Source organism: Litoreibacter meonggei, assembly GCF_003663885.1.
GTDB lineage: Bacteria > Pseudomonadota > Alphaproteobacteria > Rhodobacterales > Rhodobacteraceae > Litoreibacter > Litoreibacter meonggei.
Window position 1 is genome coordinate 1 of record NZ_RCCE01000002.1, and the last position, 115,343, is coordinate 115,343.

The window sequence follows — 115,343 nt, forward strand, 5'->3', positions numbered from 1 at the left end:
TTGCCAGCGGCGCTGATCGCCATCGTGCTGAACCTGATCCTGCCGGAAGAGCTGTCCGGCGAGGCCACCGAAGAGGTGTCCGGCGGCATGGCAGGCCATGGCGAAGGCTCATTGCCGAAGAGCTAGGCTTACCAAATGAACTTATGAAAAGGCCCCATTGGAAACAGCGGGGCCTTTTTGCTGCCTGCCCTCTTGGAGCAGCGCACGCTTCGCGCTAAGGCTGTGCGCAACAAAGCGAGGCAATATGATGAGCACCCTGACCTGTTTCAAAAGCTACGATGTGCGTGGCCGCTTGGGCGACGAGCTGAACGAAGACATCTGCTACGGCATCGGGCGGGGCTTTGCGCGCGCCATTGAGCCGAAAACTGTGGTGATCGGATATGACATCCGCCCGACCTCTCAAGCGCTTGCTGGGCAATTGGCTGAGGGGCTTCGCGACGAAGGTGTTGACGTAATCGACATTGGTTTGTGCGGCACCGAGGAGGTTTATTTTGCCACGTCTCACTATGAAGCCGGTGGCGGGTTGATGGTCACCGCATCGCATAACCCCATCGACTATAACGGCATCAAGATGGTGCGCGCGGGCTCGCGCCCGATCTCCTCGGCAGATGGTTTGGGCGAGATACAAGCCTTGGTGGAAGCGGGCGACTTTGGCCCCACCAAAACCCGCGGCTCGTTGGAGCAACAAAATCCGCGGGACGCCTATGCCGACCGCGTGGTGGGGTTTGCGGACGTCTCGACATGGCGGCCGATGAAAGTCGTGGTCAATGCGGGCAACGGCGTGGCTGGCCCCGCCTTTGACGTCATCGCAGGCAAGCTGGGCGCACCTGTTGACTTTGTGCGCCAACATCTCACACCGGACAGCACATTCCCCAATGGCATTCCGAACCCCCTGCTCGAAGAAAACCGCGCGCAGACCGCCGAACTGGTGTTGTCGAAGGGCGCGGATTTGGGCGTGGCTTGGGACGGCGATTTCGACCGCTGCTTCTTCTTTGATGAAACTGGGGCCTTTATCGACGGCGAGTATGTCGTGGGGCTGCTGGCGGGTGCGTTCCTTGGCAAACATGCGGGCGCGAAGATCATCCACGACCCGCGCGTCATCTGGGCGCTGCTTGATCTGATGGAAGCTGGTGGCGGCGAAGCCGTGGTGTCGCAGTCGGGGCATAGCCACATCAAAGCGACAATGCGCGAGGTGGATGCGGTCTATGGCGGCGAGATGTCGGCGCACCACTACTTCCGCGACTTCATGTATTGCGACAGCGGGATGATTCCGTGGATATTGCTGATCGAGCATATGAGCGCGTCCGGCAAGAAACTGTCCGAACTTGTCGCCGACATGCAGGCGCGGTTCCCGTCCTCGGGGGAGATCAACTTCAAGCTGGCCGACAAACAGCCCGCGATTGACGCGTTCGAGGCGACATATCTGCCGGATGCCAAGGGCGTGGACCGTCTGGACGGGCTGTCACTGGATTACGGGGATTGGCGGGTGAACCTGCGCCAGTCCAATACCGAACCGGTGTTGCGCCTGAATGTCGAGGCGCGCGGCGACCGTGCGCTGCTGGCGGCGAAAGTGGCCGAGATCAGCAAGCTGATCACCGAGGCTTGAACCACCCTGCAGATACAAAACGGGCGGTGTGCACCTATGCCACCGCCCGTTTCTAGTCAGATCACGCGGACTTGCGTGCCGACAGGGCACAGCTCGAAAAGCTGTGCGATCTGTTCATTATATAGGCCGATGCAACCGGAAGACGAGCGACGCCCGATCTTGCGTGTGTCATGGGTGCCGTGGATCAGATAGGCAGGCCAGCTCAGATACATCGCGTGGGTGCCAAGCGGGTTGCCGGGACCGGGTGGCATGTAAGACAGGTCCGGATTTTCAGCGATCATGTTGGCTGTTGGTGTCCAGTCAGGCCCGACCCGCTTGCGCACGATCTTGGTATAACCGCGCTTGGTCAGGTCCTCGCGACGCGGCACCGAGGTCGCGAAAACGCGGTAATCGGAACCGTCGGAATTCCAGTAATGCAGCGCGCGCGACGTGGTGTCGGCCACGACTGTGGCGACGCCCAAAGTGTCAAAGTGATCTTGCCATTGCTGGTATTGGAAGCTCGACGCGTTGCGGCGCACGCCTTGTGGCGTTTGCGGCGCATCTACTTCATCCAGCGGAGCTTCAATGCTTTGCGCGCGCAACAGCGCTGGCGCGACCAGCGCGGCACTCGCAGTCGCGAGGAACAGGCGGCGGTTTGGTGTGGTGCTCATAGGTTTACCCTCCGGCTCTCGTTGATTTACGAGAAGGGCTAACACTTCATCAGAGCGGCCTAAACTCACATCTTCGTCATGCGGCTGGCTAAATCGATCATGCGGTTGGAAAAGCCCCACTCGTTGTCATACCAGCCGAACACCCGCGCCATGCCTCCGGACTGGGTGACATGCGTTTCCGGCAGTGCCATCACGATACTTTCAGGCCGTGCGCGCAGGTCGGAGGACACCAGCGGCTCGTCCGTGGTCCCGATGATTGTTCCCTTTGCGGCGATCAGGACATCATTTATTTTCTGTTCCGTGAAAGGCATTTGCGCCTGAAGGCTCATGTCGATTGCCGACACCGAGGCCGTCGGCACCCGCACCGAGGTCGCGAATATCCGCCCCGCCAGATCGGGCAAAACCAGATCGGTGAGCTTTCCTGCGGAGGTCGTGGTCGGCACCATCGACAGCGCGGCGGCGCGCGAGCGCACCAGATCGCCACGCGGGGCGTCGACCGTAGGCTGCGACCCCGTGTAGCAGTGGATCGTCGTCATATGGGCGGTGACCAGCCCGAAGGCGTCGTCGATCACCCGCGCCAACGGGGCCAGCGCATTGGTGGTACAGGACGCGCAGGAGATGATGGGTTGATCTGCCAAAGCGTCGTCGTTGGCCCCCAAAACCACCGTTTGATCTGCGGTCGGGCACGGGCCGGAGATCAGCACCCGCCCCGCGCCTGCGCGCAGACCGCGCTCGGCAAATTCGCGGGTAGAAGACTTGCCGGTGCATTCGAGCACCAAATCGACCCCGCTCAGGTCGATTTCGGACAGGTCAGGATTACCGGTCAAAGGGTAGCGCACCCCGTTGATCGTCAGGGAATGCTCGTCATAACTGACGTCACCCGGATACGGGCCGAAGACGCTGTCATGCTTCAGCAGATAGGCACACAGCTCCGGCCGCGCGATGTCGTTGAGGGCCGCAATCTCGAACCCATCGCCCGCAGGCGTCGTGGTTAGCAAACGCAAGATGGAGCGCCCGATACGCCCTAGTCCGTTGATGGCAATCCGCGCCATGAGCCTGCCCCTTCCGTATCGTGATCCATTGTGGGTTGCCCGACACTAGGCCGTTACAATTTCCAAATGAAACCCCAAAAGCGGCAAAAGATGACTGGTCAGCCCGCGTCGCGGCTTTGAGCGACAAGTTCCTGCATTTGCTCCAGCTCAATTGCACCCGGAACAAGTTGATCGCCGAAAATGAAGGCAGGCGTACCGTTCAGATCCAGAGCGCGCGTCAGCTGCATACTGGTCTGGATGTGGGCCACAACTTCCGGCGCGTCCATGTCACGCTTGAGTTGCGCGACATCCATGCCAAGTTCGCCCGCAATGCGTTCAACGCTGGCCTCATTGGCGCGGCCTTCGTTTTCCATCAACGCGTTGTGGAATTCCATGTATTTACCCTGCGCGCGCGATGCCAAGGCTGCACGCGCGGCGTAAACGCTTTCTTCGCCAAGGATCGGCCATTCCCTCATGACCACTCGGATGTTGCTGTCACTTTCTATCAGCGCATGAACATCGTCGAACACCCGACGGCAATATCCGCAATTGTAGTCAAAAAACTCAACCACAGTTACGTCGCCATCAGGATTTCCCAGCACAGGCGCGTTGGGGTCTTGTTCCAACGCGGCACGGTTGCTCGTTAGCACGGCCTGGGCTTGATCTGCATCGGCTTGCTCTTTTCGAGCCTGCAAGGTCTGGAGCGCCTCCATCACAATCTTGGGGTTGTCACGGATGGTCTGTATCACCAGTTCCTGTATCTGCTCACGGCTCAAATCCTCGGCTGAAACGGAGGTCGCGGCGAGGCACACTGCAAGGGCGGTCGAGGTGGCAAAACGGATCATTGGGCAAGCTCCTTGGCAGCCGGAAAAGGTGACAAGACCGTGAGGTCCCGTGAGCCGATTGTCAAACACATGCCAATCACGAGGCAGTGAAACGCGGGCGAAACTTCTTGCCTTTGCCGCGCCATCAGGGGACCAACATATCCATGAGAATATTCGCCTCCCTAATCGTGATCTGGCTGTCGGCAGCCCTGTCCCCCGCCTTAGCTGCGACGTCGATCGCCTACCAAAGCGAGCGGATGACCGCGCGGCTGATTACCGCCGAAAACGCCGTCACGCCAAGTGCGGGCACGGTGTCCGCAGCGTTGCAGATTGAGCTTGCGGAGGGATGGAAAACCTACTGGGAAGCACCGGGTGCTGTGGGCTACCCGCCCGATCTGGATTGGAGCGGCTCGGCCAATGTGGCAGGTAGTGAGCTGCTCTACCCCGCGCCCACACGGTTCGAGGCGTTTGACATCGAGAATTACGGGTACGCCAAAGAGGTGACCTTCCCAATACAGTTGATGCTGGAAGAGGTTGGCAGCACGGTCGTGATGAACGTGTCGGTAAATGTTCTGGTGTGCGCCGAGCTTTGTATTCCCGAGATGTTCGATTTGTCAGTGACACTTTTGCGCGGCGAGGGTGGAATCGACGCCACATCTGCCGCAACGATTGCGGCGGCGGCGGCGAAAGTCCCCACGCCTTTGGAAGACGCGAGCATGCGCAACGCGCGGTTCTGGTTGTCAGCTGACAATTCCGAATTGCAAGTCGCAGTCGACAGCAGCAACGCGTTTGGGAACCAGCTTCAGATTTTTGCCAATATGGGATCAGATGCATCCTTTGGTGCGCCCGAATTCACACTGTCCGGTGATCGCAAAACACTCGTCGCTACCCTCCCCGTCCTATCCATGCCACCCAAGTTCGAGCCGTTCGAGGTCACACTGACAGATGGTGACCGCGCCGCCAGCTTCATAGCAGACACCCCAAGCGCCTCGTCACTTATCAAAGGGGGGGCGGCCAGCGTGTGGTCTATCGCTTTGATAGCTCTTTTAGGTGGGCTGATCCTTAATATCATGCCTTGCGTACTACCTGTGTTGACGATCAAATTCGCCTCCGCCCTGAAATCCAGCGACCAAACTGCCGCGCGCATCCGTGCGGGCTTCATCGTTTCTGCGCTTGGGATTTTGGCGTTTATGTGGGCGCTTGCCGCGGTCTTGCTGACCATTCGTGCGGGTGGCGGGCAAATCGGCTGGGGTGTGCAGTTCCAGAACCCCGTGTTCCTTGGGCTTATGATTACCCTGATCACAGCATTTGCCGCCAACATGGCAGGCATGTTCGAGATCACGTTACCCCAACGCCTGAACACCTCCATGGCGCGTATGGAGCACGGGTCCGGATTGTTGGGAGATTTCGCCACCGGTGCTTTCGCCGCCGTTCTGGCGACCCCCTGCTCTGCTCCGTTTCTTGGCACCGCCGTGACCTTTGCGCTCGCTGGTAGCGGGTTTGAGGCAATGGTGATTTTTACAGCACTCGGGCTTGGACTGGCATCACCCTATCTTGCCGTCGCACTGCGCCCGTCGCTTGTGCAGGCCTTGCCAAAGCCCGGGCCATGGATGGTGCGGGTCAAGTGGGTCATGGCGGCGTTGCTGGCGCTGACAGCGCTCTGGCTTGCTTCGGTGCTGGCACAGGTCGCCGGATGGCGGGTGGTGCTAGTGCTGGTGGCTTTGTTGGGCGCGGCGTTGGCGGCGATGATGCTACCGCGCGAAAGACGACTGGGCAGCTTGGCCCCCGCAGCGTTGCTATTTGCGGCTGTAATGGTTCCGGTCGTGCTACGCCCTGCCCCGCAAGCACTTGAGCAAAGCGCTGATTGGGCCACATTTGACGAGGCGGCAATCGCAACAAGCGTCAGCAATGGCGAGGTCGTCTTCGTCGACATCACGGCCTCATGGTGCCTGACCTGCAAGGCAAACAAGGCCCGCGTTCTGGACCGCGATCCCGTGGCGGGCATGTTGGTAAATGATGGTGTTACAGCGATGCGGGGGGACTGGACACAGCCCAACCCCGTCATTCTCGACTACCTGAAAGCAAATGGCCGCTTCGGTATCCCGTTCAACAAAGTCTATGGACCAGGCGCGCCGCAAGGTATCGCCCTGCCGGAGTTCTTGACCAAAGACGCGGTATTAGATGCCTTGGAGGCCGCCCGACTTTAGTTGCCGAGCGCGGCCAGACCTTGCTCTACAGTGACCCGGCGCGGATCATCTTTCGGCAATTTATCGGTGAGAGCCTTGGCGCTTTCATAGGCGGCACGGGCGTTGTCATCTTCACCCAACACACCATAAGCGCGGGCCAGTTGTAGCCATCCTTGCAGGTTATCAGGCTCGTCCTTCATCCGCTCTGCAAGGTTACCAACCATGGTGCGCACGAACTCCTGACGATCTTCGGCAGACATCTCCGATGCAGCATCGACGTCAGCCGCCGACGGGCCGCGCGGTGCGTCAGGGAAGTCCGGCAGCGTAGCAGGTTCCAGCCCCAGCAAGTCGCCCAGACGATTGATTTCGCGCAGGTAGAACGGCATCCACGCCGCCGAAGTGGTTTCCAGCGCCAAACGGTCCAGAAGCGATTGGCGCGCCTGCTCGGTCTGTCCGGCCTGCCCCATAGCGACCGCGTTATAATAGGTGCCCGCAGGGTTCAGCGGATCCAGGGCGATTGAGCGTGCGATTGCCTCCTCGGCAGTTTTGGTGACCGTTCCGTTCTCCGCAGAGATCAAGACTTCGGCGTATTGCGACCACGTGGCCGACGTCGCCCCGTCACGTTCCACAATGCGCGAATAGGCGTAGGCCGCATCACCGTAACGCCCCATATTGGCATAAGTTGATGCCAGTAATTCCCAACCACGGGTCTCGCCGCCATCGGGTTCGCTTTCCAGCTTGGTGCGCAACTGCGTTGTCAGCTTGTCGAGGTTTTGCGCCTCGGTCTGCTCGGCAGCCCGCTCCGCAAACGGTATGGACGGGATCGTTGGCGCGCCAAGCTGCGTGTAAAGCGCCGCCCCTGCCAGTGGCGTAAGCAAGGCGCAGGAGATCAGCAATTTGCGCCCTGACAGGCCGCCGGAATCGACCGGACCGCGCCCTTTGTCGGCAGCGATCATCCGGCGTTTGATTTCCGTGCGGGCCGCCTCGGCTTCAGGCCCTGAGATGATCCCGCGCTCCGCATCGCGATCCACTTCACCCAACTGGTCGCGGAAAATAGCAATCGCCCCGTCGGCACGATCCATAGCTCCCTCGTTGCGGCGCAAAAGCGGCCATAGCAATGCAAGCGTCGTCAGCAGCGCAAGTGCGGCTGCGGAAACCCAAAAGATCATAGGGATTTGTCCTCTTCCATGAGCTTGGCCAATTCGGTTTCCTCGTCGGCGCTCAGGTGGGTGTCTTTGGTTGCGGGCCTGCGTGGACGACGCGACAGCGAGATCGCAACGGCGAGGCCCCCGATGAACAGGATGGCGAACGGACCCAGCCACAGCGCATAGGTCGACGGCTTGAAGGGCGGCTTGAACAGGACAAAATCGCCGTACCGCAATACGAGGAAATCATAGATTTCCTGATCTGTATCGCCTGCCACAAGCCGCTCGCGGATCAACACCCGAAGGTCACGGGCCACGCCTGCATTGGAGCTGTCGATAGGTTCGTTCTGACACACCACACAACGCACATTGGCCGAGATCGCACGGGCGCGTTCTTCCAATGCAGGGTCGGACAACACCTCGTCCGGTTCCACGGCGAAGGCAGGGTTGGCCAGCAAGGCAAGCGCAAGAAGGGCGGCGCGGATCATTTGCGCACCTCGTCCAAGGCTTCCATGAACCGTCTGAGACCATCGCCCACGACAGGCCCTGCGAACCGGTGCCGGATGATGCCGCCTGCGTCGATAATGAACGTCTCCGGCACGCCGGAGATGCCCAGATCAATGCCCGCCCGCCCCGCGTAGTCGGAGCCGAGAGCGGCGTAGGGATTGCCCAGTTCATCCAACCATTTGGCGGCGGCTTCGGGTTTGTCTTTGTAATTGATGCCGATGAGGGTCAGCCCCTCCTCCTGTCCCAAGCGGGTCAGATTGGGATGTTCGGCACGGCACGGCGCGCACCACGAGGCGAAGACGTTGAGCAGTTTGATGCCCTCCATCTTCGAGATAACGTCAGTGGTCAGGCCGGGACGGTCGACGCCCTCAATCGGGCCGAGGTCCAGTTGGGGCACGGGCTGCGAGATCAACACGGAAGGCAGTGCCGACGGGTCGCGACCACCGGACAGTCCCCAGATGGCAAAGCCGCCGATGATCAGGGCCACCAATAAAGGCAGCGCAAAGAGCAATCGTTTCATCAGCTACTCCGCCGGTGTTGCGCCAACAGGCGCGGCTTTGGATTTGCGTGGCGCGCCGACACGAAGTCTGCGATCCGACAAGGACAATCCGCCGCCGAGAACGAGGAACGCGGTCCCGATCCACAGGAAATTCACCAAAGGCTCGTACAACACCCGCAACGTCCACTGGCCCTTGGCGCCTTCCGCCGCAGGTTCCGCGATGGAGGTGTAGAGGTCACCCGCCAAGGTTTGCCGGATGGAGCTTTCGGTCGTCGTGGAGCCCGCCGCCGGATAGACCCGACGCTCTGGGTACAACTTGGTAACGAAATCGCCGCCGCGGGTCACGTTCAAGGTTGCGACCTGCGCGACGTAGTTCGGGCCTTGCTGCTGCTTCATGCCCTCGAATGTCAGCTCGAAGCCTGCAATCTCGACCTGCGTGCCGGGGCTGGCGAAGGTGACGATGTCCTCTTTCCATGCGGAGGATCCCGTCGCGCCCATCGCCAAGATTGCCACGCCCAGATGCGCTAAAGTCATGCCATGCGATGCACGGGGCTGGCGGCGGATGCGGGCCACGGCGCCGGGCTGGAACAGCTTCACGCGCTTGATCCATTCCTGTGCCGTTGCGACCAGCAGCCAGACCGAAACGCCCATGGCGATGATCGCCAGAACGGGACCACCCGTGGTGATGTACCAGACGACCAAAGCGACGATAACCGCGATAGCGAAAGCCAGTTTCAAACGGGACAGGACGCCCCTGATATCCGCCCGTTTCCATGACAGGAACGGGCCGATGCCCATCACCAGCAGAAGTGGCAGCATGATCGGGATGAAACCGGCGTTGAAGAACGGCGGGCCGACGGAGATTTTGTCACCAGTGACGGCCTCAAGGAATAACGGGTAGAGCGTGCCGAACAGCACGGTCGCAGTGGCTGTTGCAAGCAACAGGTTGTTAATGAGCAACCCTGCTTCGCGGGAAATTGGGGCGAACAATCCGCCGCCTTCCATAGAAGGGGCGCGCCACGCGAAGAGCGCCAATGAGCCGCCGATAGAGACGAACAGAAGGCCAAGGATATAGATGCCGCGCTCCGGATCGACCGCGAACGCGTGCACCGATGTCAGCAGACCGGAGCGCACGATGAAGGTGCCGAGTAAAGACAACGAGAAGGTCAGGATCGCCAGCAGGATGGTCCAGCTTTTGAAGGTGTCCCGTTTCTCGGTCACGATGGCGGAATGCAGCAATGCAGTACCCAACAGCCACGGCATGAAGGAGACGTTCTCGACAGGGTCCCAGAACCACCAACCGCCCCAGCCGAGCTCGTAATACGCCCACCAAGAGCCAAGCCCGATGCCTGCGGACAGTGCGGTCCATGCCGCCAAAGTCCACGGACGCACCCAACGCGCCCATGCAGGGTCCACGCGCCCTTCGATCAGGGCGGCGACGGCGAAGGAGAACACGATGGAGAAGCCGACATAGCCGACATAAAGCAGCGGCGGGTGGATCGCGAGGCCGATGTCTTGCAGCAGCGGATTCAGGTCATTGCCGTCCAAGGGGGGCGGAAAGACCCGTTCGAACGGGTTCGAAGTGAACAGCATAAAGCTGATGAAGCCGACGGAAATCCATGCTTGTACGGAGAGCGTGCGTGCCTTCAACGCCTCGGGGATATTGCGCCCGAAAAAAGCCACCGCCGCGCCAAACCCTGCGAGGATGAAGACCCAGAGCAGCAACGAGCCCTCGTGGTTTCCCCAAGTGCCCGCGACCTTGTAGATCATCGGCTTGAGCGAATGGGAGTTGTTGACGACGTTTACGACAGTGAAATCCGACACGATGTAGCTGCGCATCAATGCTGCAAAGGCAATAGAGATCAAAGCGAATTGCGCCAGCGCACTCGCCTGCGAAGACCGCATCCACAACGCGTTGCCGCGCGCAGCACCGAGCATTGGCAATACGCTTTGCACCAACGCGGCGATAAGTGCCAGAGATAGGGCGAATTGTCCGAGTTCGGGGATCATGAGCCAACCTGCTTTAAAGATTTAACCTAGATGGGGCCAAGCGCGGGGCAAGGTCAAGCAATCGAGCCGCGACCCGTTGCCCCGCCCGATCACGTTTCGGCTATCAGGTGGTTCACTACCGCGAGGCACGCAACAACGCGACACCCAACAAGGTAATCATTGTCGACACCACTTTGCCGAGGCTCAGACGCTCGCCCATCAGGAGTACCCCGATCAAAAGCGCGAAGATGATAGATATCTCACGTAGTGCTGTCACAAGTGCGATGGGCGCTTGGGTGAAGGCCCACATCACAATACTAAACGCGACAAACGAGGCCGCACCACCAACAAAGAATATCCTCTTCCCCTTGATCGGGAGGTCACGCAGGACCTGTGGCGTTGTCGCCGCCATGAACACCACAAAGAGTATGGCATTGGCGATGCCCAACCACGCGTAGAACCCAAGCGCGGTTCCTGCAACGCGCGCGCCCAACCCGTCCACAAGGGAATAGCTGGCGATAAAGCACCCTGTGGTCAGCGCCATGGCCGTTGCGCGACCGTTGCGCAAGCCATCTGCCCCCCGCACCAAAGAGATGCTCAGTATCCCTGCGGCGATGGTGACCACCGCCACGATCTCCATGCCAGATAGGTCTACCCCGAGGAACATCAGCGACACGATCGCTACCAGCAATGGAGCTACCCCACGGGCTATAGGATAGACTTGTGTCAGATCCCCTATTTTGTAGGACTCAAGCAAAAAACACTGGTAGCCGAAATGCAGGGCTATGCCCGCCAGAAGATAAGGATATGAGGCAGGGTCCGGCGCGGGTACGAAAGCCAGCATCGGCACGGCGATCGGCAAGTGCCCGATCACGACGCCCGCCATGTTCAATCGTTTGTCCTCGCCACCCTTCACCAAAGCATTCCAGACCGCGTGCAAGAAGGCTGCCGTCAGGACTGCGAAGAAAACGAAGGGTGTCATTCGGGCACGCTAGGCTGCAACCCCGCCGTGGGCAAGGCACATCGCTGCGCTGACAGCTTCAAGTTCAAGCGGTTGATCGGAAGTGTTTCCTCTTGATCCAAATCAAGGCCGCTCTGGCAAGGTTTTGTTAAGGTTCGCGCGCTCACCAAGCAGTTCTTTTCACGCAACAAATTGAAGGTGCATATGACCGTTTCAAAGGCAAAAAATCCTCCCGCACAGGCGAAATCCAGCACGGACACCATTACCGGGTTCGAGCAAGGGGAATACCCTTATGCCAATAAGATGAACCGCACGACCTACGAGGCTGAAAAGGCTGCACTTCAAGTGGAATTGCTGAAGGTGCAGCATTGGGTTCAGGAAACGGGTCAGAAATTTGTTTTGCTGTTTGAAGGGCGCGACGCTGCGGGTAAAGGGGGCACGATCAAGCGCTTCACCGAGCATCTGAACCCGCGCGCCGCACGCGTGGTAGCGTTGAACAAGCCGACCGACGAAGAACGCGGACAATGGTTCTTCCAGCGCTATGTCAAACACCTGCCAACTGCCGGAGAAATCGTTCTCTATGATCGGTCGTGGTACAACCGCGCTGGCGTCGAACGCGTCATGAACTTCTGTGCGCCCACGGAATATCTGGAATTCATGCGCCAAACGCCGGAGTTCGAACGCATGCTGGCCCGAAGTGGCATCAAACTGTTTAAATACTGGTTCTCTGTCACACAGGAAGAGCAAAAACGCCGCTTTGCGTCACGTGAGACTGACCCGCTGAAACGCTGGAAGTTGTCCCCCATCGACCGTGCAAGCTTGGACAAATGGGACGACTATACCGAGGCCAAAGAGGCCATGTTCTTCTACACGGACACGGCAGATGCGCCTTGGACTGTGATCCGTTCCAACGACAAGAAACGCGCACGGCTCGCCTGCATCAAGCATTTCTTGTGGCAGTTGGACTACCCCGACAAGGACGAAAGCGTCGCCACCCCGCCGGACCCGAAAATCTATCATCAGGCCGAGGCGGTCGTGCATGACTCTGATCACATCTTGTCGTCGTCGCTCCACCCTGCAAATCGCAAGGGATAAGCAGCAGGCTTGACCTGTCTCCCTGTCTGCGCGCAGTCTGAAAACAGCTATATTACTTTTGGACTGCGCGGGTCTTTGGTCCACGCGATTTTAGACAGGGGGATACCCCATGGGGATCATTCCACCCCGATTGCGTCCGCGCGGCCATTTGGTCATTGCGCCCAAACATCTTGGCATCCTCGCGCTGCCTGCCTTCGTATTGCTGGCCTCGGAGTACCTGTTGGGCAATTTCGGCAACAGCGCCTTGGTGCTGCCCGACACGGTATCAGTCGACCCTGCCCCTCTTCTTGAGTTGACCGCACGCTACCGTTTTCTCTCGGCATGGTTTTTCTACTTCGCCGTCTGCGTAATTTTCATCGCGGTTTTCTTCGCCGAATTGTGGTCGCAACACAGCCCCAAGTCAGCGGTCCGCATATTGCTCGGGCTGGTGGCGGTCGTTGCGTTCACCATGGTGTTCAACACGCTGGAGCCGGAATGGATGGGCAGTTTCGAAGCCTACGAACTTTTGGGGAAGTCGCTGTTCGTCGATGCACTGTCGCCCGGTCAGCTCCGCGCGTGCGAAACCTCCCTCGCCTGTGATGACGAAGGGGCGTTTCATGGGATGGAATTTCTGCTCGACAAAGCAAACCACATCACCTCCCTCGCAGCGGCGGCAGTTATCGCAGGAATGGTTCTAGCACTTGCCCGTCCCCATCGCCCCTACCTTCTCAGCAACAAGGGCCTCGCGGCGGAGGCCGAAATTCTGCGCCGCGCCCAAGATGCGTCGACCCGCTATCTCTACTGCTCTGGCATCCTGCTGAGCGTCGGCATGGTTTTGGTGTTGTCATGGATGAAGTGGCCGGGGCAAATGATTGCTGATCCCGAACTGCGTGCGCGCCACGCAGAGCTGGTCAACGCGATCTCGTTATATCGTGGGGTCAGCTATTCGGTATTGATCTTGAGTTATTATATGCCTGTTAGCTTGATCTTGATGGTCCGCATCGAACGGTTCCACAGCGCGGTCGCAGCTCATGGAAACCCGTCTATCGGCGCAGAGGTGATGGGCTTCGACATCAACAAGATTGCGTCCTTGGAGGCATTCAAGAAGATCGTTGCAATCGTATCGCCCATCTTGGCGAGTGCACTAGGTGCCGCAGTTACATTCGAAGGCATTGGAGGCTAATCGCCTCGCGAAGGGGATGGACGCCGAAACGCCCATCCCCGTGGTCTATTACTTCAACGCCGCGTCGGTGATCTCGGATGTCCAAGCGCCAACCGGCTCTTTGGAAATTACCGGATCAGAGCCACCTGCCAGCAGAGTTGCCACAGTGCGTTGGTAATCCGCCTCGTCCAGCGCACCGTTAGAACCGGCCGTCAGTTTGGCGATCTCACCCATCATACGCTTCTGGTGCGCTTCTGTCTGCGCACCTGACTCGTCGTTCTCAAGCACTATTTCAGCCGCCTCGTCAGGGTTAGCTTCAGCATATTTCCAGCCCTTCATCGAGGCCCGCACAAAACGCACCATCTTGTCTTTGAAGGCCGGGTCTTTGAGGTTGTCTTCCAGCGCGTAAATGCCGTCTTCCAGGGTCGCGACGCCTTGATCTTCATATTTGAAGGTCACCAGCTCGTCCTCGGACACGCCTGCATCCAGCACTTGACCGTATTCATTGTAGGTCATGGTAGAGATACAGTCGGCTTGGCGTTGCAGCAGCGGATCGACGTTGAAGCCTTGTTTCAGAACGGTGACGCCATCAGGGCCACCATCTGTGGAAATGCCCTCTTGGCTCATCCATGACAGGAACGGATACTCGTTGCCGAAGAACCAAACGCCAATCGTTTTACCTTTGAAGTCCTGTGGGGTTTTGATGCCAGTGTCTTTCCAGCATGTCAGCATTAGGCCGGATGTCTTGAACGGCTGCGCAATGTTGACAACCGGCAGGCCCTTTTCGCGGGCGGCCAGTGCGGACGGCATCCAGTTCAGCATGACGTCAGCGCCACCGCCAGCCAGCACTTGTGGTGGTGCGATGTCAGGGCCACCGGACAGCACGGTGACGTCCAGACCTTCTTCTTCGTAAAAGCCTTTGTCTTTTGCCACATAGTAGCCCGCAAACTGGGCCTGCGTGACCCATTGCAGTTGCAACTTTACCGAGTTCGCATGCCCATCCGCGTGAGCGGCAGGCGTTGCCAACGCGAGCGCCAATGCGGCGGTTGTAAGCAGTTTCTTCATGAGTTTTCCTCCAGGTTGATACTCTTGTTATACATTATTTTCGTTGTGACGGATGCCAGAAGGTCACCGTTTTCTCGGTCATGGCAACCACCCCGTAAAAAGCGGACCCCGCAAGGGCGGCGACCACAATCTCGGCCCAAACCATATCAAGTGCAAGCTGACCCACCGAGGTGGAAATACGAAAGCCCATACCCATTGTGGGTGAACCGAAGAACTCGGCCACAATCGCGCCAATTAGCGCGAGCGTCGTCGATATCTTAAGCCCGTTGAAAATGAACGGCATCGCCGCGGGCAGGCGCAATTTAGTCAGGCTGGGCCAATACCCTGCCCCGTAAGTGCGCATCAGGTCGCGTTGCATCGATGTCGTTTCTTGCAACCCCGCAACTGTATTCACCAGCATTGGGAAGAACACCATCACCACGACGACAGCCGCCTTGGACTGCCAGTCAAATCCGAACCACATCACAAGGATCGGCGCGGTTCCAACGATGGGCAATGCAGCCACGAAATTCCCCACCGGCAAAAGCCCGCGTTTCAGGAAGTCATAACGGTCCACAAGAATGGCCGTCGCGAAAGCCGCGCCACACCCTATGACGTAGCCGCTGAGCGCACCCTTGATGAAGGTCTGCTGGAAATCGAGCCAGAGCGTTGGAATTTCATTAAAGAAGGTTGCGACGACATGGCTGGGTGCGGGCAAGATCACCAGCGGCACGTTGAGTCCGTGCACCAGTAGTTCCCAAACCACGAGGATGGTGAGGCCGAAAATAGCTGGCACAAGCAGCTGGATGGGTCTGCTATTGGCACGCGGGCCGTTAGCAAGCCGCGTGTTCAGGGCCCACATCGCAACCCAAATAACGAATGCAAGGATGACTAGGGTCATGTCAGCCCCATCCGCTTAAGTGCGCGTCTTTGGGCCAGCCCGATGAGTAGAACCAATGACGCGGCAAGCACGGCGGCGAAAACAAGGGCCGACCAGATTTGCACCATTTGTCCATAGTAGCTACCGGTGAGCATCCGCCCGCCAAGACCCCGCGCTCCACCAGCAGGCAACTCCGCCACGATGGCCCCCACGAGGGCCGCTGCGACGCCGATCTTTAGCGAGGCGAACAGGTAGGGCATGGACGCTGGTAGGCGCAGTTTCCAAAAACCTTGGTTGTCGGATGCATTGTAGGTCTTGAGCAGGTCCATCTGCATGGCGTCCGGTGCACGTAACCCTTTGACCATGCCCACAACTACAGGGAAGAAACTGAGATAGGCCGAGATGATGGCTTTCGGCACCAGACCTTGAATACCAATTGAATTCAGAACCACAATTATCATCGGCGCGATGGCGAGGATCGGGATGGTTTGCGACGCAATGGCCCACGGCATGACGCTCATATCCATTGCACGGCTGTGAACAATTCCGACCGCCAAAATTATGCCCGCGCCAGTGCCTATCGCAAAGCCAAGCAGTGTGGCGCTAAGAGTGATCCAACCGTGATAGACCAATGAGCGTTTCGAGGTCACCTTCTTCATCACCGTCGTCTTCCATAGGTCCTGAGCGACTTGATGCGGCGCAGGTAGTCTTGGTCTCTCTTGGGCGTAGGTCGCGGGAATCGCGAAACTGTTGTTTAGGACCAAACCGAAAGATGACGCATCCCGTCGCTCAATCGGATTGTCGGGAACCACAACGGCCCCTGCCCGCTCCAGTCCAGTGAGGGTTTCCTTCACATTCATGAAGGGGACCGCTGCGTACCAAAATGCGAAAATAGCCGCGACAACCGTCAAAACAGGGAATATCTTACGCATGGTGCGCACCATCCCTTATCATTGCTTCAAAAATACCTCCCGCGGAGCGTTCCAACCCCGCAACCGGCGCAGGGGTAGAGAGCTTGGGTTTTCGGTATTTTTGAAGCAGTGATTCTAAGGATTTGTTCACCAATTCCACATTAATTTGTTTTTGCGGAACAGGCTGAGGAGCCGATGGCCGTAAGCGGTGATGAGACGCTATGGCGTCGCGTTTCCTGCGCCTCGGCCCGGTGGGTCGGGGCGTATTTACCCTGACCTCAGTCATCTTCATGCCCCGCCCGTAGCCCCTCGCGCACGCGGTGGGCGATCTCGATGAACTCCGGCGTATCGCGAATATCGAGGGGGCGTTCTTTTGGCAGCGGGCTGTCGATCACATCGGTAATCCGCCCTGGGCGCGGGCTCATCACGACGATCTTGGTCGAGAGATACACCGCCTCGGGGATCGAGTGGGTCACAAACGCAATGGTTTTGTTGGTGCGGGTCCACAACGCCAGAAGTTGCTCGTTCAAGTGGTCACGCACGATCTCGTCCAAGGCACCGAATGGCTCGTCCATCAGCAAGATATCGGCATCAAATGCCAGGGCCCGCGCGATGGAAGCACGTTGCTGCATCCCGCCGGAAAGCTGCCATGGAAATTTTGCCCCAAAATCCGACAGTTCCACCAGATCGAGAACACGCGCCACGCGGTCGTTCTGGTCGGCTTTGGAATAGCCCATAATTTCGAGTGGAAGCTTGATGTTGCCGGCGATGGTTCGCCAAGGATACAGCCCTGCGGCTTGGAACACATAGCCGTATGCACGGGCGCGCCGTGCCTCGTCTGCGGTCATTCCATTTACGGTAAGTGTGCCACCTGTCGGTGTCTCAAGCCCCGCGATGCAACGTAAGAACGTGGTCTTTCCGCAGCCGGATGGTCCGATAAAGCTGACAAAGTCACCCTGAGCGATGTCGAGAGAGACATCTTTCAAGGCATGAACCGGCGCATCAGCGGTCTGAAAGGTCAAATCCAGTGCTTTGGCGGAAATAACCGAAGAATTTGCATTGGGGACCATTCAGAACGGCCCCGCTGCGCATGTTAGGCCGTTGGCATCTCTGCCGACATCTCGTCTTCCGCTGCGGCCTCTGCTGCTGCGCTGTACTTTGACCACACGCCACCGATCGCGAAAGCTGCGAAGATGAACATCGCGTCGGCGATGGCCACGTCGTTGATCCACGTTCCCAAGGCAAGCAGGCCAAGCGCCAGTACCAGGAGAAACTTTGTAAAGAGAACTTGCATGTAAAAACCCCTCTGCGTGTCCCATGTCTGGGGAGAGGTTTCTCAGTGCATTCCGGCAATTCTGTGACACGATCCGGGCATTTCCTTCATTATTGTCCAATTTTGGCGACTTTAGACACCAGATGGAATGTTGAGCGGATTACGCTCGATTTTGCGGGGCGTATTGAGCGATTTCCATTTGCTAACTGCCTGAGACGCGCTGGCAAAGGCCGGACGGCGTACAAACTTGCCGCGGCCCGGCTGCGGTTGTGAGTTTTGACCATAGGCCCACACGACTTCACCTCGAGACAACGTGTAGCGCGGCTGCGCGGTCACGGTCATGCCCTCAAACACATTATAGTCAATGATCGATTTTTGCGTACTGACCGCGATTTCGCGGCTGATGGTTGGATCCCAGACAACGACATCGGCGTCCCCGCCAACGTTTATTCCCCCCTTCATCGGGTAGATGTTGAGAATTTTAGCAATGTTGGACGACGTCGCCGCAACGAACTCTTCTGGTGTCAAACGACCGGTTTCAACCCCCTTGGTCCAGAGCATCGCCATACGTTCTTCCAACCCGCCCGTGCCGTTCGGAATGGTGGTGAAGTTGTCGAGCCCCATTTGCTTTTGCTTGTCGGTGAAAGCCGCATGATCGGTGGCGACGACTTGCAAAGATCCCGACGACAGCCCCGCCCACAGCGACGCCTGATGGTCCTTCGAACGGAACGGCGGCGACATCACACGGCGGGCCGCATATTGCCAATCTTTGTCAAAATATTCGGTTTCGTCGAGGGTCAGGTGCTGGATCAACGGCTCTCCGTAGACACGCATCCCTTTCTGGCGCGCCCGTCGGATGGCCTCATGAGCCTGCTCGCAAGAAACGTGGACGATATAGAGTGGCGTGCCGGCGGCGTCGGCTATCATGATCGCACGGTTGGCGGCCTCGCCCTCGACCTCGGGCGGACGGGAATAGGCGTGGCCTTCGGGACCGGTGATTCCTTCGGCAAGATATTTCTGCTGCAGTTCCTGCACGATGTCGCCGTTTTCGGCGTGCACCAAGGGCAATGCACCCAGCTCTGCACAGCGTTTGAACGAGGCGAACATCTCGTCATCTTCCACCATCAACGCGCCTTTGTAGGCCATGAAATGTTTGAACGTATTGATGCCGCGTTCTTTAACAACGGCCTCCATCTCATTGAAAATACTCTCATTCCATCCCGTGATGGCCATGTGGTAAGAAATGTCGGTACAGATCTGGTCGCGTGACTTGCGATCCCAATCATCAATCGCATTCAGCAGCGAGCCATCTTCGCCGGGCAGGCAAAAATCAACCAGCATGGTTGTGCCACCCGCCGCGGCGGCGAAGGTGCCGGATTCGAACGTCTCGGCCGCGGTGGTGCCCATGAACGGCATTTCCAGATGCGTGTGCGGATCGATCCCGCCGGGAATGACATAGGCGCCTTCTGCGTCGATGGTCTCATCGCCTTTCAGGTTTTCGCCTATTTCGGCAATCTTTTCTCCTTCGATCAACACATCTGCTTTCCAGCTGCGATCCGCCGTGACGATCGTACCGCCTTTGATAACTTTACTCATGTGCGTCTCCCTTCGTGCTATTCAACGCAGTGCCAAGAGGCCCTGCTATTTCCTTCTGATCGCGAAACGCGTGCGCTGCGCGCCGGAGCCGCGAGTGACGACCATGTCAAGCAGCACCGCGTTCTTGTCGATGGAGTACACGGCGCGGCGTGTCTCGTTAACCAGACCGACGTTCTTTGCCTTTGGGTCCAGCTCAGTTTTGGATCGCCAGACGCCGTCAGTCTCCGTGGTTTCGGTCACCAGTTCCGCAACACGCCCAAGTTGATCTATCGCCCGATACCGACAGGTGCCAAGGACGGCGAAACAGTCATGGGGCGCGTAGCGCGTCACGTCGGACGTGATGTTGGAGCGGGACGAGCGAAACCGGTTATCCGCCGTCAGGCCAACCGGGATGAACAACTGGTTTCCGCGTGCGCTCACGGTCGTCTTTCCCAACGCCTCGGCTATCAAAGAGGCGATCTCTTCCAGATTTTCCGCCTCCGGCAATGTCAGAACCATTTGCCCGTTATAGGTGTAACGGTTGCCGCTGCGTTTGCGTGACGTGATGGACATCGTCGCGGGAACTGGGGCCGCGTCATTTGTCAAGATGAAATTGTAGGTCGCCCCAGATGGCGGGCGAATAGCGTCCAGATTGGCCTCCGACCCAAGGCCGGAGCGAATGGAGACCGGCCCCTGCTGTGCGGAACAGCCTGCAAGAGCGAGACCTGCCAGCAAGAAAAGGGCCTTGAAGTGTTTCACCCAACGATCTCCGCCGTCTCGACGACTGCATGGAACAAGACATTTGTCCCCGCTTCGGCCCATTCCGGGCTAATCTCTTCGGCCTCGTTATGGCTCAACCCGTCGACGCAGGGGCACATGACCATGGCCGTTGGCGCAACACGGTTGATCCAGCACGCATCATGTCCAGCACCGGATATCAGGTTGATGTGTGAATACCCTAGCCGTTCCGCCGCGTTGCGCACCGCAGTCACGCAACCCTCATCAAACGTCACCGGATCAAAGCCGCCGACCTTCTCCAGCTCAAGCCCCAAACCCATTTCATCGCAAATCCGCTTTGCGCCATCGGCCAGTTGCTTTTCCATGTCCTCGATCACTGCAAGGTCGGGTGAGCGCAGATCGACCGTGAACACAACCTTACCCGGGATCACGTTGCGCGAGTTCGGGTAGACATCTATATGCCCCGCCGCGCCTACGGCATGAGGCGCGTGGGACCACGCAATCCCGTCCACCAGTTCCAGCACTCTGGCCATGCCCAACCCTGCGTTCTTGCGCATCGGCATCGGGGTGGAGCCGGTGTGGTTGTCCTTGCCGGTAATCGTCACCTGCGTCCAACTGAGGCCCTGTCCGTGTGTGACAACGCCGATCTCTTTTTCTTCTGCTTCAAGAATTGGGCCTTGTTCGATGTGCAACTCAAAAAACGCGTGCATCTTGCGTGCGCCAACTTCCTCGTCGCCACGCCAGCCAATACGTTTTAGCTCGTCACCAAATTTTTTGCCCTCCGCATCTTCTCGGTCGTAAGCCCAATCTTGCGTATGAATCCCAGCAAAAACACCGGAGGACAGCATCGCTGGCGCATATCGCGTGCCCTCCTCGTTGGTGAAGTTGGTCACGATGATTGGGTGTTTGGTTTTGATGTTCAGGTCGTTCAGCGTGCGCAGGATTTCCAGCCCGCCCAAAACGCCAAGCACCCCGTCATACTTGCCGCCGGTCGGTTGCGTGTCGAGATGTGACCCCACATAGACCGGAAGCGCGTCGGGGTCTGTCCCCTCGCGCCGCGCGAACATGTTGCCCATCTGATCGAGGCCCATTGTGCAGCCAGCGGCCTCGCACCAGCTTTGGAACAAGGCGCGGCCTTCGCCATCCTCATCTGTCAGGGTTTGGCGGTTATTGCCCCCAGCGACGCCCGGACCAATCTTGGCCATCTCCATCAGGCTGTCCCACAGCCGCGCGCCATCAATCTTTAAATTCTCGCCAGGTGCTGCCATCTTATCCCCCAGTATTTGACCAGTCGGTCAAAGTAAGGCTACCAGTGGTCGGGGGGCTGTCAAGGATTCCCCTCGGAAAAACCGCCGCACATCACGGTAAATGCTAACGAAAGAGGCATTTCTTTATGCCAAACGAACAAGAAACGGAGCGTCCGCGCACCCGCATCCAACAACGCAACCGCGACCTTATTCTGGAGGCCGCGCTTGAGGTGTTCTCGACCCACGGATTTCGCGGCGCAACGCTGGACCAAATTGCCATCGAGGCAGGGCTATCAAAGCCCAACCTGCTTTACTATTTCGCCTCGAAAGAGGCCATTCATAACGAGCTGCTGTCGGGCCTGATGGACACATGGCTGGATCCAATGCGCGCCATGGATTCCAACGGAGAGCCAATTGACGAGATCCTCGCCTATGTCGATCGCAAGCTGGAAATGAGCCGGATGTATCCTCGCGAAAGTCGCTTGTTCGCCAATGAAATCGTCCAAGGGGCCCCGCGCATTCTGGACGCGTTGAAGGGGGAATTGAAGCAACTGGTCGACGAAAAAGTGGCTGTGATCCGCGATTGGACCAGCCAAGGCAAGATCGCGTCAGTGCATCCTTATCACCTGATTTTCTCGATCTGGTCACTGACGCAGCACTATGCCGATTTCGATGTCCAAGTGCGTGCGGTGCTTGGCGAAGAGGAGCCGTTTGACGCGGCCCCCGTCTATCTTCGGGAAGTTTTTCTCAAGATATTAACCCCTTAGATCCTATTCGGCAGCACACGTACCGGGGTTGTTCGGATGGGTGGTCCAGTTGGCGTATTCTTTTTCGACCACCTTTCCGGTACGCGGGTCGACCTCGCCGGCCTTCATCGGCAGCATCGAGATGCAGTCCTCGACCGGGCAGACGTCAACGCACAAGTTACACGCCACGCACTCCGCGTCGATGACTTCGAACACGCGATCCGCCGACATGGAAATCGCTTGGTGTGATGTGTCTTCGCAAGCGGCATAGCACCGACCACATTTGATGCAGGCGTCTTGGTCGATCTTCGCCTTGGCCACGTAATTGAGGTTCAAATATTGCCAGTCCGTGACGTTCGGCACGGCCATCCCGACGAAGTCCTGAGTTGACGTGTAGCCCTTCTCGTCCATCCAGTCGGACAGGCCGGAGATCATTTCCTCCACCACTTTGAACCCGTAGGTCATCGCTGCGGTGCAAACCTGCACGTTACCACAGCCAAGCGCCATGAACTCCGCTGCATCGCGCCATGTGGTGACGCCACCAATTCCCGAAATAGGCAAGCCCTTGGTCTCTGCATTGCGCGCAATTTCCGACACCATGGACATGGCAATCGGCTTGACCGCCGGACCGCAGTAGCCACCGTGCGAGCCCTTGCCGTCGATTGTCGGTTCCGGACTCATGATGTCGAGATTTACCGACGTAATGGAGTTGATCGTGTTGATCAGCGACACCGCATCCGCACCGCCCCGCATGGCAGCCTCTGCCGGTTTGCGCACGTCGGTGATGTTCGGCGTCAGCTTCACGATCACCGGCTTGGAGTAATATTGCTTGCACCAACGGGTAACCATTTCGATGTATTCAGGCACCTGCCCAACAGCCGCCCCCATGCCACGCTCCGACATACCATGCGGGCAGCCGAAATTCAGCTCGATCCCGTCCGCGCCGGTCTCCTCGACCAGCGGCAGGATGTCTTTCCACGCCTGTTCGTCACAGGGCACCATCAGCGAGACGATGATCGCCCGGTCCGGATAGTCGGCTTTGACGCGAGCTATTTCCTCAAGGTTGGTTTGCAATGGGCGGTCTGTGATCAGTTCGATGTTGTTGAGGCCCAGAAGTCGACGGTCTGCCCCATAGATCGCGCCATAACGCGGACCATTTACGTTGACCACGGGTGGCCCTTCCGAGCCGAGCGTCTTCCAGACGACGCCGCCCCACCCTGCTTCAAAAGCGCGGCGGACGTTGTATTCCTTATCCGTCGGCGGCGCGGAGGCCAGCCAGAACGGGTTGGGGGTTTTGATGCCCAAGAAGTCTGTCGTCAAATCGGCCATGCTATTTGCCTCCCATCAATGTGGAATGAATGTCTTCCGCCGCATCACGGCCCTCGGCCACGGCTGTCACGGTCAAATCGTCGCCACCGGAGGCGCAATCGCCCCCAGCCCAGACGCCTTTTACTGACGTGGCCCCCGCCGCTGACACCGCGATCTTGCGCCCGTCGAGGTCCAGCATCTCCGGCGCGCCCTCAAGCGTTTGCCCGATGGCTTTGAACACCTGATCTGCCTTGAGGCGAAACGTCTCGCCGGTGCCTTTCAGTTTATCGTCGTTAGAAGTCGTATACTCAAACTCTGCCTCGGCCACGGCACCGTTGCCATGCACCGCAACGGGTTGCGCGTTTGCAATGATGCGAACACCTTTCGACGTTGCCAGATCCTGCTCGAAACGCGAGGCGCCCATTTGGTCCTGCCCGCGTCGGTAGACGATCGTCACGTTCTCCGCACCTAACAGCTTGGATTGCACGGCGGCATCAACCGCCGTCATCCCGCCACCGATCACCACGACATCGCGCCCAACCGGCAAGGCTGTCAGGTTCGACGCTTGGCGTAAGTCAGCGATGAAAGAGACGGCGTCGGATACGCCCTCTCTTTCTTCGCCGGCGGCGCGCAGGGAGTTCACGCCGCTTAACCCGATGCCGAGGAACACGGCATCGTATTCGTTCTGAAGCTCGTCCAGGCTGAGGTCCTGACCCAGCCTCTGCCCCATCTCGACGGTAATGCCGCCAATTTTCAGAAGCCAGTCGACTTCCTGCGCCGCGAAATCATCGGTCGATTTATAGGCGGCGATACCAAACTCGTTCAGCCCGCCCGCCTTTGGGCGCGCATCGAACAGCACGACGTCATGGCCGTGCATGGCCAGCCGGTGCGCGCAAGACAGGCCTGCGGGCCCTGCCCCGACGACAGCCACGCTTTTGCCGGTCGATGCCGCGCGGGAGAACGGGTGTTTCCCCGCGTCCATCAATGTGTCTGTGGCGAAGCGTTGAAGGCGGCCGATCTCGACCGGCTTACCCTCGGCGGCCTCGCGAACGCAGGCCTCCTCGCAAAGTGTCTCGGTCGGGCAAACGCGGGCGCACATGCCGCCAAGGATGTTTTGCGTCAAGATCGTTTTGGCCGCAGCTTCCGGCGTGCCGGTTTGGATTTGGCGAATGAACAATGGGATGTCGATATCGGTCGGACAGGCAGTTATGCAGGGCGCGTCATGGCAGAAGTAACACCGATCGGCGGCGACTGCCGCCTCATGCGGCGCGTAGGCCGGATGCAGATCGTCAAAGTTCTCTGACAGAGTCTCGGCGCTTAATCTGCCGGATGTGATACCGGGTGTCATGGGCGTGGCGTCGGGCATGGTCTCTCCGGGCTGCGTCAACATATCTGCAAAGTGTGCCACAGTTCAAAATTTTATCAACTGGTAAAATTTAGGAGGTCAAGACCCGCTATAACGTGAACTTGCCATCAGGGCCGCGATCCAGCCGCCAGCAGTAGTCCGGCCCCTCCCGTGGGAACAACGTCGTCACAAGTGGGTCGTGGCCCGGTATGATAAGAGAGCGGTCAGACGCGAGCTTGTGCAACCGCACAAAGCCGTCCAGCATATTCTCAAGATCAACAACGATTGGGAATGGTTTGTTTTCAAACATGTTTTCGTAATAGTGAGACGCGTCAGACGCAAGACAAAGCCACCCTGCCTCCGTCCGAACCCGCACCGCCTGCAACCCGCGCGAATGGCCCCCTAAACAATGCACCGTCACGCCCTCGGCCACTTCGCCATCGCCGTCGTAAAAGACACAGCGCCCTTGGTAGACGCGTTTTACGGCCTCGCAGACATGATCCGCCGTAAATGGCATTTTCAGCGTATCATGGCACATGCAAGGACCCGTCGCATAAGCCATCTCGGCCTCTTGCAGATGAATCGTAGCGTTCGGGAACAGGTGCAATCCGCCAGCGTGATCATAGTGAAGATGCGTCACGATGAGCTGCGTAATGTCTTCGGCTTTCAGCCCAACTCCTGCCAATGCGTCTCGCGGGTCACGTAAAATCGGACGATCGCGCGACGTGGCCTCGTCGGTATCATAACCCGTATCGACAAGGATCACCTCTTTCCCCCGCCGCAGCACCCAAATAAAGTAGTCCATCGCATGCGGCGCGTCGTGGTTGTCGTCGAATATGAAGCTATCCGCCCGCGTTCGGCTGTTTCGCTGTGCGTATTTTAGGGCATGAACCTGCCACGCGCTCATTGGTGTACCTCGTTGAAGAAGCGCACGTCTTTGCCCGTCACCATTCCGTCGATGGCAGATTGGAAAGCCGCATAATGCGCGCTGGCGGTATGCGCCTTGAAGGCTGCTTCGTCATCATACACTTCGTACAAGAATACCTCTGTAGGGCGGGCGGTATCCATGCAAACATCGAACTGCCGACAACCCGGCTCGTCTTTCAGTGAGGTGTTCGCATTTTCCAGCATGGCTACCTTGAAGGCGTCCAATTGGGCGGGATCAATTTCAAACGTAACGGCGAGAGCGAACATTAGGCAGTCCTTTTGGTTATTGCATACATTAACGCATACGTTATTAAGGGGCGAGACGTCCATTCATAAAACTGGAAATCCACAACAATGACAAAAACTTTCAAGATTGCCGTTTTCAACGGTGACGGCATCGGCCCTGAAATCATGCGTCCGACCGTTGAATTGCTGGAAGGTATGGCCGCGCAGTCGCAATCTTACAGTTTTGTTTTCAACACCGTCCCCGCTGGCGCGGCTCACTACGCGGCACATGGCGAAAGTCTTCCTGCGCCTTCTCTGGCCACTGCGCGCACTGCTGACGCAATCTTGTTGTCGGCCATGGGCCTGCCCTCTGTACGCTACCCGGATGGCACAGAAATTTCTCCACAGATCGAAATTCGCAAGGAACTGAACCTGTATGCAGGTGTGCGCCCAGTGCGCATTGTGCCGGGCCAACCAACGCCACTGGCGTTGAAAGACGGGCAAGCGGTCGATTTTGTTTTGATCCGCGAAAGCACCGAAGGGTTGTTCCATTCCCAAGGGACGCGAGACGTACGCAATGATGCCGAAGCCTATGAAACGCTAAAGATCACCCGTGAAACGTCAGAAAAGCTGTTTCGTTTCGCTTTCTCGCTGGCAGAGGCGCGCAAAGCGGCGGGCCGTGGCAGCGGACGCGTCACCTGCGTCGACAAGGCCAATGTGTTTGCGGCCTTCGCTTTCTTCCGCAAGATTTTCGACGAGGAGGCCGCGCGGCACCCCGATATGACGTCCGATTACGCTTATGTTGATGCAACAGCCTTGTGGATGGTCGAAAAACCATGGGTGTTCGACGTGATGGTCACCGAGAACATGTTTGGCGACATCCTGTCCGATCTTGGCGCGGGGTTGATGGGCGGACTTGGCCTCGCCCCATCGGCGGATATTGGCGATGATCATGCGGTGTTCCAGCCCTGTCATGGCTCCGCACCTGATATCGCGGGACAAGGTATCGCCAACCCGTTTGCGATGATTTTGTCAGCGGCCATGATGCTTGATTGGCTGGGTGTGACCCACGAAAACGAAGAGATGGCCGCAGATGGTGTGCGGTTGCGCGAAGCGGTGGAAGCCGCGATTGCAGACCGCGCAGGCGTGACACGTGATCTTGGTGGAGTGGCCAGCACTGCGGAGGCCGCTGCGGCGATTGCGGCGCGTCTGGCATGAAAGCCGCCTGCCTTGGCGCGGGCTACTTCGCGCAGTTCCACTATGACGCCTGGCGGCGAATGACAGATGTCGATCTTGTGGGGGCGTGCGATCATAATTTGGAGAAAGCCGCCTCTACAGGTGCCGTGGCATTTACCGATTTGGGTGACATGCTCGACACGGTGTGCCCTGACATTCTGGACATTATCACTCCGCCACCTACCCATGCGGCGGCCATCTACGCAGGTATCAAGGCGGGCGTTAAGGCTATCATCTGTCAGAAACCGTTTTGCACGTCACTAGACGAAGCGCGACAGGCGACAGAGCTGGCAGCTTCGGCTGGTATTCCCCTGATAATCCATGAAAATTTTCGCTTTCAGCCGTGGTATCGAGCTGCCAAGTTGCTCATCGACGAGGGCGAGATCGGAACACCAATGCAGCTGACGTTCAGGCTGCGGACAGGGGATGGCCAAGGGCCGGATGCCTATCTGGACCGACAACCCTATTTTCAGACAATGCCGCGACTACTGGTCCATGAAACCGCAGTACATTGGGTAGATGCTTTCCGCTTTTTATTCGGGCAACCCACAGCCGTCTATGCTGATCTAAGGCGCATGAATCCCATCATTTCTGGCGAAGATGCAGGTCACATCCTGTTTGAATTCCCTGAAGGAAGGCGGGCCTTGTTCGACGGTAATCGTCTTCTAGACCACGCCGCCGAAAACCACCGCCTGACCTTTGGCGAAGGGTTGTTCGAGGGGACTGAAGGCGCTTTGGCGCTCTCGGGTGACGGAGCATTACACTTGCGCCGGTTCGGGCAGACCGAAAACGTCGCCATCCTCCCTGCCCGCGACTGGTCGGGTTTCGGCGGTGACTGTGTGTTTGCGTTACAAAAACATGTGGTGACCGGGCTCAAAGACGGTCAGCCGTTTGAGAACGAAGCGGCGGACTATCTCTTTGTGCGAGAAGTCGAGGAGGCGATCTATCGGTCCTCCGAGATCGGCGCACGGGTGGAGCTGTAGCCATGGCCGCATCCCAAACAAATCAGGCGTTAATACGGCTGCGCGAGATGGTGTTCACGGGCGAACTATCACCCGACTCCAACCATTACGAAGCCGATTTGGCGGACCAACTGGGCATGTCGCGAACCCCCGTGCGCGAAGCTGCGTTGACGATGCAGGCGCAAGGTTTGGTGGAGGTGCAACCACGGCGCGGAGTTCGCATATTGCCCATCTCCGCCGAAGACATGGCCGAAATTTATGATGTGTTGTGTGAGCTGGAAAGCCTTGCCGCAGCGCGCGCAGCTGAGAAAAGTTATACTGCGGACGACCTCCGCATCGCGCAGGTCTGTATCGACAACATGGACACCGCACTCTCGAACCAAGACCGCGACGCTTGGGCCAGTGCGGATGACCGGTTCCACACCGAGCTGGTGCGCTTGGGCGGCAATGCGCGGGTGGCTGAAATTGTTGCGCGTTACACCGACCAAGTGCGGCGCGCGCGGATGATGACACTGCCGCTGCGCCCACTACCGGTTCAGTCGAACGAGGACCACCGTGCGGTGCTATTTGCGATTGAGAACCGTGACGCCCAAAGCGCACGGTCGTTGCATCGCGCGCACCGCCAACAGGCGAGTACGTTGCTTACGGGCCTTATCCGCGAGTTCGGGCTCCGCAGGCTGTAGGCGGACGGCGAGCGCCCCCTACTCGCTGTTCAGATTATTCGGATCAAACACATTCCCGAACGCACCATTTCCGTCCTTTGGCGCAGCTTTGGGTGCTGCGTCGTCCTCATCAGACAAATTGGTCGGCGCAAACACGTTCCCAAAAGCTCCGCTATTTTTAGGCGCAGCTGTGGTGGGCGCAGCCGGAGCGTCAGACTGGGTCGCAGCCTTGGCTTCATCTTTGAGGCGGCGCGCTTCCTTGAGCTGCTCAATGCGCTGCTGAATTGCAATCTGCTTGGCCTCGCGCACTTCGATTTTGCACGTCTCTGGGCTGTATTTTTGCGCGGTGCCCACCATCACAATCACCACAAAGGCAAGAAGCACGAGCAGAATCGCGGCCGGATTTCCCGTCATGAAGCTTGGCAAGATACCAGATTTTCGCTCGCTTGCTTTGCCTTTCTTGACCGCCAGCTTGTGCTCTTTGTTGCGGTTTGCGGCTTCAAAGGCCAGTGCTGCGAAGATCGTCAGAACGATGATTATGAACGCCAAGGACGAGATCGACGGGTTGATCCCCAACCGCACCTTTTGCGCCAGCACCGTGGTCAGTGTTTTGTAGTCGATGATGGTGAATGTGGTTGTGTTGTAGTTCTCGAACGACGCAAGGAATGCCAGCACGGACGCCGATGCGATAGCCGGACGCATAAACGGCAGCAGGATCTTGCGGAAAGCTTGTGTGTGTGTTGCGCCCAGGTCCAATGCGGCCTCGGTGAGGTCGGTGTCGAAGCGCTGCAAACGGGCCACGAAGACCAGCATCGCATAGGACGCGATGAAGGACGATTGCCCAAGGATGGTTAGGAAAATCCCGTTGTGAAATAGCCCGTACAGGAAGGAGCCATCAGTGGCCCCAAAGAACGCCCCTGCCCGATCCCAGAACACCAAAGTCGAGATGCCCAAGACCACGCCGGGAATGAGGATCGGGGCGATGATCATCGTGTAATAGGTCGAACGCAGCTTGGGCCAGACCTGCGTCAGAACGATGGACGCCGCTAGCCCCATGGAGACCGACAAGATCACCGTGCCGATGCCGATGACGATGCTGTAGTAAATGCCGTCGCGGATGTGCTTGTCGTTGAACAGGACGTCGAACCATTCGTACGAGAAGCAGGCCCACGGCGACACCGTGGGGAAACTGGAAGAGTTGAACGCCGTAAGGCTCATCACCACCAGCGGGCCCAGAAGGTAGCTAAAGAAGATCAGTAGATAGGCACCAAGGGCGACGCGGATAAGGTTGGCGGAACTCATTTGCCGATGTCCCCCATGTTGACCTTAAATATCTTCATCACCGTCAGAACGATAATGATCGTGGAGGCCAACAACACGATCGCGTAAGCCGCACCCTGCTGCCAATTCAGCGAGTCGTTGAACCACTGATAAACCAGCTGCGTGAACCACAAGCTACTTGGTCCGCCCAGAATTTGTGGTGCCGCCAGCGCGCCCGCCGACAGCATAAACACCATCGTCGCACCGGATACGATGCCGGGCTTGGCGTGGGGGATGACGATGCGACGGTGGATGTGGACCCAGCTGGCCCCCATGTCGCGCGCCGCCTCGATCTGGTTGCGATCAAGGCTTTCAATCACGTTATACATCGGGAATAGCATCAACAGGATGTAGGCATATCCAAGCCCCGCATAGAGGGCGATGTCCTGTCGGATGAAGTCAATCGGCTCGCTCGTCAGATGCAAGAACATGAGAGCTTCGTTGAGCAAGCCGCTGTCACCAAAGATAATTCTAAGCGCAAAAGCGCGCAGGATTTCGTTGATCCAATACGGGATAATCAGCAGCACAACCAGCAACCGCACAAAGCCTGACCCCTTGGATTGCCCCAAGAAATAGGCCAGCGGGTAGCATAAGAAGATGTTGAAGATCGTGACCAGCATCGCCGCGATGATCGTGCGCACAAACACCTTGAGGTCGACGGTGTTGTAGGTTTGATGCGTGCTATCCGAGCCGTAGATCAGATGTTCATAATTGCTCAGCGTGTAGACATCTTTCGGGCCGCCCACTTCAGCCGGTGGCAGGTTAAACCGGAAGGAATAGTCCAGCATCGACAGTTGCGGCAGGATGATCAGGAAGATCAGCCAAAAGGACACCAACCCGATCAGCAAGGTGCCCATGACGACGCCATTGTTTTTGAAGAAATCCGAGAAGATCATTTTCTTTTTCATCGGCTTCTATTCCGACGCCAGTTCGCCCGCGGGCATGGTAACGGCGTTTGACGCGTCATAACGCAGCGACAGGTTTTCGCCCCGTGCAGAGATATGATCCTGCCCCAGATTTGGCACCGACATCTTGATCATCTTGCCGCCATCGCCCTCCAGGAAGACGCTGAAAGAATTCCCCTCGAACTCTTCATTTATGACGTTGGCTGTGATCGTCGTTTTGCTGTCAGCGTCGGTTGGGGCTAATTCCAATGCCTCGGGGCGGATGAACATCATGGCGTCGTCGCCGACTTTAAGATTACCGACCTGCGCCGGAGTGATGCGCGACAGCAAGTCGCCGGATCGGTTCGTAGTGACCACCGCTTCATTGCCGCTGATCGACTTAACTTTACCACGGAACACATTGTTTTCGCCTACAAATGACGCCACAAACGGTGTCGACGGATCGTCGTAGATATTGTGACCCGTGTCGATCTGATCAATCACGCCCGCCTTCATGACGGCAACGTTGTCGGACATGGTCAGAGCCTCGCCCTGATCATGGGTAATGTAGATGAAGGTGATGCCAACACGTTTTTGAATTTCACGCAGCTCGGTGCGCATGTGCTGGCGCAGCTTCAAATCGAGCGCGGACAACGGTTCGTCCAACAGCAACACATCGGGGTTCGCACACAGCGCGCGGGCAATGGCCACCCGTTGTTTTTGGCCTCCAGACAGCTCGCTGGGCAGCTTGTCGCCCTGTCCGCCGAGGGCAATCATATCGAGCAATTCATCAGCGCGCTTGCGGCGCTCAGCAGCACTGGCGCCTGCGACCTCCATCGAGAAGGAAATATTTTCCCAAACCTTCATCAACGGGAAAAGCGCAAGGTTCTGGAAGATCAAAGCCGTGGGGCGCTTGTTTGGACCGATGCCTGCCATGTCATTGCCGCCGATCAAAACGCGGCCTTCACTTGGCTCTAGGAACCCCGACACAGCACGCAGAATAGTCGTTTTCCCGCAGCCCGATGGTCCAAGGAAAGAGAAAAAATCGCCGCCATTGATGCTGACATTTGCATCTCTTACCGCGGTAAAGTCGCCGAATCTGATCGTGATATTCTCAAGATCAACCGCTACACCAGAACTCATGTAGTCATTCCCCGTTTTAATTTTGCTTTGAGCCCTGTACCGAACTCTTGATCGGGGAATTCCCCAGATAGTCCGGCCACATCAGAGATGCAGCCGGACCAAATCACCTAACGCTTATGCGCTTTGGAACTTATTCACAAACTCGGTGCGCACGTCGGCGTACCAAGGTGCCTCTGCAGGCCACGCGTTGAGGTTACCCAACGCTTCACCCGGATAGGCTTCCGCAAAGTTCTTAGAATAAGCGTCGCCAGCCAACTTATCCGCCCCGAGGATCGGGGAGTTGTAGCCGTGCTTGTCGATCGCAGGACCCGCGTTTTTCGGATCAAAGGCAAACTTGATCAATTCATAAGCTTGATCGAGATTCTTCGCACCTTTAGGCATTGCCAAACCGTCAACCCAAGCCATCGCGCCTTCTTTAGGGGCTTGATAGGTCACAGGCTCGCCTGCAGTTTTCAGCGCCAGCGGTGGGCCGTCCCAAGTCTGACCGACCACGACACCGTCGTTCAGCAGACCGTTTTTCTGCGTATCCGCGTCGTTCCAGATCAGTTTGAGGTTCTTTTTACGCTCAATGCACCAATCCGCGATCATGCCCCAAGTCTTGCGCATGTTTTCCTCGGACTCGTAAGCCGCCCAAACAGAGCCCGGATCCATAGCGCCGGACGCTTCCATGTAGAGACCTGCACACAGCATGCCGGAATGCGCACGGATCATGGTTTTGCCCGCGTTCTCTTCCGACCAGATTTCGCCATAGCTTGGAACGCCGGACGCATCAGCAGGCGACCACTTGTCGACGCGCCAAGACATGCCTTCTGTACCCCAGATGTGCGGAATCCAAGTGTTGCCCGCGCCGCCGAAGTCCCACGCATCAGGGCCGATTTTGGCCATAGCAGGGTTTGCGGCATCAATTGGGATGCGGCTCATATCGAAGGGTTGCAACAGTTCCAACGGGCCCCATTGCAGCGAGCGGTTGTTGGTTGGGCCGATCAAGTCGGCGCCTGAGCCTTGCGAGGCCTTCATCTTGTTGATCAGCTCCTCGTTGGAACCAATGCCGATATAATTCACTTTGATACCGGTCTCGGCCGTGAACTTCGCCAGCATGTCCTCGGGCCAGTAGTCGGACCAATCCATCAATGTCATCTCACCGGACGTCGCTAGCGCCTTAGACACCAAAGCAGGCGTCGCCAAAGCGGCCAGACCCGCAACAGCACCCGACTTAAGGACCGCGCGGCGGCTTAAAGTGTTTTGAGTATCTTTCATAAGGTTATTCCCTCCTGGAATAGTATCAGCACAACACTATGTCGCGCCTTTTGCAAAATATCTGCCCTCTTATATTCGGGGCTTTTGATGTCACTTTTGTAACTCGTCGTGTGGTCTGCCAATGCGTCTCGAGTTTCGATTGAAGCGCTTCACTACGGCAACCCAGACCGAGTGATGTTCATACGCATTGGATCAACAGTCAATCGGTCGGCTCCGAGATTTTGAATTCTATGTCTCCTTCTTCGCAGGCTGCCGCAAGTTCACGCGTTTGCACAAGTACGCGTCTTTCAGGACCGGTGCGCAATCTACGGCCCCAAACTTTTTTACCATTACATTCGGCAATCAATTCGCCGTCGACATTTTGGCCTACACGGAGCTGTACATCATTCATGCCACCGACTTTGCTCGATAAAACAATGTTTTGAGGCATGACGTATCGCAAGCGACTGTCGCTAACCGAGACCCTTGCAGAAGGATCAGGTTCTGGCAACTGTCCCGCTAGATCTTGAGCTACCCAATGTCCTGCGCGCCGCCCCTCTGCCCAGCTCCAGCCTGCTGTCTCGACCGGGCGCAACAAATTCCCTGTCGCGAAATAGGCGCGATCAGATGTCCGCCCCCATTGGTCCACTCGTGGTCCGCCCGTTGCTGGATCAACCACCAGATGCCCGCATCGCGCCAGCGCAGCCTCCGGCGTAAACTGTCCGCTTAGAATAACACCGTCACAGTCCAAACGCCTTTGAGTACCATCCGGACCTTTGAGCATCACCGCTTCAACGTCTGCGTCGCCGATAATTTCCACCAGCTGTGTATCGGTCATCAACGCGACGCCCATAAGCGTTGGAAACACGGCACTTGGCCAACGCGCGGTGACGCCCTTATTGGCTTCGATCATCGCGACGGGACGAATTCCCGCGTGGCGGCATGTTAGAATGGCGGAAAAGGCCACTAACTCGCTGCCGATGATGACCGGACGCTTAAAAGGTCGGCGTTTTTTCAGATAGACCATAGATTGCAAGGCCCCGGTGTTCATCACGCCCGAGACACGGGCACCTGATACAAGCCTTGCGGAGCGCGGAGTTTCGCGAACTCCGGTGGCGAGGATCACCCGCTTCGCGGTTAGCTCTGACATACCCTCCGGCGTTGCCAGCAACAAACGACCGCCTTCGTGCGCTTCAACAACCGTTGTAAGAGTTCTGATTTCAACTCCTGCGCGCTTGGCAGCTGCGACCAATCTAGCTGCATATGTCGAGCCTTTCATGATCCGCCTGAATTCACGGAGTCCGAAAGGCGGATGCCCACAGTGGCGAGGAATGCCGCCCGCCTCTGCTTCGCGTTCCAATACAACGACCCTCTCGACGCCCGCAGATTTCAGCGCGGTTGCGGCAGCAAGTCCAGCGGGGCCACCGCCGATGATGGCAACATCCATATGCCGCCCATCACTCATCGGTAATGCTCCGCGCCATTGGCCTGTCAAAGCAGCCGTCAGTTAGCTCTGCCAAACGAGCGGCGCAGTAGAATCCCTGACATCGGCCCATCGTCGCACGCGTTTGTCGTTTTAGTCCCGCCAAAGAGCGGGCAGGTAACGGGCCGCTCAAAGCGACCGCTATTTCGCGCCTTGTGACGAGTTCGCAATGGCACACGACCTCGCCGCATTGTTCACGTTTCCAGTCGCGCGGGCCCGTTTCCGACAACATGTTGGCCTGTGGACGTACCGGATCAGACAGCCTTTCATGCGAAGCGCCCATGGCGGCATATAACCCATAGACATGCTGCGCGATGCCCAACGCGCCGCTTAGGCCGGTTGACCGGATGCCACCAACCGTGACCCAGTTTTGCTCTGGCTTAGAGCTGATGCGGTAGTCTTTTTGCTCTGATGCCGGACGCAGTCCCGCATAGGTTGCAGTCACAGGCATGTCCTTCAACGCAGGTATTTTCGCGACCCCATCCGCGATCAGGGCTTTCAGAGTTGCTTCGTCAGTGGAGGCATCGGTGCGGCTGTGTTGCTCCTCTGCGGTAGGGCCTACTGCCAAGTTTCCGAACACAGTACGAAACACGACGATCCCTTTGGTCGTCTCACTCGGGACCGGCAGAATAATCGCAGAGACCAACTTACTTGCAGCCTTGTCGAACACCACGAATTGACCTTTGCGTGGCTTGATCTGAAAATCGACCTCACCCAACAAGGTTTGATCGACAGCATCACCATATAAGCCCGCACAATTGATCACCGTGCGACCACGTATTTGCCCCATGGACGTGTCGATACACCACCTCTCACCATCAAATTCACCCCCGGTGACACCGCAGGAGGTGAATACCTTCGCCCCGTTTTCAATAGCCTGACGCAAGTAGACATATGGTGCGGACCATGGATCAATGAGACTTTCACCCGGCACGAAAGCGGCACCAAGAGCGTTTGCGCTCAGGTTCGGTTCGCTTTTCCGCAACGTCGCTGCGTCGACAAGTTGAACATCCGTAATACCGTTTTGGTGGGCCTTGCGCTGAATACTTTCCAGACCGCGAAGCTCTTCGGGCGTCCACGCAACAACATACGCGCTAGCATGATCCTGCACTAAACCTAGCCCATCACGGATGCTTTGATATTCAGCATACCCAGCCCGCACGCATTGGAGTTCTAGGGATCCGTTGGGGGCGTCAAAGCCCGTGTGAAGGATTGCGCTATTGGCCTTACTCGCACCGTCGAGAATATCAGTGGCCTTTTCCAACACCGCAACGCGCGCGCCTTCCAGAGTAAAACGGCGCGCGATGGCGCAGCCCACAACTCCAGCGCCAATCACCACGACATCATACTGCGCATGGTCTAACATTTGCTCAGAAAGCGCTTTTGATTGCTGATATTCTATTGACAATCCGTGACCGATTATTGACCGTTTGATGACCATTTTTGTAGATTTGATGACCGTGTTAGTCAATGCAGTCGGGAAAGAATGAAGAAGCACAAGCGACAAACCAAGCTGATCGAACTGGTCCGAAAGCGGGAAGAGGTCTCGGTCGAAGAGCTGGCTCTGCTTCTTGAGGCGTCGCGTGAAACCGTGCGGCGCGACCTGTCACAGCTGTCTGACGATGGTAAAATCCAAAAAGTTCACGGTGGCGCCACCCTGCCCCGCGTTTTGGGCGAAGGGCATTTTCAGCAGCGCATGTCTGAGAATGTCGACGCAAAGATGAAAATCGCCAAAGCCGCTGTTGGCCTGTTCAAACCCGGTGAGACGCTGCTGTTGGACACAGGCTCAACCACCCTGTTTCTCGCCGAAGAGCTTGCGAAGTCGACCGGACTTACAATTGTAACAAACTCGACCGAGATCGCGCGCACCATCAGCAAGGGAAACAGTGGCAACCGGATTTTCCTGCTAGGTGGAGAGTTCCACGCAGATAACAGCCAGACCCTTGGCGCAATGGTAACCACGCAGATCCGTACGTTCAGGGCCCATCACGCTGTCTTGACGGTAGGCGCAATGGATGCGCGAACTGGTGCGATGGATTATAACTTTGACGAAGCACAAGTGGCGCGCGTGATGATCGAGCAGTCAAACGAAGTGACCGTTCTTGCTGACGCCTCCAAGTTCGACACGCTAGCATCGTTTGAGGTTTGCCCTTTGCCCACGATTGATCGGCTGGTCTGCGACGCGCTGCCACCCACGGACATTCACGACGCCTTTGTCACGGCAGGCAGCAAAATCATGGTGACGGAATGACTGATCTATCGCTGTTGGTTGAAGCTGACGGACCCGCCTTTGGAATTCACAACGAAGATGGGACAAGCCCGATTGTTGTAGTTTGTGAGCATGCGTCAAATTGCGTGCCGACGCTGCTGAAAAACCTTGGTCTCACTGTCAGCCAACTTGATACCCACGTGGCGTGGGACCCCGGCGCGGCCATCCTAGCCAGAAAACTGAGCGATGCCTTTGACGCCCCTCTCATAGAGGCTCGGTTCTCGCGTCTTGTCTATGACTGCAACCGCCCACCTGACGCGCCGAGTGCGATGCCCGCTGATACAGAAGTTTGCGCAATCCCCGGGAACGCAAAGATCACCAAGGCGGAGCGTCAAACGCGCACCCGCGAGATTTACGAGCCGTTCCATGTGGCTGTCACTGAAACACTAAACCGACACCGAAGCGCTGGCCGCACGCCTGTTTTGATAACCGTGCACAGCTTTACTCCGGTGTTTCACGGAAAGGCACGCGACGTTGAAATAGGTCTATTGCACGGGCAAGATGATCGTTTAGCGCGCGCCATGATGGAAGCGATCGAACATGCGCCTTACGACACCCGCGCAAACGAGCCGTATGGACCCGAGGATGGCGTACTTCACAGTATTGAAAAGCATCTGACTAACGACCCCATGCCTTATGTGATGATCGAAATTCGAAACGACCTACTGGCGACGGATGACGGACTGTCAGACATCTTCGCCCTCCTCTCCCGAAGTATTTCCCAGGCTGTGACCAGTCTGGACCTCCACCCTCCCTTAGCCAAACCGGATGTATCTGATGCCTGAAAAACTGACCTTCGACGCGCTCAAAAAACAAGTCCATGCGGGAGAGATTGACACGATCCTTGTCTGTCTGGTCGATATGCAAGGGCGCTTGATGGGCAAACGCTTTTTGGCCCAGCACTTTGTCGACAGCGCCTATGAGGAAACCCATTGCTGCAACTACCTGTTGGCGACCGATCTGGAGATGGCGACGCCGGACGGCTATGCCTCCACCAGCTGGCAATCGGGCTATGGCGACTATGTGATGAAGCCGGACTTGGAGACCCTACGCCCGGTGCCGTGGCTTGAAGGGACGGCGATGGTCCTGTGCGATGTTCTGGATCACCATACGCATGAGGCTGTCCCGCACTCACCACGCGCTGTTCTGAAGAAGCAGCTCGCGCGGTTGGACGCGCTTGGGTTTAGTGCAGCGATGGCGACCGAGTTGGAGTTTTTCCTGTTCGAGAAAAGCTATGATGAAATCCGCAAAGGCGGCTTTCGCGACCTGACCCCGATCAGCGGCTACAACGAGGACTACCATATCTTCCAGACCACCAAGGAAGAGCATGTGATGCGGCCCATTCGCAATCACCTCTATGCCGCGGGTATCCCGATCGAGAACACAAAGGGCGAGGCCGAAGCGGGGCAAGAAGAGCTGAACATTAAATACGACGCACCGTTGAACTGCGCCGATCATCACACGATTGCAAAGCACGCCATCAAGGAAATCGCTTGGCAAAACGGTCATGCGGCGTCGTTTTTGCCCAAATGGCACCAAGACCGCGTCGGCTCGTCCAGCCATATTCACCAGTCGCTCTGGAAGGACGGAAAGTCTGCGTTCTATGACCCTGACGCCAAGCACGGGATGTCCGATCTGATGCGTCACTACATGGCTGGGTTGATCAAGTATGCGCCGGACGTGACCTATTTTCTCGCGCCATATGTAAACAGCTACAAGCGGTTCCAGAAAGGCACCTTCGCGCCGACCGGCACAGTGTGGTCCATCGACAACCGCACCGCAGGCTTCAGGCTATGTGGCGAAAACACCAAAGCCGTGCGCGTAGAGTGCCGTGTGGGCGGGTCCGACCTAAATCCATACTTGGCCATGGCTACGCAATTGGCCGCAGGGATAGCGGGCATCGAGGAAAAGCTGGACCTGCAACCTGCGTTGACCGGTGATGCTTATGAGGACACAGGTGCCAAGCAAATACCCGCCAACTTGCGCGACGCGATGGTGACGCTGAAAGGCTCCGACATGCTGCGTGCGGCTCTTGGGGATGTGGTTGTGGATCACTACCAACGCTGCGCCGAAGTGGAGCAGGAAGATTTTGAGCGCGTTGTCACCGATTACGAAATCGCGCGCGGATTTGAGAAAGCCTGAGGGGACCACCTGTGACCAAAACTTTAAAATGCATCTCTCCGATTGACGGATCGGTTTTCGCTGAACGCCCTATCTTGAGCGTTGCCAAAGCTGAGGCTGTCGCCCACACCGCACGCAACGCCCAACCCGCTTGGGCCGCACGCCCCTTGCAAGACCGCATTGATCTGGTGATGGCAGGCGTCGCTGCCGTGGGCGCGATGAACGACGAAATCGTGCCAGAGCTGGCCCATCAAATGGGCCGCCCGATCCGTTACGGCGGCGAGTTCGGCGGCTTTAACGAGCGCGCCAGCCACATGGCCGAGATCGCGCAGGGTGCTTTGGCAAACATCGAGGTCTCCAACGACGGTGACTTCCACCGCTACATCCGCCGTGTGCCACACGGCGTCGTTTTGGTCGTGGCCCCGTGGAACTACCCCTACATGACCGCCATCAACACCGTGGCCCCTGCCCTGATTGCGGGGAACACGGTGGTGCTGAAGCACTCGACCCAGACCTTGTTGGTGGGCGAGCGTATGGCGGCTGCCTTCCATCAAGCGGGCGTCCCGAACGAGGTGTTCCAAAGCATCTTCGTTGATCACGACACAACGTCCCATCTAATTAGCACGCGCTGCTTTGATTTCGTCAACTTCACCGGCTCTGTCGGTGGCGGTCAGGCCATGGAGCGTGCGGCGGCGGGCACCTTCACCGGCGTCGGGCTGGAACTTGGCGGCAAGGATCCGGGCTATGTGATGGAGGACGCCGATCTGGATGCAGCGGTGGATACATTGATCGACGGGGCGATGTTCAACTCCGGCCAGTGTTGCTGCGGGATCGAGCGAATTTATGTGGTGGAGACCCTCTACGACCAGTTCGTGGAGAAGGCCGTCGCTATCGTGAACGGTTACAAACTTGGAAACCCGCTGGACCCGGATACCACCATCGGACCAATGGCACATACACGCTTCGCAAACGAGGTGCGCGGACAGATCGCGGAAGCAATCTCTGGCGGTGCAAAGGCGCATATCGAGACCTTCGCAGAGGATGACGGCGGCGCATATCTCACCCCGCAAATCCTGACCGATGTGACCCATGACATGCGTGTGATGCGGGAGGAAAGCTTTGGGCCGGTTGTGGGCATCATGAAGGTCAAAGACGACGCGGAAGCGATTGCGCTGATGAATGACAGCGAGTTCGGCCTGACCGCATCACTTTGGACAAAAGACATTGATCGCGCCCAAAGGGTCGGCGACCAGATAGAGACGGGCACGGTGTTCATGAACCGCGCCGACTACCTTGATCCGGCCTTGTGCTGGACGGGGTGCAAGAATACTGGACGCGGCGGCGGCTTGTCGGTCATTGGCTACCACAACCTGACACGTCCAAAATCCTACCATCTGAAGAAGGCACACTAAGATGAACCTGACTGGCAACTGGTCCTACCCGACCGCTATCCGTTTTGGCGCAGGGCGCATTTCGGAAATCGCTGACGCGTGCAAATCCGCTGGCATGTCCAAGCCTTTGTTGGTGACGGATAAGGGGCTGGCGTCGATGGAGATCACCACGCGAACGCTCGACCATCTGGAGGCGGCAGGCTTGGGGCGCGGGCTGTTTTCCGAAGTCGACCCGAACCCCACGGACAAGAACGCCGAAGCTGGCGTCGCAGTCTACCGCGAGGGCGGGTATGATGGCGTCGTAGCGTTTGGCGGCGGTTCTGGCCTTGATCTGGCGAAGGTCATCGCGTTTTGGGCAGGCCAGTCCCGCCCGCTGTGGGACTTCGAGGATGTCGGCGACTGGTGGACCCGCGCTGACCCCGACAAGATCGCGCCCATCGTGGCTGTGCCTACCACGGCTGGCACCGGCTCCGAAGTGGGCCGCGCGAGTGTGATTACCAACTCGGACACCCATGAGAAGAAGATCATTTTCCACCCCAAAATGCTGCCCGCCGTGGTGATCTGCGACCCGGAACTGACCGTCGGCATGCCCAAGTTTATCACCGCAGGCACCGGCTTGGACGCCTTCGCCCATTGCGTCGAAGCTTATAGCAGCCCGCATTACCACCCGATGAGCCAAGGGATTGCGCTGGAAGGTATGCGGCTGGTCAAAGAGTACCTGCCCCGCGCCTATGCCACCCCGACCGACCTTGAGGCCCGCGCCCATATGATGTCCGCTGCCGCCATGGGGGCCACGGGCTTCCAAAAAGGTTTGGGCGCCATTCACGCGCTGAGCCACCCGATTGGCGCGGTCCATCACACCCATCACGGCACCACCAACGCGGTGTGCATGCCAGCGGTCCTGCAATTCAACAAAGACGTGATCGCCGCGCGGTTTGATATGGCCGCTGCCTATCTTGGAATCGCTGGCGGGTTTGGCGGTTTCTGCGCCTATGTGGATGAGCTGAATGCCTCCATGTCGATCCCGAAAACACTGACGGAGCTGGGCGTCAAAAACCCTGACTTAGACCTGTTGACCGACGCCGCATTACGCGACCCGAGCACGGGCGGCAATCCGGTCGAGATGACAGCTGCGAATACCAAAGCGTTGTTTGAGGCCATTCTCTAGCCGCCACGTTAAATGGCGTTGGCGGCGAGACATGCGCCGCCAACTTCGCCTTAGGCCTTCACACGCTCCATTTTTGGATCATACAGCGGTGCCATATGGACCGTGCAGGGCACTCGCTCGGTCGCGACCTCCAACTCGTAGTCGCCATCCATCACATAGTTCGCGTCGATGACTTCATCCGAGCGAACATAGCCGTAGCCGATTGATTTGTTAAGCGTGTAGCCAAACCCGCCGCTGCTCAGCCACCCGACCCGCTTGCCGTTCCGGTAGATGGTTTCTCGCCCGGACAGCACAATATCAGGGGCCGCAGTGAAGCCTGCGAGTATCTTCTTCACCCCGTTGTCGCGCTGCGCCTCGGCTGCTTTGCGCCCTTTGAAGTCAATGTTCTTTTTCAATTTCATCGCCCACGCCAATCCTGCCTCGGCGGGCGTGTGGTCGGGGCCGATATCAGCCCCCCATGCGCGGTAGCCTTTTTCCAGACGCATACTCTCAATTGTGCGGTATCCCGCGTCTCGCAACCCGAACTCCGCACCTGCTTCTGCCAATGCGGTGTAAACGGTAGTGGCATATTCCACCGGTAGGTGAAGCTCCCAGCCCAACTCCCCCACATAGGTGACCCGCAATGCGTTCACTGGGCATCCGGCGATGCCGATGGTTTTCGCCGTGCCGAACTTGAACTCTTCATTGGAGATGTCCGCGTTGGTGACCTTTTCAAGAATGTCGCGCGCTTTTGGCCCCATCAGCGACAAGACCGCATATGCGGACGTCACATCGACCAGTTGCACGTTCATGCCGTCAGGGATGTTGCGCGATATCCACTCGAAATCATGGGTCGCGAAGCCGGTGCCGGTGACGATGTAATACTCGTCGCGTGCCATTCGCACTGTGGTCAGGTCGCACTCGATACCACCACGGTCATTGAGCATTTGCGTGTAGACCAATGAGCCTACCGGCTTTTGCACGTCATTGGCCGCAATCCAGCTGAGCGCTGCTTCTGCGTCCGGCCCTTTGAGGACGAACTTGGCGAATGACGTTTGGTCGAACAAAACCGCAGCTTCGCGCCCAGCTTTGTGCTCTTCGCCAACAATGTCGAACCAGTTCTGCCGCCCGAAGCTATAGACGTCCTTCGGCTCCATCCCGGCTGGTGCGAACCAGTTTGGTCGCTCCCATCCCAGCTTCTCGCCAAAGCAGGCCCCTTTGCCTTTCAGCGTCTCGTACAACGGTGACTTCCGGCATGGCCTGCCAGAGCTGTGCTCCTCGAACGGCCATGCCATCGTGTAGTGTTTGCCATATGCCTCTACAGTACGGGTGCGGACCCAGTCAGTGTCGAAATGCGGGCGACCAAAGCGGCGGATATCCACGGGCCACAAATCGAACGGTGGCTCGCCCTTGGCAACCCATTCCGCTAGCGCCATCCCTGCCCCGCCACCAGCGGCGATGCCATAGGCGTTGAAGCCTGCACCGACGTAGAAATTCTTCAACTCAGGCGCTTCGCCCAGAATGAAGTTCCCGTCCGGCGTGAAGCTTTCCGGCCCGTTCACCAGTTGCTTGATGCCAGCGGTCTGCAAGGCTGGCACTCGGCCCAATGCCAGCTCCACAATCTGCTCGAAATGGTCGAAATTGGAGTCCAGCAACGTGTAGTGGAACCCCTTCGGGATACCTTTGAGCGCCCACGGAATCGGGTTCGGCTCGTAGCCGCCCATGACCAATCCACCTACCTCTTCTTTGTAGTAGGTCAACCGGTCCGGGTCGCGCAGTGTGGGCAGGTCTGACGTCACGCCGTCGATCTGTTCCGTGACCATATACTGGTGCTCCATCGGAACCAGCGGCACATTCACCCCAACGGTCGCCGCGAAATCGCGGGTCCATTGGCCGCCGCACAGAATGACCTTTTCGCATTCGATGAAGCCCGTTTCCGTCATCACGCCTTTGATCACACCGTCTTCAAGCTCGATCTTGGTGACTTTCGTATCTTCGAAAATGCGCGCTCCAGCCATGCGGGCGCCTTTGGCCAGTGATAGCGTTATGTCGGACGGGTTGGCTTGACCATCGGTCGGCATGTAAGCCGCGCCGACCACATCATCGACGTTCATCAAAGGCCATAAATCTAGGGCTTCTGTTGGTGTGAGCAACTGCATCTCCAGACCGAACGAGTGTGCGGTCGTAGCCTGCCGCTTGACCTCGGTCCAGCGTTCCTCGTTACACGCAAGACGCAGGCCGCCATTCATTTTCCAACCGGTTGCTTGGCCGGTCTCCTTCTCCAACGTGTTGTAGAGATCAACTGAATAGCCCAGCAATTGCGTGATATTGGCGTTGGACCGCAGTTGTCCAACAAGACCCGCCGCATGAAAGGTCGTGCCGGAGGTCAGTTTCTGCCGCTCCAGCAAGACGACATCAGTCCAGCCAAGTTTTGCCAGATGATACGCCGTGGAGCAGCCCACGATACCGCCCCCGATAACGACGGCCTTTGCACTGGTTGGGAAGGTGCTCATGGTGTTCCTCACATTGCTTTGAAGTCAGAGAGCGCGGCATTAAATCGCGACATGTTTTTTCGGGTGTAGTCGGCGTAGTCGAAGTCGATTTCGGAGTGGATTTCCGACACCATGCTCCACATGGTTTCGCGCAGCAGGGAGGCGCATTTCATCGCCTGATAGCGATTGCGCAGCTGGTCGGTCACAGGGGCTTCGAAGTAAGTTTCCAACAGCCAGCTCTCTTGCCGTTCGTGCAGTTCATTGTTGGACGCGAGCCCTGCGAGATCGAACAGCGGGGAGTTGAAGCCGCCATATTCCCAATCGAGTAACCACAACCGTTTTCCATCATCTATGAAATTGGCCGCGAGCAGGTCATTGTGCCCCAGAACCATCTGCACCGGCCCGACAGATCGCTCCAGTTTGTCCGCGGTTTCCAGCAGGTCCGGCAATATTTTGGTGTAGCTTGACCGGCCATGTTTCAACGTCGCCGCATAGTCACGCAGGACATGGAAAACCCAGAATGTCAAAATGGGGCCACGCAGGAACCGGACCGCATCGGTGTGACAGGTTTTGAGCAGTGGTACGATCCGCTCTAGCATCGCGTCTTGGCGTATTGCTTTCTCGTCCAATGTGCGTCCTTCAACGAAATCCAGCACCAAGATGCCGGGCTCTGCATGCACAATAGCTGGCGCGATCCCCGCCGCATGTGCCGCTGCATGTACGGCTTGCTCGTTAAAGCGCATGATCTGGTGCAGGACGATGTCCTCACCTACACGCACCACGTAGCGCTTGCCCTGATCCCAGACCGAGACGTTGAAATTGGTGATACCGCCGCCCAGAAACTCGATCCCCTTCGCGGCTTTCCAGATGGGCAAGTTCGAGACCTTGTCCAAGGCTCTTTGCTCAGCTTCGGTCATGATGCCATCCCCATTTTAGTGCGTGCTCTGGTGGCGAAAGCGGACAAGATGCGGTCGGCAATGATGGCGATGAAAGCCACCGACAGCCCCGCAACAATACCTTGTCCGGTGTTGGCTTTGGTCAGAGCGATATAGACCTCCTGCCCTAGGTCACGCGTGCCGACCAAGGCAGTGATCACCAGCATGGACAGCGCCAGCAAAATAGTCTGGTTCAGGCCCAGCAGCAGCTCTGGCAAGGCCATGGGCAGTTTGATCCGCCAAAGCAACTGCCTTGGGGTGCAGCCGGATACCAGCCCGGCCTCGACAAGTTGCGGATCGACACTGCGCACGCCATGCGCCGCATAGCGGACAGCGGGGGCCATCGCATATAGCACCACCGCCACCATTGCCGAGAAATCACCGACGCGGAACAGCATGACCACGGGGATCAGGTACACAAAGCTCGGCAAGGTTTGCAGCGTGTCAATGAACGAGCCGATGATCCGATTTGCCCTGTCGTTTTGGGCGGCCAAAATGCCCATCGGGATACCGATGGCCGATGCCACCAGCACCGAGACACCGCACAGATAGACCGTGACCATGGCTTTGTTCCAAAGCCCGACCGCCGCGATGAACGCCGTCAGAACACCGCTGAGAAGCCCAAGTCCGATACCGCCGACCCGCCAGCCGATCAGCGTCATCACAATGATGCCCCATGCCCACGGAATGCCCACGAAGAAGCGCTTCACCGGCAAGAGCAGATAGGTCAGGAACACCGTTTTGACGGCCTCGAATGTGTCGAAGAAATTCACGTTGATGTAGCCGATCACGTCCGACCAAAAGGTGCCGGTCGAGAGCGTCATGCTTTCGGGATAGTCTTGGATCGCGGGTAGAATGTAGGACAGAAGGAAGGTGCCGATAGCCACAACCAGAACAGTCACCGCCCAAGGATGACGCCCAGCTAAGTTCTGAGTTGTGTTGCTCGGCAGTTCATCCGCGACCCGCGTCGCAAAGGCCTGACTAAGCCTGTCCAGCGCTATCGCCATGACCACAATAGCAACGCCCGCCTCGATCCCGCCGCCGATGTCGAGCCGTCGCAGCGCGGTCAGGACGTCATAGCCAAGCCCGCCTGCCCCGATCATGGAGGCGATGATGACCATGTTCAGTGACAGCATGATCACCTGATTGACCCCCACCATCAGCGTCGGTGCAGCCGAGGGGATGATCACCTTCCACATCAGTTGGCGTTTGGTGCAGCCGACCATGACGCCCACGTCGTGGACCTCGCTCGGCACGCCGCGCAGGGCGACAATCGTGACGCGCACCATGGGTGGCATGGCGTAGATGATGGTTGCGACCAGTGCGGCAACGGGACCGAAGCCGAACAGGAACAAGATCGGCACAAGGTAGGAGAAGACCGGAACGGTCTGCATCAGGTCCAAAACGGGTCGGATGAACATCTCGAACGCGGGCACGCGGTAGGCCAGCACGCCCAGAAGCAGCCCCCCGATTGCGCCGATTGGCACGGCAATCAGCACCGAAGCCAGCGTCACCATGGCGCTGTCCCACTGGCCGAATACCGCGAGGTATCCAAAGCATCCCGCCATCAACGCGGCGAGTTTCCAGTCGCGCGCATAATGGCCCATCGCGGCAAGCGTGACGATAACAGCGACCCAACTCAATGACGGGGCCACGTCCACTGCGTCACTGCCAAGCCCCACAGAAAAGCCGTCTATCAGCGCGTTGCGCGCGAACGTATAGGGGGCTTCGATCAACGAGGAGATGAATCGCGTCAAATCGCGAAAGCTGAACAGGCCAAAGCTTGCATCCTCGACCAGCCATTGCATGAAAGCGCTGATTTTGGCCTCCAACTGCAAACGGGCACCGGCGGGGTATTTAATAATCCAGCGCGCGCCGAGTGCCTTGTAGAGAGGAAAGGAATAAGCCGATAGCACCCAAGTCACCGCAAAAATAGGCACCCAAAAAAGCGCGGCTTTCTGAAGAAATATGCGGCGCAGAAGGTTCATTTTTTAAGCACCCGACCGACAAGCACGTCGATGACAGCTTGCCTGCCAATTGTGCCGACAGCATTGCCCTCGTCATCCAACACCTTGAACGGCAACTCGCTTGCCTCAAGCATGTCCGCAACCGCTTCGATGCGTTGACCGATGCCCACATCGCCCGCGGTTTTGATGTCATCACCTCCGCGTGTCATCACGGCCCCGACCGTGAGAACCTTTGATCGCGATACGTGACGCGTAAACTCCTCTACGTACTCCGTGGCGGGGTTCAGCACCAATTCTTCAGGCGTGGCAACCTGAACGACTTTGCCGTCTTTCATCACGGCAATCCGATCTGCCAGCCGAATGGCCTCATCAAAATCATGGGTGATGAACACGATGGTTTTGTGAAGCAGGTTTTGCAGCCGCAAGAACTCGTCCTGCATTTCGCGACGGATCAGCGGGTCAAGCGCCGAGAAGGGTTCATCCAAAAACCACAGATCCGGCTCCACCGCCAAGGAGCGCGCGATGCCCACGCGCTGCTGCTGACCGCCCGACAATTGGCGCGGGTAGTAGGACTCCCTGCCCTTCAAGCCAACAAGCTCAATAACCTCGCGGGCGCGCGCCTCTCGATCAGCTTGCGGGATGCCTTGAACCTCTAAAGGGAAGGCCGTGTTCTCTAATACTGTTAGGTGCGGAAGCAGTGCGAATTGCTGGAACACCATCCCCATCTTCTTGCGGCGAATTTCAATCAGTTCAGCGTCGCTTGTCGTTAGAAGGTCTTTGCCCTCGAACAAGATTTCCCCGCCCGTAGGCTCAACCAGTCGAGACAGGCACCGCACCAGCGTGGATTTTCCCGAGCCGGACAGCCCCATGATGACGAAGATTTCGCCCTGTCGGATTTGCAAATTCACCGCGCGAACGGCACCTATCAACCCATGGTCTTTGAGTGTCTCAGAGCTGGGGTTCCCGTCATGTTCGCGATGGATACGCGACGCCTGCGCGCCGTAGATTTTCCAGACGTTCTTGCAGTCCAGTATGATAGGTTTTTGCATAACATCCTCGGATGCAATCTAATCGGACCGGAAAATCCGGAGACATCGTGCGGGATAGATGGATTGGATGGGCGCATTGGCCCACCCATTTTTTATGGTTTAGTTCGCGATCCAGGTTGACCAAGCCGCCTCGTTCGCCGCAAGCCAAGCATCGGTCACTTCGTCTACCGACTTGCCATCCAGATCAACTGCCGCGACCATGTCGCCCATATCATCATTGTTGACCGTGAAGGCTTTGATAGCCTCGACAGCGCCGGGCCATGTTTCGGCTACGGTGGAGGATGCGACCTTCCATATCGGGCCCGTGGGCTTGCCACAGTCATAGGCCATTGAAGTGTTCATCCCAACTGAAGGATCGGCGTAGCATTCCGCCGAATACTCGGGGAATTTCACGAAGCTGCCTTCATATTTGGTCGGAGCCCAGTGCGGTGCATAAATCCAAAGCACGATGGGCGCCTTGCGCTGATAGGCGCTTTCAAGTTCTGCAAACAACGCGGCATCTGTACCGGCATGAACCACTTCGAAATCCATGCCCAACGCTTCGACACGTTCGTCATCAAAGCCACCCCATGTTACTGGACCACCTAAATAGCGTCCCATCGGTGCGGTTTCGGGGGTGGCGAACTCAGCCGCGCAGTCGTTGAGAGCTTTCCAGTCGGGCAGACCGGGGCAAACCTCTTCCATATAGGCCGGATACCACCACTCCTCGATGGCGATCATGCCCGTCTCACCCAAGTTGACTACTTTGCCGGTTGCGGTTGCTTCGTCCATGGCTTCGCGACCTGTGGTTTCCCATATCTCCATGGCCACATGCAGATCGCCAGTCTTCAAGCCGGCAAACTGTGCGATGTAGTCGGCTTGCACATATTCGACATTGTAACCCGCCTTGGACAGAACCTTACCCATGAGGGTTGTTGTCACCAGCTGGCCCGTCCAGTCGTGCATCGTCAGTTTGATCGGCTCCTGCGACTCTGCGGCGGCCAGTGCCGCCCCCGCGATACTTAGTCCCGCAGCTGCCGCCACTCCAAAAGTGAAAATACGCATAGTAGTCCCCTGTCTAGTTTGAGTTGCAGACCCAGAGCCCCCCTAGAACGCTGGATTCGGTTTGTTCTTAAGATCAAAGTTTCAACACTCCGCAGCACATATCAATAGCAAAACCACATTAATGTGGTTTTTGATGTGGCTCACTGGTGATTTTTGTGGCTTTCTATACAAAATCCACACGATTCCATGAAAGCAAACAGAATGAACGCGCCAGCGACTTCAGATCAAAAGCCCGCCGACCCGCCTCATGTTTCGCATCGCGGTATGGAAATTTTGGACCTGATTACAGTCTCAGGTGGCAATATGAAAATCCAGTCAATCGCCTCGGCGTTGGATGTGTCGGAGGAAACCGTTCGCCGCAATCTCAAACCGCTCTCGGCAAGTGGGTTGGTAAAGCGGGTTCATGGCGGGGTTTATCTCAAACAAAGCTCCACCGAATTGAGCTTCGCACAACGCATGGATGAAAACCCCCGCCCCAAACAACGCATCGCTGCGCATATTGCGGGGCTAATCAGCGACGGCAGCTCATTGTTTTTGGATATTGGATCGACGACTGCCTTCATTGCGAAAGCCCTGCGCACCCATAAAGAACTGCTGGTTGTCACCAACTCCGTCGCGGTTGCCCATACCCTGGCCGCTCATAACAACAATCGCGTCTTCATGCCCGGCGGTGAGTTGCGCGCCCATGATGGCGGGATTTTCGGAGCCCAAGTCATCGACTTCATCAAGCCGTTCCACATGGATTTCGCGGTACTTTCGACCGCCGCTATCAACGCAACCAACGGGTTTATGTTGTTCGATCTCGAAGAAGCCCATTATTCCCGCGCCATTATCGAGCGCGCCAGCACACGGATTATCGCCGCCGACAGCTCCAAGTTCGGGCGAACAGCTCCAATCTCGATTGGGCCTGCGTCCGATGTCGAGTTATTGGTCACTGACGCACCACCGCCCGCGGACATTGCGAAAGCAGCACGGGATTGGTCGACAGAAATTGTCGTAGCTGGATAAAGCGCGAGCAGAAGGACACATACTAATGCCTGACACATTGGCGACGCGCCTTGAAACGGCGCTCAAACTTACTGAAACAGCGAGCAGGATCGCCCTCGACCATTTCGAGGGTGCGCTGCATATCGATACAAAAGATGATGCCAGCCCCGTCACCATTGCAGATCAGGAAACTGAACAGTCCATTCGCGCCCAGCTTGAAGAGGCATTTCCACTGGACGGCATCTATGGCGAGGAGTTCGACAACCTTCGCCTCGACAGCAACACCATCTGGGTCGTTGACCCGATTGATGGGACACGGTCGTTCATTGCAGGTGTTCCCTTGTTCGGCATGTTGTTGGCAATGGTGCAGGATAATCACCCCGTTCTAGGCATCTGCCGCCTTCCGGCTCTGGGGCAGGTTTACTCTGCAGCAAAAGGCGCTGGCGCGACACGAAATGGCACGCCCATAAAGGTTTCGCAGCAAACTAAGCTGAGTGAAGCCATGTTGTTTATCAACGAAGGCGAAGGGATCTATGAGGACGAGCCGCAGGTCTTCGAGCGCCTCACCAAAGCCGGGAAGCTGCGGCGACTTTCTTACGACTGCCAACCCCATGCTTTGGTTGCGTCTGGTCAAATTGACGCTGTGGTGGATTACAACCTGAAGCCCTACGACTATCTGGCTATGGTTCCAATCATCGAAGAGGCCGGCGGCGTCATCACCGACTGGCAAGGCGCGACGTTGGATTTCAACTCGGATGGGCGGGTAGTCACGGCATCGACGCCCAAGCTTCATGCCGAACTTCTAGCATTGCTTAACGCGGATTAACCCCGCACCGCGGCGACGTGCCGCTCGAACGCCGGATCGGTCATCAACGATTTGCATCTCTCGAACCGTCCGACCGAATACGCCCAGAAATCCTCTGCCGGATTTCCGTCGGCATGCTGGATCAGCCCCCAAAGCGTCCAGAGCAGATCACACATGGCCTTATAGATTACCATACGCCCCATCTGCGCATCGGTTGGCGGCGCTCTAAAATAGGCAGTCAACATTTCGATATCTTGTTCGGCGGTCAGCCCGGCCTCGACCGACAAATCGCCGAGGTCCCATAACGCGTCGTTCATGCCGGAGTACTCAAAATCAACGATCCACATTCTGGTGCCGTCATCTAGGAAGTTCTCACATAGCGGATCACAATGGCTTGGCACCAAGGTTCCGGGCTGCTCCGCAAGCAGTTGTTTGATCGGTTGCGCGTCAGATACGACCTTGTGGTAACCTTCCGGCAGGTCGGTGTCCTTTCCAGACAGGACCGACAGGTAGTCGTCGATCATCGCAAACAACTCAAAACGAAACTGGAAGTCTCGCGGCGCGTCGTGCAATTTCCGCAACGCTGTTCCCGCCCGTGCAGGCGAGCCGGCACGACTTTGAAACAGATCAGGGATCATGGTTACAATGCCGTCAACACAGTCATTGACCATGACACCGCTTGCGCTGTCCGCCCACAGAACCACAGGCGCTACGCCTGCCTCTTCGGCAACCCGCGTGTTGTGAATTTCAACGGCGCGGTCGATATAATCTTCAGTCCCCTGCCCGGGGATACGGACCACAACACTTTGGCCGTCAGCTACGACGCGGTAGACCAGATTGGTCAATCCGCCCATGCGTTGAATTTCAACATTAGCGTCGTCTATATCGGCAAAGCCGTCTACCTTGCGCAGCACCTCAAGGATTTGGGTCTTGTTCTCGTCGCTCATTTGGGTTCCCGCCTCAACTCTTCAGCCGCAGATTTTTCGGATCATAAAGCGGCCCGTCAACCCGCGTGATCTTGTGCCGCTCGCCAAACACCTCCAACTCGAAGTCATCTTCGCCGGCCAGATCCGCTGGAAGGTAACCGAAGATGATCGTTTTATCTACGGTGTGCCCGAAGCCGGCGCTTGTTGCGACAGAAACAGTTTTGCCCACCTTAACAATAGTTTCTCCGCCTGTGATCGGCAGTTGGTCGTCACAAGTGAAAGTACACAATCGCCTGTCAGTGCCATTCGCCCTTTGCTGTTCCAACACGGCGCGACCTTTGAAATCCGCTTTGCTTTTCAGATGCACTCGAAAGCCGAGCCCCGCCTCAATTGGCGTATAGTCGGGCGTGATATCGGCACTCCAGTAAAGGTATCCCTTCTCCAGACGCAGGCTTTCAATCGCGCGGTAGCCGACGTCGCGAATGCCATGCGCCTGACCGGAACTCCACAATAGATCATAAACATGGCGCCCGAACTCGGTGGGGATATGCAATTCCCACCCCAACTCTCCCACATAGCCGATACGCGTGGCGAGCACGGTTGCAGCACCGACGACAATCTCCTGTGCAGTCCCGAAAGGAAATACGTCATTGGATAGATCATCCTCCGACACGCTTTGAAGCACTTTACGCGCCTTGGGTCCGCAGATATTCACTACAGCACGAGCTGACGTCACTTCGATCAGATGCACAGAGCCATCGGTTGGCAACGCACGTCTAATCCAGTCGCTGTCATGCATCCCGAATCCCGAACCGGTCACGATGTAGAACCGATCCATAGCGAGACGGGTGATAGTCACGTCAGCTTCGATTCCACCCTTACCATTGCAAAGCTGCGTATAGATGACAGCGCCTACGGGCTTGTCCATGTTGGACACGGCGATGCGTTGCAGCACGGGTAAAGCCTCCGCCCCGATCAGCTCGAACTTGGAAAAGCTAGATTGATCGATCAACGCCACCCCTTCACGTACGGCCTTGTGTTCTTCGGCGGCATACGTCTTCCACCCCGGATTGATGAAGGCCAACTGGTCCGCCTGATCAACGCCCTTCGGCGCAAACCACAATGGGCGTTCCCAGCCGTTCTTTGATCCGAAAATAGCGCCATGTTCCTTCACGCGGTCATGAAGTGGGCTCAACCGGAGATTGCGCGCCGTTTCCGCCTCCTGCCCTGGGTACCGCATTTTGTAATGATGCGCGTAGTGTTCGACGGCGCGCGGATACATGAATGCCTTGGTGGCGTGATGCGGGCTGAAACGGCGCACATCCAGCGGCCAAAGATCAAGACTGGGGCTGCCATCGAGTATCCACTCGGCAATCATCTCGCCCGCGCCACCACCCGCCGCGATCCCGTACAGGAACCCCGTCGACAGCATCAGGTTTTTCAGGTTTGGGGCCCAGCCCATGACAAAATCGCCATCTGCGGAATACGGGATTGGACCGTTGATGACTTGGCGAATGCCCACCTCATTAACCACCGGTGTCACCTGCCCCGCCATTTCGGCCAGCGGTGCAAAACGGTCTAGATTGTCAGGCAAAAGCTGGCGGACGAATTCGCCGGGAATGCCCTTGTCGCCAAATGGCAGGGTGTCGTCTTCGTAGCCGCCAATGACCAGCCGCCCGCCGGCATCGGGCTTGTAGTAAACCAACCGCTCAGGGTCGCGCAGTGTCGGCAAGCCTTTGACCAGCTCGGGATCGGGCAGCGGTTCGGTGACGATATACTGGTGCTCTACCGCGCAGGCTGGGACGATCACGCCCAGCTTCGCCGCCAGCTCGCGGCTCCACATACCCGCGGCCAGAACGACCGTTTCCGCCTCATAGTCGCCTTCGGTGGTCATCACTTTTGTGATGCGGTTATTTACGATTTCGAAGTCGGTAACCTTCACGCCTTGCAGGATCTTCGCCCCATGCATCCGCGCGCCGCTCGCGATGGCTTGGCACAGGCTGGCGGGGTCGACATGCCCGTCGGACGGGATAAACGCCGCGCCTTTCAGCCCTGTCGCGTCAATGTAGGGAAACAGCGATTTCGCCTCATCCGGTGTGACCATCTCCATTTCCAGATCAAAGCTACGCGCCATTGTGGTCAACCGTTTGGCTTCCAGCATTCGTTCTTTGGTCGCCGCGAGCCGTAGACTGCCAACCTTTTTCCAATCGAACGCCATGCCAGTCTCGGCTTCCAACTGGTCATACATCGCGACGGAGCGTTTCAGCATCCGCGTGGTATTGCGCGATGACCGTAGCTGTCCGACCAAACCAGCGGCATGCCACGTCGCCCCTTCAGTCAGCGACGCCTTCTCAAGAAGAACCACATCTTTCTCGCCGGACTTTGCCAAATGATACGCAATCGAGCAGCCGATGATGCCGCCACCAATGATCAGATGCTTCGCTGAATGTACCGCCATGACACGCCTGTTTTGCTAAATTCCCCTCCTATAAGGCTTCCATTCAAAACAACATTTAGCAACATATTTTTTGCTTTTTGTTGAATTTCAGCCTTGAGGCACAATTTTGCATCCCATATTTTAGCTGGAATCCTAAAACGGGCGCCCAATGTCAAAGCACGAGCAAGAAATCCTGTCCCTCGTAAACCTGCGAGGAACGATCACCGTGGTTGAGCTGGCTCAGACATTGGATGTCTCCGACCAGACGATCCGGCGGATTGTGAAGCCGATGGAAGAGCGTGGCGTGGTTCGAAAAGTCCATGGCGCACTCATCAGTACGCAAGAAGTTATGGATCCGCCCTTCCTTGCGCGGATGAACAAGAACCGCGCAGCAAAGGTCGCGATTGCCAATTGCGTTGCCGATCTGGTGCAGGACGGATCGTCACTGGCCATAGATACGGGCTCCACATCAGGGTATGTCGCTCAGGCTTTGCGGCGGCGGAAAAACCTGACGATCGTGACCAACTCGGCCTATATCGCCAGCACCTTGTCGATGGTCGAGGGAAACCGCGTGTTCATGGCTGGCACCCAGTTAAGAAACCATGACGGAGCAGCGTTCGACCGCGCGGCCTTTGACGTCATCGCAAGTCTCACGGTCCAGCATGCAATTCTCTCGGCCTCCTCGGTCCACCCGACACGCGGGTTTCTGGCCTTCGATCAATGTGAAATCGACATCGCACGCGCGATGATAGATATCTCTGCACGTACTGTTATGGCCGTTGATGCGACGAAGTTCTCGGCAAGCGGCTCCCTGCCCTCACTGCGCATGCCGGAGCTGCGGGCGAATGATGTGGTTGTTGTCGACCAATCGCCGGGAGCGGCGTTCTCGGATTTGATCGACCCCAAGCAGCTGGTTGTTGCGGCAGGCCAATAGGCTACACGCGGCGTCCTTTGTCATTGAACGCCATCTCGTCGTCAGCGCCCCAGTCCACGCCGACCGGATCGCCCGCGACGGGCAAGTCCATCGCACCATCCTGCCTAACCGTGAAGGTCTCGGTCCCCGAATTCATGCGCAGGTGAACGAGCGTCTCGGCCCCGAGCGCTTCGGTGAACACCACGTTTCCGCTCAGCTTGCCCTGCCCCGAGGGCAGCAGGGTTATATGTTCTGGCCGTATGCCAATTTTGGACGCCCCCTTTGGTGCGTCCGGCACCAAAGCCGCATCAATGAAGTTCGTGGCGGGTGAGCCGATGAAACCGGCCACAAACTCGGTCTGCGGGTTGGAGTAAACCTCTAACGGCGCACCGATCTGGTCGGCCACGCCGCCATTCATCACCACCATGCGGTCGGCCAGTGTCATTGCCTCGACCTGATCGTGGGTCACATACAGCGCGGTGATGCCAAGACGCGATTGCAATTCCTTGATCTCTAGCCGCATTTGCACTCGCAGCTTGGCATCCAGATTGGACAACGGCTCGTCGAACAAAAACACCTTGGGCTTGCGCACGATGGCCCGCCCCATGGCAACACGTTGACGCTGCCCGCCCGACAGCTCGCGTGGCTTGCGTTTGAGGTAGGGTTCCAGTTGCAACATCCGCGCGGCCTCTGCCACCCGCTCAGTGATCTCCGCCTTGGGCGTCTTGGCGATCTTCAGCCCGTAGGCCATGTTTTCCTCGACTGACATATGCGGGTAGAGCGCGTAGTTCTGGAACACCATAGCTATGTCGCGGTCCATCGGCTCAACCCCGTTGACCTGCGCTCCGTCGATCGTGATCTCGCCGGAGGTCACCGTTTCAAGCCCCGCGACCATGCGTAGAAGCGTGGACTTGCCACAGCCGGAAGGGCCGACGATGACGATAAACTCGCCGTCCGCGATGTCGATATCCACGCCATGGATAACGTCGGTCTTGCCGAAGGATTTCTTGATATTGTCGAGCTTGATCGTTGCCATTTATTTCTCGCTATCCACAAGTCCGCGTATGAAAAGTCGTTGCATCGAGACCACCACAATCACCGGCGGCAGCATCGCCAGAATGGATGTCGCCATGATCACCGGCCAGTCCGCATAGTCGTCGCCACTGGGGAACATCTGCTTGATGCCCATGACGATCGTGTTCATCGACGGGTCGGTGGTGATCAGCAGCGGCCACAGGTATTGGTTCCAACCATAGATAAACAGGATCACGAACAGCGCCGCGATATTGGTCCGGCTCATCGGCAGCAGGATATCCCAGAAGAACCGCATGGGCCGCGCCCCGTCGACGCGGGCGGCCTCGGCCAGCTCGTCCGGGACGGTCATAAAGAACTGGCGGAACAGGAAGGTCGCCGTGGCCGACGCGATCAGCGGGAAGATCAACCCGCTATAGCTGTTGAGCATGCCGAAGCCTGCGACAACCTCATAGGTCGGCACGATCCGCACCTCTACGGGTAGCATCAGCGTCAGGAAGATCAGCCAGAAGAACAACCGCCGTCCAGGAAATTTAAAATAGACGATGGCGAAGGCTGAGAGCAACGAGATCAGGATTTTGCCGAGCGCGATGCCCATCGCCATGACGAAGGAGTTCATTAGCATCGAGGCCACCGGCGCATTGATGCCCGAGGTCAGCGCCTTGGAATAGTTGGTCAGGAATTGATCGCCGGGCCAAAGCGGCATGGGCGGGCTGATGATATCGGATTGGGTCACGGTGGACGCGACAAAGGCCAGCCAGATCGGGAAGAAGATAACCAGCACGCCGATGATCAGCCCCACATGGGTGAAGTAGTGGCCTACGCCACGTTTCTCGACCATGCCATCTTGTGTAACCCGCGCCATCAGTAATGCACCCTGCGTTCGATGAACTTGAACTGCACGATGGTCAGCGCCCCCACGATCACTAGCAAGATCACCGATTGCGCGGCGGAGGAGCCAAGGTCCTGACTTACGAATCCGTCAGAGAACACCTTGTAGACAAGGATCGTCGTTGCCTGTTGCGGTCCGCCGGCGGTGATGGTGTGGATCACCCCGAAGGTCTCGAAGAACGCGTAGACGATGTTGACCACCAGCAAGAAGAACGTGGTTGGGCTGAGCAGCGGAAAAACGATGGTGCGGAACCGCGTCCAGAAGCGCGCGCCGTCGATGGCGGCGGCCTCGATCACCGATTTGGGAATGGCTTGCAGGCCCGCAAGGAAGAACAGGAAGTTATAGCTCACCCGCCCCCAGCTTGAGGCGACGACGACAAGGCCCATGGCCTCCGCCTCATTCAGGACGTGGTTCCAGTCATAGCCCAGCAGGCCCAGATACCATGACACCACGCCCACGCGGGTGTTGAACATGAACAGCCACAGCACGCCCGCGACCGCTGGCGCCACGGCATAGGGCCAGATCAGCAACGTACGGTAGACGCCGGAGCCTTTGATCAGCCGGTCCGCCAGCACCGCCAGATACAGCGCGAAGCCCATGGAGGTTACCGTGACCAGAATAGAGAACACCGCGGTCGTCACAAAAGACGCGCGATAGTAGGAATCGCCCAAGAGGTATTCGAAATTTCCCAAGCCCACCCACTTCATGGACAGACCGAACGGGTCGGGGATGAACAGCGACTGATAGATCGCCTGCCCCGCCGGATAGAAGAAAAACACTGCCGTGATGATGATCTGCGGCATAAGCAGGCACATCGGCAGCAGCCAGCCCTTAAAGGTGACGCGCTTTTCCATTCAAATTTCTCGCCCCCTTGACCGGTCGTACGTGCAAGGCGTCAGAGGGATTCCGACGCCTTGCAAGTTTGCTTTAGCGGTTGGCTTGCTCGAAGCGGCGCAGCAACGCGTCACCACGTTCCTTGGCGCTATCAAGGGCGGTTTGGGCGTCCTTGTCACCGGCCCAGACGGCTTCCAGCTCTTCGTCGATGATCCCCCGGATCTGGTCGAAGGAACCAAGACGCAGGCCCTTCGAATTGCCCGTCGGCGCCTTGCCGGTCATCTGCTGGCCCGCGATTTCGGTGCCGGGGTTTTCGTCGTAGAACCCTTCCGCTTTGGTTTGCTCGGCAGCCGCGTTGGTGATCGGCAGATAGCCGGTGTTCTGGTGCCATTTCGCCTGCACGTCAGAGCTGGACAGGAAGGACAGGAATTGAGAGACACCCTTGTATTCCTCGGCATCATGGCCAGCCATAACCCAAAGCGAAGACCCGCCGATGATCGTGTTTTGCGGCGCGTTGCCAGCACCTTCCCAATACGGAAGCGTGCGGATTTCAAAGTCAAACTTCGCCTCAGCCTTCACACCCGCGTAGCCGGCGGAGCTTTCGGTGAACAGCGCACATTCGCCCGAACGGAAGTTCGCGCCACCTTCATTGCGGCGCCCCGTGTAGATGAACTTGCCATCTTTGGCCCATTGTCCCATCGCCTCGACATGCGCGACCTGAACCGGGCCGTTCAACATTAGCTCGGTGTCGAGACCGGCAAAGCCGTTATCCTTGGATGCGAAAGGCACATCGTGCCACGCTGACATGTTCTCAAGATGCACCCAGCTTTGCCAAGCGGTCACCAATGGACAATCCTGCCCACCAGCTTTCAGCTCATCCAACGCTTCGCCGACATTCTGCCATGTGGACAGGTCCATGTCGGGGTCCATTCCAGCGGCTTTGAACGCATCACGATTCACGTAAAGCACCGGTGTCGAGGAGTTGTAGGGCAGCGACAGCATATCGCCATCTGTCGTTGTATAGTAACCTTTGACGGCGCCCATATACCCATCGGGGTCAAATGGCGCGCCACCTTCAGCCATCACTTCATAGACCGGCTTGATCGCCCCTTTTGCGGCCATCATAGTGGCAGTACCCACCTCGAACACCATCAGGATGTGAGGCTGCTCGCCCGCACGGAACGCAGCGATCCCCGCGTTCAATGTCTCCGAATAGTTGCCCTTGTGGCTGCCGACGACGACGAAGTCCGACTGGCTCGCGTTGAACTCTTCTATTTGCACCGCCAACAGCTCGCCCAGACGTCCGGTGAACGCATGCCACCACTGGATTTCCGTTGCGGCGTACGCATTCGACGACAACGCAATGGTTGACGCGAACGCGCCTAGTAGTGTTTTGATTTTCATGATGTCCTCCCAGACTGAAAAGATTTTTCTATCCTATGCCACGAGCTTAGCGGCACGATTGCAAGCGTGGCAAGCCTGTTCGACCGAACCGGTCTCGCGTCTCCATCCACACGTCCTCCGCTGGCAATAGGATGCGAAGGTAACATGACAATGACACTATTCAACACACAGCGGATCGCCCTGCGGAAACCGTCATCCGTCAAATCAGCCGTGGCTTGGTCGTCGCCAACGGGTCGCGCGCCGTTCCATGACACCGATCACGCCGTATTCCAGCACCAACATCAGGGCCACGAAGCTCAGCGCATAAGCGAGCACATAACCTGTTTCAAACAGCTGAAAATAGAGATGTATCTGAAAGCCCACCCCGTCGCTTCGCCCTAGAAATTCGACCACAAGCACGATTTTCCAGATGATCGCCAGTCCGTTGCGCGTGCTGGAAGCCAGATATGGCCAAAGTTGCGGCAGGATTACATGACGCAGGCGCGTGAATGCCGACATGCGATAGGCCTGCGACATCTCCTTCAGCTTCGGGTCAAGCGCATGCACCCCTTCGCGGATCGTGACTGCAACCATCGCCGTCTTGTTCAAGGCGACGGCGGTGATGGCGGCCACTTCATTCAGGCCGATCCATAGATAGCACAGCACAATCACCACCAAGGCAGGCACATTCAACAGCACCACCAGCCACGCGCCGAACCAGCGGTTAAGTGTTACATTCATCCCCATCGCGATGCCGATCACCACGCCGAACACCATCGCCAGAGCAAAGGCCAGCACGACCCGCCGTAACGTTGCGATAACATGGCGGGGCAATTCCCCTGATGCGGTTTCGCTCAGGAAGATGCCCCACACCTCGTTCGGACCGGGCAAAACTGTTGAATCCCCACCCCACCACGCAGCCGCGGCCCATAGCGCCACAAGCCCGATGAGCGAGACCACAACAACAGGCGCTTGGTTCTGGGTGGCTCCGTTCTGCATAGCAGAAGAGTGTCACGGAACACCCAGCACCCCCAAGCGATAATCCACCCGATCATACCTAAGTCGAATAGGGTCAGCGTGCCGCCCCGCATAGTCTGCGAGGCATGTTGGGAGGCAAATCACTCACTGCCCTGTTTTGGGGCGTGGCCCTTTGGGTCGCTAGTGCCCTGTCTGCTATTGCAGAGCCCCTGCCCCGAGAGACGTTAGAGCCCTACATCGTCCCGCCAATGTCTTTGGGCGAGCAACTTAACGACCAAGGTGTCTGGCAATTGCTGAACTCCGGCGGGGCGGAAGCCGGGTACGTTTTCGAGACTGAACCCATGGCGCCCCTTCCCGGGTTTTCCGGCGCGCCGATCAACATGTTGGTCGTGCTGGATCTGGACGGGCGGTTTCTGGACGTGAAGCTGATCTCGCACAATGAGCCGATCTTTGTTTCCGGCTTGGGTCAGGCCCCGTTTCACAAATTCTTCGAGCAATATCGCGGGCACTCCATATCGGATAGTCTGGTCGTCGGCTCACCCTATGGCGGCGGCGGTGACGGGTCGGCGCTGGTCTACCTAGATGGCGTGACCAAGGCGACCGCGTCGGTCCGCATCGCGCATGAAAGCCTTCTGGCAGCCGCCCTAAAAGTGGCCCGCGAGAAGATGAACGGGGTTTCAACCGGCCCGCCAGCCTACCCCAACCTCGATTACTCCGAGACCCTGAACTGGGCCGCTTTGGTCGAGCAAGGCATCGCCACACATAAGGTCGTCACCAACGCCGAACTGAACGCAGAGTTCGAAGGCACACTTTGGGAGGACGACGATCCGGAGGCGCAAGACAACCCGGACAAGAACTTTCTGGACCTGTGGGTGATCGACGTAGGTCCGCCCTCGATTGCGCAAGCAGTATTGTCGAAAGACAGCTACGAAGAGTTGCGCGAGTTCATGTCGATCTCCACCACGGACGAGCCGGTGCTGCTGATCGAGACCGCCCGTCATGGGCTGGTGACGGATGACTTCGTCCGCAACACGTCGCCAGACCTCATCAGCGTTGAACAAGGCGGCTTCCCCGTCGCATTCCGTGATGCCGACATCTACGTCGAGTTGAACAGCGATCTTCCCGACGGCATTCAAGACGGGGCCGCGCTGATCCTGCGTACGGACCGGCGCCTTGGGTTTGATCCGGCGGCGGATTGGACGCTGCAACTCAAAGCGCTGCGCGAGCACGGCTCGTTTCAGCCGGAAATCGGCTCCATCGCACTCACGACAACACATGCCACGCCAGAGCGGTTCTTCTCTCGCCCAGAAGTTATCAAACCCTCCCCGCCGTGGCTGGATGCTCTGCGTAACCGCGCAAACGATCTGATTGCCCTCGGCGTATTCCTGGTCGCGTTGGTTGCCCTCCTTGGCCTGCGCATGAATCGCCTCGCGGGTCACAGGTATTTCACCCCGATCCGTCTGGGCCTTCTGGCCTTTATGACGATCTTCATCGGTTGGTGGGGACAGGGGCAACTGTCGATCGCCACCCCCATGGCCGTTCTACGCACGCTGAAAGATGGGGGCAGCTTTTCGTTCCTACTCTATGACCCGTTCTCATTGGCCATTTGGGCTGTCACCATCCTTGGCTTTGCCCTCTGGGGCCGTGGGCTTTTCTGTGGCTGGTTGTGCCCGTTCGGCGCGATGCAAGAATTTGCGCATCACTTGGGCCGTCTTCTCCGCCTGCCGCAGATCGAGCCGTCGGTGAGATGGGATCACCGTTTGAAATGGTTAAAGTACCTCGTGCTGGCGGGTCTGGTAGCAATCATCTTCACCGCACCTGCCCGCCTCGACAAAGCTATCGAGGTCGAGCCTTTCAAAACCGCGATCACCACTTTCTTCATCCGCGAATGGTATTACGTGGCCTATGCCGTTGGCCTGCTGGTTTTGTCTATGGTGCTGTTCAAAGGTTTCTGCCGCTACCTTTGCCCGCTTGGGGCCGTCATGGCGATTGGCGGGTTGGTCCGAGGCCGCGAATGGATCGCGCGCCGCGCTGAGTGCGGCTCGCCCTGCCAGCTGTGCCGCGTCAAATGCAACTACGGGGCGATCAAGAAAACTGGCGAGATCGAGTATTCAGAGTGTTTCCAGTGCCTGGACTGCGTCACGATCCACGATGACGAGACGCAATGCGTCCCGCTGATCCTCGCCGCCAAGGGACGTAAAGTTGAGGTGGCTGCCCAATGACTTTGAACCGCCGCCGTTTTCTGACAATCTCAGCCGCCTTCGCGGCCTTCCCTGCGCAGGCCAACAGTTGGCAGGGCCGCGCATTCGGGGCCGATGTCAGCATCACGATCAACGGCCCGCGCGATTTGGCAAAACCAGCCCTCGCCGAAGCCCGACGAACCATTCGCGAAATTGAGCAATTGTTCAGTCTGTATGATCCTGCATCCAGCCTGTCCCGCTTGAACAACTCTGGCGCACTCGTCGATCCCGACCGTCGCTTCCTTGCGCTCATAAGAGCCTCCGATGACGCCTATCGGATCACCGGCGGTCTGTTCGATCCAACCGTGCAGCCATTGTGGCGCGCGCTTGCAGAAGGGCGCGATCTGACCGCCGCGCAGGCCGTAATCGGATGGGAGAGAGTCAACTTCGACACTGATCGGGTCACCCTTGGTGCTGGCCAATCATTGACGTTCAACGGAATCGCGCAAGGCTTTGCCACCGACCTCGTCACCGATGCGCTAACGCGCAGCGGCTTGACGAATACACTGGTTAACATCGGTGAGTATCGCGGCGTTGGCGGGCCATGGAGCATCGGGTTAAGCGATCCCGATCACGGCTATTTCGGGACACGCGCGCTCACTACGGGTGCTGTGGCGACCTCAAGCCCCTCAGCGCTTAGTCTGGGTGCGCATGCTCATATTTTACACCCCACCGCGCGCCCTCGATGGTCAACGGTGTCGGTCGAAGCCGAGACCGCCACGATGGCCGATGCTCTGTCTACTGCGCTGGTTTTGGTACCGCGTGACAAGGTTGAAAGCATCGCCCGCGCCGCGGGGCTTCGCCGGGTGACACTGGTGACGTTCGACGGCGATCTGACCACGATCTAGCCCGACATGAAAAAGGCCCCGCCGAGGTGGCAGGGCCTTGATATCACTTAGTGTAAATCGGACTATGAAGCAGCCGCGACTGCCCGTTTGGTCATCACAGCAACCAGATGCGCGCGGTATTCGGCAGAGCCGTGCAAATCCGCGATCAAGTCGTCAGCGCTGACGCTCAGCCCCTCCAAAGCACCCGCCGAGAAGTCTTTCGACAGTGCATCTTCGGCAGCAGTCCAGCGATGGACACCCTCGTTGGAAGCCCCTGTGACTGCCACCCGAACACCGTCCGCAGTCTTGGCTACGAACACCCCGACCAACGCAAAACGCGAGGCGGGTTGCACGAACTTCTGGTAGTTGGCTTTCTCAGGGATCGGGAACTTGACGGCGGTGATGATCTCGCCCTCGTCCAATGCCGTCTCGAACAGGCCGACGAAGTAGTCATCCGCCGCGATCTCGCGCGTGTTGGTCACGATGGTCGCACCAGAGGCCAACGCCGCCGCCGGATAACACGCGGACGGGTCATTATTGGCAAGCGAGCCGCCAATTGTCCCACGGCTGCGCACCGCCGGATCACCGATATTCACCGCCAGCTCGGACAACGCCTTGTAGCTGCCATCCGCTGCGACATCGTCATGAGTGGTTCCACCGCCGATGGTCAAAACACCGCCCGCAGAGGAAATGCCCTTCATCTCGGCCACGCCAGTCAGCGAGACCAGCTTTTCAGGGCTAGCCAAGCGTTGCTTTAGCGTGGGGATCAGGGTTTGCCCGCCCCCCAGCGCTTGCGCGTCTTCATTGCTTAACGCGGCGACGGCCTCGGCCACGGTTGCGGGACGCTCTATGTCAAATGCATACATGTGCTCTCTCCTCTCAAGCGTTCTGCATAGCCGACCACACGCGGTGTGGGGTCATTGGCATGTCGATATGGGTGACGTTTTTACCGCCGGATTGCAACGCATCGATAACTGCATTGACCACTGTTGGAGGTGAGCCAATCGCTCCCGCCTCGCCACAGCCTTTCACACCCAGCGGGTTGTGCGTACAGGCATTCCCTTGGCTGTGATCGACGGTGTAGAACGGCAAATCATCTGCGCGCGGCATCACGTAATCCATGTAGGACGCGCTCAGAAGTTGGCCGTTCTCGTCGTAGGTGGTGTTTTCTAACAGTGCCTGACCGATGCCCTGGCCCAAGCCGCCATGCACCTGACCGGTCACGATCATCGGATTGATGACATTGCCGAAGTCGTCCACAGCGGTCATGCTTTCCACCGAGACCTTGCCGGTTTCGGGGTCGACTTCGACCTCGCAGCAATAGGCACCAGATGGATAGGTGAAGTTGGCCGGATCATAGAACGCGGTCTCCTCCAAGCCCGGCTCGATATCTTCGAGCGGGAACTCATGCGGGATGTAGGCTTTCAGCGCCACCTCCCCAAAGGTCACCGATTTATCCGTGCCAGCAACCGAGAACACACCGTCCTTCAGTTCGATATCGCCGTCCGAGGCCTCCAACATATGGGCCGCGATTTTCTTGGCCTTGTTGATGATCTTCTCGGTGGCACGCACCACGGCGGAGCCACACACAGCCAGCGAGCGCGAGCCATAGGTCCCCATCCCGAACGGGATCTTGGACGTGTCGCCGTGCACGATGTCGATGCTTTGCGGATCAATGCCCAGCATTTCTGCCACGACTTGCGGGAAGGCCGTCTCGTGGCCTTGGCCGTGAGAATGCGCGCCCACCATGACAGACAGGTTACCCGTGGCGTTCACCCGAACCGTCGCGGCGTCATAGAGACCCACGCGGGATCCTAGCACGCCCACAAGGTTTGACGGCGCGATGCCGCAAGCCTCGATATAGGCGTTCACGCCGAAGCCGCGCAGTTTGCCTTTCTTCTCGCTCGCCTTGCGGCGGGCCTCGAAGCCGGCCATATCGGCGACCTTCTCCATCTGGTCCATCAGCGCGTCGTAATTGCCGCTGTCATATTCCAGCCCTGCTGCACTCGCGAACGGATACTGGTCCGGTTTGATGAAGTTCTTCCGGCGTAGCGCAATCGGGTCCATGCCGATCTCGCGGGCCGCTTTGTCGATGACACGCTCCAGCGAGAACGTCGCCTCTGGCCGCCCAGCGCCACGATAGGCGTCAACGGGCGCGGTGTTGGTGAAGACCGCCTTCACGTTCACATAGATGTTGGGAACAGTGTAGTTGCCCGCCATCAAGGTGCCGTGCAGGAAGGTCGGCGTGGCAGTCGAGAAGTTCGACAGATACGCGCCGACATTGGCCATGGTTTCGGTGCGGAAGGCGAGGAAGTTGCCGTCCTTGTCCATCGCCAGCTCGATCTTGGTGACGTGGTCGCGACCATGCGCGTCCGTCAGGAACGCCTCAGTGCGGTCAGCCGTCCACTTGACGGGGCGACCGATCTTCTTGGCCGCTGCCAGCACCAAGGCCTCTTCACCGTAGTGGTAGATTTTGGAACCAAAACCGCCACCCACATCAGGCGCGATTACAGTCAGTTTGTTCTCTGGGATGCCCAACACAAACGCCGAGATCAAAAGCCGCGTGAGGTGCGGGTTCTGGGATGTGGTGTGCAGCACATATTCGTCGTTGGCGCGGTTGTATTGCGCCATGGAACAGCGTGGCTCCATCGCGTTTGGCACCAGACGATTGTTCACCAGTTCCAGCGTCGTGACGTGATGCGCGCCTTTGATGGCAGCATCCGTGGCGGCGCGGTTGTCTTCGATCCAGCCCCAGTCGAAGCACTGGTTGGTGCCGATCTCGTCATGCACATAGTGATCGGCCGCCAAGGCGTCCTTCATATTCACAATCGCGGGCAGTTCTTCGATGTCCGCCTCGATGGCCTCTACTGCGTCTTTTGCCTGCTCTACTGTCTCAGCGATAACAGCGGCGTAGGCATCCCCGACATGGCGGACCTTGCCGTGCGCCAAAACGGGGCGCTTCGGCTCTTTCATCGGCTCGCCATCGCGTGAGTTGATCAACCAGCCCGCGGGGTTGCCGCCGACCTCGACGAAGTCCTCGCCAGTGAACACCGCCAACACGCCGGGCATGGCTTCCGCCGCCGAAGTATCGATGCTTTTGATCACACCATTGGCCACAGTCGAGCGGGCAAACACCGCCGCCGTTTGGCCGAACATATTCATATCATCGCAATACTGACCTGTCCCGGTCAGAAAGCGGACGTCTTCGCGGCGCACTGTTGAGGCGCCAATTCCACCATCTTTGGGCATGAAAATTCCTCCCTCTTATATCTGTATTATTCGGCGGCGATGGCGCTGACGTCCTGTCCGGACGCGGCCATGATTGCCTTAACGATGTTGTGGTAACCCGTGCAGCGGCAGATATTGCCTTCAAGATACTCGCGCACCTCTGCCTCGCTTGGCTTGGGGTTGTCCTTCAGCAAAGCCGCCGCAGACATCACCATGCCCGGTGTGCAGAAGCCGCATTGCAGGCCGTGGTGCTCTTGGAACGCCGCTTGGATCACGTTCAGCGAGCCGTCCTCATTGGCTTGGCCCTCGATGGTTGCCACATCAGCCCCGTCAGCCTCCGCCGCAAACATAGTGCAAGATTTCACCGGCTTGCCGTCCACATGAACGACACAGGCCCCGCATTGCGAGGTGTCGCAACCGATATGGGTGCCGGTCAGGTGCAGGTCTTCACGCAAGAAGGAGGACAGCAGCGTGCGCCCCTCCACCTCACCCGAGACGGACTTGCCGTTGATGGTCATCGTTACTTTGGTCATCCTATCCTCCCTTGGATATCTTTGTCTTCTCAGGCGCGGTCCGTCAGCTTACCAGCCGTTTGAACCAGCCTTTTTTCTTTGTCTCGTCATTGCCCCCGGCGGCATCTTCTTCTTCGCCCGCCTCGGGCGCGCCTACCGCGTTTTGGAAGTTGTTGAAGAACTGATCCGCCATCTTTTTGGCAAACCCGTCAATGATGCGCGAGCCCAACTGCGCCAGCTTGCCGCCCACCTTGGCCTCGACCTCATAGTGCAGAATTGTCGTATCCCCTTGCGCCTCAAGGCGGACATCAGCGCCACCTTTGGCAAAGCCTGCGGCACCGCCCTTGCCCTCGCCCGAGATTGTCATGCTGACGGGTTCAACGATATCAGTCATCTGCACGGCGCCTTTAAAGGTCGCCTTCACAGGCCCCACCTTCTGCACGACTGTCGCCTCAAAGCCTTCATCGACCGAGCCGGACATTTCCTGACATCCCGGCACGCAGGCTTTCAAAACTTCAGGGTCCAGCAAAGCGGCCCAGACAGTGGCTACATCGGCGTTGATTTCGCGGCTGTCACTCAGATTCATGGCAGATTCCGTTTCCTTGTTATGGCTAGCCTACGGTCGCGCCCCGCCCCCGACTATGAGACTAAGGGTGTAGACGCAGGTGCAGCGTTAGCGGTCGGGGGGCTGAAAACTCAGCCCGTAACTCTCGTAGATTTTGGCGATCCGCCCGTCCTGCAACGCGTAATTGATGGCGTCATCGACAGCGTATGACAAGGGGCGATAGCGGAAATTGACCGCAACGCCCAATGTCCACTTGCTAACAGCAAACCCCGCCAATGGCGGTTGATGGACAGCGGTGGTCTCGCTCAGGCCGTATTCCAACTGCCCCATCGGACCCATCGCGGCCTTGACCTCCCCTTGGTTAAGCGCGTTCATCGCAAGTGTCATATCCGCAAATCGTTGCACATGGGTGGACAGTTGCCCCCCTGCGAAGGACGACAAATAGAAGTCCGCAATCGAGTCGTTCTCAACCGCCACAGGGTCAAAGCGAAAGTAGGCCGGAACAGGCTTGTCGTCAGGGTAGCTCGCCTTGTCATAGGCAATCGCAATAGACTCCGCGGCATACTGGCCGGTGAACACCACCTGCTCCACCCGACACTTGAACGCACTATCGTACGGAATGCGCATCATCACGTTGGACACCCGCCCGCCGATAACTGCGCCTTTCCAGACATTGTTGCGCAGGTCGGCATCAAGGTTTTCACCCGCAGCCACAAAGTTGAACCGCGCCTCCACGCCTAGATCCTCGGCAATCAGCTTTGCAACTTCAACGTCAACGCCGCGCGCCTTGCCTGCGTCCTCCCAGCTATAGGGTGGGTAGTTTTCATAGACCGCGAACAGCATGTGGCCTTGCTCTTGCAACACATCCAGTTCCTGCCCCACCACATCGCGCCCGACATTTTGCGGCCGCTCTTGCGGGACGTAATCCGCACAGGGATCAGCAGCGTGGGCCTGCCCGGCTAAAAGCAGGCCCACAACCACCAGGGAGAAACGTATTGCGCTAATCGGCATTTTTAATGCGCAGCCGACAGGCCGATGGTCAGCGTCTCCGCTGCCGACTTGTAGGCGTCAGCAGTGCCGTCGATCAGGTTGGCAGCGCGGAAGGCCACGGAGTCTGCGACCGGCGCGCCGGAGAGGGTTTCAATATTGCCAGCAATCTCGGTCAGGCGGGCTTTGATTGCATCCGCATCTGCACCGCTCGCATCGGTCGCGTAACCCGCTAGTTGATCGCGCATCGCTTTCAACTCGTCCGAGACCTCTTCCATTGCATCCCCATCGGGGCGGGTCTCGATAAAAGTGCGGATGGCCCATGCTGCATCTTGGCCAAGCAGCTCACCGAATGCTGGCATTTTGGTGATCCCGTTTTGGGTGTAGCCGGTGCGGAACCGCTCTACGTACCATTCGTCGCCGTATTCCTCGGCCTCCAAAAAGCGCAGATCAGGGGCCAACCCGCCCGAGACGACTTCCAACCCATGGCAGCGCGCGCAGTTCTGGTTGTATCCGGATGCGCCAATCTCAATGGCCTTGGTCCAAACTTCATCGCCGACCACTGCCGCGCGATACGGGTTTTCAGTAAGCCATTCTTCCCCGTTCACAGGCAGTCCGGTCGTGTCGACGGGCTGCGGGTTAACATCGCCATGGGCAAATGCCAAAGTCGTTGCAGCAAAGACGGCCCCTACCGCCATAATTCCTTTGAGTGATACGTTGTGCATTCCTGTCCTCCCAGAACGGCGCCAATTCCCTTTACTTGCTTTTATGGCAGCCCGCTCAGGTGATGATATTCGACTTTGGTTGCGGTCAGCGACGCTTCGCGACCAAAGTCTTATTCCGCCCACTTCGCCGGGCTTGCTAGCCTCCTCATCATGGGAAAGATTTTCAATCACGCGATCAAGTCTGTGGCTGCTGTTTTACTGTGTGGGCAGGCGGTGGCAGCGGACGTCGCATTGAAGATGTCCTATCTGCGCGTCGTCGTGCCCAGCCCGCCGACCCTGTCAAACCTTGACCCCATTCCCGACGACTTAGGGATTGCAGGCGCGCGCACCGGATTGCGCGACAACCTGACAACCGGCAAGTTCCTTGGCCACGGCTATACGCTGACCGAGACAGAGGTCGCTATCGGGAACGACCCGATGGCTGCCGCACAAGATTTGCTGGCCTCCTCGCCCTATCTCATCCTCGACGCCCCACCTCCTCTATTGACTGCCATCGCTGATTTGCCCGAGGCGCAAGGTGCTATCTTGTTCAACACCTCCTCGGGTGATCTGGCATTGCGCGACACCGACTGCCGCGCCAACCTGCTGCACAGCCTCCCCTCAGACGCCATGCGCACAAACGCTCTGGCCCAGTTCTTTGTGACTAAACGCTGGAGCGATCTGGTGATGATTTCCGGCAGCTACCCTGAAGATCAAACCTATGCCGAGGCCATGCGGCGGTCGCTCAAGAAGTTCGGCATGAAGCTGTCGGGCGAAAAGGTGTGGGCCTTTGATGCCGACATGCGCCGCACGGCGTCGCAGGAAATCCCACTGTTCACCCAAGAGTTCGGAGATTACGACGCCATGATCCTCGCGGACGAGGTGCATGATTTTGGCCGCTACGTTTTGTATAACACTTGGGAGGCGCGCCCTGTCACTGGCTCCGAAGGGCTGTCCGCCGTCACTTGGTCGCCCGTGATCGAGCAATGGGGGGCCGCCCAATTGCAAAGCCGCTTCAAGGACGCCAACGCACGCGACATGACCTCGCAAGACTACGCCGCGTGGGCCGCTGTCCGCACCTTGGGCGAAGCCGTGACGCGCACCAATTCCGCCGACCCCGACGTGCTGCGCGCCTACATCCTGTCCGATCAGTTCGAACTTGCGGGCTTCAAAGGTCGCCCCCTCACCTATCGCCCATGGAACGGCCAGTTGCGTCAACCCATTGCCATCATCCATCCACGCGCGTTGGTCGCACAAGCCCCGCTGGACGGGTTCCTGCACCAAACCAACGAGCTTGATTCACTGGGGCTCGACCGCCCAGAAAGCCAATGCGAGGCGTTCCAATGATCGACCATATCTCCAAGTCCCTGTTCGCAAGCGCCGCAGCATACCTCCTGTCCACGCCCGTCAGCGCGGGCGAGATTTGGGTGACCAACGAGAAAGACGACACCGTGTCGGTGATCTCGACCGATACGCTGGAGGTGATCCACACCTATGAGACGGGTGAGCGTCCGCGCGGGATCACCTTCTCCAAGGACTATTCTCGCGTCTATATCTGCGCGTCGGACAGTGACGCGGTGCAGGTCATGGACCCCGAAACTGGCAAGATCCTGCATGATTTGCCGTCCGGCGAAGACCCCGAACAATTCGTGCTGCACCCCGACGACACCCACCTCTATATCGCCAATGAGGACGATGCGATCACCACCGTGGTGAACGTGGAAACCCGAAAGGTCGTTGCACAAATCGACGTCGGTGTGGAGCCGGAGGGCATGGCCGTCTCGCCCGACGGAAAAATCGCGATCACCACATCCGAGACCACCAACATGGCGCATTGGATCGACACGGCCACGCAGGACCTCTTCGCCAACACCTTGGTCGACAGCCGCCCCCGCCACGCGGAATTCATCAAAGACGGCACAGAGATGTGGGTCAGCTCCGAGATTGGCGGCACGATCACAGTCTTCGACGTGGCCACTCAAAGCGAGAAGGCCAAGTTTGGCTTCGAGGTGCAAGGCGTCCATCCCGACCGCGTACAGCCCGTCGGCTTTGAGTTTACCGACGGCGACACCCATGCGTTTGTGGCTCTCGGGCCGTCAAACCACCTTGCCGTGGTCAACGCGGACACCTACGAGGTCGAAGACTACATCCTTGTGGGCCGCCGCGTCTGGCACATGGCATTTAACGCCGACAAGTCGCTGCTGTTCACCACCAACGGGGTTTCCGGCGACGTGACAGTCGTCGATGTCGCCGCGCGCAAAGCCCTCAAATCCATCAAAGTTGGCCGCTTCCCTTGGGGTGCTGCCTTCCGGCCCTGATACTTGCTACAGAAGGACGTCACATGCGCTCACTTATCCTCGCCCTGATCTTCGCCACCTCCACCGCCCAAGCCGAGGGGTTTGGTGCAGCAGGACTGCTGTCCGGCAAAAACAAGCAAGACCTGCCGCCCATCATCCTATCGTCCGGTGCGCCAATCTCGGACGCCCCATGGGTGCTAAAATCCGGCACCTACTACGAGTTTGAAATCCAAGGCGACGGCTCTCAAGAACTCACATTGGTCGGCCCCGAATTTTTCCGCGCGATCTGGATCGACGAGATCGTGGTAGAAGGGCTGGAAATCCGCCCCCTTGGCCTCGACAGCATCGAGTTTGACGAAGCGGGGGAAATGGAAATAGGCTTCGTCGCAATCAAACCGGGGCGGTACTACATGAAAATCCCAGACACCACGGGCGAAACACAGCGCGTTGAAATCACCATCGAATGAGTGGCTTGAAGGTCTCCAACCTCAGCTACAACTACGGCGCTAAAACGGCGCTGGATGATGTGAGCTTCGAGTTGGAAACCGGTACATTCTGCGCGCTTCTTGGACCGAATGGCGCAGGGAAATCAACGCTGTTCAACCTGTTGACCCGCCTGTTGGTGGCACAGCAAGGCCACATAGAAATCGCAGGCTTTGATATCGCAACAACGCCGCGCAAAGCCTTGGAAAGGCTGGGAATAGTTTTTCAACAGACGACATTGGACCTTGATTTAACCGTGCGCCAGAACCTGTCCTACTTTGCCGCCCTTCACGGCATATCCGGTCGGGATGCCCGCCAACGCATTGATGCGTCGCTTGATAAACTGGGCATGCGGGAGCGCGCTGATGAGAAGGCCCGCACCCTAAACGGCGGCCACAAGCGGCGCGCCGAAATTGCCCGCGCTTTGATCCATAACCCTATGGTGTTGTTGCTGGACGAGCCCACAGTCGGCCTTGATGCAGCGGCGCGGTCTGCAATCACAAACCATGTTCACGAACTCACGCAAGAAGGCACCACGATCCTCTGGGCAACGCATCTCACCGACGAAGTCCAACCCGATGACCGGCTTGTTATCCTACATCAGGCTAACGTTCTCGCGGATGGAATTGCGCGTGAAATAAGCGGCGACCTGCCGCTGAAAGACAGGATCTTGCACCTGACAGCAGTCCCCGCATGAGCCCCTATTTGACCTCGCTCCGCGCCATTGTGACCCGCGAAGCCCTACGCTTCATCCACCAGCGCGAGCGGTTCATCGCGGCACTTGTCCGTCCCCTGATATGGCTTCTGGTCTTCGCTGCGGGCTTTCGTGCAGCCCTTGGTCTGAGCATCATCCCGCCTTATCAAACCTACATCACCTACGAGACATACATCGTCCCCGGCTTGTGCGGAATGATACTTCTTTTCAACGGGATGCAGTCCTCTCTTAGTCTCGTTTACGACCGCGAAATGGGATCCATGAAGCTGCTCCTCACCAGCCCATTGCCCCGCTGGTGGCTGCTGTTTTGCAAACTCGTCGGGTCCACCTCCATCTCGGTATTGCAGGCCTACGCATTCCTCGCCATCGCCGCGGCTTTCGGTATTTCCATGCCAGCAGTCGGCTACATCACGGCTTTGCCCGCTTTAGTTGTCGCTGGCGTGATGCTTGGCGCACTTGGCCTGCTTCTCTCTAGCCTAATCAAGCAGTTGGAGAACTTTGCCGGCGTAATGAACTTTGTAATTTTCCCGATGTTCTTCTTGTCCTCCGCGCTCTATCCACTGTGGAAGATGGCAGAGTCCTCAGAACTTCTTTTTACAATCTGCGCCCTGAATCCATTCACTCAAGCGGTGGAGCTGATCCGATTCGCACTTTACGCCAGTTTCAACGGTTCTGCATTGTTTTGGACATTGGCGGCCACCGCCGCGTTCACAACCGCTGCCCTATGGGGCTACAATCCAGCGCGCACCGGAATAAGTCGCAAGGGCTGACCAATTCTACGACCATAAGAGGGCTGAATTGCGTTCGGCAGCATGGTATTTGAGAGGTCATGAAACACTTTGCCTTCGTAATTAGCCTGCTTGCCCTGCCCGCGATTGCACAGAGCAATCAGGATTTAGGGACGCTGAATCCAGACGAGATGTCGTGGACGAGCGTGATCGAACAAGCGAAGCGCGGCGAGACGAGCAGGACACTTTGCGCAAGCGGCTACATGCTAACTAAATCAGGCGATCACACTTCTGCCCGCACGATTTTCGAAGCCTGCGCCGCCGCTGGGTATACTGGCGCAATGACGTGGATGAGCCAGCTTGATAACAACGGGCTGGGCGGCGATTACGATCCAGACGCCTCGGCCGAATGGGACCGGCAGGCCGCAGCCTTGGGTGATCCAGTTGGAAAGTTCAACTACGGCATCGGACTGCTTCGCGGCTATGGGGTCGAGAAAAACGAAGAGCTTGGTCGTCAGTATGTTGATGACGCAGCTCGCGCTGGATTGCAGATCGCGAAGCGCTTGCAAGGCGCGGATTATGATTTAGACGAGGTGACGCCCGACGCCGACAATTGGAAATACGCGCCTTTATTCTGAACGTCTCCGGTTACTTTCGCGGGACTTCCGCCCAACGTGACAATGCGGCTAGCGAGTTTTTTCGCTTCATCTTCGACATGAGTGACCAGAATTGTCGTCACCTGATGCGCGGCCCTGAGCTTCGCAAACAGAGCCATCATTTCTTCGACCAACTCCGGGTCGAGCGATACGAAGGGTTCGTCCATCAACAACAAATCCGGCTTGACCGCGAACGCCCGCACAAGCGACAGACGTCGCTGCTGACCAAGCGAGAGTTGCGACGGGAAATCGTTTTCGCGCCCGGCGAGACCGACATCCGCCAAGGCTTGATCCGCATCAATTGGCGCGGTCCCTGTCGTAATACAGATGTTGTCGCGCAACGATCGCCAAGGCAACAAAGTCGGCTCCTGAAACACCATAGCAACCAGCCCTGAGACCTTGCACCGTCCTCGATAGCCATTCTCCAGCCCAGCGATGATCCTGAGTAGCGAGGTTTTTCCTACACCAGACGGCCCGACAAGCGCTAACGTCTCACACCTCTTCACCGTGAGTGACAGCTCGCCTAAAACAGGTACGCCGCCAAAAACCAGCGACGCGACGTGCAAATCCAGCACCGAACCCAATGGGTCCGGTTCCTTGGTGCCTGAATTACTCACCATGTGCAGCACTTTAGCTGCCGCTTTGAAGGAATGTCCCATCGGGAAGCTTGGTAGCTTTGCCCAAAAGGTCTTCCCCGCCTAGCTCAACCATCAGCGACAACATGCGGGCTGCCGCGTCTTCATCGACTGGTCCCGCATCGGGGATACCCGCGCGAAACCCTGCTTTCAGCGCATCAAACTGCGCATCGGTTTTGGCATTCATGCTAGGGCGTAGACGATCCCACTCCGCGGAATCCGTGGCCAGCATGTCTTTCGCGGCGCGTGATGCGGCGGCCAAGCCGTTCACCAATTCGGGGTTTTCGCGAAGCAGATCACCTTTTACCACATAGCCCAAAAGCGGCGTGTTAGGGTCTAGGCCCAGATCGCTTGCCGCGTCAGAGACGTCGATGAGTTTCCGCATGCCTGATGCTTCCATTTTAGCCATGAAGTGCCAGAAATTGATTGCGCCAGTACTCTCGCCGGACAACGCAGATTTGAAGATCAATGGCGGCGCACCGAAGACCTGCTCGGTCTCTTTGGCCAAATCCATACCGTAGTTCTTCTCCGCATAGGCTTGCAGGATCAGCCAACTTTTGTCCAACGGGCCACCGGCGATACCAATCTTTGCGCCCTTCAGGTCAGTAAGGTTCTGCGCCTTGCTGTCCTTGCCGACCATCAAACCACCGACGGCCTTGGAGTAGGGAATGAACACATAGTCCTTTCCCGCAGCGCGTTGCCGCGCCACCCAAAGCCAGTCCGAAACGATCACATCCGCCTCGCCGCCCTGAAACGCGATTTTCGCAGCGGAACTTCCTGCCATGCCTTGAACTTGTAAGTTAAAGCCGTTCGCAGCGTCCATCCCGTGGTGCTTGATCGTGTTCAGTTCCCAATTCACCGTTCCAAACTTCAGAACGGCAGCGCGCAATGCCGGAGCTTCAGCCCAAGCCGCAGTTGTCAAAAGAGCAGCCGCCACAGCGCCGCTGAGTGTTTTGAAGAATGTCATATATGCCTCCCGGTTGCGGCAAGACTACCACCGGCGCGTCCTGCTGAAATACGACCAAAGGATGACGTGAGAACGTATGTAAGCTTGATGCAGATCAACTTGAAGCGCGAGACGCGGGTGCATCCCTAGGGCGATCTAAACAGGAGACTAGATATGGGACACACACAGTTTTTGGGCAGCCTCGCCCTTGCCGTAGGCCTTTCCGCACCCCCCGGCTTCGCCGGCCCAGCCTATGAAAGCGTAAAGGTAGAAGCGGGCAAAGCTTTGTTCGACGCTGAATGCCACCGCTGTCACGCCGATAACTCATCTGACCCGTCTTATGGCCCACCACTAACCGGGATTATTGGTCGAGCTGCGGGCACCTACGACGACTACGACTATTCTGAAACGCTGGCCAACGCCCCTATCGTCTGGACGCCTGCGGCGCTACGGGCATGGATGGAAGATAACACCGGCTTCATGCCTGGAACCAAAATGCGCCATGTGGGAATTACTGATCGCACGGTGCAGGATTTCATCCTGTCCTATCTGGCCACGCTAGAAAATTGACACTTACTCAATAATCAGGCGGGGCAGCCAATGGCTGTCCGCGTCACTTTCGTGGATGTCTTTGGCAGATAGTGGACGCAACTCCCCCCTTGCGGGTGGTGCCGAGAGGACATCCATGTCGATCTCGTGCAGAACCCCAGTGTACCCCGCGCCGTCGGGCGAAATCCGGTAGTACACACCGTTCCACATGTTGATTCCGTAGTCAGTCGCGCCCTTCCAGACGAACAGAAAGTCGTATTCCAAATCGGTCACGTCTTCCGACAGGTTGCGCCGGATTTCGTAGGGGTAAGGTATGTGACACCAGTTTTTGGTTGGCCCTTCCAAGCATTTGAAAGGGCGCATCGACAAAAAGTGGTCGGTGAACGATCCCTCACTCATCTCTACCGAATAAGTCCCATCAGCGGCCAAATCCAATATCCCGATTTCGACGCGGCGCCCGTCATTGGCCTCAAGATATACTGTGCGGGTTTGCGCAAGCGACGTGCCACACGTCACCAACAACAAGAAGGTTGCCAGAGTTTTCATCAGCCTCTCCCTTTCGCGCACGATAGGTAGAGCGGCGGTGATTCGCATCACGACCAAGGTGCCACGCCTATCGTGTCAAGCCGCTTGGGGTCTTACGACCAATGTTCAATATCTAGAAACAGTCTTTCTAAGAATACTCGCCCTCGGGTCGGTCTGCGCTCTGAATTGGTGCGCGACCTTATTGGAACGGCAAAGGGAGGAACCACAATGAACAGGTTCGTAATGGCCGTGACAGCCGCAGTTTTGGCAACAGGCGTTGCCCATGCGGAAGTCACCGAAGAAATGCTTCTGAACGACACAGCAACCACGGGCGACGTCCTGACAAACGGTATGGGGCGACATCTGCAACGCTACTCGCCGCTGGACACGCTGAACAAGGACAACGTCAAAAACCTGCTGCCGGCTTGGGCGTTCTCGCTTGGCGGCGAAAAGCAGCGTGGGCAGGAAACCCAGCCGCTGGTGCATGACGGCGTAATGTATATCACCGGCTCATATTCGCGCATGTATGCGATTGACGTGAAGACCGGCCAAGAGCTGTGGCAGTACGACGCCCGCCTTCCCGAAGGCATCCTGCCGTGCTGTGACGTGGTAAACCGCGGGGCCGCAATCTATGGCGACAACATTTATTTCGGCACGCTGGACGCGCGGATGGTTGCCCTGAACGCCAAAACGGGCGACGTGGTCTGGAACAAGAAAATCGCCGACTATAAAGCCGGCTACAGCTATACCGCCGCGCCTTTGGTCGTTAGAGGCCTTGTGATTACCGGCAACTCCGGCGGCGAGTTCGGTATCGTTGGTGAGGTTCAAGCACGTGACGCCGAGACTGGCGATCTGGTCTGGACGCGCCCCGTAATCGAGGGTCACATGGGGACGCTGAACGGCGAAGAAAGCACCATGACCGGCGAGTTGAACGCGACTTGGCCGGGCGACATGTGGAAAACCGGCGGTGGCGCGACCTGGCTTGGAGGCTCGTATGACGCTGACACCGATACACTGGTCTTTGGCGCAGGCAACCCTGCCCCATGGAACAGCCATTTACGCAATGCTGGCACGCCTGTTGATGGCAACGCGGGCGACAATCTGTACGCAGCTTCGCGCATCGGCATCGACCCGGCAAACGGCGAGATCAAATGGCATTTCCAGACCACACCTCGCGAGGGTTGGGACTATGATGGCGTGAACGAAGTGGTGGCCTACAGCGACCGCTCCGGTAACAAGCGTTGGGCCACAGCTGACCGCAATGGCTTCTTTTACGTGCTGAACCGCGAGGACGGCAAGTTCGTCTCGGCCGTACCGTTCGTGAAGGATATTTCGTGGGCTGACGGCATCGACGAGACCGGTCGCCCTATCTTCAACGAAGCCAACCGTCCGGGCAATCCGGCGGACGCGGCAGACGGCAAGAAGGGCGAAGTTGTCTTTGCCTCTCCGTCCTTCCTTGGTGGCAAGAACTGGATGCCAATGGCACACTCACCCAAGACGGGCCTGTTCTACGTGCCATCTAACGAGTGGGGCATGGATATCTGGAACGAGCCCATCACCTACAAGAAAGGGGCTGCGTATCTTGGGTCCGGGTTCACTATCAAACCGAATTACGAAGACCACATCGGCAGCCTGAAAGCCATAGACCCCGACACGGGCGAAACCAAATGGGAGTTCAAAAACGACGCTCCGCTTTGGGGTGGCGTGATGACAACCGCGGGTGGGTTGGTGTTCACCGGCACCCCTGAAGGCAAGTTCATCGCCTTCGACGACGAGACCGGCGAAGAGCTGTGGTCGTTCCAAACCGGCTCCGGCGTCATTGGCCAGCCAATCACCTGGGAGCAAGACGGCGAACAATACGTCACCGTCATCTCCGGATGGGGTGGTGCCGTTCCGCTTTGGGGTGGTGAAGTTGCCAAGAAGGTAAATTACCTGAACCAAGGCGGCCTGCTATGGACATTCCGTTTGCCAGCGCAGCTTGCAGCCAATTAATTCTGTAAAAGAGCACTGGGCGCCCCCTTTTCGCAAGGGGGCGCTTTCTTTTGATACTAAGACCTTTTGGCAAGTGACCAAGCCCGTGCCGCCGCGCTATTGTATGGCCATGGAACCACATAGCCTGCCGTCTTCCGATCCATCCAAATCGCAACTCCCGCAAGGCTGGGCGTTGATCATTGATGATCACCCGCTGTTCTGCGATGCGTTGGAACTCACGTTGAAATCCGTCGCTGACTTCAGCGAAGTTGTCACAGCAGATTGCCTTGAAGCAGCGTTGCAGCGACTCGACGGTCAAACTCCGCCTACGCTGATCCTACTAGATCTCAACCTGCCGGATGTGAGTGGTCTTGACGGGTTGATGCGCCTCAAACGAAGCGCCGAGAAATCCCCTATCGTTATTGTGTCTTCGATGACCGACAACTCGATCATTAACGGGGCTATCGTGGCTGGTGCATCGGGGTTTGTTCCCAAGCATAGCCGCAGGTCGGTCTTCAAAGAAGCAATCGAGCATATCGCGCATGGTGGCATCTACAAACCTTCGGGTTTCGTGGAAGGGAATGCGTCGGAAGAAATCGGCGAGACGGTGTCGCGCATGTCATCTTTGACCAATCAACAGGCCCGCATTCTTGAGCTGATTTGCGAGGGCAAATTGAACAAGCAAATTGCGTATGATCTATCGATTGCCGAGACCACGGTAAAAGCGCATGTGACTGCAATCATGCGCAAACTGGGTGTGCAAAGCAGGACACAAGCCGTATTGGTTGCGCAAGACGCCAAGTTCGCCAGAGTCTTGCCAAGCTCTCACTGAGCGCCCTATTCTGGAGGCGCAGGGAGAATAATTCACAATGTTGGCTGATGGTGGTGGGACTGACAAAGTAACCGCGGTGGACGAGCATGCTCGCTCGGGCATTCTCTGCACGGCACAAGTGCCGTGGACGAACACATCCCCCGCGACTCAAATTAAGAAAGACTTAGGCACGATGCCGTTCAGCGTCGTCGCCCTCTTCATCACCCCGCGCGCTGATTTTGCGGGCGTGGTCGCAGAGGCCGAAAGATGCTTTCCTGACACCGACGTGTTGGCCTGCACCACTGCCGGCGAGATTGGAAGCACCGGTTATGACGAGGGTCTAATTGTCGCGATCGGCTTTCCCAAGGCTGGGTTCTGCACAAAATCTTTGTTGATTGAGGGCATCCAAGACCTCAACGCGCAGCCTGTTATTGATCGTATCGCGCTGGAGCGTATCGCTTTGCAAGATCGCAATGCCGATATGGAGAATGGCTTTGCTTTTCTTGTCGTGGACGGGCTGTCGCTGAGCGAGGACACCTTGGCGGCGACTATTGCCCCTGCCCTGCGCGAAATGCCAATTTTCGGGGGATCAGCAGGTGACGGAATTGACTTCGCCGAAACGCTCGTGGCGCTAAACGGGAAGATTGCCCGAAATGCCGCCGTGTTGACCTTGATGAGAAGTCGGCACAAGGCTCGCGTTTTCAGCCTAGACCACCTCGTGCCTACAGAACGGCAGATGGTGGTGACTGAAGCCGACCCGGATCGGCGCATCGTGAAATCCATCAATGCCGAGCCCGCCGCCCGCGAATATGCGCGAATTGTTGGCAAAGACCCAGAGCAGCTTGATCGCTTCACCTTCGCCTCGCATCCAGTTGTGGTTCGGATCGGGGGCACCCATCATGTTCGTGCAATCCAGCAAGTGAACGACGCAGGCGAGTTGGTGTTCTTCTCGGCTATCGACGAAGGCATGGTGCTAACGGTAGCCAAGCCGGACAACATGGCGGAACACTTGCGCCGCAAAATGGAAGAACTTTCGGAAGATGGCCCACCTGCAAACATAATCGGGTGTGACTGCATCTTGCGGCGGATCGAAGCCGAGCAAACGCAGATGAGCCGTGAGCTTTCCGAAATCCTATCGTCCCACCGCGTGACGGGGTTTTCCACATATGGAGAGCAAATAGGCCCGCTCCACGTCAATCACACAATGAGCGGCGTTGCATTCTATCACACCGAGCCAACGTCGGAGTGACCGCACATGTCCTTGATTAATCCGGCCGATTCAGTCGAACGCCAGAACGAAAAACTGCTGCAGATTGCCCAATCCTTGATGCGTCGCGTGGAGCAAAAGAACGAGCAATCCGGTCTCGCCTACCAACAGTTTGAACGCGCCGCATTGCTGGAAACCCAAGTGCGCGAGCGGACGCGGGAATTGGAACGCACACTAGATTTGTTGCAAGATTCGAACGCCCGCCTCGAAGTCGCGAATTTTGAGACGGAAACGGCACGCTCCAACCTGACTGAGGCGCTTGAAACGATCAACGAGGGGTTTGCGCTGTTTGACACGAACGACCGGTTGGTTCTGTCTAACAGCCGGTTTTGCCGCGATCTTGTGGATGTTGAAGCCCGCCTCGTCGAGGGTCTGTCCTTCCGGGACTATGTCTCGCTGATTTCTGGAAGCCGTTTTCTTGCGCTGCCCGAAGATATCCAGCCTACCGATTGGGCCACGCAACGTATGCAGCGTCACGGCGACGAACATGTGGTGTTCAACGTCCGCCTCCTGTGGGACCGCTGGTTGCAGGTCAGTGAGCATCGCACGTCGCGTGGTGGCACTGTCATCTTGCAAACCGATGTGACCGACATCATCAGGATGGAGCGCCAAGAGCGCGACAAGATGCGCGATCAGCAAGCCAAGATGTTGCAAGCCACTCTGGATCATCTCAATCAGGGTGTTTGCATTTTTGACCACAACCAACTTCTTGTCGGGTGGAACAAGAAGATGGACGGAATGCTCGCCCCGCCCCGCAGACGCGCCGCGATTGGCATGGAGTTTGCCACGCTACTGGACCGGTTGCGCGATGATCTGATCTTTCACGACGGATTTGATGCCGAACACCTGAGCATGTGGGCTGATCGCTCAATCAGACGTCGTCCGATGGCCTTTGAAGTGAGCCGCGCCAGTGGTCAAATATTCAACGTCTTTGCACAAGAGATGCCCGACCGCGGCTTTGTGATCAGCTTCACAGATGTCTCTGCCGAACGCGAAACCGCGCGCGCACTCTACGAAATGAACGAGTTTCTGGAGCGGCGCGTGCAAGACCGGACGCAAGAGTTGGGTGTAGCCCTTGAAGAAGCTGAACGCGCGAACGCTTCCAAAAGCCGCTTTGTCGCGGCGGCAAGCCATGACCTGCTGCAACCGCTATCGGCGGCGAAGCTCTTCATTTCGTCATTGCCGGACAAAGTCGACAGCCCCGATGCCCTTGAGGTCATAGCCAAAACCGAGACCGCCTTGATAGGGGCCGAACAAATCATCGAAGCCCTGCTCGACATCTCCAAGCTCGACGCAGGAAAAGCCGTGTTCAATGTTCAGCAACTTGGCCTGTCGCGGATATTCGGACCGTTGCGCGATGAGTTGTCACCGCTGGCGGCGAAGAAAGGCATCGAACTGCGTATAGTGGATAGTGACCTGACGGTTCGAAGCGATCCCGGCTATCTGCGGCGGATCATCCAAAACCTCGTGTCCAACGCCATCCGTTACACCGATCAAGGCCGGGTATTGCTGGGTGTTCGCCGTGTCGGAAACTGCGCGAAGATTGAAGTCTGGGACACAGGGCGGGGCATTCCGGAAAGCGATCAGCGCACCATCTTTCAGGAGTTCCACCGGTTGGACGCAGTCAGTTCAGAGGCAGGACTTGGATTGGGTTTGGCTATTGTGGAACGCGCCTGCAAGGGGCTGGAGCACGAATTGAACCTCTGGTCACAACCCGATATCGGCAGTTGTTTTTCGGTCATCGTTCCCCTTGATGACGCCGAGAACACCCACCCAGCGCAGCAAATACCAACGTCGCGTCACGGCAAGAAAAACCTTCATGGCTTACTGTTGATGTTGGTCGAAAACGATCCACAACTCGCAACCGCTATGACGATGATGATCGAAGGTCACGGAGCATCGGTCATCCATGCCCACAGTGCCGAGGAGGCCATTGCGCTGCTTCAAGAGATTGAGTTGGTGCCTGATGCGATGCTCTTGGATTACCATTTAGGATCGGGGCAAACAGGCACCGAATTTTACGAGGCGATGTCAAATATCTACCCCGAAATCCCCACGGCCATCGTTTCCGCAAACCGCTCGAAAGAGCTGAAAGATACCTGCAAACGCCTTTCGCTGCGCCTCTTGGAAAAGCCAATCAACACGGACAGCTTGCAGGGCTTTCTCGATCAAATCCCGTTGGCACAATACGTGGACTAACTAACCTTTCGAGACCCTTAAGCGTCGCGTTCCATGATCCACTCGACCTCCGGTGCCGCAACGAAGCGCCACTTGCGTAAGGGTCCCGCCATCACGTTTAGGTAATACATCTCGAACCCGTATGGTGCGCCGCAAGGATGATGGCCGCGTGGAACCAGAACCACATCCCCATCCGCCACGGCCATGGTTTCGTTCAGCTGCCCGTCATCGGTATAGACGCGCTGGATGCCAAACCCGTCAGCGGGGTCGAGACGGTGATAATAGGTCTCTTCAAGATAGGTGATCCGCGGATAGTCATCTTCGTCATGGCGGTGGCTAGGATAGGACGACCAGTGCCCGGCTGGTGTGAATACTTCGGTCACCAGCAAACTATCCGCGTAATCCTCGTTCTCCATCGCAATGTTGTTGATGTGGCGCGTATTGGTGCCTTTGCCACGCTCGGTTAGGGTAATTCCATCCGGCCCGATCCGGCGTGCCTCGTGCCCACCACGTCCGGGCGCGTTACAAACAGCGATGGTGCAATCGGTCTCAGCAACGACCGCCCACTCGGAGCCGTTGGGCAGATAGAGGCAATGTGGTGGCGTCTTCTCGAACACGTTCATCCGGTCGCCCAGAACACCCCAATCCTGCCCCGCCCCTTGTATGGCGGCCTTGCCTTCGACCATGACGAGTATGACTTCTCGATCGCCTGTGGCCTCTGACGCACTTTCCCCGGCGCGCAGCCGGTATAGAGAGAACCCCACATAGCGCCATCCCGCCGTTTCAGGCGTAATCTCGTGAACCTTGCCGTGTGTTCCAAATGGTTTGCGCTGAAGGTCTGCCATATTAGTGGTCTTTCCATTGTTGAGTTGCTTGGATCACACGTTAAACGCCGACAAACCTCGACCTAGTAATCCCTTTCGAAGAACACGCCGATCCCCGTATCGCCATCGCTACTTAGTCGACCGCGGACGGTCACGGATGGACTCACTTCAAGGTTTAGATTTATCTGGCTTTCACCGTCACTTTTGACCGTGACATCCGTATACACGTTATCCGAAATGTATTTGCCAGCCTTGGCTTGTGTATTGCCGTCTGCATCTATCCCGATATCCAGGTCATCCACGCCAAGGTTTTCGCGTAGATCTTCGGTCAGGCTGGTGCCTCCGCGTCCGGAGAGCGTTCGCACAGCGAGGGCCAGTTGCACCGCCTGAAACGCTGAAATCTGGGTTGCCTCACGCCCGAACAGTAGCAAAGACAGGGCCTCTTCCTCAGGCAATTCCGGCGACGAGATCACGGTAAGTTCCGGCTCTGACGCCAAGCCTTCCAGCAGCAATCCGACAGTCACGTCCTCAACTTCGGAATTCGCAGCAAAACGGATCACAGGGTCGAAGCCCCCGCGCATCCGTACAGATCCTTCGGTCAACACCAGCCGCCGTCCTAAAAGGTCAAGGCGTCCACGGATCAAATCAAAGCCGCCAACAGGACTCACATCATTTGTGGTTCCAGTGAGCCGCAACGTGCCGCCCAGCTCTGCATCAAGCCCTCGTCCCCGTACAAACAAGCGGCTCGGAACACGCAAGGTCAGATCCAGCGGGAATCCTGGCAACGTCGCGTTACCTGCCTTACCTTCTTGTTCCAAGCCCGCGAATCGCAACGTGCGACGGACGCCTTGCGTAGGGTTCAGGTGGCGTAACCCTTCCAGTGCGGAATAGGATGGGCCAATCTGCGGAATTCTAATTTCTGCGGTCTCAACATCAATGACCCCACCGATCGTCGCGCCACCAAGCAACGGCCCGTTAACAGTTAAGCGCCCCCCGAGAGTGGTTTCAAATAGAGACGCATCGCGCAAAGTAAGACCCAGCAGTTCGCTGCTCAACCGGGCTGAGTATGGCGAGGCCAAAGACACAGGGCCGGTCAGGGTTATTTTACCGCCGGTGGACAGGTTGGCGTTGAATGATAATTGTGCTCGTCCGCCCGCCAATTGCGCCTGCCCATTGATCTGGTTGAGCGAAACTCTCTGTGAAGGAATAGACAAACGCCCCTCCGAAACCGCGAGTTGCCCAGAGACAGACTGCAATGTCGGCGGCCCGTTCACCTGAAGATCAAAGCGCGTGAGCCCCGTCAAATTTTGCCCCTTCAAACGGGCATTGACCAACGCCAGCGGCGCGGTTCCGTTCAACGCAACCGCGACCGTTGAAAAATCCTCTGCGACACGGCCATTTGCTGTTGCAGCGACGCCGCCCGGCCCTTGGCCTGACGCATCGACCACCCAGAACGCTTGCTGTTTTACAGCTGTGCCTGATAGTTTGGCGGCTCCGGGGAAGTCCGGGACAACCACACCTAAGTTGGCCACGGCAATCTGGTAGTTCAGCTGCCCGTTTTGTGGCCCGAAGTTACCGTCCACTTTTGCATTCAGGCCCGAACCGTCCAAGGCTAGCCTTCGGATGCTCACCATGCCGCCAGCATCGCGTGCGGCTGACAAGTCAAACCGTGTGGTCCCACGCAGCAGCGGCTCCAGCGTCGGCTGCCCGAACGTGACCGACACAGTTTTGCCGTCGGCCGTCACATCAAAACTACCTTTCGTGACGTCGGCTTTGCCCTCGGCACTGACTTCCGCTGCGCCTGACAAGCTACGACCCGCAATTTGTGAAAAGACCGACAAGCGCTCTACAGTCGCATCTACGGACCCATCAACTAGTGGCTTCGCGTCTGCGAAGCCACTCACCGTGCCACGATAACGCGCTTGGGTAACACCGGGCAACGCGGCGTCGGCTGCGATAGTCCAAATGTCACCGTTCTGGCGTGCCTCTACCGTAAGCTCTGCTGCCCCGCTAAGATCCGGCAAGGATTTTGAAACATCCGGCAACTTAACGCGAAGCGCGACAACACTCCCGTCAGAACGCAGGGTGGCTGATGCCTCGATACTTGCCTGATCGGTTGCAACGCGCACTGGGTCAGCACGCACCCCGTTTTCGTCGCGTCGCAGCCCTAGAGTTAACGCCCCCTCGCCCAACAGAAGGGGGTCGAGCTGTGGAATTCCCGTCGCAAGGCTACGGGTCGTTCCGTCAAATCCAAGATCTAGAATGCCGGTCAAGGGCTCCACCGAGCCGGTGATCGCCAAATCCGCTTTGCCAGATAAATCTATGCCCGCGAGATCAGCAAAGCGGGACAAGTCCTGCGCTGCCAATTGCAACTCAGGCGTCACCGTGATCGCTTCAATATTGTTGGAAACATCAACAACCAAATCACCGCTCAAGCCGTAGTTACTTCCCGAAAGATCGATGTCGCGTAAACTAAGGTCGCCGCCTTGCGCCCAATCAAAAAACAATCCGCCACGCACCCGTTCTCCCACAGCGCGCGCAAGGGCCGCATCTTGTAGTGCTATGCCCTCGGCCTCAATCTCCAACTCGCCGTCAACGCTTTCGCTAGCCCGTCCAATTGTGCCCGCAGCGTTGAATTGCGCCAACTGCAACCGCTGCCCCGCTTGTTCCAAACCAACGACGCGCCCCATAACTTGCCACGCCTCGCCAGCCTCGGCGTCGAAACTCCCGAAAAGTTCCGCTCGTTCAATCGACGTGTCCGGCCCTGAGATTGGCAATACAACTGTGTCGCCCTGTGGTGGCACGATGGCACCATCCAGTTTCAATTTACGCGGCCAGCCGTCCGCACCAATCTCGGCGGATCCCTCAATCTGCAGTGCTGCGGTATTAAGGTTTAGGTTGTTAAGTTTGATGCCGCCGTCGACAGACCGGCCCCCAAGGGCGATCAGCCGAACGTCATTGCCAAGGAATTCGGCGAATTCCGGCACGAACACGGGTGCCACATCTCCTTTCAAATCTACGGCAAAACCAGTCCCGCCCTCGGCATCGGACTTGACCTCCACAAGCCCTTGCAGGCGATCCTGTCCGCCAGTTGCAAGAAGTATGTTCGCCCGAAAATCACTGATAGGGTCGTCGCCCTGCACGGTCAGCGCGATTGACGGACGATCCGGCACGTTCAACAGATTGACAGCAATCCCGTCCGCCGGTTCCGTCAGGTTCAAATCCAGCGAAAGCTCCCGTGTGGTGTTGTCGAATTCTGCGGCGAAGCTAAACTGACCCTCTTGGTCAATGCGCTCAAGCTTGAGGATGGCCGAACCCGCGCCGTTTTCCAACGTGGCGTTCCCGGACACAGAGACTTTTGCGGCTTCGCCAAAAACAGCAGCCTCCACCGTCACCGTTTGAATATCCAGACTGTCGACATTGACCGACACCGGAAGTTCGGGCAACGAGAAGGCCCCCCTCGCTTCGGGATTGGGTAGAGCCGTCTCAGAACTGACTGGTTGTCGAAGCAATTCGATTGTCTCAACCGATATTTCGTCAATCTCAATCCGCCCACGCAGCAGGGCCGAGCGGCTCCAGACTAAGGCCAATCCGTCCGCACTGAGCCAAACCCCTTCGGTGTCGGCGACAGTCACACGGTTTACGGTGGCGCGCGCACTTAATCCACCGGCGAACCCCTCAAGAGTCACTTTTCCGCCGGGTGTTGAGAGCGCATCTTCAAGCAGGCCCTGAATAAAGCCTCGATCACTTTCACCCTGCTGAGCGAGAGCAGCCAATGGAGAAATCACCAACAACAGGCAGAGGGCTAGAACACGCATCAAAACGCCTGCCCTATTCCAACGTAAATCTGGACTCCGCTTCCAGTATCGCCCGCTACAGGAGCAGCCACATCGAGCCGGATCGGGCCAACTGGCGTTTTATAGCGCAGGCCCAACCCGGCACCTGCATGCCAATCGCCGTTGCTGAAGCCGTCAGCACCGATGTAACCCGCATCTAGAAATGCGACCAACCCTATGGTGTCGGTCAAGGAATGACGCACTTCACCGGAGAGCCCGGCAAAAGACCGCCCGCCCAGTGTCGAGCCTGCGACTGTGGCACCAAGGGATTGATAAGGTTGCCCCCTTACCGTGCCTCCACCACCAGAATAAAACAAGAAATCAGGCGGCGCATCGGCGGCGGTCGGGCCGAGCAAGGAGCCCAGTTGAAAACGGCCCGCAAGCACAGTCTGCTTGGCCCCGCCAACGGCATGGTATCCTCGGGCATCAAGGGTCAGATGAGCGCCGGTCTGACCCTGAACCGTCTCGTAGAATGGTGTCACCTCCCCCTTGAGGTAGAGGCCTTTTGTTGCGTCCAACCGATCATCGCGCGCGTCATAGGTCAGTGCCATGGGCAGGCTAAGCAGTTGCAAAGTCCGCTCGGTATTTGGGGTAGCGTAAAGGTCGGTGACGCGTGAATAGCTATAACCAATGCCAAGCTCGAACGTCAGCCGCTCGCCGAACTCATGCGACGCCCCGACGGTCAACTCGATCTTCTTTTCGAGGTAATCCTCTTCGTCCGTGTAATACGTGCCGAACTCTGTAAAAAACAAAGTGTCGGGCCCGTAAACGGCGGGCTTCTCAAGCCGGAACGACAGTGAATAATCCACCCCGCTCGCCCCCCCGCCAATCTGCGCAATCTCGCTATCGACACGAAGAGTCTCGGCCCCGCCAAAGATATTTCGGTGCAGCCAGTAGCCGGATACCGTCAACCCATCCAGACTGGACAGCTCAAGCCCTCCACCTATCCGGCGCGGCTTGCGGTCGACGACGTTGATCTGCATATCCAGCGTGCCGTCGCTCTGGACTTCATCGGCTTCGGTGACTTGCACCGATTTGAACGTGCCAACCTTGCGCAAGCGAGCCGCAGCCTTCTTGACCACGTCGGGATCAAACACCTTTCCGCTTGGCAAGCCTGCAATCGCGCGAACGCGTTTCACGCGAACGGCACTGTCACCAGTGACAATGGTTGTGCCAAACTTGGCGCGTGGTCCGGGCGCGATGTCCACATCAACATCGAGCTGTGCTGTGCCATGGCGTGCAAGAACGGATTGATCTGTAATCTTCGCCTTGGCATGCCCAACGCCGCGCCAGTCCTCAACCGCTTCTTTGGCAGTGGTTCGGACGACATCCGCAAGAGCTGGCGCGCCTGTTCGAAATCCTGACTCCAGTGGGCTGGCATCTACAAGCGGCCCGATCTCCGTTTTGCCAAACCGGAACGGGCGTCCGGGTTCGACCAATATTTGCACCATGTCAACGCGAGCCGGTTCTCGGAAAGGATCAATGAGTGCCGCCTCCCGTCCGTCTACAAGTACGCTCACAACTGACGAATAATAACCTTTAGAATACAGCACTTCGACAAGTTGGGCATATTCCGACCGCGCCGCAGTGAGCACGTCCCCAGCGGTCGCGTCAGCATCCCCTTGCAGGCTCTTAAGCACCGAGCTTGACTGCAAGCTATTTTGCAGTTCGGCGTCTGCACGGCCGATCAACCGCACCTCAACGCTTTCAAGCGCGTTGGCACATACCGGAAGCGATACTCCTAGTATCCCAATCGTCATGCGGCGAATTATATTATGAATATTCATCTACGAGGCACCCTACCCCCAAACCTATCCGAGGCGCTCACGCTCCGCTATCGCATAAGCGCATCTCAGCACCAATTCGCGCACAATTTTGACAAGCCGCCTGACGCACTGCGCGGGTTTTGACACCAAGACCCGTTAGCCCGCAGACCTGTCCTTTACTTAGTATGGTTTTAGGGGACGTCCACCGGAGTATCCACCCGTAGCAGTTGTGGCCTCGCGTTCTGTGCATACGATGTTTACAGCAACGCTTGTGACGAACCTTAAGGAACCGACATCATGACAAATATCCTTTATGATGCACTCATTGCCCACCATGCTGCGAACGACAATCCGTTCTTAGACTGCGACGACAGCACAAAGTTGACCTACGCAGAATTCGTCCGCCGTGTTGCACAATTGGCCAATGTTCTCAAAGATTCAGGCGTTGCCCCTGGGGACCGTGTTGTTGCGCAGGTGCCCAAGGTTGCAGATACCGTCGCGCTCTATGGCGCAGCGCTACAGGCTGGTGCCGTATACCTGCCGCTGAACACAGCTTATACGCAGGCCGAGCTTTCGTATTTCCTTGAAGACGCAGCACCGCGCCTTGTCGTATGTGACAGTAAAGATAAAGCCGCACTGACGAAGATCAGCGCCAGCCTTGGGGCCAAGGTTTTAACACTTGGATCAGGTGACGCGGGCAGCCTATCAATAGCAGCCGACAGCGCATCCGACCAATTCGAGACCGTTCCCCGTGGCCCTGATGATCTTGCGGCCCTGCTTTACACGTCTGGCACCACTGGACGCTCAAAAGGAGCAATGTTGTCGCATAAGAACCTGCTGTCGAATGCGCACTCCCTGACAAAGCTCTGGGAAATCACCGATAGCGACCGGCTAATCCACGCTCTGCCGATCTTTCACACCCACGGGCTGTTTGTTGCGATGAACACCTGCCTGCTGGCGGGCGCGGAGATACGCTTCATGGCCGCGTTCAATCAAGACGCGGTTATCGAAGCGCTTCCAAACTCCACAATTCTGATGGGCGTGCCGACATTCTACACACGCCTGTTAGATGATCCGCGACTGACCAAAGGCATTTGCGCAAACATGAGACTTTTCGTGTCCGGTTCTGCCCCGTTGTTTGCCGAAACGCACACCGCGTTCTTTGAGCAAACCGGACATCGCATCCTCGAGCGGTATGGGATGACCGAGACGAACATGATCACCTCGAACCCGTATCGAGGCGAGCGCATTGAAGGCACTGTCGGTTATGCCCTGCCCGGAACAGAGGTTGAAATCACGGACCCCGACACCGGTTTGATGGTGCCTGTAGGCGACATAGGTATGATCGAGGTGCGCGGCGATAACGTTTTCAAAGGCTATTGGAACATGCCTGAAAAAACCGCCGAGGAACTGCGCGACACTGGTTTTTTCATCACCGGAGATTTGGGCGTGAAGTCAGAAGACGGGCGGGTCAGCATTGTGGGCCGTCAGAAAGATCTCATCATTTCGGGCGGCTACAACATCTACCCCAAGGAAATTGAAGACGCGCTAAACGATATCGACGGAGTGCTAGAAAGCGCGGTGTTTGGCGTGCCCAATTCCGATTTCGGAGAAAGCGTGGTCGCGGCCATCATCCTTGAACAAGGGGGCTCGCTGAATGAACGGGAAATTGCGCAGATAGTCGAGCCACTGTTGGCGCGGTATAAGCACCCGCGCCGCTACGTCACGCTCGACGCATTGCCGCGCAACACCATGGGCAAAGTGCAAAAGAACATACTGCGAGAAAAATACAGCGTCTGAGCCCGGTTTTCGACATGAGAAACCAGGCCGAGTGAGCATTCAAATGGAACTTGGGAAGTTTCCATTAGAGCCTCACGACGGTATTTTCAGCCATCAAAGCGGTTGGCCCAGAGGTGCTATTTGAGCAGTGCGTCGACGACCTCACGGGATGGCATGGCCGGAGCAGTACCCGCCTTGGTGACGGATAGGCCTGCCGTTGCGCAGCCATATCGGGCGGCCTCTAGAGGCGACAATCCTTCGGAAATTGCCGCCGCGAACCCACCGTTGAAGGCATCGCCTGCCCCAGTGGTTTCCACGACCGGACCCGCGTTCACGGCAGGCACAAGGCCGTGGCCGTCTAAATACGCTCCCTGCTCGCCCATAGTAATGATCGGGGTTCTAACGCCAAGCGCGCGCAAAGCGTCACAGGCTTTTGCGGCATCAGCTTCTGTGTGCACGGCAACTCCCGTCATGGACTCGCACTCAGTCTCGTTCGGCGTGACGAAATCGCAAAGCGCAAGCATCCCATCCGGCAACTCTGCCGCAGGCGCGGGGTTGAGAATGGTGGTCACACCGGCTGCCCGCGCGAGTTCCAATCCGCGAACGGCGGCAGCCATGGGCTGCTCTAGCTGAGTGACGAAAACGTCCGCGCTCGCAATCAATTCGGCTTCTGCCTCAATATCGGCGACGCTGATCAGCGCCGCAGCACCGGGGGTTATGATAATGGCATTGTCGCCACTGCTTTCTTCGATAAAGATATACGCCGCACCGGTATAGCTCTCACTGACTTGCTGCGCATGCGGGATCACGCCTGCCTCCGCCCATGTGTCCAGCGCAAGCTTGGCAAAATCATCCAGCCCTAGCTTGGAGATCATATGTGTCTCGGCGCCCATTCGCGCGCAGGCGACGGCTTGATTGGAGCCTTTGCCACCAGGACCGAGAGCGAAAGAGCTTCCCATGATAGTTTCACCCATCTTTGGCATACGATCCGCGCGGTAGGCGGTATCGGCGACGAAAACGCCCAAAATGACGACCTTACCCATATTTTACACCTCGTCCGGGGGCACGACACCCTTGCGCAGGGCGAAGCAGCCGTAGAAACGCCGCTCGCCTGTTTGGATCACTGCATAGGCCTGTTTCGCGCGATCATAGAAAGCGAAGCGTTCGATGCTCATCATGGTGGGGCCGCTGGCAGCGGATACCTCGGCCTGCACTTCCTGCATGACAGGTAGGATGGTGTCCGGCTCGTCCACCACCTCCATCCGAGCGGCGGCGTCTTCGACAAAGGTGTCGATTGGGTAGAGCGAAAGGACCGCCTTAACGACTTCAGCGGCACGGCGGTCGATCCTGAGCACTTCACCCAAGACAGTGTCTCGTGCGACGCTGTCGGACGGAAAGTTCGTATCGGCAATTATCAAATCATCACCATGTCCCATCGCCCGCAATGCATAAAGCACGTCGGCGTTTAGAATTGGATCAATGCCTTTGAGCATGTCAGTCTCCTTAAAGTCGCGCGCCGGTTTCGGCACCGAAGATGTGGATATGATCGGGATCGGGTTTGAGGTGGATAGTCTGCCCAGCCGCAAAGGCATGACGTTCACGAAACACCGCCGTAACATCCTGCCCTTCGAAGCTTAGGAATACCATGGTTTCGGCACCGGTAGGCTCGACGACTTTGACCTGCATTGGCAGGCCATCGTCAGACAGAATCAGGTGTTCCGGTCGCACGCCGAGCTTGACCTTCCCGGTCCCGCTGGGCCCAGCAAAGAGCTGGTCCGCGACCTTCACCTTGCCATTCGATAAATCACCCGAAAGAAGGTTCATAGATGGCGCGCCGATGAAGGTCGCAACAAATTCATTCGTGGGATTGTCGTAAAGCTCCAATGGCGTGCCCACCTGCTCGATATTCCCGCCCTGCATCACAACGATCCGGTCGGCGAGCGTCATGGCCTCAATCTGGTCGTGGGTCACGAAGACCGTGGTAGTTTTCAAGCGTTGGTGCAATTCCTTGATCTCGGTGCGCATTTGAATGCGCAGTTTGGCGTCGAGGTTGGACAGCGGCTCGTCGAATAAAAACACCTGTGGGTCGCGGACGATGGCCCGCCCCATGGCGACCCGTTGGCGTTGCCCGCCGGAGAGATGGCGCGGTTTTCGGTCGAGATATTCTGTTAAGCTCAAAATCTCCGCTGCTTCGGTCACCCGGCGATCAATCTCTGCCTTGTCGGCCTTGGCGACCTTCAGCGCGAAACCCATATTTTCGGCCACAGATTTGTGCGGGTACAGAGCATAGGTTTGAAAAACCATCGCGATATCGCGCTCGGAAGGCGGCAGGTTGTTCACCACCCGATCACCGATCGAGATCGTTCCACCGTTGATCGGTTCCAACCCAGCGATCATGCGCAAAAGCGTGGATTTACCGCAGCCGGACGGACCAACGAGCGCGAGAAACTCGCCGTCATAAATGTCGATGTTCAGCCCACGGATCACCTCCACGGCGCCGTAGGATTTGCGAATTTCGTGGATTTTAACGTCTGCCATTCAATAGCTTCCCCCGCCCTCGAGCCTTGATGCTAGACAATGCCCTTTGAGCTGTCCACGCCCATGATGCCGCTTTAGTTGACTTGGGGTAAATTTGGATCATACTAAATTTTCAGTGGGGGATCGTTAAGCGCAGCATCTTCAAAAAGCGAAGAAATTTCTGAGTTTGCCATTTTCACACGCAATACCAACAAGATGTTTTTCTGGGAGGATTCACGTGAAAGTTGAACTGTATAATTACATAAAAGCTGCGCAGAAAATGAACCGGCGTCAGGTTCTGAAGGGCTCTGCCGCCTTAGGTGCCGTTGCGATGATGCCGAAAACCGCACTGGCTGATGGTCATGCGAACGTGCGCGCTGAAATTCTGAAAATTCCGGGTGTGGGCGCAGGTTCGCCAACCGATAGTGACTGGCAAAAAGTCGGAGAGATGTGCCTTGGCGCCACCAAAGGCAATGTCGCCGAAGGTGAGTTCGAGGGCGTTGAGCTGACCTTCATGGGTCTGAACAACCAGAACCTGCACAACTTCTTGTTCCGTGGATTCCTGAAGCCTTGGGAAGCCTACACAGGGGCCAAGATCAACTGGATCGACCTTGCTCAAGCCGACTATAACGCCCGTCTGCAACAATCTATTGCCACCGGCACTGTCGATTTCGACATCATAGAAATGGGTGCCCCGTTTGAAGGCGATGTGCTTGGCAAAGGGCTGGCCTCCGAAATGCCGGACTGGGTCAAAGAGCAAATCGACATGGACGATTATGTGGATTACCTCAAAGAACCTGTGGGCACCTGGGACGGCAAAACTTACCGTGTTTCGATCGACGGCGACTGCCACAGTTTTGCGTATCGCAAGGATTACTTCGGCGCTGACGGCATCGGTGGAGCAGAAGTTCCGACCACGTGGCAAGAGATCAACCAAGTCTCGAAAGATCTGGTTGGCAAGGAAGACCCGCTTACAGGTCTGCCCGCGCATGGTTACCTTGATCCGCTAAAGGGCTGGGGAGGCTTTGGCTTCTACTTCCTTGAAAACCGCGCATCCGCCTACGCCAAGCACCCCAACAGCCCTGCTTGGCTGTTTGAGCCGGAAACCATGAAACCAATGGTCAACAACCCGGCATGGGTTCAGGCCATCCAAGACGTCATGGACCTTATCGAGGCGGGCGCATACCCCACGGACCAGATCAACGCCGACCCAGGCACGACCGCATTCCAGCAGTTCCTTGCAGGCACCGGCTCAATGCTGATGTGGTGGGGCGACGTGGGCTCCAGTGCACGCACATCGGACACCTCTGTCGTTGGCGACGTGGTAGGCTTTGGCATCAACCCTGCGTCCGATCGCGTCTACAACGCGCAAGCCGGCGCGTGGGAAGAGACCCGGAACGAAGCCCCCAATATGGCCTATATCGGTTGGGGCGTTTACGTCATGGCCACAGTAGAGGGTGACGAGAAGAAGAAGAAGGCCGCATGGTCTGCGGCCGCCCATCTGGGTGGCAAAGACCTGTCGCTTTGGGCGTCCGCATACCCATCGGGCTTCCAGCCCTACCGCAACTCTCACTTCCAGTACGACGAGTGGGAAGAAGCGGGCTACGACCGCGCCTATGTCGAAGACTATCTCGGCTCTAACGCGGACAGCTACAATCACCCGAACGCGGCAATCGAGCCGCGGATTCCGGGCATCTTCCAATACTATTCGGTAGCGGAGGATGAGTTGGCCAAAGGCTATGCCGGCCAATACGGCTCCGCTCAGGAAACCGCGGACGCGATTGCGGCGGCTTGGGAGAAGATCACGGACCAGATCGGGCGGGACAGCCAGATTGCCGTCTATAAGGCGTCACTTGGAATGTAGTGGCCGATAAATGAAAATTGGTTGGGCGGTGCCACAAGCGCCGCCCGACTTCGCCGCACTCAACACTCCGAGGACGCACTTGCCTTCTTTTGTTGCCCCCCACTGTCATCCCGCTAGTGTCATATTATGAATACAGAAGGTGATCTTCTTCACACTGTCACGGCTGATAACATCTCGGATAACCGCAGGCGTGTGGGCAAAGTAATGGTGTGGGGCACCGCGTTGCTTTGTGCGGCGCTCGCACTGTGGCAAATGGCCTATGAGATGGATCGCGTTGCCCGCGGTTTCGAGACATGGCGTCCGGTTTTATACGCCTACATGCTTTGGGCGACTGCACTTTGTGCCGCGCAGGTTATTGTGAACGGTGAGAAGGGCAAGCGCACCCTGTTCGTGCTACCAGCTGCATTGTTCGTCATCAGCCTTGTTGTCTTTCCCCTGCTCTTCGCGCTCTACATTTCTTTCACCGACTGGAACCTTGCCTCCCCCAACGGGCCACAGCCCAATGGTACAGACAATCTGGTCGAGATGTGGAATGACGGCTTTTACTGGAACGCGCTGAAAAACATGGTCTATTATGTGCTGGCCGTGAGCGTGGAATACGTGATCGCCTTTGGTCTCGCCCTCCTGCTCAACGCACAAATCCGCGCCCGCAAGTTCTTCCGCGTCGTGTTTCTTTTGCCGCTGATGCTCAGTCCCGTGGCCGTGTCGTGGATGATCGGCAAGTCAATGCTAGAGGTCCGCTTCGGCCCCATCTCGCGCATGATCCGGGAGCTTGGCGGTGAGCCGAGCTTTTTCGGCACGCCGGAAACGGCGCGTTTTATGATTATGGCGATGGATGCGTGGACGTTTATTCCGTTCATGATGATCATGCTTTTGGCCGGTCTTCAGGCACTGCCCCGCGAAGTCATCGAGGCCTCGAAGGTGGACGGCGCGACGGGATGGCAAAGCTTCAAGGAAGTCATTTTCCCGTTGATGCTGCCGGTCTCTGTCACTGCCATTGTGATCCGTATCATCTTCAAACTGAAGCTGGCTGATGTGATTATCAATGTCACATCAGGTGGTCCGGGGGGCGCTACTGACAGCGTCACCAGCTTCATCTTCCGAGAGTATCGCGACCGCTCCAACGTGGGCTACGGGACGCTTTTAGCCATGGTCTACCTGGTGCTGATCGTGATCTTCGTCACGCTACTTTTGAAACTGGTCAGCCGATGGATGGAGCGCCCCGCATGAGTGCGATCTTCAAAGATCACGACGCTGACCGCCGAGTGAACACCAAATGGTGGGCCAGCCGCATCGCTATCTACGCCGCACTCTTGATATGGACCGTGATCTGTCTGTTTCCGATTTTCTGGACGATCACGACCTCGTTCAAACTCGCCCCCGACGTGATGAAGGGCAACTTGGTCCCTTGGTGGGACTTCACGCCAAGGTGGAAAGGCTGGGAATCCATCGGACTATCGCCCCGCTTGTTTGGCGAGGTCTCCACCGTTCGTGAGGAATTCCTCAAACGGTTCTGGAACAGCACAATCATCTCAATCTCATCGTCATTTCTGGCCGTTGTTTTAGGGTCATTGGCGGCTTACGGGCTGTCGCGATTTAACTATCGGTTCGGGTTTATGAAAAACTCCGACATCTCGTTCTTTTTCCTTAGCCAGATGATCTTGCCGCCAGTTGTGTTGGCACTGCCCTTCCTCGTGCTTTATAAATCCTTGGCGCTGCTAGACAGCCGGATCGGCTTGATCCTGCTCTACACACTGATGGTGCTGCCCATCGTGATCTGGATCATGCGCGACCAATTCCAAGGCATCCCCATAGAACTGGAAGAGGCGGCACTTGTGGACGGCTTGGGCATCTGGGGTGCGTTCATGCAGATCGTTTTGCCCATCGCCCTGCCCGGCATGGTCGCCGCGTTTATCCTGTCACTGGTGCTTTGCTGGAACGAGTATTTCTTTGCGGCGCTACTGACCGCCACGAATGCGACGACCCTACCCGTCATGGTCGCGTCGCAAACGGGCTCCCAGGGGATCAACTGGTGGTCCATGGCAGCATTGTCCTCCGCCGCAATCCTGCCGCTCGTGGTAGTAGCTATCTTCCTTGAGAAATACATCATCAAAGGCATGGCCGCTGGCGCGGTTAAGTAAGCTCCGAGGCGATGTCCTTGGTCTGCTCATACAGCCTGCGGAACAGGCCGTGGGCTTTGTCATAGGTGGCGTTGGGGCGCGCCGTTATCGTCTGCGCCACCGGGTTCCATTTTGAAATATCATCCCGCTGCACCAGTCCAACAGCCAAGGCGGCGAGAAACGCGTCGCCGTAACTTGCACCGGTGGTCTTTTCACACACGATCTGGTCGATACCGGTAATGTCGGATGTGGCTTGCAACCACAGTTCATTCTGTGTCCCGCCCCCGACAGCAAGCAACCGTTTCGGGGACTGGCCCAGTTCGGCAAAAGTATCGGTCACATGGCGCGTACCGTGGGCGATCCCCTCGATCAACGCGCGATACATGTCGCCACGTGTGTGGGTGAGGTTTAACCCGAAGATCGCGCCTTTTGCATGCACGTTATGGATCGGCGTACGCTCACCTGAAAAATACGGCAGCATTAGCAATCCGTTGGCCCCGGGCGGCGACATAGCAGCCTCTTGCGCCAAGGCAGGAAAGGCATTTTCGACCTCGAGATCGCGCGCCATCTGATCCCGAAACCAATGTGTTAGCGTACCAGAGGTCGCCAGCCCGGCCATGGACGCATGTTCGCCTTCAAATAACCAAGGCGCATACCATATGCGCGGATCCGATACCTGCGATTGCGCCCGTAGAATGATGAAAATAGTCGAGCCATACATCATCATCATGTCACCCGGTTGATCGACACCGACCGAGAATGCCTCTGCCGCAGCGTCGATGGTGCCCGCTGTTACGGGCGTCCCCTCGGCAAGCCCGGTTTGGCGTGCGGCAGTTCGCGTGATATGGCCTGCGATCTCGTTCGACCACATCAAGCGTGGAAACTTATCCAACGACATGATGTCATCCGCCAGATCATCGTTCCAAGACTGCGTTGCGATGTCATAGAGCGGGGAAAAATTGGCGGCCGTGTAGTGATCGATGACCACTTCGCCCGTTAACCGTTGCACAAGAAAACTGGTGGACGTCAAAATATGTGCTGTTTGCGCGTATATCTTCGGGCGATGCCGTTTGAGCCACAGGATTTTCGGCCCGACCGATTGGGACGTCAATGCGTTGCCACAGCGCGCAATGATGGTCTCTTCACCAATGCGGGCTGTCAGCTCGCGCACCTCGGTGTCGGCGCGCCCATCGACACCGTACAGAACACCATTCATCAACGGTGTGCCATCCGCATCAACGGGCAGCATGCAGGGACCAATTGCGCTGCATGCCACCGCTTTAATCTCGTTGCTATCGACACCGCTGTTGTTCAGCAACGCCTTGCAGACATAGACAAAGTCGCCCCACCAATCCTCTTCGGGGCGGTGCTCGGCCCAACCGGGTTGCGGCACCAACATCTTATGACTTCGGGCCGCTTGCGCAATGATCGCACCACTCACATCAACCAAAACCCCTTTGGTCTCGTAGGTGCCAATATCGATGCCAAGCGTGTAGGCCATCAGGTGTAGTCATCCCGATCCAGCGAAAAATCCACCCCAATGCGGCTGATCGCGGCGTTCAGTAGTTCGGTCAAGGAAACAAGATCGCACAGATCGCACAACTCTCTCGCAGAATGCGAATACCTCATCGGGAATCCCATATCTATCGAGGCCACCCCTTCGCCTACGAGTTGCACGTAGGACAAGTCCGTCAACACGCCAACCTGCGCGCTGCGTTGCAAGGGGATGTCTTGCGCCACCGCTGCTGTTTCGAACAGATGGACCATCGCAGGGTGAGGAATAACACCGTTCAGTGTGCCACGCCCGTGAAACGAATACAGGCTCATCCCCGGACCACCACCCAGCACCATGTCCCCCCGCGCCGCCATATCCGGGGTATCGGTGGCAAGCATCAGATCAAGCTGTATGGCGATGGCCGGTTGCAGTTTTTGCGCCAACGGCTGCGCGCCGCGCAAATTAAACTCCTCAAGCACGGTAAAGGCCAGATGAACCGGCGGGCCATCTTTTCGATCCTTCAACTGTCGCGCCATTTCCAGCAGCACAGCACACCCAGCGCGGTCATCGACGCTGGTGCCAACAATCCGGTCATTCCCCAACTGCGCGGCATGCGGCGCATATACAACGGGCGTGCCGATGCGGATGCCGGCGGCCTCCACCTCGGCTGCAGAAGACAAACCAGTATCAACATAAAGATCGGCGTAAGGCGTAACTTGGTACTTTTCCGAGGGCGCGGTCGTATGGTGGCTTTTGTTCGCAATCACCCCTGCAACATCTCGCCCCTCGCCGATGCAGATCAATACCTCTTGGGCTGCGAGTGCGCGCTCCGGCACACCGCCCAGCCGCTCCAACCGGATCAAGCCATCGGCTTCAATCCGACGCACGATGAACCCCAACTGGTCCATGTGGGTGAACAGCATAACGCCAGGCCCCTCACCCGGGAAATTGGCAACCAGATTACCAAGTCGATCCGAGGTGCTTTCAACACCCATCTCGTTTAGTCGATCGCGCAAGGCACGCCGTACGCGGTCCTCATGGCCCGACAATCCCGGGACCATCATCAGGTCCATCAAATCGCGTTTGATCCGGTTCTTCATGTACGCATCTCACGTACCCGCGCCATGAAGTCTTTCGCACGATCTGGGTCGATCGCATTCCATGTATCACCATCGACCTTGAGAGATGACCCGACAATACAGCCGTCTGCAATGGTCAGAACATCTGCGACTGTTTCGTGCTTCACGCCTGTGTTTGCCATCACTGCGATATCCGGCAAGACAGCTTTAACGGCCTCGAGGTCCGACAATGCCGCGGCCTCACCCGTGATCTGACCCGACACCAGCACGGCGTCGGGGATGGAAGAAAACACCGCACTTCGGGCACGGTCAGGCAAAGATCGCTGATCGAGCGAATGGGCAAACTCGGCAGAAATGTTATACAACATTGCCATATCGGACCGCCCCAGCCTGTCGCGATACCGCATGGCCTTACCTGCATCCGGCGTCCACGGCCCCATGTCGGACGCATAGGTGCCGGTAAATATCTCCCGCACAAAGGAGGCGCCTGTGGCTGCGCCCAAGGCAATGCTCGACATCGGGTCCCAAAGTACATTGACGCCAAAAGGTATGGTAATCTCGGATTTTAGCGCTCCGATAATTGCGGCCATAGTCGCCGTGGAGGCTGTGTCGACCTCGAATTCATAGGGCCGGTCATTCTCATTGCCAAACATCACCGCGTCGAAGCCTGCGTCTTGCAACGCAAGAAGGTCAGCCCGCGCAGCCGCCACCAAGTCAAGGGATGGGTCAAAAAGCGGCGCACCCGGTAAGGCACCGATATGAACCATGCCAATCACTGGTTTGTTCTTCCCAAACACCCGTCTGAATTTTTCTGTCATTGTACGTACTCCCCCACCAAGACTATGCTCGGCAACCTGTTCACGCAAAGAGAAACTAGGCTATAGTCCTGCGTTAAACGGAGGAGGTCTAGATGGCTTTGAAGACACGGCACTGGGACCGGCTTGGCAATGGCGGGCTGACATTCACGGAATTAGGTTTTGGCACGGCCCCCTTGGGCAATCTTTACAAGGCGATCTCGGACGAAGACGCCCGCGCAACGCTTGATGCGGCTTGGGATGGCGGTGTCCGTTACTTCGACACTGCCCCGCTTTATGGGCTTGGGTTATCGGAGACGCGCTTGAACCCGTTCCTGCGCGACAAGCCGCGCGACGAGTATGTCTTGTCCAGCAAAGTGGGTCGGTTGATCCAGCCATGCGCGCCCGAACACCGCGCAGGCGTTGGCAAATGGTTTGATGTGCCGCAACGACGCGAGCACTATGACTACAGTTATGATGGCATTATGCGCAGTTTCGAGCATTCTTTCTCTCGGCTTGGCGTAGACCGGATCGACATTCTGTACGTCCATGACCTGTGCGTATTTTCCCACGGCTCCAAGGAAATTTCCGATATGCGGATCAAGGAATTCTTCGGCGGGCGCGGCTATGACGCGATGATCTCGCTGCGCGACCAAGGTGTAATCCGTGCGATAGGTGGCGGAATAAACGAGTGGGAGGTCTGCCAGGCGCTTGCAGAGCGCGGGGACTTCGACCTGTTCCTTCTAGCCGGTCGCTACACCTTGCTGGAGCAAAAAGCTCTCGATAGCTTCCTGCCGCTCTGCGATGCCCGAGGGATCGGGATCGTGACAGGCGGGCCATATAATTCCGGTATCCTGGCAACCGGAGCAAAACCCGGCTCTTACTACAATTATGACGCCGCGCCGAAGGACATCATTGATCGGGTCAATGCCATCGAGGCGGTTTGCACCGATCATGGCGTGCGTATGGTCGATGCTGCATTTCAATTCCCACTGCTGCATCCGGCCCATGTCGCGGTAATCCCCGGCGGGCAAGGCGTGGCCGAGACGAAGGGCAATCTGCAGGCCGCGCAGGCGAACATTCCGGCGGCGCTATGGGCCGACCTGAAAACCAAAGGACTGATGCGCGAGGATGCACCCACATGAAAATCGACGCGCACCAGCATTTCTGGCAACCGCTTCGGGGCGACTATGACTGGATGCCCCAAGACGACCGGACCCTAAACAGACCCTATGGACCATCCGATCTTGCGCCAAGTCTGGTCAAACACAACATTGATGGCACCGTTGTGGTGCAGGCCGCCGCAACGATTCAAGAAACGGAGTATATGCTTGGATTGGCCGACGCCACGCCTTCCATCAAAGGCGTTGTGGGGTGGGTTGATTTCGAGAATCAAAGTGATTTGGCCCATCTGAAGCGCTTCTCTGCACACCCGAAATTCCTCGGGGTTCGGCCGATGATCCAAGATATTCCCGATGTGAACTGGATGCTACGCGATGACGTCCAATGGGCCTACCGCGCAATTATTGATCTGGACCTGGCTTTCGATGCGCTTGGCTTTCCGCAACACTTGCCAAATTTCTTGACACTCATGCAGCGCTACCCAGAGATGCGAGTGGTTTATGACCACTGCATGAAGCCGCAAATTCGCGATCAGCGCACAGGGCAAGATGCGTTCACGCTCTGGGCTGACGGGATGTCACGACTGGCCGATGAGACGAATGGATGCTGCAAGTTTTCAGGCTTGATCACTGAGGCTGACGATGGCTGGGCAATTGAGGATTTGCGCCCCTTCGCCGAACACGTGTTAAAGGCCTTCGGGGCCAAGCGGGTGATGTGGGGGTCGGACTGGCCTGTCTGCCGATTGCAAGCGGAATACGGCGATTGGTATGACATAGCAGATGCGCTGACACGGGACATGACAGACTCCGACCGCGCAGAAATTTTCGGAGGCACGGCAGCCAGGTTTTATCGCTTGGAGTGAGCTGTCATAAACGCGCGCGGGCCCAGAATGTTAAAAATCTAAGCTTCAGTCCGCCCCGATTGCAATTGTCCCAGATGGGGCGAATTGAGCTACATTTACGCATTTTTTGTATCGGTAATCGACCAAGATGTTTGACCGTATGCGATAAGCCAACGCGGCTTTGTCGTTCACAGATTTCTCGACGACAAATCCTTACGTCAGCGACGAGGCCGCAAAAATCTGGTGCGACTGGAAAGTGACTTGATGCAACAAACAGATGGCAACAGAACGCCGTAGGTTGTCACGTTTGTGCCTGAATGATAACAGATTTATGGAGTTCTATGGTCCAACCGAAGACGATTTGGCGATCGCGAATTGCCGCAATGCACAAGTGGGAAATACCATGAAAATCCACCCTCAGACGCCCATCGCAGGCAATCCATCCCCCACGCTGAAAGATCGATTTGTGCTACATAAGGCATTGACCAAATTCATGTTATGACCGCGCACAAAAACACACAAAAACAATAAAAATCAGGTATATGAGGTAACTAAATGGCATTGAGCAAAATTGGTATGCTCTGGATGGAAGGTCCGCTGAGCTATCTTGAGGTGCTTTGCGTTAAGTCCTTTGTGGACGCGGGACACGATGTTGTTCTTTACCATTATGGGCCACTGGAAAACGTGCCGGACGGCGTCCGCTTGGAGAGCGCTGAACAGTTTCTTCCTAGAGAAGGGTTTCTAACGCATAGACGCACCGGCAGCCCTGCCCTGCACTCGGATGTGTTTCGCTATAAGATGTTGGAAAAAAACACCGACATGATTTGGGCAGACACTGATGCCTATTGCCTGAAGCCCTTTGAAACCGATAACGGCCACTTTTATGGCTGGGAGTCCAAATCACACATAAACGGCGGGGTTCTCGGCCTGCCCTCGGACAGCGACACTTTGGGCGAGTTGCTTGCGTTCACCAGCGACGAATACTCGATACCCAGCTATTATGGCCCAGAATACGAACAAGAGCTGATCACGGCCAAAGAGCAGGGCAATCCTGTTCATGCTAGTGATCAGCCTTGGGGGGTTTGGGGTCCGCATGCGATCACGCATTTCCTGCATAAGACCGGTGAAGCGAAATATGCCTTTGCTCAGGACGTGTTGTACCCCGTTCTCTACAAAGATCGGCGCAACATGCTGAAAAGGAATTTCGATCTATCGAACGAGATCACCGAAAACACCAAATCAATCCACTTCTATGGACGGCGTATGCGCAAGCGCTTGGTAGAAAAGGAGGGCGGCATCCCTCACCACAAAAGCCTGATTGGTGGGCTGCTCAAAAAGCACAATGTCGACCCGGCATCGGCCCCCCTGCCCGTCAGTAATCCGCCGGTTGCGGAGCCAGATCACCCACAAAGAAAGTATGAAAGCAGCTTGCCCAACCTGACTGACCTCGCTGACAAGCATGGCACTGACAAAGGCAGCACCAAGCACCGCTATAGCGAGATGTACCAGCTTCTGTTCTTACCTTTTCAAAACCGACCGATCAAACTGCTGGAGATGGGACTTCAAATAGGAGGTCCAGAGCACGGCAAAGACAAAGACCGTCAGACCAGTGATCTGCCCTCGGTTCGGATGTGGCTTGAGTTTTTCGAGAAGGCCCATGTTTATGGCCTCGACGTTTCTGATTTTTCTTGGTTCTCGGAGGAGCGTTTCACCTTTGTGCGCTGCGATATGGACAGGCGCGATGCGATCGTAACGGCGACCGCGGATTTACCTGTAATGGATGTGATCATCGATGACGCCTCCCACGCCTCACACCACCAGCAGAACGGCTTCTTAGAGCTTTGGGATAAGTTAACTCCGGGCGGGTTGTATATTATCGAAGATTTGCGTTGGCAGCCCAAGCACATGGAACATGATGGTATCACCAAGACAGGTGATCTGTTCTACGGCTTCCAAAGAGACAAAAAATTCGTCCATAGTGATCCGCAGCTGGAGGCAGAGTTCAACAAGATCGCACCAGAGATTTCAGGATGCTTTGTGTTTCAAGCCGGGTACAATATCCGCAAACGCAACCAAATGGCAGTAATTCACAAACGCTGAAGGTCGGCGACGGAGGGCAGAGACATGATGGATGCAGCAGCGCATCCCGACGCGGACGACCTGCCCAGCTGGTATCAGGAGATATTTCCAGCAGGACCCTGCAACGGCTTCTATCAGAAATTTGAACACCACGCCGTCATGTGTGTCGAGCGGGATCCTAATGTTTTGGTGGTCTCGTTCGACAACTTGGCAGAGGCCGGAAACAAAAACATGAAACGTGAGGCTTGGGCCGGCAAATTCTTGTCCGATCTGGGCGTCAGCCATATGGGCGTCTTTTCCCAAGGACCGACTTGGTTTCGCGACCAATCGCTTGTTACTTACCTGACAATGTTACGCGATCAGGGGTTCTTTCGCCGTTTTTCTCGCGTTGTGTTCTGCGGCACGTCTATGGGCGGTTTTGCAGCGCTGGCATTCGCGAGCTTGTCGCCCGGCGCGGTGGTAATGGCATTTAGCCCTCAATCCTCTCTGGATGCAGAGCTTGTGCCTTGGGAGCCGCGATTTCGTAAAGGCCAAGCCCAGAATTGGGAGTTACTTCATTCAGATGGCGCCGCTGAAATCGAGCAAGCCAGCAAGGTGTACGTTGTCTACGATCCGTTTGAACCGCTGGATTGCGCCCATGTTGACCGCCTGAGCGGAGAACACGTTGTGCGTTTGCCCGCGCCGGGATTGGGACATAAGTCAGCTCTGGTTCTGCGTCGGATGGATCGCTTAAAATCGGTTATGGCCAGCGCGATCCAAGGCGACCTCTCCCCGCTGAGCTTTGCTAAGATGATCCGCAATCGTAAAGATATCTATCTATACAAAGTGAATATGGTGAATCTTCTGACCGCTAAAAACCGCCACACATTATCGGCGCAGTTCGCGAAGGCCTTTCGTGCGCGGCGCAAACAAAGGAGTTGATGTTTTGACAGATTCGTCAGCATCGGACCAAGACGCGCAACCAGTGGCTGAAACCTTTCGGGATACTTTGTCCGAAATCGGAAATCGGGAGGGGTTTTTTCGCGACTTGGGGACGGAGCATTCGGCTTTATTTTCACAGCGTGGTAAAACACTGGTGGTCACATTCGAAAACCTTGACCACGTCCGCGAACAAACTGATGATCAATTGCCGTGGGGATATTCTTTTTGTGCCTCAAAAAACTGGTCGATGCTTGGGTTGATGGCGCATGGTTGGACTTGGTACCGAGATCCGGCAGTCTACGACTTTTTCGACGAATTGAGAGATAGCGGTTTTTTCGCCCAGTTCGACAAGGTTGTTTTTTACGGGGCGTCCATGGGTGCTTACGCGGCTTGCGCCTTTGCCTCAGCCGCGCCCGGGTGCGATGTGATCGCAATCAGCCCCCAAGCGACACTGAACCGCGACGTCACCAGCTGGGAAACCCGGTATCGCAAGGTCTGGAAGCGCGATTTCACCAATCGCTACGGATTTGCGCCAGACCAATTGAGAAACTGCCAAAAGGTGACTTTGTTTTATGATCCGTCTGCGCAATTGGACGCAATGCACGCGGCACTGTTTCGCGCGGATAATATTGAAAAACGAAAATGCAGGTACATGGGGCACCGGATTGCGTCGTTATGGGCGCTGATGGGGGTTCTGAAACCGATTGTTGAAGGCACCATCGAAGGAACGCTCTCGGAGCAGCGCTTCTATCAGTTGATGCGCGCGCGGCATGAGACCCCTCGATACCAAAAGGAGATGCTCTCCCGCCTCGTCAGTCAACAACGACACCCTCATATTGTTCGCCTGTGCCGATATGTATTAGATCGTCGTCGCGCCCCACATTTTCGAGCACAACTGCGTGTCTCGACGCAGGAACTTAAACCATGAGCCGGCTCATAATTCACATTGGCGCGCCCAAAACCGGAACCACCGCGATCCAAAGCCACCTGTATCGCAATCAGGATGCGTTGCGAAATCAAAGTGTTAACTACACGGTGACACAACGGAACCATATCGCGCATAACATCCTGCCGCGTGTCATTCGCAAAGGGAGCGGCCCCGCATATTTTGAAGACCTGGTGAACGAAATCCAGCAATCGCCTGCAGACAGCCACATCATATCCTCTGAGATGCTGTTCAACCCAGAAATCGCCCGCCGCATGTGTCAGCTTGCTGCGGATCATCTGCCTCAAGACATCTTAAAAAATACGAAGATTATTTGTTACCTGCGTCGCCATGATCAGTTCTTGGAGTCCCTCTACAAGCAGTTTGTGAAACGAGGCAAAATTCCGGCTGACCCGCCGGAGTTTTTAGAGCAGCAACTGTCTAAACTAAGCTACCAGCGCGTTCTGTCGACCTATGGGGACGTGTTCGGTCAGGACAACGTGGTGATCCGCCCGTTTGATCGCGCAAAGCTGGAAGGCGGTGACGTCGTCCAAGACTTTTTCTCATGCCTTGGCTTGCCCAAATCCGGATCAGATCCAGCCGCAGAAAGTGGCGAAATCAACCCAACGCTTTCGGCGGAAATCTCCGAGCAAATCGGATATATGGCGCTGCATGCCGGATTTAATCCACGCGAACTAATCCGGGCTGTTATTGCGCTTGGCGATCAAAACGCTTTCCGAAAAAACGACGTGTTTGACGGCGACGACCAGCGTAGAATTGCGGCACATTTTGCGGAAGATGAAGCCGCGTTGTGCGCTTGGACTGGATCAACTGCGACGCAGTTTTTTGATCATGACGACCTTGACTGCAAGGTAACGCCACCAATTTCGCTCCTTGAGCAGCACAATCGTTGGGCCCGCGCATCTGAAATTGTCGCGAAGGCAGTTTGCATCTGCTTGAAGCGCTCTGACGCATAATATCGAGCAAGCGACAACGGTGCTTGAACTAATCATCGACCAGTCGTGCGAGCGCCTAGAAGGCTTTAGCCACAGAAATATGGGGTGCGTCGACATTCAATGAACGAGAGAATCTGGAGAACGTATCGCTGATGCTTCATAGGGCTTGATCGACGCGGGTCCAGATATTCAAACCGCCCTAGGGCGATATGGATCGGGTGGACGGAGCCCAATAGAGCATTTTTCGGAACTAATCGCGAAGTTGTTGACATAATTTGTCGCTTACTCTTGAGGTTTCGTGAATATACAGCACATTAGACCGAACCAAAAACCTTCGGATTAGGAGTTCGCGTGTCCCTCTTCTTTATCGTTGCTTTGCCGTTCTTTGGCGCGCTGCTTCCAGGTTTGATGAACTCTGCTGGCAGGTCAGCAACAGCTGGCGTGACATTCACCGTCTCATTGGCGGCGTTTGTCGGTCTGCTGACCAACCTGCCGACGGTGCTTGCAGGCGACGTCGTAATGGCGCGGGTCGACTGGATGCCCTTGCTGGGACTGAACTTTTCACTGATGCTGGACGGGTTGGGCTTTTTCTTCGCCTTATTGATACTTGGCATTGGCCTTTTGATCATTGCGTATGCGCGGCACTATCTTAGCCGCGACGACAATATGGGGCAGTTTTTCACTTACCTTCTGCTCTTTCAGGGCGCGATGGTGGGTATCGTTCTAAGCGACAACATCCTGCTTTTGCTGGTTTTTTGGGAACTGACGTCGCTATCTTCGTTCCTGCTCATCGGATACTGGAAACACTTACCCGAAGGGCGTCAGGGCGCGCGAATGGCCTTGACTGTCACGGGTATGGGCGGTTTGGCGATGATTGGTGGCATGCTGATCTTGGGCCAGATCGTAGGCAGTTATGATCTTAGTATTATCTTGCAAAACCGCGATCTCATTCAGGCCGATCCATTGTACTTGCCTGCATTGATACTGATCCTGTTGGGCTGTTTTACCAAGTCAGCGCAATTCCCGTTTCACTTCTGGCTACCGCACGCAATGGCGGCCCCTACGCCGGTGTCGGCCTACCTGCACTCGGCCACTATGGTGAAAGCGGGGATTTTCTTGATGGCGCGGATGTGGCCGGTTCTGTCTGGCACACCGGAATGGTTCATGATCGTGACCTCCGCGGGGCTGATTACGATGGTGTTGGGTGCCGTGATTGCGTTGTTTAAGCACGACTTGAAAGCGCTGTTGGCGTTCTCCACGGTGAGCCATCTGGGCTTAATCACCATGTTGCTGGGCACAGGAACAGCCTTTGGGGCGATGGCCGCTGTGTTTCACATCCTCAACCACGCGACTTTTAAGGCGGCTCTCTTCATGTCCGCGGGGATCATCGATCACGAGGCCCACACACGCGATATTCGACGTCTGGGCGGCTTGCGAAAGCTTATGCCAGTGACGTTCGCGATCGCGTCGTTAGCCGCCTTGTCGATGGCGGGCATTCCCTTGCTCAACGGGTTCTTGTCCAAAGAAATGATGCTCGAGGAGGCACATCACACGGTGCTGTTTGGCGTACCTTGGTTGGTGCCTGCGTTGGCGACGTTCGGGTCGCTGTTTTCCGCAGCTTATTGTTTCCGTCTCATCGGGCATGTGTTCCTCGGCCCTGTACGCGATGATTATCCGGCCAAGCCGCATGACCCGGGTGCCGGACTGTGGTTGCCGCCCGCTCTGCTTGTCGTGCTCGTGGTGGCGATTGGTGTAGCACCGTTCATCGCGGAGCCTTTCGTAAAATTGGTTACGGCGTCGGTATTGGGTGACGCGGCCGAAGTGCCTCACGCGCATTTCAAGATCTGGCATGGACTTGTACCTGCGCTGTTCATGTCCGTTATCGCGGTTGCGGGCGGTTTGCTGATGCTGGCCGTTTTCAATCCAGCGCTGCGGTTCTGGGACGCTGCGCCCCGCCCCGAGGCGAAAACTATTTTCGAAGCGATTGTCGAGATGGCAGCAACACTCGCGCAAAAACTGATCCTGCCGCTGCACAATGGTGCATTCTCGCGCTACGCGGCCATCGGCTCAATCGTGATCTTTGCGGCGGGCTATCACGCTTGGAGCACAGGTACGGTTGGCGCACCAACGCGTACCATGCAGGCTGCCGGCCCCGTGACCATCGCAGGCTGGCTGATGCTCGTAGCTGCTACCGCGGGCATGGTGTTGATGCACCGTAATCGCCTGCTATCTTTGATCTTGATCGGCATTGTGGGCCTAATGGTCTCTATTGGGTTTGTATTCTTCAGCGCCCCTGACTTGGCGATGACGCAATTCACCGTCGAGGTCGTCACGATCATCTTGATGCTGCTCGCGTTGAACTTCTTGCCAAACACCACCCCCATCGAAAGCTCGGTCCTGCGTCGTGTCCGTGACACAGGTGTCGCTCTGGTTGGCGGTCTTGCGACGTTTGGGCTGTCTTACCACTACATGCTGCGCGATGCGGTCAGCACACCAATTTCTGAGTTCCATTTGGCCAACTCCTACAAAGGCGGCGGCGGCACGAATGTGGTCAATGTGATCCTTGTCGACTTCCGTGGATTTGATACCTACGGCGAAATTATCGTGCTGGGCATCGCCGCCCTGTTGATCTTTGCATTGACGGAAACACTGCTGGGTGGACCCGTGCGCGCACGACTGCTTAACTGGACGCCTGATCAGGCGCGCGCGGGCGATATGCATCCGATGATGATGGTCGTGCTGACGCGGGTTATTATGCCGGTAGTTCTAATGGTCGGTTTCTACATCTTCCTACGTGGCCACAACGAACCTGGGGGTGGGTTTATTGCCGGACTTATCGTTTCGATAGCGGTGGTCATGCAATACATGGCCAGTGGATTCGGTTGGGCGTCGGCGCGACTTAAATACCCCTATCACGGGGTGATTGGGGCAGGCGTTTTGATCGCGGGACTAACTGGCATCGGAGCTTGGTTCTTTGGCAAGCCGTTCCTGACATCTGACTTCACCTATGTCCGCATTCCGCCTTTCGAGAAGTTTGAGTTGGCTACGGCGGCGTTGTTCGACTTGGGCGTATTCCTCGCTGTGGTTGGCGCTGTCATGTTGTCACTTGAAAGCTTCTCCCGTCTTGCCCGGCTTGCGAGCGCACCCGACAACGATCACCCAATGGATATTGACCCGTCTCGCGACGATCTTCCGGCTGAGTTGGCTGCATCTGGAAAGGAGGCCGTTTAGCATGGAACTACTTGTTGCATCCGCCATCGGCATCCTGACTGCTGGGGGGCTCTACCTCGTCCTTCGTCTACGAACGTTCCCGGTTATTTTGGGCATCTCGTTGCTGACCTATGCCGTCAATATCTTTCTCTTCACCTCTGGGCGCTTGACCACCGGGGCGCCGCCTATTCTTCGTGACGGGGTGAACGTGTATTCTGACCCACTTCCGCAGGCGCTAGTTTTGACGGCCATCGTGATCTCCTTTGGTATGACTGCCGTGGTGGTTATGATCGGTCTTGGGGCCTTCCTTGGCTCCGACGATGATCATGTGGACGATCAGCCCGAGACCGATGAAGACCACTCGGAGGGCACATCATGACCCATTGGATCGCTGTCCCAATCATCCTGCCTGCCTTGGTTGCGCCATTCATCGTTCTTGCAGCGCGCCATCACATCGGCATCCAGCGCGTCTTGTCCGTGTCGGGCGTGCTGGCCTTGATCGCAGTTGCTTGCGGCCTGGCTATGCAGTCAGCCGACGGCACAATCACGCTGTATCAGATGGGCGATTGGGCGGCCCCTTTCGGCATCGTGTTGGTGGCTGACCAATTGTCGACCATGATGGTCCTGCTGACGGCGGTCCTGGCGCTGTTTGTGCTGCTCTACGCCATCGGATCCGGCTGGGACGAGCGCGGGTGGCATTTCCACGCGTTGTTTCAGTTTCAACTCATGGGGATCATGGGGGCATTCCTGACGGGCGACCTTTTCAACCTGTTCGTCTTCTTCGAGGTTCTGTTGATCGCGTCCTACGGATTGATGATCCACGCAGGCGGTAACGCGCGACTTCGGGCTGGGGTGCAATACGTGCTGTTTAACCTCATCGGCTCCACGCTGTTTTTGTTCGCACTTGGCTCAATCTACGCCGAAACCGGCACGCTCAACATGGCCGATCTGGCCAATCGCGTGGCACAAATTGGCGCGGAGGAAACTGTGGGTATTCGTGTCGCCGCAGTTCTGTTGCTGCTGGTCTTCGCGATCAAGGCGGCCCTCGTGCCGCTGCATTTTTGGCTACCGTCAAGCTATGCAGAAGCGCCCGCCCCTGTCGCAGCCCTGTTCGCGATCATGACCAAAGTTGGCGCCTATGCTATCATTCGGGTCTACACGATGATCTTCCCGCCAGACCTCGACGTCACCGCGGGATTACATGACCTATGGATGTTACCCGCCGCATTGGTCTCTTTGGCGGTCGGGATGATCGGTGTGCTTGCAGCAAAAAAATTGGACCGGCTAGTAGCCTTCTCGGTCATTGGCTCCATGGGCATGGTGATGGTGGCGATCTCGCTGTTCACGCCTGGCAGCATTGCGGCTGCACTTTATTACATCGTGCATTCGACATTGGCCGGTGCCGCGTTGTTTTTGATTGCTGATCTTGTGCGCACAGGGCGGGCGAACCTCGACCTGACGCTTCAACCGACTGTTGCCGGGAACTCCCTGACCGCAGCCCTATTCTTTACCGGCGCGATTGCCATGGCGGGCTTGCCGCCCTTGTCTGGCTTTCTTGGTAAACTGCTTGTTCTCGACGCCGCTTTCGATAGCGATCTCGTAGTCTGGATCTGGGTGATTGTACTCAGCTCGAGCTTGGTCAGTATTCTTGGCTTTGCCCGGGCGGGCAGTATCCTGTTTTGGAAAGCCCATAGCGTCGAGGCGACTGACGAGACCGATGCGCTGCCGCGACCAAATATGTTGTCTTATGTTTCAGTAGGTGGACTGATCTTGCTCTTGGCTGCGCATACGGTCTTCGCGGGGCAAGTCCACGGCTACACGACAACTATGGCCAAGCACTTGTTCGCGCCGGAGCCTTATATTTCTACCGTGCTGGATGCGCCGGGCAAACTGAGTGAGCCGACCGAGGGGGACCACTGAAATGACACGCGCATACCAATGGCTTTTGCCGCACCCGTTTCTTACTCTCCTGTTGGCGATTGTGTGGATGTTGCTACAAAACGAGGTCTCTGCGGGGATGGCGGTCTTTGGTATTATCCTTGGCATCATCATCCCAAGAATGACCTCGATCTGGTGGCCGGACACGCCCAAAGGCTTCCGCCTTGGCAAAATGGTAACTTATAGCATCATGGTGATGTGGGACATTATGGTTGCCAACATTCAAGTCGCCTGGATTGTTCTATCGGTTCCGAACTCAAAGCTGAGGCCCGCCTGGATCGTGGTACCGTTAGAATTGCGCCAGCCGGAGGCAATAACCGTGCTTGCCGGAACCATCACGCTCACGCCTGGCACCGTCTCTGCCGATCTATCGGATGAGGGGCATAGCCTGCTTGTTCACGTACTACATACCCATGACCCCGAGGCAGTGGTCGTAGATATTAAGACTCGCTATGAGCGTCGCCTAAAGGAGATATTCCAATGACAACAGCAACGGCATTGATAAATATTGCGTTGATCATCGCGTTTGTAGCACTGGCACTCGGGCAAATTTTGTCGATGGTGCGGCTGGTGCTGGGCCCGACGTCAGGTGACCGAATTCTCGCGTTGGACACGATGGTGATCAATGCGCTTGGGCTGGTGGTTGTGCTGGGGATACATCAAGGCGTGCAGATCTATTTCGAGGTGTCTTTGCTCATTGCAATGCTGGGCTTCGTGTCTACCGTCGCGCTCGCGCGCTTCATTTTGCGGGGAGATATCATCGAATGACCGCTGAAATTATTGGAACATATGCAGTTGCGCTGTGCTTACTGATCGGGTCAGGTTTTGTGGCCGTTGGTGTGATCGGACTTTTGAAATTCAACGATTCCATGACCCGCCTGCATGCGCCAACCAAAGTCGGCACGGTCGGGATTGGGGCACTGCTCTTGGCTTCAATTGGTCACTCTTTTCTGCTGGGTGAGACATCGATACACGAGCTGTTGATTATGGCATTTTTGTTTGTGACGGCCCCGATTTCAGCGAACTTTATCGCTAAGGTAAATATTCACCTTCGCGCCTGCGAAACACCGCCACCGCCACCGCGTGACGATGCATGGTCAACACTAAGCACGCCCGACGATAACGATGAAACCGTCTGACATAAGCGCTCACTGTTTGTATGCGTCGCGGCTTTGACATTAAAATTTCGCGCAGGTGAAGTCCTTTGATGTTGGCTATTGCAGTATTTTGCTGATTTGTAGTTGATTGAGCCAATCGCCCGCCGCGTAAAATTTTTTGCGGTCTACCTCGCTAAATCGATCGGATTTTCCATGACAACGCGCCATATACTGACATTCGAGACCTATGATGACTGGGATCTTGTGCCGATGATGGCCGACTATACCATCTATAACCTGCCGCATGGTGCCGCTCTGGAGACGCTGCCGAAGGAGGCGTTCGAACTGGTCGAGGCCTTCGCGTTTAAGGGCCACGATACCTTGGGCGCGCAGACTATGGACGCTTTTCCCAAACTCGGCATGATCGCGAATTACGGAGTCGGCTATGACACTATCGATGTTTCTTACGCCGCCTCAAAAGGTATCAAAGTGTCGAACACGCCAGACGTATTGACTGACGATGTCGCAGATTTAGCCGTTGGGATGATCATCGCAAGTTCACGCGACATGACGGGTGCGCATATGTGGGTCAGTTCTGGCAATTGGGCCAAAAACGGCGCGTACCCCGTGCAACGTAAAGTGTCCGGAAAACGTGTTGGCATAGTGGGTCTCGGCCGGATCGGACGGTCAGTGGCAGAACGGTTGCAGCCCTTTGGTTGCGACCTTCACTACTATTCCCGTAGTCCGAAAGAGACCCACGGCTGGACCTATCACGCCGACATTGTGGCCATGGCAGCCGCTGTCGATATCCTCGTTCTCACGCTGTCTGGCGGTCCTGAAACCGCGGGTATCGTTGGTGCGGAAGCGCTTGATGCTCTTGGACCTGAAGGGCTACTGGTGAACACTTCCCGCGGGACCACTATTAACGAGAATGCCTTGTTGAACGCGCTTGAAGCCCGCACAATCCGGGCCGCG

General features: G+C 57.2%; 102 protein-coding genes (1 of these 102 running past the window's edge). 46 read left to right on the forward strand and 56 right to left on the reverse strand.

Annotation, left to right across the window (positions count from 1 at the left end; translation table 11 throughout):
• Window positions 1-247: 247 nt before the first annotated feature.
• Window positions 248-1,606 (forward strand): phosphohexomutase domain-containing protein, encoded by a 1,359-nt coding sequence (locus BCF46_RS04755; protein WP_121023248.1) that lies wholly within the window; start codon window positions 248-250, stop codon window positions 1,604-1,606.
• Window positions 1,607-1,662: 56 nt separating this feature from the next.
• Here the strand turns inward: BCF46_RS04755 and BCF46_RS04760 are convergent, their stop codons facing one another.
• The 3 genes from BCF46_RS04760 to BCF46_RS04770 all read right to left on the reverse strand — a co-directional run bounded on the left by BCF46_RS04760 (window position 1,663) and on the right by BCF46_RS04770 (window position 4,132).
• Window positions 1,663-2,256 (reverse strand): L,D-transpeptidase, encoded by a 594-nt coding sequence (locus BCF46_RS04760; protein WP_121022313.1) that lies wholly within the window; start codon window positions 2,254-2,256, stop codon window positions 1,663-1,665.
• A 65-nt stretch (window positions 2,257-2,321) separates the two neighbouring features.
• Complete coding sequence (locus BCF46_RS04765) at window positions 2,322-3,308, reverse strand: type I glyceraldehyde-3-phosphate dehydrogenase (RefSeq protein WP_121022315.1); 987 nt, start codon at window positions 3,306-3,308, stop codon at window positions 2,322-2,324.
• Between the two features lie 98 nt (window positions 3,309-3,406).
• Complete coding sequence (locus BCF46_RS04770; RefSeq protein WP_121022317.1) at window positions 3,407-4,132, reverse strand: DsbA family protein; 726 nt, start codon at window positions 4,130-4,132, stop codon at window positions 3,407-3,409.
• Window positions 4,133-4,275: 143 nt separating this feature from the next.
• Between BCF46_RS04770 and BCF46_RS04775 the strand changes: the two genes are divergently transcribed.
• Window positions 4,276-6,318, forward strand: coding sequence for a protein-disulfide reductase DsbD family protein (locus BCF46_RS04775; protein WP_121022319.1), 2,043 nt, complete (start codon window positions 4,276-4,278; stop codon window positions 6,316-6,318).
• On the opposite strand, the gene ccmI is transcribed toward BCF46_RS04775, so the two are convergent.
• The 5 genes from ccmI to BCF46_RS04800 form a co-directional block, all read right to left on the reverse strand.
• Window positions 6,315-7,466 (reverse strand): c-type cytochrome biogenesis protein CcmI, encoded by a 1,152-nt coding sequence (ccmI, locus tag BCF46_RS04780; RefSeq protein WP_121022321.1) that lies wholly within the window; start codon window positions 7,464-7,466, stop codon window positions 6,315-6,317. The genes BCF46_RS04775 and ccmI overlap by 4 nt on opposite strands.
• Window positions 7,463-7,930, reverse strand: coding sequence for a cytochrome c-type biogenesis protein (locus BCF46_RS04785; RefSeq protein ID WP_121022323.1), 468 nt, complete (start codon window positions 7,928-7,930; stop codon window positions 7,463-7,465). The genes ccmI and BCF46_RS04785 overlap by 4 nt, the downstream gene beginning before the upstream one ends.
• Window positions 7,927-8,469, reverse strand: a complete 543-nt coding sequence (locus BCF46_RS04790) for a DsbE family thiol:disulfide interchange protein (protein WP_121022325.1) — start codon at window positions 8,467-8,469, stop codon at window positions 7,927-7,929. The genes BCF46_RS04785 and BCF46_RS04790 overlap by 4 nt, the downstream gene beginning before the upstream one ends.
• Before the next feature lie 3 nt (window positions 8,470-8,472).
• Window positions 8,473-10,458: a heme lyase CcmF/NrfE family subunit gene (locus BCF46_RS04795; protein ID WP_121022327.1), complete on the reverse strand. Its 1,986-nt coding sequence runs from the start codon at window positions 10,456-10,458 to the stop codon at window positions 8,473-8,475.
• 115 nt (window positions 10,459-10,573) lie between these two features.
• Window positions 10,574-11,419 (reverse strand): DMT family transporter, encoded by an 846-nt coding sequence (locus BCF46_RS04800; RefSeq protein ID WP_121022328.1) that lies wholly within the window; start codon window positions 11,417-11,419, stop codon window positions 10,574-10,576.
• A gap of 183 nt (window positions 11,420-11,602) precedes the next feature.
• Here BCF46_RS04800 and ppk2 point away from each other — a divergent pair, with 183 nt between their 5' ends.
• Both ppk2 and BCF46_RS04810 read left to right on the forward strand, forming a co-directional pair.
• Entirely contained in the window at window positions 11,603-12,493 is an 891-nt protein-coding gene (gene ppk2 / locus BCF46_RS04805) for a polyphosphate kinase 2 (RefSeq protein WP_121022330.1), read from the forward strand.
• A 109-nt stretch (window positions 12,494-12,602) separates the two neighbouring features.
• Window positions 12,603-13,655 carry a hypothetical protein gene (locus tag BCF46_RS04810; RefSeq protein ID WP_121022332.1) on the forward strand — a complete coding sequence of 351 codons (1,053 nt, stop codon included), beginning with the start codon at window positions 12,603-12,605 and terminating at the stop codon, window positions 13,653-13,655.
• Between the two features lie 48 nt (window positions 13,656-13,703).
• Here the strand turns inward: BCF46_RS04810 and BCF46_RS04815 are convergent, their stop codons facing one another.
• The 8 genes from BCF46_RS04815 to BCF46_RS04850 all read right to left on the reverse strand — a co-directional run bounded on the left by BCF46_RS04815 (window position 13,704) and on the right by BCF46_RS04850 (window position 21,323).
• Window positions 13,704-14,699: an ABC transporter substrate-binding protein gene (locus BCF46_RS04815; RefSeq protein WP_121022334.1), complete on the reverse strand. Its 996-nt coding sequence runs from the start codon at window positions 14,697-14,699 to the stop codon at window positions 13,704-13,706.
• Between the two features lie 34 nt (window positions 14,700-14,733).
• Complete coding sequence (locus BCF46_RS04820; protein ID WP_121022336.1) at window positions 14,734-15,579, reverse strand: ABC transporter permease; 846 nt, start codon at window positions 15,577-15,579, stop codon at window positions 14,734-14,736.
• A complete protein-coding gene (locus BCF46_RS04825; RefSeq protein WP_121023249.1) occupies window positions 15,576-16,490 on the reverse strand; it encodes an ABC transporter permease in 915 nt (304 codons plus the stop codon). Before BCF46_RS04825 ends, BCF46_RS04820 begins: the two co-directional genes overlap by 4 nt.
• Window positions 16,491-16,747: 257 nt before the next feature.
• The gene (locus tag BCF46_RS04830; protein ID WP_121022338.1) at window positions 16,748-17,539 is read right to left on the reverse strand and encodes an ABC transporter ATP-binding protein; all 792 of its coding nucleotides are present in this window, start codon (window positions 17,537-17,539) and stop codon (window positions 16,748-16,750) included.
• 23 nt (window positions 17,540-17,562) lie between these two features.
• Window positions 17,563-17,763 carry a hypothetical protein gene (locus tag BCF46_RS04835; RefSeq protein WP_121022340.1) on the reverse strand — a complete coding sequence of 67 codons (201 nt, stop codon included), beginning with the start codon at window positions 17,761-17,763 and terminating at the stop codon, window positions 17,563-17,565.
• Window positions 17,764-17,874: 111 nt separating this feature from the next.
• Complete coding sequence (gene hydA, locus BCF46_RS04840) at window positions 17,875-19,338, reverse strand: dihydropyrimidinase (protein WP_121022342.1); 1,464 nt, start codon at window positions 19,336-19,338, stop codon at window positions 17,875-17,877.
• Window positions 19,339-19,383: 45 nt separating this feature from the next.
• The gene (locus BCF46_RS04845; protein WP_121022344.1) at window positions 19,384-20,076 is read right to left on the reverse strand and encodes a Rossmann-fold NAD(P)-binding domain-containing protein; all 693 of its coding nucleotides are present in this window, start codon (window positions 20,074-20,076) and stop codon (window positions 19,384-19,386) included.
• Window positions 20,073-21,323 carry a Zn-dependent hydrolase gene (locus BCF46_RS04850; RefSeq protein ID WP_121022346.1) on the reverse strand — a complete coding sequence of 417 codons (1,251 nt, stop codon included), beginning with the start codon at window positions 21,321-21,323 and terminating at the stop codon, window positions 20,073-20,075. The genes BCF46_RS04845 and BCF46_RS04850 overlap by 4 nt, the downstream gene beginning before the upstream one ends.
• Before the next feature lie 125 nt (window positions 21,324-21,448).
• Between BCF46_RS04850 and BCF46_RS04855 the strand changes: the two genes are divergently transcribed.
• Window positions 21,449-22,069 (forward strand): TetR family transcriptional regulator C-terminal domain-containing protein, encoded by a 621-nt coding sequence (locus BCF46_RS04855; protein WP_121022348.1) that lies wholly within the window; start codon window positions 21,449-21,451, stop codon window positions 22,067-22,069.
• A gap of 3 nt (window positions 22,070-22,072) precedes the next feature.
• Here BCF46_RS04855 and preA read toward each other — a convergent pair whose 3' ends face one another.
• From preA to BCF46_RS04875, 4 genes are all read right to left on the reverse strand, one after another.
• Window positions 22,073-23,377: an NAD-dependent dihydropyrimidine dehydrogenase subunit PreA gene (gene preA, locus BCF46_RS04860; RefSeq protein WP_121022350.1), complete on the reverse strand. Its 1,305-nt coding sequence runs from the start codon at window positions 23,375-23,377 to the stop codon at window positions 22,073-22,075.
• Window position 23,378: 1 nt separating this feature from the next.
• A complete protein-coding gene (locus BCF46_RS04865) occupies window positions 23,379-24,722 on the reverse strand; it encodes an NAD(P)-dependent oxidoreductase (RefSeq protein ID WP_121022352.1) in 1,344 nt (447 codons plus the stop codon).
• 88 nt (window positions 24,723-24,810) lie between these two features.
• Window positions 24,811-25,608, reverse strand: a complete 798-nt coding sequence (locus tag BCF46_RS04870; RefSeq protein WP_121022353.1) for an N-acyl homoserine lactonase family protein — start codon at window positions 25,606-25,608, stop codon at window positions 24,811-24,813.
• On the reverse strand, window positions 25,605-25,895 hold the full coding sequence (locus BCF46_RS04875) for a putative quinol monooxygenase (protein WP_121022355.1): 291 nt from the start codon (window positions 25,893-25,895) through the stop codon (window positions 25,605-25,607). Before BCF46_RS04875 ends, BCF46_RS04870 begins: the two co-directional genes overlap by 4 nt.
• 87 nt (window positions 25,896-25,982) lie before the next feature.
• Here BCF46_RS04875 and BCF46_RS04880 point away from each other — a divergent pair, with 87 nt between their 5' ends.
• From BCF46_RS04880 to BCF46_RS04890, 3 genes are read left to right on the forward strand one after another with little or no spacing between them, the layout of a single operon-like run.
• Window positions 25,983-27,071, forward strand: a complete 1,089-nt coding sequence (locus BCF46_RS04880) for an isocitrate/isopropylmalate dehydrogenase family protein (RefSeq protein ID WP_121022357.1) — start codon at window positions 25,983-25,985, stop codon at window positions 27,069-27,071.
• Window positions 27,068-28,072, forward strand: coding sequence for a Gfo/Idh/MocA family protein (locus tag BCF46_RS04885; RefSeq protein WP_121022359.1), 1,005 nt, complete (start codon window positions 27,068-27,070; stop codon window positions 28,070-28,072). The genes BCF46_RS04880 and BCF46_RS04885 overlap by 4 nt, the downstream gene beginning before the upstream one ends.
• A 2-nt stretch (window positions 28,073-28,074) precedes the next feature.
• A complete protein-coding gene (locus tag BCF46_RS04890) occupies window positions 28,075-28,734 on the forward strand; it encodes a GntR family transcriptional regulator (RefSeq protein WP_121022361.1) in 660 nt (219 codons plus the stop codon).
• Between the two features lie 18 nt (window positions 28,735-28,752).
• Here the strand turns inward: BCF46_RS04890 and BCF46_RS04895 are convergent, their stop codons facing one another.
• The 6 genes from BCF46_RS04895 to BCF46_RS04920 form a co-directional block, all read right to left on the reverse strand.
• Window positions 28,753-30,015, reverse strand: coding sequence for an ABC transporter permease (locus BCF46_RS04895; RefSeq protein WP_121022363.1), 1,263 nt, complete (start codon window positions 30,013-30,015; stop codon window positions 28,753-28,755).
• Entirely contained in the window at window positions 30,012-30,941 is a 930-nt protein-coding gene (locus tag BCF46_RS04900) for an ABC transporter permease (protein ID WP_245989835.1), read from the reverse strand. Before BCF46_RS04900 ends, BCF46_RS04895 begins: the two co-directional genes overlap by 4 nt.
• 6 nt (window positions 30,942-30,947) lie before the next feature.
• Window positions 30,948-32,060, reverse strand: a complete 1,113-nt coding sequence (locus BCF46_RS04905; protein WP_121022367.1) for an ABC transporter ATP-binding protein — start codon at window positions 32,058-32,060, stop codon at window positions 30,948-30,950.
• 114 nt (window positions 32,061-32,174) lie between these two features.
• A complete protein-coding gene (locus tag BCF46_RS04910) occupies window positions 32,175-33,317 on the reverse strand; it encodes an extracellular solute-binding protein (protein ID WP_121022369.1) in 1,143 nt (380 codons plus the stop codon).
• A gap of 199 nt (window positions 33,318-33,516) precedes the next feature.
• Entirely contained in the window at window positions 33,517-34,761 is a 1,245-nt protein-coding gene (locus BCF46_RS04915) for an NAD(P)/FAD-dependent oxidoreductase (RefSeq protein ID WP_211332775.1), read from the reverse strand.
• Window positions 34,754-36,145: an NAD(P)/FAD-dependent oxidoreductase gene (locus BCF46_RS04920; RefSeq protein WP_121023250.1), complete on the reverse strand. Its 1,392-nt coding sequence runs from the start codon at window positions 36,143-36,145 to the stop codon at window positions 34,754-34,756. The genes BCF46_RS04915 and BCF46_RS04920 overlap by 8 nt, the downstream gene beginning before the upstream one ends.
• 120 nt (window positions 36,146-36,265) lie before the next feature.
• Between BCF46_RS04920 and BCF46_RS04925 the strand changes: the two genes are divergently transcribed.
• From BCF46_RS04925 to BCF46_RS04945, 5 genes are read left to right on the forward strand one after another with little or no spacing between them, the layout of a single operon-like run.
• On the forward strand, window positions 36,266-37,030 hold the full coding sequence (locus tag BCF46_RS04925) for a DeoR/GlpR family DNA-binding transcription regulator (protein WP_121022372.1): 765 nt from the start codon (window positions 36,266-36,268) through the stop codon (window positions 37,028-37,030).
• Complete coding sequence (locus BCF46_RS04930) at window positions 37,027-37,833, forward strand: N-formylglutamate amidohydrolase (RefSeq protein WP_121022374.1); 807 nt, start codon at window positions 37,027-37,029, stop codon at window positions 37,831-37,833. Before BCF46_RS04925 ends, BCF46_RS04930 begins: the two co-directional genes overlap by 4 nt.
• Window positions 37,826-39,190: a glutamine synthetase family protein gene (locus BCF46_RS04935; protein WP_121022376.1), complete on the forward strand. Its 1,365-nt coding sequence runs from the start codon at window positions 37,826-37,828 to the stop codon at window positions 39,188-39,190. Before BCF46_RS04930 ends, BCF46_RS04935 begins: the two co-directional genes overlap by 8 nt.
• Before the next feature lie 11 nt (window positions 39,191-39,201).
• Window positions 39,202-40,581, forward strand: coding sequence for an aldehyde dehydrogenase family protein (locus BCF46_RS04940; RefSeq protein WP_121022378.1), 1,380 nt, complete (start codon window positions 39,202-39,204; stop codon window positions 40,579-40,581).
• 1 nt (window position 40,582) lies between these two features.
• Entirely contained in the window at window positions 40,583-41,728 is a 1,146-nt protein-coding gene (locus BCF46_RS04945) for an iron-containing alcohol dehydrogenase (protein WP_121022381.1), read from the forward strand.
• Between the two features lie 50 nt (window positions 41,729-41,778).
• On the opposite strand, the gene BCF46_RS04950 is transcribed toward BCF46_RS04945, so the two are convergent.
• The 5 genes from BCF46_RS04950 to BCF46_RS04970 all read right to left on the reverse strand — a co-directional run bounded on the left by BCF46_RS04950 (window position 41,779) and on the right by BCF46_RS04970 (window position 49,194).
• Complete coding sequence (locus BCF46_RS04950) at window positions 41,779-44,220, reverse strand: GcvT family protein (RefSeq protein WP_121022382.1); 2,442 nt, start codon at window positions 44,218-44,220, stop codon at window positions 41,779-41,781.
• An 8-nt stretch (window positions 44,221-44,228) separates the two neighbouring features.
• The gene (locus BCF46_RS04955) at window positions 44,229-45,116 is read right to left on the reverse strand and encodes a choline/ethanolamine kinase family protein (RefSeq protein WP_121022384.1); all 888 of its coding nucleotides are present in this window, start codon (window positions 45,114-45,116) and stop codon (window positions 44,229-44,231) included.
• The gene (locus tag BCF46_RS04960) at window positions 45,113-47,122 is read right to left on the reverse strand and encodes an ABC transporter permease (RefSeq protein ID WP_121022386.1); all 2,010 of its coding nucleotides are present in this window, start codon (window positions 47,120-47,122) and stop codon (window positions 45,113-45,115) included. The genes BCF46_RS04955 and BCF46_RS04960 overlap by 4 nt, the downstream gene beginning before the upstream one ends.
• Window positions 47,119-48,150 carry a quaternary amine ABC transporter ATP-binding protein gene (locus tag BCF46_RS04965; RefSeq protein WP_121022388.1) on the reverse strand — a complete coding sequence of 344 codons (1,032 nt, stop codon included), beginning with the start codon at window positions 48,148-48,150 and terminating at the stop codon, window positions 47,119-47,121. Before BCF46_RS04965 ends, BCF46_RS04960 begins: the two co-directional genes overlap by 4 nt.
• A gap of 99 nt (window positions 48,151-48,249) precedes the next feature.
• A complete protein-coding gene (locus tag BCF46_RS04970; RefSeq protein WP_121022390.1) occupies window positions 48,250-49,194 on the reverse strand; it encodes an ABC transporter substrate-binding protein in 945 nt (314 codons plus the stop codon).
• A gap of 186 nt (window positions 49,195-49,380) precedes the next feature.
• Here BCF46_RS04970 and BCF46_RS04975 point away from each other — a divergent pair, with 186 nt between their 5' ends.
• Both BCF46_RS04975 and BCF46_RS04980 read left to right on the forward strand, forming a co-directional pair.
• A complete protein-coding gene (locus tag BCF46_RS04975; RefSeq protein ID WP_245989837.1) occupies window positions 49,381-50,202 on the forward strand; it encodes a DeoR/GlpR family DNA-binding transcription regulator in 822 nt (273 codons plus the stop codon).
• Between the two features lie 25 nt (window positions 50,203-50,227).
• Window positions 50,228-51,007: an inositol monophosphatase family protein gene (locus BCF46_RS04980; RefSeq protein WP_121022392.1), complete on the forward strand. Its 780-nt coding sequence runs from the start codon at window positions 50,228-50,230 to the stop codon at window positions 51,005-51,007.
• Here BCF46_RS04980 and BCF46_RS04985 read toward each other — a convergent pair.
• Both BCF46_RS04985 and BCF46_RS04990 read right to left on the reverse strand, forming a co-directional pair.
• Window positions 51,004-51,933 carry a choline/ethanolamine kinase family protein gene (locus BCF46_RS04985; protein ID WP_121022394.1) on the reverse strand — a complete coding sequence of 310 codons (930 nt, stop codon included), beginning with the start codon at window positions 51,931-51,933 and terminating at the stop codon, window positions 51,004-51,006. The genes BCF46_RS04980 and BCF46_RS04985 overlap by 4 nt on opposite strands.
• A 13-nt stretch (window positions 51,934-51,946) precedes the next feature.
• Window positions 51,947-54,370 carry a GcvT family protein gene (locus tag BCF46_RS04990; protein WP_121022396.1) on the reverse strand — a complete coding sequence of 808 codons (2,424 nt, stop codon included), beginning with the start codon at window positions 54,368-54,370 and terminating at the stop codon, window positions 51,947-51,949.
• A gap of 148 nt (window positions 54,371-54,518) precedes the next feature.
• Here BCF46_RS04990 and BCF46_RS04995 point away from each other — a divergent pair, with 148 nt between their 5' ends.
• Window positions 54,519-55,283: a DeoR/GlpR family DNA-binding transcription regulator gene (locus BCF46_RS04995; protein WP_121022398.1), complete on the forward strand. Its 765-nt coding sequence runs from the start codon at window positions 54,519-54,521 to the stop codon at window positions 55,281-55,283.
• Between the two features lies 1 nt (window position 55,284).
• Here the strand turns inward: BCF46_RS04995 and ugpC are convergent, their stop codons facing one another.
• The 5 genes from ugpC to BCF46_RS05020 all read right to left on the reverse strand — a co-directional run bounded on the left by ugpC (window position 55,285) and on the right by BCF46_RS05020 (window position 60,402).
• Window positions 55,285-56,298, reverse strand: a complete 1,014-nt coding sequence (gene ugpC / locus BCF46_RS05000; protein ID WP_121022400.1) for a sn-glycerol-3-phosphate ABC transporter ATP-binding protein UgpC — start codon at window positions 56,296-56,298, stop codon at window positions 55,285-55,287.
• Window positions 56,299-57,135, reverse strand: coding sequence for a sn-glycerol-3-phosphate ABC transporter permease UgpE (gene ugpE, locus BCF46_RS05005; RefSeq protein ID WP_121023252.1), 837 nt, complete (start codon window positions 57,133-57,135; stop codon window positions 56,299-56,301).
• A 23-nt stretch (window positions 57,136-57,158) separates the two neighbouring features.
• Window positions 57,159-58,040, reverse strand: a complete 882-nt coding sequence (gene ugpA, locus BCF46_RS05010) for a sn-glycerol-3-phosphate ABC transporter permease UgpA (RefSeq protein WP_121022402.1) — start codon at window positions 58,038-58,040, stop codon at window positions 57,159-57,161.
• Window positions 58,041-58,113: 73 nt separating this feature from the next.
• Complete coding sequence (ugpB, locus tag BCF46_RS05015) at window positions 58,114-59,424, reverse strand: sn-glycerol-3-phosphate ABC transporter substrate-binding protein UgpB (RefSeq protein WP_121022404.1); 1,311 nt, start codon at window positions 59,422-59,424, stop codon at window positions 58,114-58,116.
• Between the two features lie 204 nt (window positions 59,425-59,628).
• On the reverse strand, window positions 59,629-60,402 hold the full coding sequence (locus tag BCF46_RS05020) for an ABC transporter permease (protein WP_121022406.1): 774 nt from the start codon (window positions 60,400-60,402) through the stop codon (window positions 59,629-59,631).
• A gap of 104 nt (window positions 60,403-60,506) precedes the next feature.
• Between BCF46_RS05020 and BCF46_RS05025 the strand changes: the two genes are divergently transcribed.
• Together BCF46_RS05025 and BCF46_RS05030 are read left to right on the forward strand one after the other, a co-directional pair.
• On the forward strand, window positions 60,507-62,603 hold the full coding sequence (locus BCF46_RS05025) for a 4Fe-4S binding protein (protein ID WP_121022408.1): 2,097 nt from the start codon (window positions 60,507-60,509) through the stop codon (window positions 62,601-62,603).
• Window positions 62,600-63,469 (forward strand): FAD:protein FMN transferase, encoded by an 870-nt coding sequence (locus BCF46_RS05030; protein ID WP_121022410.1) that lies wholly within the window; start codon window positions 62,600-62,602, stop codon window positions 63,467-63,469. The genes BCF46_RS05025 and BCF46_RS05030 overlap by 4 nt, the downstream gene beginning before the upstream one ends.
• Before the next feature lie 62 nt (window positions 63,470-63,531).
• On the opposite strand, the gene BCF46_RS05035 is transcribed toward BCF46_RS05030, so the two are convergent.
• From BCF46_RS05035 to pedF, 6 genes are all read right to left on the reverse strand, one after another.
• Complete coding sequence (locus BCF46_RS05035; RefSeq protein ID WP_121022412.1) at window positions 63,532-64,314, reverse strand: FAD binding domain-containing protein; 783 nt, start codon at window positions 64,312-64,314, stop codon at window positions 63,532-63,534.
• A 13-nt stretch (window positions 64,315-64,327) separates the two neighbouring features.
• Entirely contained in the window at window positions 64,328-66,697 is a 2,370-nt protein-coding gene (locus tag BCF46_RS05040) for a xanthine dehydrogenase family protein molybdopterin-binding subunit (RefSeq protein ID WP_121022414.1), read from the reverse strand.
• Between the two features lie 26 nt (window positions 66,698-66,723).
• A complete protein-coding gene (locus tag BCF46_RS05045) occupies window positions 66,724-67,209 on the reverse strand; it encodes a (2Fe-2S)-binding protein (protein WP_121022416.1) in 486 nt (161 codons plus the stop codon).
• Between the two features lie 43 nt (window positions 67,210-67,252).
• A complete protein-coding gene (locus tag BCF46_RS05050) occupies window positions 67,253-67,774 on the reverse strand; it encodes an SRPBCC family protein (protein ID WP_121022417.1) in 522 nt (173 codons plus the stop codon).
• A gap of 87 nt (window positions 67,775-67,861) precedes the next feature.
• On the reverse strand, window positions 67,862-68,764 hold the full coding sequence (locus tag BCF46_RS05055) for a transporter substrate-binding domain-containing protein (protein WP_121022419.1): 903 nt from the start codon (window positions 68,762-68,764) through the stop codon (window positions 67,862-67,864).
• Window positions 68,765-68,766: 2 nt separating this feature from the next.
• Window positions 68,767-69,465: a cytochrome c-550 PedF gene (gene pedF, locus BCF46_RS05060; RefSeq protein WP_245989849.1), complete on the reverse strand. Its 699-nt coding sequence runs from the start codon at window positions 69,463-69,465 to the stop codon at window positions 68,767-68,769.
• A 150-nt stretch (window positions 69,466-69,615) separates the two neighbouring features.
• Here pedF and BCF46_RS05065 point away from each other — a divergent pair, with 150 nt between their 5' ends.
• Genes BCF46_RS05065 through BCF46_RS05090 form a run of 6 tightly spaced genes read left to right on the forward strand, consistent with a single transcriptional unit; the run spans window position 69,616 to window position 74,305 of the window.
• Window positions 69,616-70,791 (forward strand): ABC transporter substrate-binding protein, encoded by a 1,176-nt coding sequence (locus BCF46_RS05065; RefSeq protein WP_121022421.1) that lies wholly within the window; start codon window positions 69,616-69,618, stop codon window positions 70,789-70,791.
• Complete coding sequence (locus BCF46_RS05070) at window positions 70,788-71,762, forward strand: YVTN family beta-propeller repeat protein (RefSeq protein ID WP_121022423.1); 975 nt, start codon at window positions 70,788-70,790, stop codon at window positions 71,760-71,762. Before BCF46_RS05065 ends, BCF46_RS05070 begins: the two co-directional genes overlap by 4 nt.
• Before the next feature lie 23 nt (window positions 71,763-71,785).
• Window positions 71,786-72,208 (forward strand): hypothetical protein, encoded by a 423-nt coding sequence (locus tag BCF46_RS05075; protein ID WP_121022425.1) that lies wholly within the window; start codon window positions 71,786-71,788, stop codon window positions 72,206-72,208.
• Window positions 72,205-72,921, forward strand: a complete 717-nt coding sequence (locus BCF46_RS05080; protein WP_121022427.1) for an ABC transporter ATP-binding protein — start codon at window positions 72,205-72,207, stop codon at window positions 72,919-72,921. The genes BCF46_RS05075 and BCF46_RS05080 overlap by 4 nt, the downstream gene beginning before the upstream one ends.
• Window positions 72,918-73,709, forward strand: coding sequence for an ABC transporter permease (locus BCF46_RS05085; RefSeq protein WP_121022429.1), 792 nt, complete (start codon window positions 72,918-72,920; stop codon window positions 73,707-73,709). The genes BCF46_RS05080 and BCF46_RS05085 overlap by 4 nt, the downstream gene beginning before the upstream one ends.
• Before the next feature lie 59 nt (window positions 73,710-73,768).
• Window positions 73,769-74,305: a tetratricopeptide repeat protein gene (locus tag BCF46_RS05090; protein WP_121022431.1), complete on the forward strand. Its 537-nt coding sequence runs from the start codon at window positions 73,769-73,771 to the stop codon at window positions 74,303-74,305.
• Here the strand turns inward: BCF46_RS05090 and BCF46_RS05095 are convergent.
• Window positions 74,245-74,943, reverse strand: a complete 699-nt coding sequence (locus tag BCF46_RS05095; RefSeq protein WP_121023254.1) for an ABC transporter ATP-binding protein — start codon at window positions 74,941-74,943, stop codon at window positions 74,245-74,247. The genes BCF46_RS05090 and BCF46_RS05095 overlap by 61 nt on opposite strands.
• 10 nt (window positions 74,944-74,953) lie before the next feature.
• Window positions 74,954-75,925 carry an ABC transporter substrate-binding protein gene (locus tag BCF46_RS05100; RefSeq protein WP_121022433.1) on the reverse strand — a complete coding sequence of 324 codons (972 nt, stop codon included), beginning with the start codon at window positions 75,923-75,925 and terminating at the stop codon, window positions 74,954-74,956.
• A gap of 153 nt (window positions 75,926-76,078) precedes the next feature.
• On the opposite strand from BCF46_RS05100, the gene BCF46_RS05105 reads away from it, so the two are divergent.
• Window positions 76,079-76,474, forward strand: a complete 396-nt coding sequence (locus BCF46_RS05105; RefSeq protein WP_121022435.1) for a c-type cytochrome — start codon at window positions 76,079-76,081, stop codon at window positions 76,472-76,474.
• A 3-nt stretch (window positions 76,475-76,477) separates the two neighbouring features.
• On the opposite strand, the gene BCF46_RS05110 is transcribed toward BCF46_RS05105, so the two are convergent.
• Entirely contained in the window at window positions 76,478-76,999 is a 522-nt protein-coding gene (locus BCF46_RS05110; protein WP_121022437.1) for a hypothetical protein, read from the reverse strand.
• A 207-nt stretch (window positions 77,000-77,206) separates the two neighbouring features.
• Here BCF46_RS05110 and BCF46_RS05115 point away from each other — a divergent pair, with 207 nt between their 5' ends.
• From BCF46_RS05115 to BCF46_RS05130, 4 genes are all read left to right on the forward strand, one after another.
• Window positions 77,207-78,970: a PQQ-dependent methanol/ethanol family dehydrogenase gene (locus tag BCF46_RS05115; protein ID WP_121022439.1), complete on the forward strand. Its 1,764-nt coding sequence runs from the start codon at window positions 77,207-77,209 to the stop codon at window positions 78,968-78,970.
• Window positions 78,971-79,079: 109 nt separating this feature from the next.
• Entirely contained in the window at window positions 79,080-79,781 is a 702-nt protein-coding gene (locus BCF46_RS05120) for a response regulator (RefSeq protein WP_121023255.1), read from the forward strand.
• Window positions 79,782-79,818: 37 nt separating this feature from the next.
• Complete coding sequence (locus BCF46_RS05125; RefSeq protein ID WP_121022441.1) at window positions 79,819-81,009, forward strand: FIST N-terminal domain-containing protein; 1,191 nt, start codon at window positions 79,819-79,821, stop codon at window positions 81,007-81,009.
• Between the two features lie 6 nt (window positions 81,010-81,015).
• Window positions 81,016-83,226, forward strand: coding sequence for a hybrid sensor histidine kinase/response regulator (locus tag BCF46_RS05130; RefSeq protein ID WP_121022443.1), 2,211 nt, complete (start codon window positions 81,016-81,018; stop codon window positions 83,224-83,226).
• Window positions 83,227-83,243: 17 nt separating this feature from the next.
• Here BCF46_RS05130 and iolB read toward each other — a convergent pair whose 3' ends face one another.
• The 3 genes from iolB to BCF46_RS05145 all read right to left on the reverse strand — a co-directional run bounded on the left by iolB (window position 83,244) and on the right by BCF46_RS05145 (window position 89,652).
• Entirely contained in the window at window positions 83,244-84,050 is an 807-nt protein-coding gene (gene iolB, locus BCF46_RS05135; protein WP_121022445.1) for a 5-deoxy-glucuronate isomerase, read from the reverse strand.
• 62 nt (window positions 84,051-84,112) lie between these two features.
• Window positions 84,113-87,847: a translocation/assembly module TamB domain-containing protein gene (locus BCF46_RS05140; protein ID WP_121022446.1), complete on the reverse strand. Its 3,735-nt coding sequence runs from the start codon at window positions 87,845-87,847 to the stop codon at window positions 84,113-84,115.
• Window positions 87,847-89,652: an autotransporter assembly complex protein TamA gene (locus BCF46_RS05145; RefSeq protein ID WP_121022448.1), complete on the reverse strand. Its 1,806-nt coding sequence runs from the start codon at window positions 89,650-89,652 to the stop codon at window positions 87,847-87,849. Before BCF46_RS05145 ends, BCF46_RS05140 begins: the two co-directional genes overlap by 1 nt.
• Before the next feature lie 276 nt (window positions 89,653-89,928).
• Here BCF46_RS05145 and BCF46_RS05150 point away from each other — a divergent pair, with 276 nt between their 5' ends.
• Window positions 89,929-91,431 carry a malonate--CoA ligase gene (locus BCF46_RS05150; RefSeq protein WP_121022450.1) on the forward strand — a complete coding sequence of 501 codons (1,503 nt, stop codon included), beginning with the start codon at window positions 89,929-89,931 and terminating at the stop codon, window positions 91,429-91,431.
• 116 nt (window positions 91,432-91,547) lie between these two features.
• Here BCF46_RS05150 and BCF46_RS05155 read toward each other — a convergent pair whose 3' ends face one another.
• The 3 genes from BCF46_RS05155 to BCF46_RS05165 are packed head-to-tail and all read right to left on the reverse strand — an operon-like array spanning window position 91,548 to window position 93,948.
• Window positions 91,548-92,453, reverse strand: coding sequence for a ribokinase (locus BCF46_RS05155; protein ID WP_121022452.1), 906 nt, complete (start codon window positions 92,451-92,453; stop codon window positions 91,548-91,550).
• A gap of 3 nt (window positions 92,454-92,456) precedes the next feature.
• Window positions 92,457-92,903: an RbsD/FucU family protein gene (locus tag BCF46_RS05160; RefSeq protein WP_121022454.1), complete on the reverse strand. Its 447-nt coding sequence runs from the start codon at window positions 92,901-92,903 to the stop codon at window positions 92,457-92,459.
• 10 nt (window positions 92,904-92,913) lie between these two features.
• Complete coding sequence (locus BCF46_RS05165) at window positions 92,914-93,948, reverse strand: ABC transporter ATP-binding protein (protein WP_121022456.1); 1,035 nt, start codon at window positions 93,946-93,948, stop codon at window positions 92,914-92,916.
• 217 nt (window positions 93,949-94,165) lie between these two features.
• Between BCF46_RS05165 and BCF46_RS05170 the strand changes: the two genes are divergently transcribed.
• The 3 genes from BCF46_RS05170 to BCF46_RS05180 all read left to right on the forward strand — a co-directional run bounded on the left by BCF46_RS05170 (window position 94,166) and on the right by BCF46_RS05180 (window position 97,932).
• A complete protein-coding gene (locus BCF46_RS05170) occupies window positions 94,166-95,791 on the forward strand; it encodes an extracellular solute-binding protein (protein WP_121022458.1) in 1,626 nt (541 codons plus the stop codon).
• Window positions 95,792-95,917: 126 nt separating this feature from the next.
• Window positions 95,918-97,021, forward strand: coding sequence for a carbohydrate ABC transporter permease (locus tag BCF46_RS05175; protein WP_211332776.1), 1,104 nt, complete (start codon window positions 95,918-95,920; stop codon window positions 97,019-97,021).
• Complete coding sequence (locus BCF46_RS05180) at window positions 97,018-97,932, forward strand: carbohydrate ABC transporter permease (RefSeq protein WP_121022462.1); 915 nt, start codon at window positions 97,018-97,020, stop codon at window positions 97,930-97,932. The genes BCF46_RS05175 and BCF46_RS05180 overlap by 4 nt, the downstream gene beginning before the upstream one ends.
• On the opposite strand, the gene BCF46_RS05185 is transcribed toward BCF46_RS05180, so the two are convergent.
• From BCF46_RS05185 to BCF46_RS05195, 3 genes are read right to left on the reverse strand one after another with little or no spacing between them, the layout of a single operon-like run.
• Window positions 97,925-99,412 (reverse strand): FGGY-family carbohydrate kinase, encoded by a 1,488-nt coding sequence (locus BCF46_RS05185; RefSeq protein WP_121022464.1) that lies wholly within the window; start codon window positions 99,410-99,412, stop codon window positions 97,925-97,927. The two genes, BCF46_RS05180 and BCF46_RS05185, sit on opposite strands and share 8 nt — an antisense overlap.
• Window positions 99,412-100,506, reverse strand: coding sequence for a M42 family metallopeptidase (locus BCF46_RS05190; protein ID WP_121022466.1), 1,095 nt, complete (start codon window positions 100,504-100,506; stop codon window positions 99,412-99,414). Before BCF46_RS05190 ends, BCF46_RS05185 begins: the two co-directional genes overlap by 1 nt.
• Window positions 100,503-101,303 (reverse strand): BtpA/SgcQ family protein, encoded by an 801-nt coding sequence (locus BCF46_RS05195; protein WP_121022468.1) that lies wholly within the window; start codon window positions 101,301-101,303, stop codon window positions 100,503-100,505. Before BCF46_RS05195 ends, BCF46_RS05190 begins: the two co-directional genes overlap by 4 nt.
• 92 nt (window positions 101,304-101,395) lie before the next feature.
• On the opposite strand from BCF46_RS05195, the gene BCF46_RS05200 reads away from it, so the two are divergent.
• The 13 genes from BCF46_RS05200 to BCF46_RS05265 form a co-directional block, all read left to right on the forward strand.
• Window positions 101,396-102,424 (forward strand): aldo/keto reductase, encoded by a 1,029-nt coding sequence (locus BCF46_RS05200; protein WP_121022470.1) that lies wholly within the window; start codon window positions 101,396-101,398, stop codon window positions 102,422-102,424.
• A complete protein-coding gene (locus BCF46_RS05205) occupies window positions 102,421-103,263 on the forward strand; it encodes an amidohydrolase family protein (protein WP_121022472.1) in 843 nt (280 codons plus the stop codon). The genes BCF46_RS05200 and BCF46_RS05205 overlap by 4 nt, the downstream gene beginning before the upstream one ends.
• A gap of 534 nt (window positions 103,264-103,797) precedes the next feature.
• Window positions 103,798-105,342: a class I SAM-dependent methyltransferase gene (locus BCF46_RS19920; RefSeq protein WP_245989856.1), complete on the forward strand. Its 1,545-nt coding sequence runs from the start codon at window positions 103,798-103,800 to the stop codon at window positions 105,340-105,342.
• A gap of 24 nt (window positions 105,343-105,366) precedes the next feature.
• Window positions 105,367-106,242 (forward strand): alpha/beta fold hydrolase, encoded by an 876-nt coding sequence (locus tag BCF46_RS05220; protein WP_121022474.1) that lies wholly within the window; start codon window positions 105,367-105,369, stop codon window positions 106,240-106,242.
• Between the two features lie 43 nt (window positions 106,243-106,285).
• Window positions 106,286-107,170, forward strand: a complete 885-nt coding sequence (locus BCF46_RS05225; RefSeq protein ID WP_147435955.1) for an aldo-keto reductase family protein — start codon at window positions 106,286-106,288, stop codon at window positions 107,168-107,170.
• Entirely contained in the window at window positions 107,167-108,144 is a 978-nt protein-coding gene (locus BCF46_RS05230) for a hypothetical protein (protein ID WP_121022478.1), read from the forward strand. The genes BCF46_RS05225 and BCF46_RS05230 overlap by 4 nt, the downstream gene beginning before the upstream one ends.
• A gap of 330 nt (window positions 108,145-108,474) precedes the next feature.
• Entirely contained in the window at window positions 108,475-111,354 is a 2,880-nt protein-coding gene (locus tag BCF46_RS05235; protein WP_121022479.1) for a monovalent cation/H+ antiporter subunit A, read from the forward strand.
• Between the two features lies 1 nt (window position 111,355).
• On the forward strand, window positions 111,356-111,712 hold the full coding sequence (locus tag BCF46_RS05240; protein WP_121022481.1) for a Na+/H+ antiporter subunit C: 357 nt from the start codon (window positions 111,356-111,358) through the stop codon (window positions 111,710-111,712).
• Window positions 111,709-113,253, forward strand: coding sequence for a monovalent cation/H+ antiporter subunit D (locus tag BCF46_RS05245; protein WP_121022483.1), 1,545 nt, complete (start codon window positions 111,709-111,711; stop codon window positions 113,251-113,253). The genes BCF46_RS05240 and BCF46_RS05245 overlap by 4 nt, the downstream gene beginning before the upstream one ends.
• A 1-nt stretch (window position 113,254) precedes the next feature.
• On the forward strand, window positions 113,255-113,755 hold the full coding sequence (locus tag BCF46_RS05250; RefSeq protein ID WP_121022485.1) for a Na+/H+ antiporter subunit E: 501 nt from the start codon (window positions 113,255-113,257) through the stop codon (window positions 113,753-113,755).
• The gene (locus BCF46_RS05255; protein ID WP_121022487.1) at window positions 113,752-114,039 is read left to right on the forward strand and encodes a K+/H+ antiporter subunit F; all 288 of its coding nucleotides are present in this window, start codon (window positions 113,752-113,754) and stop codon (window positions 114,037-114,039) included. Before BCF46_RS05250 ends, BCF46_RS05255 begins: the two co-directional genes overlap by 4 nt.
• The gene (locus BCF46_RS05260) at window positions 114,036-114,410 is read left to right on the forward strand and encodes a cation:proton antiporter (protein WP_121022490.1); all 375 of its coding nucleotides are present in this window, start codon (window positions 114,036-114,038) and stop codon (window positions 114,408-114,410) included. The genes BCF46_RS05255 and BCF46_RS05260 overlap by 4 nt, the downstream gene beginning before the upstream one ends.
• A gap of 171 nt (window positions 114,411-114,581) precedes the next feature.
• Window positions 114,582-115,343 carry the 5' portion of a 2-hydroxyacid dehydrogenase gene (locus BCF46_RS05265; protein ID WP_170157864.1) on the forward strand. Its footprint extends 183 nt past the window's final position, so only the first 762 of its 945 coding nucleotides appear in the window; the start codon lies at window positions 114,582-114,584; the stop codon falls past the right edge of the window.

What these genes read in the sequence shown, in the direction of transcription:
- BCF46_RS04755 (WP_121023248.1), top strand. Translation starts at nt 248, where the DNA reads ATGAGCACCCTGACCTGTTTCAAAAGCTACGATGTGCGTGGCCGCTTG.
- BCF46_RS04760 (WP_121022313.1), bottom strand. Translation starts at nt 2,256, where the DNA reads ATGAGCACCACACCAAACCGCCGCCTGTTCCTCGCGACTGCGAGTGCC.
- BCF46_RS04765 (WP_121022315.1), bottom strand. Translation starts at nt 3,308, where the DNA reads ATGGCGCGGATTGCCATCAACGGACTAGGGCGTATCGGGCGCTCCATC.
- BCF46_RS04770 (WP_121022317.1), bottom strand. Translation starts at nt 4,132, where the DNA reads ATGATCCGTTTTGCCACCTCGACCGCCCTTGCAGTGTGCCTCGCCGCG.
- BCF46_RS04775 (WP_121022319.1), top strand. Translation starts at nt 4,276, where the DNA reads ATGAGAATATTCGCCTCCCTAATCGTGATCTGGCTGTCGGCAGCCCTG.
- ccmI (WP_121022321.1), bottom strand. Translation starts at nt 7,466, where the DNA reads ATGATCTTTTGGGTTTCCGCAGCCGCACTTGCGCTGCTGACGACGCTT.
- BCF46_RS04785 (WP_121022323.1), bottom strand. Translation starts at nt 7,930, where the DNA reads ATGATCCGCGCCGCCCTTCTTGCGCTTGCCTTGCTGGCCAACCCTGCC.
- BCF46_RS04790 (WP_121022325.1), bottom strand. Translation starts at nt 8,469, where the DNA reads ATGAAACGATTGCTCTTTGCGCTGCCTTTATTGGTGGCCCTGATCATC.
- BCF46_RS04795 (WP_121022327.1), bottom strand. Translation starts at nt 10,458, where the DNA reads ATGATCCCCGAACTCGGACAATTCGCCCTATCTCTGGCACTTATCGCC.
- BCF46_RS04800 (WP_121022328.1), bottom strand. Translation starts at nt 11,419, where the DNA reads ATGACACCCTTCGTTTTCTTCGCAGTCCTGACGGCAGCCTTCTTGCAC.
- ppk2 (WP_121022330.1), top strand. Translation starts at nt 11,603, where the DNA reads ATGACCGTTTCAAAGGCAAAAAATCCTCCCGCACAGGCGAAATCCAGC.
- BCF46_RS04810 (WP_121022332.1), top strand. Translation starts at nt 12,603, where the DNA reads ATGGGGATCATTCCACCCCGATTGCGTCCGCGCGGCCATTTGGTCATT.
- BCF46_RS04815 (WP_121022334.1), bottom strand. Translation starts at nt 14,699, where the DNA reads ATGAAGAAACTGCTTACAACCGCCGCATTGGCGCTCGCGTTGGCAACG.
- BCF46_RS04820 (WP_121022336.1), bottom strand. Translation starts at nt 15,579, where the DNA reads ATGACCCTAGTCATCCTTGCATTCGTTATTTGGGTTGCGATGTGGGCC.
- BCF46_RS04825 (WP_121023249.1), bottom strand. Translation starts at nt 16,490, where the DNA reads ATGCGTAAGATATTCCCTGTTTTGACGGTTGTCGCGGCTATTTTCGCA.
- BCF46_RS04830 (WP_121022338.1), bottom strand. Translation starts at nt 17,539, where the DNA reads ATGGTCCCCAATGCAAATTCTTCGGTTATTTCCGCCAAAGCACTGGAT.
- BCF46_RS04835 (WP_121022340.1), bottom strand. Translation starts at nt 17,763, where the DNA reads ATGCAAGTTCTCTTTACAAAGTTTCTCCTGGTACTGGCGCTTGGCCTG.
- hydA (WP_121022342.1), bottom strand. Translation starts at nt 19,338, where the DNA reads ATGAGTAAAGTTATCAAAGGCGGTACGATCGTCACGGCGGATCGCAGC.
- BCF46_RS04850 (WP_121022346.1), bottom strand. Translation starts at nt 21,323, where the DNA reads ATGGCAGCACCTGGCGAGAATTTAAAGATTGATGGCGCGCGGCTGTGG.
- BCF46_RS04855 (WP_121022348.1), top strand. Translation starts at nt 21,449, where the DNA reads ATGCCAAACGAACAAGAAACGGAGCGTCCGCGCACCCGCATCCAACAA.
- preA (WP_121022350.1), bottom strand. Translation starts at nt 23,377, where the DNA reads ATGGCCGATTTGACGACAGACTTCTTGGGCATCAAAACCCCCAACCCG.
- BCF46_RS04865 (WP_121022352.1), bottom strand. Translation starts at nt 24,722, where the DNA reads ATGCCCGACGCCACGCCCATGACACCCGGTATCACATCCGGCAGATTA.
- BCF46_RS04870 (WP_121022353.1), bottom strand. Translation starts at nt 25,608, where the DNA reads ATGAGCGCGTGGCAGGTTCATGCCCTAAAATACGCACAGCGAAACAGC.
- BCF46_RS04875 (WP_121022355.1), bottom strand. Translation starts at nt 25,895, where the DNA reads ATGTTCGCTCTCGCCGTTACGTTTGAAATTGATCCCGCCCAATTGGAC.
- BCF46_RS04880 (WP_121022357.1), top strand. Translation starts at nt 25,983, where the DNA reads ATGACAAAAACTTTCAAGATTGCCGTTTTCAACGGTGACGGCATCGGC.
- BCF46_RS04885 (WP_121022359.1), top strand. Translation starts at nt 27,068, where the DNA reads ATGAAAGCCGCCTGCCTTGGCGCGGGCTACTTCGCGCAGTTCCACTAT.
- BCF46_RS04890 (WP_121022361.1), top strand. Translation starts at nt 28,075, where the DNA reads ATGGCCGCATCCCAAACAAATCAGGCGTTAATACGGCTGCGCGAGATG.
- BCF46_RS04895 (WP_121022363.1), bottom strand. Translation starts at nt 30,015, where the DNA reads ATGAGTTCCGCCAACCTTATCCGCGTCGCCCTTGGTGCCTATCTACTG.
- BCF46_RS04900 (WP_245989835.1), bottom strand. Translation starts at nt 30,941, where the DNA reads ATGAAAAAGAAAATGATCTTCTCGGATTTCTTCAAAAACAATGGCGTC.
- BCF46_RS04905 (WP_121022367.1), bottom strand. Translation starts at nt 32,060, where the DNA reads ATGAGTTCTGGTGTAGCGGTTGATCTTGAGAATATCACGATCAGATTC.
- BCF46_RS04910 (WP_121022369.1), bottom strand. Translation starts at nt 33,317, where the DNA reads ATGAAAGATACTCAAAACACTTTAAGCCGCCGCGCGGTCCTTAAGTCG.
- BCF46_RS04915 (WP_211332775.1), bottom strand. Translation starts at nt 34,761, where the DNA reads ATGAGTGATGGGCGGCATATGGATGTTGCCATCATCGGCGGTGGCCCC.
- BCF46_RS04920 (WP_121023250.1), bottom strand. Translation starts at nt 36,145, where the DNA reads ATGTTAGACCATGCGCAGTATGATGTCGTGGTGATTGGCGCTGGAGTT.
- BCF46_RS04925 (WP_121022372.1), top strand. Translation starts at nt 36,266, where the DNA reads ATGAAGAAGCACAAGCGACAAACCAAGCTGATCGAACTGGTCCGAAAG.
- BCF46_RS04930 (WP_121022374.1), top strand. Translation starts at nt 37,027, where the DNA reads ATGACTGATCTATCGCTGTTGGTTGAAGCTGACGGACCCGCCTTTGGA.
- BCF46_RS04935 (WP_121022376.1), top strand. Translation starts at nt 37,826, where the DNA reads ATGCCTGAAAAACTGACCTTCGACGCGCTCAAAAAACAAGTCCATGCG.
- BCF46_RS04945 (WP_121022381.1), top strand. Translation starts at nt 40,583, where the DNA reads ATGAACCTGACTGGCAACTGGTCCTACCCGACCGCTATCCGTTTTGGC.
- BCF46_RS04950 (WP_121022382.1), bottom strand. Translation starts at nt 44,220, where the DNA reads ATGAGCACCTTCCCAACCAGTGCAAAGGCCGTCGTTATCGGGGGCGGT.
- BCF46_RS04955 (WP_121022384.1), bottom strand. Translation starts at nt 45,116, where the DNA reads ATGACCGAAGCTGAGCAAAGAGCCTTGGACAAGGTCTCGAACTTGCCC.
- BCF46_RS04960 (WP_121022386.1), bottom strand. Translation starts at nt 47,122, where the DNA reads ATGAACCTTCTGCGCCGCATATTTCTTCAGAAAGCCGCGCTTTTTTGG.
- BCF46_RS04965 (WP_121022388.1), bottom strand. Translation starts at nt 48,150, where the DNA reads ATGCAAAAACCTATCATACTGGACTGCAAGAACGTCTGGAAAATCTAC.
- BCF46_RS04970 (WP_121022390.1), bottom strand. Translation starts at nt 49,194, where the DNA reads ATGCGTATTTTCACTTTTGGAGTGGCGGCAGCTGCGGGACTAAGTATC.
- BCF46_RS04975 (WP_245989837.1), top strand. Translation starts at nt 49,381, where the DNA reads ATGAAAGCAAACAGAATGAACGCGCCAGCGACTTCAGATCAAAAGCCC.
- BCF46_RS04980 (WP_121022392.1), top strand. Translation starts at nt 50,228, where the DNA reads ATGCCTGACACATTGGCGACGCGCCTTGAAACGGCGCTCAAACTTACT.
- BCF46_RS04985 (WP_121022394.1), bottom strand. Translation starts at nt 51,933, where the DNA reads ATGAGCGACGAGAACAAGACCCAAATCCTTGAGGTGCTGCGCAAGGTA.
- BCF46_RS04990 (WP_121022396.1), bottom strand. Translation starts at nt 54,370, where the DNA reads ATGGCGGTACATTCAGCGAAGCATCTGATCATTGGTGGCGGCATCATC.
- BCF46_RS04995 (WP_121022398.1), top strand. Translation starts at nt 54,519, where the DNA reads ATGTCAAAGCACGAGCAAGAAATCCTGTCCCTCGTAAACCTGCGAGGA.
- ugpC (WP_121022400.1), bottom strand. Translation starts at nt 56,298, where the DNA reads ATGGCAACGATCAAGCTCGACAATATCAAGAAATCCTTCGGCAAGACC.
- ugpE (WP_121023252.1), bottom strand. Translation starts at nt 57,135, where the DNA reads ATGGTCGAGAAACGTGGCGTAGGCCACTACTTCACCCATGTGGGGCTG.
- ugpA (WP_121022402.1), bottom strand. Translation starts at nt 58,040, where the DNA reads ATGGAAAAGCGCGTCACCTTTAAGGGCTGGCTGCTGCCGATGTGCCTG.
- ugpB (WP_121022404.1), bottom strand. Translation starts at nt 59,424, where the DNA reads ATGAAAATCAAAACACTACTAGGCGCGTTCGCGTCAACCATTGCGTTG.
- BCF46_RS05020 (WP_121022406.1), bottom strand. Translation starts at nt 60,402, where the DNA reads ATGCAGAACGGAGCCACCCAGAACCAAGCGCCTGTTGTTGTGGTCTCG.
- BCF46_RS05025 (WP_121022408.1), top strand. Translation starts at nt 60,507, where the DNA reads ATGTTGGGAGGCAAATCACTCACTGCCCTGTTTTGGGGCGTGGCCCTT.
- BCF46_RS05030 (WP_121022410.1), top strand. Translation starts at nt 62,600, where the DNA reads ATGACTTTGAACCGCCGCCGTTTTCTGACAATCTCAGCCGCCTTCGCG.
- BCF46_RS05035 (WP_121022412.1), bottom strand. Translation starts at nt 64,314, where the DNA reads ATGTATGCATTTGACATAGAGCGTCCCGCAACCGTGGCCGAGGCCGTC.
- BCF46_RS05040 (WP_121022414.1), bottom strand. Translation starts at nt 66,697, where the DNA reads ATGCCCAAAGATGGTGGAATTGGCGCCTCAACAGTGCGCCGCGAAGAC.
- BCF46_RS05045 (WP_121022416.1), bottom strand. Translation starts at nt 67,209, where the DNA reads ATGACCAAAGTAACGATGACCATCAACGGCAAGTCCGTCTCGGGTGAG.
- BCF46_RS05050 (WP_121022417.1), bottom strand. Translation starts at nt 67,774, where the DNA reads ATGAATCTGAGTGACAGCCGCGAAATCAACGCCGATGTAGCCACTGTC.
- BCF46_RS05055 (WP_121022419.1), bottom strand. Translation starts at nt 68,764, where the DNA reads ATGCCGATTAGCGCAATACGTTTCTCCCTGGTGGTTGTGGGCCTGCTT.
- pedF (WP_245989849.1), bottom strand. Translation starts at nt 69,465, where the DNA reads ATGCACAACGTATCACTCAAAGGAATTATGGCGGTAGGGGCCGTCTTT.
- BCF46_RS05065 (WP_121022421.1), top strand. Translation starts at nt 69,616, where the DNA reads ATGGGAAAGATTTTCAATCACGCGATCAAGTCTGTGGCTGCTGTTTTA.
- BCF46_RS05070 (WP_121022423.1), top strand. Translation starts at nt 70,788, where the DNA reads ATGATCGACCATATCTCCAAGTCCCTGTTCGCAAGCGCCGCAGCATAC.
- BCF46_RS05075 (WP_121022425.1), top strand. Translation starts at nt 71,786, where the DNA reads ATGCGCTCACTTATCCTCGCCCTGATCTTCGCCACCTCCACCGCCCAA.
- BCF46_RS05080 (WP_121022427.1), top strand. Translation starts at nt 72,205, where the DNA reads ATGAGTGGCTTGAAGGTCTCCAACCTCAGCTACAACTACGGCGCTAAA.
- BCF46_RS05085 (WP_121022429.1), top strand. Translation starts at nt 72,918, where the DNA reads ATGAGCCCCTATTTGACCTCGCTCCGCGCCATTGTGACCCGCGAAGCC.
- BCF46_RS05090 (WP_121022431.1), top strand. Translation starts at nt 73,769, where the DNA reads ATGAAACACTTTGCCTTCGTAATTAGCCTGCTTGCCCTGCCCGCGATT.
- BCF46_RS05095 (WP_121023254.1), bottom strand. Translation starts at nt 74,943, where the DNA reads ATGGTGAGTAATTCAGGCACCAAGGAACCGGACCCATTGGGTTCGGTG.
- BCF46_RS05100 (WP_121022433.1), bottom strand. Translation starts at nt 75,925, where the DNA reads ATGACATTCTTCAAAACACTCAGCGGCGCTGTGGCGGCTGCTCTTTTG.
- BCF46_RS05105 (WP_121022435.1), top strand. Translation starts at nt 76,079, where the DNA reads ATGGGACACACACAGTTTTTGGGCAGCCTCGCCCTTGCCGTAGGCCTT.
- BCF46_RS05110 (WP_121022437.1), bottom strand. Translation starts at nt 76,999, where the DNA reads ATGAAAACTCTGGCAACCTTCTTGTTGTTGGTGACGTGTGGCACGTCG.
- BCF46_RS05115 (WP_121022439.1), top strand. Translation starts at nt 77,207, where the DNA reads ATGAACAGGTTCGTAATGGCCGTGACAGCCGCAGTTTTGGCAACAGGC.
- BCF46_RS05120 (WP_121023255.1), top strand. Translation starts at nt 79,080, where the DNA reads ATGGAACCACATAGCCTGCCGTCTTCCGATCCATCCAAATCGCAACTC.
- BCF46_RS05125 (WP_121022441.1), top strand. Translation starts at nt 79,819, where the DNA reads ATGTTGGCTGATGGTGGTGGGACTGACAAAGTAACCGCGGTGGACGAG.
- BCF46_RS05130 (WP_121022443.1), top strand. Translation starts at nt 81,016, where the DNA reads ATGTCCTTGATTAATCCGGCCGATTCAGTCGAACGCCAGAACGAAAAA.
- iolB (WP_121022445.1), bottom strand. Translation starts at nt 84,050, where the DNA reads ATGGCAGACCTTCAGCGCAAACCATTTGGAACACACGGCAAGGTTCAC.
- BCF46_RS05140 (WP_121022446.1), bottom strand. Translation starts at nt 87,847, where the DNA reads ATGCGTGTTCTAGCCCTCTGCCTGTTGTTGGTGATTTCTCCATTGGCT.
- BCF46_RS05145 (WP_121022448.1), bottom strand. Translation starts at nt 89,652, where the DNA reads ATGAATATTCATAATATAATTCGCCGCATGACGATTGGGATACTAGGA.
- BCF46_RS05150 (WP_121022450.1), top strand. Translation starts at nt 89,929, where the DNA reads ATGACAAATATCCTTTATGATGCACTCATTGCCCACCATGCTGCGAAC.
- BCF46_RS05155 (WP_121022452.1), bottom strand. Translation starts at nt 92,453, where the DNA reads ATGGGTAAGGTCGTCATTTTGGGCGTTTTCGTCGCCGATACCGCCTAC.
- BCF46_RS05160 (WP_121022454.1), bottom strand. Translation starts at nt 92,903, where the DNA reads ATGCTCAAAGGCATTGATCCAATTCTAAACGCCGACGTGCTTTATGCA.
- BCF46_RS05165 (WP_121022456.1), bottom strand. Translation starts at nt 93,948, where the DNA reads ATGGCAGACGTTAAAATCCACGAAATTCGCAAATCCTACGGCGCCGTG.
- BCF46_RS05175 (WP_211332776.1), top strand. Translation starts at nt 95,918, where the DNA reads ATGAATACAGAAGGTGATCTTCTTCACACTGTCACGGCTGATAACATC.
- BCF46_RS05180 (WP_121022462.1), top strand. Translation starts at nt 97,018, where the DNA reads ATGAGTGCGATCTTCAAAGATCACGACGCTGACCGCCGAGTGAACACC.
- BCF46_RS05185 (WP_121022464.1), bottom strand. Translation starts at nt 99,412, where the DNA reads ATGGCCTACACGCTTGGCATCGATATTGGCACCTACGAGACCAAAGGG.
- BCF46_RS05190 (WP_121022466.1), bottom strand. Translation starts at nt 100,506, where the DNA reads ATGAAGAACCGGATCAAACGCGATTTGATGGACCTGATGATGGTCCCG.
- BCF46_RS05195 (WP_121022468.1), bottom strand. Translation starts at nt 101,303, where the DNA reads ATGACAGAAAAATTCAGACGGGTGTTTGGGAAGAACAAACCAGTGATT.
- BCF46_RS05200 (WP_121022470.1), top strand. Translation starts at nt 101,396, where the DNA reads ATGGCTTTGAAGACACGGCACTGGGACCGGCTTGGCAATGGCGGGCTG.
- BCF46_RS05205 (WP_121022472.1), top strand. Translation starts at nt 102,421, where the DNA reads ATGAAAATCGACGCGCACCAGCATTTCTGGCAACCGCTTCGGGGCGAC.
- BCF46_RS19920 (WP_245989856.1), top strand. Translation starts at nt 103,798, where the DNA reads ATGGCATTGAGCAAAATTGGTATGCTCTGGATGGAAGGTCCGCTGAGC.
- BCF46_RS05220 (WP_121022474.1), top strand. Translation starts at nt 105,367, where the DNA reads ATGATGGATGCAGCAGCGCATCCCGACGCGGACGACCTGCCCAGCTGG.
- BCF46_RS05230 (WP_121022478.1), top strand. Translation starts at nt 107,167, where the DNA reads ATGAGCCGGCTCATAATTCACATTGGCGCGCCCAAAACCGGAACCACC.
- BCF46_RS05240 (WP_121022481.1), top strand. Translation starts at nt 111,356, where the DNA reads ATGGAACTACTTGTTGCATCCGCCATCGGCATCCTGACTGCTGGGGGG.
- BCF46_RS05245 (WP_121022483.1), top strand. Translation starts at nt 111,709, where the DNA reads ATGACCCATTGGATCGCTGTCCCAATCATCCTGCCTGCCTTGGTTGCG.
- BCF46_RS05250 (WP_121022485.1), top strand. Translation starts at nt 113,255, where the DNA reads ATGACACGCGCATACCAATGGCTTTTGCCGCACCCGTTTCTTACTCTC.
- BCF46_RS05255 (WP_121022487.1), top strand. Translation starts at nt 113,752, where the DNA reads ATGACAACAGCAACGGCATTGATAAATATTGCGTTGATCATCGCGTTT.
- BCF46_RS05260 (WP_121022490.1), top strand. Translation starts at nt 114,036, where the DNA reads ATGACCGCTGAAATTATTGGAACATATGCAGTTGCGCTGTGCTTACTG.